This is a genomic window from Streptomyces sp. KL116D, assembly GCF_030766975.1.
GTDB classification, from domain to species: Bacteria; Actinomycetota; Actinomycetes; order Streptomycetales; family Streptomycetaceae; genus Streptomyces; species Streptomyces longispororuber_A.
This window is the reverse complement of sequence record NZ_JASERH010000035.1, coordinates 57,547-172,889: the sequence shown is the minus strand read 5'-3', so window position 1 is coordinate 172,889 and position 115,343 is coordinate 57,547. Positions and strand designations below refer to the sequence as shown.

Below are 115,343 nucleotides of genomic sequence, written 5' to 3'. Positions count from 1 at the left end.
CATGTCGTTGGCGAGGCCGAGGTCGGAGTCGACGTGCGTGAGGAGCAGCGCGAGCAGCGCGGGTCCGCCGACGCCGATGAACCAGCCCCACGCGATCCTGGACCGCCCGAGCCGGGCACCGCGGGCGACGGGCAGCCCGCGCCCCTTGGCGACCTCCTCGTGCGTGACGATGTGGACGTCGAGGTCGGGCCCGGACTCCCGGGCGACGGTGGCGCCGACGCCGGGCCCGAACATGTACTGCCAGGTCTTGCGGCGCGAGGAGCCGAGGACGATCTGGGTGGCGTTGACCCCGCGGGCGAACTCCAGGAGCGCGGAGGGGATGTCGTCGCCGATGACGTGGTGGAACGTTCCGCCGAGGTCTTCGACCAGGGTGCGCTGGACGGCCAGTTCCTTGGGGGACGCGGCGGTGAGGCCGTCGCTGCGGGCGATGTACACCGCGAGGACCTCGCCGCCGGCACCCTTCTCGGCGAGCCGGGCCGCGCGCCTGATCAACGTACGGCCTTCGGGACCGCCGGTCAGTCCGACGACGATGCGCTCGCGGGCCTGCCAGGTGGAGCGGATGTTGTGCTCGCCCCGGTACTGCTGGAGGTACTCGTCGGCGCGGTCGGCGACCCAGAGCAGGGCCAGCTCGCGCAGCGCGGTGAGGTTGCCCGGGCGGAAGTAGTTCGACAGCGCCGCGTCGACCTTGTCGGACTTGTAGATGTTCCCGTGGGCCATCCGGCGGCGCAGCGCCTGGGGCGACATGTCGACCAGCTCGATCTGGTCCGCGCGGCGCACCACCTCGTCGGGCACGGTCTCGCGCTGACGCACCCCGGTGATCGCCTCGACGACGTCGCCCAGCGACTCCAGGTGCTGGATGTTGACCGTCGATATGACGTCGATGCCCGCCGCGAGCAGCTCCTCGACGTCCTGCCAGCGCTTGGCGTTGCGGGAGCCGGGCACGTTCGTGTGGGCGAGTTCGTCGACGAGGGCGACGGCGGGCGCACGGCCCAGGACGGCGTCGACGTCCATCTCGCGGAAGACGGAGCCCCGGTACTCGATCTCCTTGCGCTCGACCTGCTCCAGGCCGTGCAGCATCACCTCGGTGCGCGGCCTGCCGTGGTGCTCGACGAACGCCACCACGCAGTCCGTGCCGCGCTCGACGCGGCGGTGCGCCTCGGAGAGCATCGCGTACGTCTTGCCGACGCCCGGTGCGCTGCCGAGATAGATCCGAAGCTTGCCGCGTCCCATGGCCCCATTGTCTTTCAGTCGCTGCATCACGCAGCGTCGACCTTACGGCCAGCAATTCTGGCAAATGGGACAGATGCCTGGTGGGTGGGCGGCTTTGACGCAACCCTGATGCGCGCCCGCGCGGTCAGTGCTGGACGATCTCGCCGTCGCTCAGCTCCAGGACCCGGTCGGCGAGGTCGAGCAGCGTCGCGTCGTGCGTGGCGACCAGTGCGGTGACGCGCTCGCTGCGCACGACGGCCCGCAGCAGCTCCATCACGGCGAGCCCGGTCTCCGCGTCGAGCTGCCCGGTGGGCTCGTCGGCGATGAGGAGGGCCGGCTTGTTGGCCAGCGCCCGGGCGATGGCGACGCGCTGCTGCTGGCCGCCGGAGAGCTCGCCGGGCCGCTGCTTGGCGTGCCCGTCGAGGCCGACGAGGGAGAGCAGCAGCTCGACCCGCTCCTCGCGCTCGCGCGGGTCCGCCTTGCGCAGCCGCATCGGCACGCCGACGTTCTCGGCGGCGGTGAGGATCGGGATCAGCCCGAAGGACTGGAAGATGAAGCCGATCCGGTCCCGGCGCAGTTCAAGGAGGCCGTTCTCGCCGAGCTCGGCGAGGTCGAGGCCGTCCACGGTGATCCGCCCCCGGTCGGGCTCGTCGAGCCCGCCCACGAGGTTGAGCAGCGTCGTCTTGCCGGATCCGGAGCGCCCCTTGAGGGCGACGAGCTCGCCGCGCGGCACCTCGAAGGACACCCCGCGCAGGGCGTGGACGGCGGCGGCCCCGGACCCGTACGAACGGTGCAGCCCGTCCACCACGACCATCGGTCCCCGGCCGTCCTGCTCCAGGACGGCGGTCCCCGCCTCTGCCTTCTCGGTCATCCGCGCCGCTCCCCCGTACGTACGTTCCCGGCCGGGCGCCAGTATGGGCATGCGGCGCCCGGCCGGGCAATGGTCGAGACCGGTTACGGGCCCGCTAGCTCGGGTTCTCGGCGTGGGTCAGCGTCTCCCAGGCCACGAACAGGTTGTTGGACCCGGCGGGCCGCTGCTGCTCGGTGAGCTTCTGGGTGTTGGTCATGGCCGTGCCCAGGCGGGTGTGCAGGGCGTTGTAGCCGACCTCGGTGACCGGTCCGAGGCCGCGCTTGACGGTGCCGCCGCACAGCGAGCTCGGCGGCGCCTCACCGAGCTCGTACTTGGACTGGAAGCCGAGCGCCTGCCGCAGCCGCTCGCCGACGTCGGTGCCGTACAGGTCCTGCCCCTGGATGCGGCTGGTCTCGGCGATGTGCGAGATGGCCGAGATGCCGTATCCGGTGTGCGTGAAGTCGCGGCAGGTCTCCTGGGTCAGTCCCGTCACGAAGGTCGACTGGCCCTGCCAGTAGTTGACGATCTTCTCCTTCGTGTCCAGGTTCTGGCTGGGCACGGTCTTGGGCAGCGCGCCGTCCGAGGACAGGTACACGTACGCGGCCGTGCGCGTCCGGAACTTGGCCATGGCCTTGTCGTAGGACGTCTTGTCCTCCAGGAAGACGGAGATGCCGACGGCGGCCTCCATCATCGACAGCTCCCAGTTGCCGTTGGAGTTCGAGCCGTTGATGACCTTCGGCAGGTAGACGTCGCGCAGCATCGTCCGGAGGCGGCTCTCGTTCGCCCAGCCGCCGGAGTACGTGTACTTGATGATCTCGGCGGCCTTGGGCCAGGAGGAGCCGGCCCAGCCGGTCTGCAGAGGCGCGTTGCTGTTGGTGTGCTCCTTGATCGTGCCGGACCAGGCGTCCATCAGCGCGATCGACTTCTTCGCGTACCGCTCGTCGCGGGTGAAGTACCAGGCGAGCGCGTCGGTGTACGCGGCTATCGCGTCCTCGCGCTCGTCGGTGCAGCCGTAGTTGGGGTTGGAGTACGAGCCGCACTCGACGGTGGCACGGGGCTTGGGCGTGCGGTTCAGGTCGGCGTACTTGCTCGCCAGCATCTGGTCGAGGGCGCCCTTCCAGGGCTGCGCCCCGGCGTCGGCCTTGGCCTTGGCGAAGTCCAACTGCCCCTTGGAGACGGTGACTCCGGGGTGGGCGAAGGTCGCGGGCGCCGCGTCGGCGCGGTCCGCTCCCGGCCAGGCGACGACGCCGGCGACCAGGGCGGTGACGGCGGTGGCGAGGGTGGCAAGCAGGGTGGTGCGCGATCGTCGGTGACGAGCCTGCATGGTGGGGGCCATCCGTTCTCGTATGTGAACGCGGGGCGCCGATGTGAACCACGGCGCTGGCCGGTGACCCTAGGTACGGACCAGCCTTCCGTCAAGTACTGAGAAAAGAACGGCAGTTGAGGGACCACGGGGAACACCGGGAGCACGGGCAACGAAAAGCCGGGGGCCGCGCACCCCTGAAGGATGCGCGGCCCCCGGCCACGTACGAACGAGCTGTGTCAGCGGACCTCGGTGATCTCCGGGCCGCGCTGGAGCTGCCCCATGCCGCCGGAGAAGCGCGAGCTCTCGTCGGAGGCCTGCGTGGTGCCCTCGGCGACCATCTGCGCGTCGTCCGGGAGCTTCAGGACGATCGGGTCGCGCGGGGCCATCGGACCCTCGCCGCGCACGACGACCGTGTCCCGGAAGATCTGCTCGAGCAGGCCGGCCGCCTGCGGCTGCACGGCGCCCTGCCCGGAGATCACACCGCGCAGGAACCAGCGGGGGCCGTCCACGCCGATGAAGCGCACCACCTGGAAGCCGCCGGTGCCGTCCGGCAGCTGCACCGGCACCTGGGCCCGCAGCTCCCAGCCGAGCGAACCCTCGACCTCGTCGATCACACCACCCTGCTGGGTGATGCCCGTGGCGATCTCCTCGCGGACCTCGCCCCAGATGCCCTCCTTCTTGGGGGCGGCGAAGGCCTGCAGCTGGACCGCGCTGTCCTGGAGGACGACGGTCGCCGCGACGATCGCGTCACCCGCGACCTCCACCCGCAGCTCCATGCCCTCCACGCCGGGGACGAAGAGTCCGCCCAGGTCGACCCGGCCCTCGCCGGGCTCACGGACCTCAGAGGCGTCCCAGGGACCGTCGGGACGCGGCTCGGGCTCGAGCCGCACGCGCTCCGGCTCACCCTCAGCGTCCGCGTCGGCACTGTCGACGACCTGCTCGGCCTCGCCCGCCGCGTCCACTGCGTCCTCAGCGGAGCTGTTCTTCTTGCGACGTCCGAACACGTCACTGTCCTTCCCGGTCGGATACGACCGAAGCGTATCGATTCCCACCCTTTTGACCGTCCGCGCCCACGGCGGCATGCCCGCCGGTGGACCCGAAGCCCCCCTCGGCCCGCACCGAATCGGGAAGCTCCGCGACCTCCTGGAAGCGGACCCTCTCGACCTGCTGGACGACCAGTTGGGCAATCCGGTCGAAGCGCTCGAACCGCACGCTCTCGCGCGGGTCGAGATTCACCACGATCACCTTGATCTCCCCACGGTACCCGGCATCCACCGTCCCTGGGGCATTCACCAGAGCGACACCGCAGCGTGCGGCGAGACCGGATCGTGGGTGCACGAAGGCCGCGTACCCCTCGGGCAGCGCGACAGACACTCCGGTGGGCAGCACGACGCGCTCCCCCGGAGCGAGTTCGCACGCCTCCGTGGTGCGCAGATCGGCCCCCGCGTCGCCCGGGTGCGCATACGCGGGAAGCGGTACGTCGGGGTCGACGCGGCGGATCAGCACGTCAAGCGTCACGGGTTCACCTCGAAGGCACGCGCACGCCGGACCTGGTCCGGGTCGCTCATGGCCGCCTGGATCTCCTCCGGGCGTCCGTTGTCGATGAAGTGGTCGACCTTCACCTCGATGAAGAGGGCGTCGGCACGGACGGCGACGGGCCCGTCGGGGCCGCCGATCCGGCCGGTCGCGGTCGAGTAGATCTTGCGTCCGGCGACGGCGGTGACCTCGGCGGACAGGTGCAGAACGGTGTCCACCGGCACCGGCCGCACGTAGTCCGTCTCCAGCCGCCCGGTCACGGCGATGGTCTGGATCAGCCAGTTCAGGGAGCCGAGCGTCTCGTCCAGCGCCGTGGCGAGCAGACCGCCGTGCGCCAGGCCCGGTGCGCCCTGATGAGCGGCCCGGACGGTGAACTCGGCGGTGACGCTGACACCCTCGCCGGCCCGCGCCTCCAGATGCAGCCCGTGCGGCTGCTCGCCGCCACAGCCGAAACAGTGTCCGTAGTGCGCGCCGAGGAGCTCACCGGGAGCGGGCGCGTCGGGGTGCCGTACGGGCGCTATGGCGTCGGCCGGGGGCGTCAGAGCTGCTGAAGTACCACTCACAGGCGCAGACCTTACCCGCGCGTCCTGAGGGTTCACGCATCGTGCCAAGCTTGAGCCCATGGAGCACTCGACGACGCCTTACGAAGAACGCCTCACCGCACCGCGCGCGTGGTGGCTCATCACGTTCCTGGTGGGCGTCGCGTGCGGCATCATCCTGCTGCCCTTCGGCACGCTGCCGATGCTCGGGGGCTTCGTCGGCGGTCTCCTCGTGGCGGCCGTGATCACCAGCTCGTACGGCTCGATCCGGATCCGCGTCGTGGCGGACTCGCTGGTCGCGGGCGATGCGAAGATCCCGCTCTCCGCCCTGGGCGACGTCGAGGTCCTGGACCCGGAGGAGGCGCGCGCCTGGCGCACGTACAAGGCCGATCCGCGCGCCTTCATGCTGCTGCGCAGCTACGTGCCCACGGCGGTCCGGGCGAAGATCACGGACCCGGCGGACCCGACGCCGTACGTCTACCTCTCGACGCGCGAACCTGAAGCTTTGGCAAAGGCTCTGAGCCGGGCCTGAGAGCCGGCCGCCCGGAAGCCCGGAACTCAGCCCTCGATCTCCAGGGCGTCCTTCGGCGTGGGCAGGGCCGGCAGCTCGCCGAGCGCGTCCCACGAGACCTGCAGGTGCCGGAGGTCCTTGCGGACCCGGTCGGCCAGCTTCTTCGTGTCGCGCCGGTTCATGACCGCGCCCACGGCCGCGCCGACCATGAACGGCGTCAGGCTCGGCAGGTTGCGCACCGTGCGCTTCATGATCTGCTGCCGCAGCTCGCGCTTCATCTGTCCGCCGAGCGCGACGTTGACGGACATCGGCTTGGTGACCTCGATGCCGCGCTCCTGCGTCCACGAGGTCAGATAGGCGCTGCTGCGGTCCTTCAGATTGCCGGCGGGCCGCACTCCGTAGACCTCGTGCAGCTCGGCGATCAGCTTCAGCTCGATCGCCGCGACACCCGTGATCTCGGCGGCCAGTTCGGTCGGCATCGCGGGCGGTACGGGCAGCATCGCGGCTGCTCCGACTCCCGCGCCCACCGTGGACGAGGCCATCGCCGCACCGGCGACGAGCTTGTCCGCGATCTCCTCGGGGCCGAGCCCGGGGAACTGCTTGCGCAGGGTCGCGAGGTCCCGGACGGGAACCCGCGGCGCGTTGTCGATGATCCGGTCGGCGAGGTAGCCGATGCCGGCCTTGGCGGCGGCGCCGCTCTTGACCATCCCCGTTCTCGCGACGGTGCCGCTCTTGCGCACACCGTCCCTGACGGCGGTCACCCGCCGTCTCGTCGTCTGCGCCCTGGTCTCCACGGCGGCGCTGTCGGCGTCGTGCGGGAGCACGATGCCGGCCGCCTCCAGGTCGCCCGTCACCTCGCGGTCGTCCGCCGATTCGAGCGAGGCGTCTTCACGACCGGAAGAGCCTCGCTCGTCGTCACGCACGGCCTCTGACGGGCCTTCTGCCGTCCCTCGGAGCTTCTTGAGGGAACGGCGCTTCCAGGGCGGGGTCGAGCCAGTCATGCCCGACCCTGCCTCAGTCGCAGTCGCGGCAGATCGGCTGCCCGTTCTTCTCCCGCGCAAGCTGGCTGCGGTGGTGCACCAGGAAGCAGCTCATGCAGGTGAACTCGTCCTGCTGCTTGGGCAGGACGCGGACGGCCAGTTCCTCGTTCGAGAGGTCTGCGCCCGGGAGCTCGAGGCCCTCGGCCGCCTCGAACTCGTCCACGTCGACGTTCGACGCGGACTTGTCGTTACGCCGTGACTTCAGTTCCTCAATGCTGTCTTCGTTGAGGTCGTCATCGGTCTTGCGTGGGGTGTCGTAATCCGTTGCCATGTCGCTCTCCCCCTCTGGGTGTCTGCGGTGTCTCAGCGCACGTAACGCATGAGAGGCCGGACTTGTGCCCGACCTGAGGCGGAGATTTTGCCTCACATCAAGGTCTGTTACTCAATCGACACCCAACCGGACCCCTCATGAGTGATCGGCTTGGGTGGCGAACGGGACCGTACACGGTCCGATTGACGCACTGCACGGGCGCCACCCCGTGTACTTCCCGTGATCAAGCTGCCCGAAAACCCGGATTTTCCCGGCTTTCCGGCGACTTTGGCGATCACGGAGAGTAGATGGCCGGAAATTCGCCCATGTGATCGATCACACACGGCCTTCCCGGGCGCAGGTCCCGAAAATTCCGCTAAAAGCGAACTCCTCAGCGCGTCGGCGGAAGCATGTCAGATCCGCACGCGGCGTGCACCTTGAACCGACCTAGATCGGCAGGGTGACGCGCATCACGAGCCCACCCCCCTCGCGCGGCTCGGCGCTGATCCGGCCGCCGTGGGCGCGCGCGACGGACCGGGCGATGGACAGACCGAGGCCCACGCCCTTGTCGCTGCCGGTGCGCTCCGTGCGCAGCCGCCGGAACGGCTCGAAGAGGTTGTCGATCTCGTACGCGGGGACCACGGGGCCCGTATTGGCGACCACCAGGACCGCCTGGCCGTGCTGCGCCTCGGTGTCGACCTGGACCCAGCCCCCTTCGGGGACGTTGTACCGGATCGCGTTCTGTACGAGGTTCAGCGCGATGCGCTCCAGGAGGACGCCGTTGCCCTGGACGACCGCTTCCTTGCGCTCGCCGCGGATCTCCACGCCCTTCTGCTCGGCCTCGGCCCGGGCCTGGTCGAGCGCCTGGGAGGCGACCTCGGCCAGGTCCACGGGCTTGCGCTCGACGATCTGGTTGTCGCTGCGGGCGAGCAGCAGCAGGCCCTCCACGAGCTGCTCGCTGCGCTCGTTCGTGGCGAGCAGCGTCTTGCCGAGCTGCTGGAGCTCCACGGGGGCGCCGGGGTCGGAGAGGTGGACCTCCAGGAGCGTGCGGTTGATCGCGAGGGGGGTGCGCAGCTCGTGCGACGCGTTGCCCACGAAGCGCTGCTGCGCCGTGAACGCCCGCTCCAGGCGGTCCAGCATCTCGTCGAAGGTGTCCGACAGCTCCTTCAGCTCGTCGTCCGGGCCGTCCAGCTCGATCCGGCGGGAGAGGTCCGTGCCGGCGACGCGGCGCGCGGTGCGGGTGATCCGGCCGAGCGGCGACAGGACGCGGCCCGCCATCGCGTAGCCGAAGGCGAAGGCGATGATCGCGAGGCCGAGCAGTGCCATCAGGGAGCGGCTCAGCAGCACGTCCAGGGCGTGCTGGCGCTGCTGGTTGACGCAGTCGCTCAGCGCGCTGTTCAGCTCGCTGGCGGGGATCCTCGTGCCGTCCGGGATGTTGCAGACGTTGCTGGAGACGGTGCCTTCGACGATCTTGAACGGGAGCTCGCTGCCCACGTTCAGGGCCTGGGCCGCCAGCAGGTAGATGATCGAGAGCAGCAGGATGCCCGCGATCAGGAACATGCCGCCGTACAGCAGCGTGAGCCTTATGCGAATGGTGGGGCGGAGCCAGGGGAAGGGGGGTTCGACCCCGGCTCCCGGCTTCCAGGTCGGCTTCGGTGGCGCCTTGGGCGGCGCGGGGGTGGTGGCCATGGAGCGATCAGATCCGGTATCCGGAGCCCGGCACGGTGACGATGACGGCGGGCTCGCCGAGCTTGCGGCGCAGCGTCATGACGGTGACGCGGACGACGTTCGTGAACGGGTCCGTGTTCTCGTCCCAGGCCTTCTCCAGGAGCTGCTCGGCGGAGACGACGGCGCCCTCGCTGCGCAGCAGCACCTCCAGGACGGCGAACTCCTTGGGGGCGAGCTGGATCTCCTTGCCGTCGCGGAACACCTCGCGCCGGTTCGGGTCGAGCTTGATCCCGGCGCGCTCCAGGACGGGCGGCAGGGGCATGCTCGTACGCCGCCCGAGGGCCCGGACGCGGGCCGTCAGCTCGCTGAACGCGAAGGGCTTGGGGAGGTAGTCGTCGGCGCCCAGCTCCAGGCCCTCCACGCGGTCGCTGACGTCGCCGGAGGCGGTCAGCATGAGGATGCGGGTGGGCATGCCCAGCTCGACGATCTTGCGGGCGACGTCGTCGCCGTGGACGACCGGGAGGTCGCGGTCGAGGACGACCACGTCGTAGTCGTTGACGCCGATGCGCTCCAGGGCGGCCGCACCGTCGTACACGACGTCGACGGCCATGGCCTCCCGGCGCAGTCCGGTGGCCACCGCATCGGCGAGCAGCTGCTCGTCCTCGACGACGAGTACGCGCACGTCGCTAGTCCTTCCTCTGGTCACCCGCGGGCATCGTTCGGGCGCACGCGAGCAGGTCCTGTCATGGGTGTGAGTCACCATCCTGCCCCTTTCGGCCATAAACCGGCTGTAAGGCGGTCAGGCGTCCGGGGAATACCGGGATTTTCTCGGGGGGTTGAGGTTTCCGCGGAACGGAGCGGGGGGAGGACGGCCTTACACCCGCGATCACGCTTTGTATGTGGCGTGCCACGAACCGCTTACCGCAGGGCGGCTCGAGACGTGATCGCCCCTTCCACAGGGCACACCCCCGTGCCACGACCCACGACCCAGGACGAGGGGGCGCAACCATGGACGCATTCACCGCAGGACTTCTGCAGCGCATAAAGGCGGCCGAGTCCGACCTGACGCGGGCGCGCGAGAGCGGCGACGACTTCCTTGCCGAGGTCGAGCAGGGCGAGCTGGACGACCTCCACCGCCTTGCCGCCGAGCACGGCGTGGAGATCCACGCCTCGAGCGTCTGACACGCACCACGAAGGGCCCCGGCACCTGTTCGATCCAGGCAGGTGCCGGGGCCCTTTCGCGTGCGCGGGTCCCGCGCGGGCGGTGCGGGGTGCCGCTCAGTCGTGCCAGGCGCCGAGCTCTTCCAGCCACTTCTGGAGCGGCTCGAAGAGGCCGGGCGGTGCGGCGATGGTCAGCTCGGGCGACACGGGCTCGCCGGGACGGCCGCCGGTGAGCGCGCCCGCTTCGCGCGCGATGAGGTCGCCGGCCGCGAAGTCCCAGGGGTTCAGGCCGCGTTCGTAGTAGGCGTCCATGCGGCCCACCGCGATGTCGCACAGGTCGATCGCGGCCGAACCGCCGCGCCGGATGTCGCGCACCTTGGGGATCAACTGCCGTACGACATCGGCCTGGTGGACGCGGCGCGCCTCCAGGTAGCCGAAGCCGGTGCCGACCAGGGCCTGCTCGAAGGGGGGTGCCACGCGCGCGTGGGCGGGCCGGTCGTTCACGAAGGCGCCCTGGCCGAGGACGGCCCGGTAGGTCTCGGCGCGCATCGGCGCCGCGACGACGCCGACGATCGTCTCGCCGTCCTTGCGGGCCGCGATGGAGACGGACCAGTCGGGGCGCCCGTAGAGGTAGTTGACCGTGCCGTCGATGGGGTCGATCACCCACTGGACGCCGCTGGTCCCCTCGCGGCTCGCCCCCTCCTCGCCGAGCACCCCGTCGTCGGGGCGGCGCTCGGCCAGGAAGTCCGTGATCAGCTTCTCCGAGGCGATATCCATCTCGGTGACCACGTCGACGGCGCTGGTCTTGGTGGCGGCGACACCGAGGTCGTCCGGGCGGCCGTCGCGCAGGAACGCGCCCGCCCGGGCGGCCGCCTCCAGGGCGACGTCGAGCAGTTCGGCCTTGAGGGCGTCGAGGGTCTGGGGGTCGGTCACGTGGCGTCCTTACGCGTACGGGCTGTCGGCGCCCGCGGCGGCGGGCTTGGCGGCGCGGGCCGGGCAGCAGCCCACCGGGCACAGGTCGTGGCTCGCGCCGAGCGTGCCCAACGCGCACGGCGTGACGTTCCTGCCGCTCTCGCTCGCGGCGCGCTCCAGGATGAGCTCCCGTACGGCGGCGGCGAAGCGGGGGTCGGCGCCCACGGTGGCGGAGCGGCGCACCGGAAGGCCGAGCTCCGCCGCCTTCTCCGTGGCCTCGGTGTCGAGGTCGTAGAGGACCTCCATGTGGTCGGAGACGAAGCCGATGGGCGCCATCACGACCGCGGGGACGCCGGCGGCGTGCCGCTCCTCCAGGTGGTCGCAGATGTCGGGCTCCAGCCACGGGATGTGCGGGGCGCCGGAACGCGACTGGTAGACGAGCTGCCAGGGGTGCTCGACGCCGGTCTCCTCGCTCACGGCGTCGGCGATCAGCCGCGCGACGTCCAGGTGCTGCTTCACGTACGCCCCGCCGTCCCCGTGGTCCGCCACGGGGCCCGAGGTGTCGGCCGCCGCGTCCGGGATGGAGTGCGTGGTGAACGCGATGTGGGCGCCGGCCCGCACGTCGTCGGGCAGGTCCGCGAGGGACGCCAGGACGCCGTCGATCATCGGCCGGACGAAGCCCGGGTGGTTGAAGTAGTGCCGCAGCTTGTCGATCGTCGGCAGCTCCAGGCCCTCGGCCTCCAGGGCGGCCAGCGACTCCGCGAGGTTCTCCCGGTACTGGCGGCAGCCCGAGTACGACGCGTACGCGCTGGTCGCGAGGACGAGGATGCGGCGGTGGCCCTCGGTCACCATCTCGCGCAGGGTGTCGGTCAGGTACGGCGCCCAGTTCCGGTTGCCCCAGAAGACCGGCAGGTCCAGGCCGTGGTCCGCGAAGTCCTTGCGCAGGGCGTCGAGCAGCGCCCTGTTCTGCTCGTTGATGGGGCTGACCCCGCCGAACAGGAAGTAGTGCTGTCCCACTTCCTTGAGCCGCTCCTTGGGGATGCCCCGCCCCCGCGTCACGTTCTCCAGGAACGGGACCACGTCGTCGGGGCCCTCCGGCCCTCCGAACGAGAGCAGCAGCAGGGCGTCGTAGGGGCGGGCGGTGGACGTGGCAGCGTGCGCTTCTGGCATGTGTTCGATCCTGCCACCCGTCACTGACAGGCGGAAAACTGCCATGCCGCCCACTTCTGACACGCGTAAGCTGTATCAGCCACGTTTACGCCTTACCCCGTGTGCCGCTTCCCCCACGCCAGACCTCTTGCGCCTGACCGCCCTCCGGAGTCCCGTTGCCCAGCCCCTACCGCGCCATATTCGCCCTGCCCGGCACCAAGAGCTTCTCCGTGGCCGGGTTCCTGGGCCGGATGCCCCTGTCGATGATGGGCATCGGGATCGTCACGATGGTCTCGCAGCTGACCGGGCGGTACGGCCTGGCCGGTGCCCTGTCGGCGACGGTGGCCCTGTCCGCCGCGGCCATCGGGCCGCAGATCTCCCGGCTCGTCGACCGGCACGGTCAGCGGCGGGTGCTGCGCCCGGCCACCCTGGTCTCGCTCGTCGCGGTCTCGGCGATGCTGCTGTGCGCGAAGTACGAGGCGCCGGACTGGACGCTCTTCCTGAGTGCCGCGTTCATCGGCTGCGTGCCGAGCGTCGGCTCGATGATCCGCGCGCGCTGGGCGGTCCTGTACGGCGACGCCCCGCGGCAGCTGCACACCGCGTACTCCTTCGAGTCCGTGATCGACGAGGTCTGCTTCATCTTCGGGCCGATCATCTCGATCGGCCTGTCCACGGCGTGGTTCCCCGAGGCGGGCCCCCTCCTGGCCGGCTGTTTCCTCGCGGCCGGTGTCTTCTGGCTGACCGGGCAGCGCGCCACCGAACCGGCGCCGCACCCGCGCGAGCAGCACGGTGGCGGATCCGCGCTCCGCGCGCGCGGGTTGCAGGTCCTGGTGGCCACGTTCGTCGCGACGGGCGCGATCTTCGGGGCGGTCGACGTGGTCACGGTGGCCTTCGCCGAGGAGCAGGGGCACAAGTCGATGGCGAGCGTGGTGCTCGCCGTGTACGCGGCCGGGTCGTGCGTCGCCGGTGCCGTGTTCGGGCTGCTGCACTTCAAGGGGGCGCCCGCGCGCAGGTGGCTGGTGGGGGTCGTCGCGATGGCCGTGAGTATGATCCCCCTCCAACTGGTCGGGAACCTGCCGTTTCTGGCCGTGGCGCTCTTCGTTGCGGGCCTGTCCATCGCGCCGACGATGATCACGACGATGGCCCTCGTCGAGCAGCACGTACCACGCGCGAAACTGACCGAGGGCATGACCTGGGTGAGCACCGGACTCGCGGTCGGTGTCGCGCTCGGTTCCTCCGTGGCCGGCTGGGTGATCGACGCCGCCGGCGCGAAGGCGGGGTACGGGGTGCCGGGGGTCTCCGGCGCCGTCGCGGTCCTGGTCGCGTTCCTGGGGTACCGCCGGCTGAAGCAGCCGGTTCCGCAGCGGGGAGGAACTACCGATGAGCACGGCGCACACGGGCAGCACGAAGAGCGGCGAAGCGTGGCGTAACTGGGCGGGGAACGTCACCTCCCGCCCCGTACGCGAGGTGACACCCGCATCGGTCGAGGAGCTGACCGCGGCCGTGCGCCGGGCCGCGGAGGACGGGCTGAAGGTGAAGGCCGTCGGCACGGGCCACTCCTTCACGGCGGCCGCCGCGACCGACGGGGTGTTGATACGCCCTCAACTGTTGACCGGCATCCGCACCGTCGACCGGGAGAACGGCACGGTCACGGTCGAGGCCGGCACCCCGCTCAAGCGGCTCAACCTGGCCCTGGCCCGTGAGGGTCTGTCGCTCACGAACATGGGCGACATCATGGAGCAGACGGTCTCCGGCGCCACCAGCACCGGCACCCACGGCACCGGCCGCGACTCGGCCTCCATCGCCGCGCAGATCAAGGGTCTTGAACTGGTCACGGCGAGCGGTGAGGTGCTCACCTGCTCCGAGAAGGAGAACCCGGACGTCTTCGCGGCGGCCCGCATCGGCATCGGCGCGCTCGGCATCGTCACGGCCATCACCTTCGCCGTGGAGCCGATCTTCCTGCTCACCGCGCGCGAGGAGCCGATGGCCTTCGACCGGGTGCTCGCGGACTTCGACGAACTGCACGCCGAGAACGAGCACTTCGAGTTCTACTGGTTCCCGCACACCGGCAACTGCAACACCAAGCGCAACAACCGCAGCGCGGGCCCCGAGGCCCCGGTGTCCAGGATCAGCGGCTTCGTCGAGGACGAGCTGCTGTCCAACGGCCTCTTCCAGGTGGTCAACTCGATCGGCCGGGCCGCGCCCGCCACCATCCCGGCCATCGCCAAGATCTCCAGCAAGGCGCTGTCCGCCCGCACGTACACCGACATCCCCTACAAGGTCTTCACATCTCCGCGCCGGGTGCGCTTCGTGGAGATGGAGTACGCGGTTCCGCGTGCGGCCCTGGTGGAGACGCTGCGCGAGCTGAAGACCATGGTGGACCGCTCGAACCTGCGGATCAGCTTCCCCGTGGAGGTCCGCACGGCCCCGGCCGACGACATCGCGCTGTCCACGGCCTCCGACCGCGACACGGCCTACGTCGCGGTGCACATGTACAAGGGCACGCCGTACCAGCGGTACTTCACGGCCGCCGAGCGGATCTTCACCGCTCACGAGGGGCGCCCCCACTGGGGCAAGGTGCACACGCGCGAGGCCGCGTACTTCGCGGAGGTGTACCCGCGCTTCGCCGAGTTCACGGCGCTGCGCGACCGCCTGGACCCGGACCGGCTGTTCGGCAACGCCTACTTGCGCCGGGTCCTCGGCGACTGATTCCTGCCCGGCTTCCTGCCCGGCTTCCTACTCGGCCGGGGTCTGCTGCTGCCCCGCCCCCGTGTCCGCGCCCGCCCCGCCCGCGCTCTGCGACGGGGTCGGCGTGGGCGTCGGGGTCGGCGACGTACCGCTGTCCCCCGAGCCGGAACCGGAGCCGCTGTCCGCACCGCTGTCGGACCCGGAGTCCGAGTCCGAGCCGGTCCCGGTGCCGGTGCTGCCGCTCGGCGTCGGGGTGGGCGTCGCGTTCCCGTCCGTGGACGAGCCGTCGCCGTCCTGCCGGGTGCCGCTGTCCGAGCCGGTGCCGCTGTCGTCGGAGGGCTGCTGCGAGGTACTGGGGGCGGGGTCGCTGTCACCGGAGGACCTGTGGCCGGTGAAGGCCTCCCGGAACGAGGTCGTGCCGCTGTCCCCGCTGAAGCTGTGACCGGAGACGAGCTCGTAGGTGGTGATGCCGCCCATCGTCACGCCGAACACGACGGCCGCGGCGATCAGGGGCCGCTTCCAGCTCTTGACACGGGACCGGTGCACGGTCCCGTCCGTGAACTCTTCGGTGAACTCGTCGGACGGGAGCGGGGGTTGCCGCGGCTCACCGACCGGGCGCAGCACGCGCGTGGCCTCGTCGACCGCCTCGGCCCTGAGGAGTTGCGTCTTCTCCGGATCAGCCGTGCCCGGCGCGCCCAGCACGTGGGTCTTCTCCGGGTCGTCGGGCAGGAGATCGGCCACGGCGCCGGTGTCGAGGAGCTGGGTGCCGTCGTCGGCGCCGGATATGTGGCCGGGTACGTGCTCGGCGACGGACAGTTGCGGCAGCGCCGTCGTCGCCTCGGCGTCCGCGGTGGCCGGCGTCCCCCAGGTGATGGTCGTCGGCAGGGCGCCGGTGGCGGGGCGGGCGGTGGGCGGCTCGGCGCCCGTGACCATGGCCTTCGTCGCGTCCATCGAGGTGTCCGAGCGGAACGTGCGCGGCACCGGGCGGCCCTCGGCCGTGACCGGCACCTGACGTCCCTTCGGCTTCGTCTGCACCGCGACGTCGCGTATCTGCTCGCCCGTGCGCTTGAAGAAGTGCTGGAAGAGGGTGCCGCCGCTGGTCGCGAGGGCGCTGACCACGCCCGCGCCCAGGATCGTCCCGTAGACGCCGAAGCTGGAGGCGAGTTTCGCGGCCACGACGGCGGCGACGGCACTGCCCGCCACCTGAGGCACGCTCAGATCCAGCCGCTTCTTCTCCTTGGGCCTGCCCTGATCGTCCTTGGAGTTGTCCGGCTTCTCGCCCATTTCCGGCCCTTGCCTGCCTTTCTCGACATCTGCATGCATTTCACAGCGAAGCTCACGAGGGTACGTGAACCTCCTGTGTCACACGAGAAAGGGACGTATGACCGAAGCCCTTGGTTCCGCTTCTGCAGATTTCGTGAAGCACGCCACGTGGATCCCTCACGAATCGGGCGCCGCGCGACGACGCCCCGTACCCAACTCCCGTCCCCTGTGAGAAGTTCGGCGGCGTGCCGATCCACGCAAGTGGCCCGAATGGAGTACTGTTGCGAGCCCTGGGTCCGGTCTCCCGCCAGGGTGTCCGGGGCCTTCCAGGACCGCCGGGAGGGGGCTCGTTGCACAGGGTGACGACTTCGGTCACTTAGCGTTGCGAACAGGTAACCGTGCCATAACGGCGCTCTCGGGTCGATGCCCGACACGCCGGGCAACTCGGCAAGGTTGTGGCAGGCTGCACCCGGGCAGGCCACACTCGACTAGCGGAAGCAGCGACGCACGTGACGTCGGCAGGCACCACCCGGGAGGTCCCCATGCCCGAACTGCGTGTCGTGGCCGTCTCTAACGACGGCACACGGCTGGTGCTGAAGGCTGCGGACAGCACGGAGTACACGCTTCCGATCGACGAGCGCCTCCGGGCCGCCGTGCGCGGCGACCGTCCGCGTCTCGGCCAGATCGAGATCGAGGTGGAGAGCCACCTCCGCCCGCGCGACATTCAGGCGCGCATACGGGCAGGCGCCTCCGCCGAGGAGGTCGCCCAGCTCGCGGGCATCCCGGTCGATCGTGTACGCCGCTTCGAGGGCCCCGTGCTCGCGGAGCGTGCCTTCATGGCCGAGCGGGCCAGGAAGACCCCCGTGCGCCGTCCCGGCGAGACCACCGGCCCCCAGCTCGGCGAGGCGGTGCAGGAGCGACTCCTGTTGCGCGGCGCCGACAAGGAAACCGTCCAGTGGGACTCCTGGCGCCGCGACGACGGCACCTGGGAAGTCCTGCTCGTCTACCGGGTCGCGGGCGAACCGCACTCGGCGAGCTGGACCTACGACCCGCCCCGCAGGCTCGTCCAGGCCGTGGACGACGAGGCGCGCTCGCTGATCGGCGAGTCCGACGACATCGGTGCGCCCGAGCCCACGTTCCCCTTCGTGCCGCGGATCGCCCGGCTGCCCAGGGACCGGCCGCTGGACCGCGCCCTGGACCGGCAGTTGGAGCGCCCCGCGCCGCCGCCCGAGCCACCGGCGGAGGACAACCTGCCGGCGATCGCCTCCTCATCGGAGCGCGACTCGCTGACCAGCCTCCTGGAGGCGGTGCCCAGCTACCGCGGCGACATCGTGGTGCCCGACCGTCCGACGACGGCTCCCGAGCCGCCGCAGGAGGAGCCGGAGCCGCCCGCTGCCGCCGAGGTGGAGGAGCCGCCCGCGCCCGCCGCGTCGGCCGGGGCCGGATCCGCGTACGCGGACGTCCTGATGCCGCGTGCCGTCGCGGGCCACCGTGACCGCCTCACCGGCACCACGGACCGCCAGGCCGAGGCCGACGGAGTACGTCCCGGGCGCCGGGCAGCGGTGCCGAGCTGGGACGAGATCGTGTTCGGCACGCGCCGCAAGAAGCAGGAGTAGCGCGCCAGTCCTCGTCGGCATACGTACGGGTACACGTGCCGGTACGTGCTGGCCTACGTGTCGGCATACGTAGACGTGGATCGTGGTTTCTCACCGCATACGGAGACGGGGCCCGCGCCGGACGACGGCGAGGGCCCCGTTCCCGTAGGCACCCCTACTGCGGGTCCGCCCCCGTCGCCACGGGACGGGACTCGTCCGCGGACCACTCCGACCACGAGCCGACGTACAACTGCGCGTCGATGCCCGCGACCGCGAGCGCCAGGACCTCGTGGGCGCCCGAGACGCCGGAGCCGCAGTACACGCCGACCTGCCCCGGATCGCCGGTCGCGCCAAGGGACTTGAAGCGGTCGGCGAGTTCGGCCGCGGGGCGCAACCGGCCGTCCTCCGCGACGTTCTCCGTGGTGGGCGCCGACACGGCGCCCGGGATGTGGCCGCCGACCCGGTCGACGGGCTCGGTGTCACCCCGGTAGCGCTCGGCCGCGCGGGCGTCCAGGAGGAGACCGGAGCGGGCCAGGGCCGCGGCCCCGTCCGCGTCGAGCAGACCGGTGGCACCGGGTGCAGGTTCGAAGGTGCCCGGCTGCGGCGACGGGACCTCGGTCTCCAGCGGCCCGTCCCACGCGGCGAGACCGCCGTCGAGGACCCGCACGGACGGGTGACCCGTCCAGCGCAGCAGCCACCAGGCGCGGGCCGCCGCCCAGCCCTGACCGCCGTCGTACACCACGACGTCGCGGTCCGCCGAGACCCCTGCCGCCCGCAGCGAAGCACCGAGGTCTGCCAGCTCGGGAAGCGGGTGACGCCCCCGGCCCTCACCCGCGTGACCTGCGAGTTCCGTGTCGAGGTCGATATAGACGGCACCCGGGACATGACCCGCCTCATAGGCCGCCCGGCCATCGAAAGCCGGTGCCCCCGCGGCCTTCGCGAGGCTGAGCTGCCAGCGGATGTCGAGCACGACGGGGGGATTCTCCCCCGCCGACTCGCTCGCCAGTTGGGATGCGGTGATGATGGCATTCATGAGGGTCATCCTTGCTCATGGTCTGGCCCGAGAGGCCCCGTTCGGATAGCGTGCTCGATCGACTACCGAGCGTGCAACGGCCGGGTCATGGCGCTGCAATGAGTGCGAAACATCGTTTCGGGCATCCTCTGCGAGGAGTCCGGCGGTTTCGGCGCGGTCAGGAAGCGCCGCGCGGCACGGAGTGCCACCATCAGCACGGGCGTGATGCGGCACCGCGGGTTCCCGAGTGAGGAACCCCCGAGGGTTCGTTCCGAGGAGAGAGTGACGATGACCGAGGCAGCAGCCCGGCGCGCACCGGGCACCCCGTGCTGGGTGAGCCTGATGGTGCACGACATGGACGCGACCCAGGAGTTCTACGGGGCGCTGTTCGGCTGGGACTTCCGGCCGGGCCCGCAGCAGCTCGGCCCGTACGTCCGGGCGCTCCTCGACGGCAGGGAGGTGGCCGGCATCGGTCAGCTGCCGCCCGACCGTCATCTGCCGGTCGCCTGGACCCCCTACCTGGCCTCGGACGACGTGGACGCGACCGCCGAGACGGTGCGGCACTGCGGCGGCACCGTGGGCGTCGGACCGCTGGACGCCGGCGAGGCGGGCCGGATGGCGATCGGGTCCGACCCGGCGGGCGCGGTGTTCGGCATCTGGCAGGCGGCCGCGCACCTGGGCACGGCGGTGACCCGGGTGCCGGGCGCGGTGGCCTGGAACGAGCTGGTGACCCGGGAGACGGCGACGGTCGCCAAGTTCTACCAGGCGGTCTTCGGCTATGCGGAAGAGGCCGTGGTCTCGGCCGACTTCGACTATCTGACGCTCCAGCTGGAGAGCCGCCCGGTGGCCTCCGTGCACGGCGTCGGACACTCCCTGCCGCGCGACCGGGGCGCGCACTGGGAGACGTACTTCGAGGTCGCGGACGTGGACGAGGCGGTGGAGCGGGTCGCCGACCTGGGCGGGCACGTGGTCAAGCCGGCCCGGGACGGCTCGCACGGCCGGGTGGCGACGGTGGCGGACCCGGAGGGCGCACACTTCGCGCTGGTGACATCCCGGACCCAGTAGTCGCCACGCCGGCCCAACACCCCCGCTGAACAGCGGACTTGTGACCGGGCGCCCCGGAACCGACCGCGGCGCGCGTCGCTCGGCGCAGGCCCTGACCGGCCCGTCCGAGCCCGAGGCGTGATCGACCCCGCCGATAGACTGCGGCCGTGAACGATCAGCAGGCAGCCACCAAGTCCGCGCGGGCCGCCGGGTCCCAGACCCTGGCGCGGGGCCTGACGGCGCTCGGGGTCGTCGCCGACGCACCGCAGGGCCTCACCGTGCAGGAGGTCGCCGAGCGACTCGGCGTGCACCGCACGATCGTGTCCCGGATCCTGACCACGCTGGCCGACTTCCACCTGGTCACCCGGGCCGGGGACGGGCGGTACCGGGCCGGGGCGGGCACCGTCGTGCTCGCCCGGGGGTACGCGGCCGGGCTGCGCGACGCTGTCCTGCCGGTCCTGCGCAGGGCCGCCGAGGAGCTCGGCGCCACGGTCGCGCTGATCGCCGAGGAGGGCGACGAGGCGGTCGCGGTCGCCGTCGTCGAACCGCAGTCCGTCGACTACCACCTCGCCTATCGCGTCGGCAGCCGCAACCCGCTGGGGGTCGGGGCGGCGGGGCTCGCGCTGGCGTCCCTGCACCCGCCGTTCCCGGGCGAGGCGGCGGAACTCGCCGCGATCCGGGAGCAGGGGTACGCCGGCACGTACGGGCAGGTGGAGCCCGGCGCGCACGGGGTCGCCGTCCCGCTGCGACTGCCCGACCCCGCGACCCGCCTCTGCATCAACCTGATCACCGCCCGCGAGGCGCTGGCACGGGACGCCGTGCCGCGGATGCTGGCCGCGGCGGAGGAGATCCGGGTGCTGGCGGACGGCGTCGCGTAGGCCCGGCCGGGGCGACCGGGCCCTGCCCTGCCGGGCAGGCCGGGTTTGGCCGGGTCCGACAGGGTTCCGCCTGCGGGTGGTCAGGACGACGCGTTCCCGTCCGCTCCTGCCAGGTCGAGGGCGATGTCGGTGATCATGTCCTCCTGGCCGCCGACCATGCCGCGCCGGCCCGCCTCGACGAGGATGCTGCGGGTGTCGAGGCCGTAGCGCTCGGCGGCCGCCTCCGCGTGGCGCAGGAAGCTGGAGTACACCCCCGCGTAGCCGAGGCTCAACGTCTCGCGGTCCACGCGCACTTCGCGGTCCTGGAGGGGACGGACGAGATCGTCGGCGGCGTCCATCAGCGGGAACAGGTCGCAGCCGTGCTTCCAGCCCTGCAGGTCGGCGACGGCGACGAAGGCTTCGAGCGGGCAGTTGCCGGCGCCCGCGCCCTGCCCGGCGAGGGAGGCGTCGACACGGGTGACGCCCTCCTCGACGGCGACGACGCTGTTGGCGACGCCGAGCGCGAGGTTGTGGTGGGCGTGGATGCCGAGCTCGGTGGCCGGGTCGAGGACGTCACGGTAGGCGCGGAAGCGCTCGCGCACTCCGTCCATGGTGAGGCGGCCGCCGGAGTCGGTGACGTAGACGCAGTGGGCGCCGTAGGACTCCATCAGCTTGGCCTGGCGGGCGAGTTCGGCGGGCTCGGCCATGTGGGACATCATCAGGAACCCGGCGACGTCCATGCCCAGCTCGCGGGCCGCGGCGATGTGCTGGGCGGAGATGTCCGCCTCGGTGCTGTGCGTGGCGACGCGCACGGAGCGGATGCCGAGGGCGTGCGCCTGCTTGAGGTCGTGGATGGTGCCGATGCCGGGGAGCAGCAGCGTCGTGGGGACGGCCCGCCGCGTGGCGTCGACGACGGCCTCGATCCACTCCCAGTCGGTGTGCGCGCCGACGCCGTAGTTCACGCTGGACCCGGCCAGGCCGTCGCCGTGCGAGATCTCGATGGCCGCGACCCCGGCCGCGTCGAGGGCGGCGGCGATGGTGCGGGCCTGCTCGGTGGTGTAGCGGTGGCGGACGGCGTGCATGCCGTCCCGCAGGGTGACGTCCTGGACGTAGAGCGTGGTCACTTGGCGGCCTCCGTCAGCTGGTGCGCGGCCATGCGCTCGGCGGTGCGCAGCGCGGCCGAAGTCATGATGTCGAGGTTTCCGGCGTAGGCCGGCAGGTAGTGGGCGGCGCCCTCGACCTCCAGGAAGACGGAGACCTTCAGCGCCTCGCCGGTCCCCTCGGGGACGAGGCCGTGCAGCGCGTCGCCGGGGTGCACGGCGTCGAACTGCACCTCCTGCTTGAGGCGGTAGCCGGGCACGTACGCCTGGACGCGCTCGACCATCTCCCGCACCGACGCGGCGATCGCCTCGGTGTCGGCCGCGGAGACCAGGCAGTGCACGGTGTCCCGCATGATCAGCGGGGGCTCGGCCGGGTTGAGGACGATGATCGCCTTGCCGCGGGCCGCGCCGCCGACCTGCTCGATGGCCGACGACGTGGTCTCGGTGAACTCGTCGATGTTGGCGCGGGTGCCGGGCCCGGCCGAGCGGGAGGCGATGGAGGCGACGATCTCGCCGTAGTGGACCGGGGTGACGGCGTTCACGGCGGCCACCACCGGGATGGTGGCCTGGCCGCCGCAGGTGACCATGTTGACGTCGGTCGCGTCGAGGTGCGCGTCGCCGTTGACGGGCGGGACGACGTACGGGCCGAGCGCGGCCGGGGTCAGGTCGATCAGGGTGCGGCCGAGGGGGCGCAGCACCTCCGCGTGGTGGCGGTGGGCGCCGGCCGACGTGGCGTCGAAGACGATGCGCACGTCCTCGAACTCCGGCATCTTCACCAGCCCTTCGACGCCCTCGTGCGTGGTGGCCACCTTCAGGCGGCGGGCACGGGCCAGGCCGTCGGAGTCCGGGTCGATGCCGGCCATCGCGACGATCTCCAGCGTCTCGGACAGCCGCAGGATCTTGATCAGGAGGTCGGTGCCTATGTTGCCGGAGCCGATGACGGCGACCTTCGTGCGCGTGCCGTCGCTGTTGCCGTGGTCGTTGCTGTTGCCCTTGCTCACTTCTCTTCTCCCTGTGCCGCGAAGGTGACCTGGACGGAGCCGAGGCCGGTGATGGTGGCCTCGAACGTGTCGCCGGGGGCGGCGGGCACCATCGGGCCGAGCGCACCGGTCAGCAGCACGTCGCCGGCGCGCAGCGGGTCGCCGCGCCCGGCCAGGGCGCCGGCCAGCCAGGCGGCCGCGTTGAGCGGGCTGCCGAGGCAGTCGGCGCCGGTGCCGCGGGACACGGTCTCCCCGGCGCGGGTCATGGTCATCTCCACGGCGCGCAGGTCGAGGCCGGTCAGCGGGACGGGCGTGCCGCCGAGGACGTAGAGACCGCAGGACGCGTTGTCGGCGACGGTGTCGACGATGGAGATGTCCCAGCCGGCGATGCGGCTGTCGACGATCTCCAGGGCGGGCAGGGCGAAGTCGACGGCGCGCAGCACGTCGGCGACGGTGCACTCGCGGTGCGGCAGGTCGTGGGCGAGGACGAGGGCGACCTCGGCCTCCACCTTCGGCTGGAGCAGCGCCCCCGCGGGCACCACGCCGCCCTGGGCGACCTCCATGTCGGCGAACAGGGCGCCGAAGTCCGGCTGGTCGACACCGAGCTGCGCCTGCACGGCGGGCGAGGTGAGCCCGATCTTGCGGCCGACGATCCGGCGTCCGGCGGTCAGTGCGCGCTGCACGTTCAGGCGCTGCACGACGTACGCCGTCTCCACGTCGCCGTCCGCGAACAGCGGACGTACGGGCGGGCAGGGAACCCGGGTGCGCGTGGCCTCGGCCAGCGCGTCGGCGGCCTTGACCACCGCCGGGGGGACGTCCTGCGACATGGGCGACCTCCAAGGTATCCAGAAGAGGAAGGAAGGGGGGAACGGGTGGAGCGGGTGGAGCGGGCGGGGAGAACTCCGGCCGGAGTCACCAGGTGAAGTCTCCGGCTGTGATCTCCGGTATAGACAACGACACGAGGAAGGGGCAAAAGTTGTTCCGTGACACGGAACAACGAGGGCGGCAACATGCTGCAGAAGTCCGCCCTGATCCTGGAAAGCTTCCTGCCGGGCGGCGGCCCGTTCCGCCTGTCGGAACTCGTGGAGCGGACTGGTCTGGCCAAGCCCACGGCCCACCGGCTCACGGCGGATCTGGTCCGGCTCGGCTGGCTGGAGCGCTCGGGTCCGCACTACCGGCTCGGGGCGAAGCTGTTCGAGCTCGGTTCGCTGGTGCCGGGCCGCCGCGATCTGCGGGAGACGGCGCTGCCGTTCCTCCAGGACCTCTTCGAGGCCACGCACGAGACGGTCCACCTGGGCGTGCGCGAGGGGCTCGACGTGGTGTACCTGGAGCGCATCCACGGCCACGACTCCCCGTGGCTGCCCTCCCGGATCGGCGGCAGCCTCCCGCTGACCTGCACCGGAGTGGGCAAGGCGCTGCTCGCGTTCTCGGGCGCCGAGCTCACCGAGGAGGTGCTGTCGCACCCGCTGCCGAGCCTCACCCCGTACTCGATCACCGATCCGGAGCAGCTGCGCACGGCGCTGGAGAAGACGCAGGTCTCGGGTCTCGCCTACGAGGAGCGGGAGGCGGCGGAGGACGTCAGCTGCATCGCCGCGCCGGTGTTCGCGGGCGGCACCGCCGTCGCGGCGCTCTCCGTGGCGGTGCCACGGGCCCGCTACCGGCCCGCCCAGCTGGCCCCCGCGGTGCGGACGGCCGCCCTCGGCCTGTCCCGGCTGCTGCGCGGGGGCGTCTGACCGGCGCCGAGCCGACCTGGTCGGGCGGACGAGACCAGGCGGACGAGGCCAGGCGCAGAACGTCTGACGCAGGAGGCCAGGCCGAGAAGGCCGGGCCGAAGAGGTCAGGCCAAGGAGTCAGGCCATGAGGTCAGGCCGAGGACGTCAGGCCGAGGACGTCACCGGCAGCACGTCCGGCGACAGCGCGGCGGCGCGCGCGGAGGCGCTGGTCATCCGCTTGCGGTGGTGCCTGCGGCACAGCACCTCGTACCCGACCGTCTCGACGGGCGTCCCCACGTCGCCGACGACGACCTGCTCGCCCTCGACCACCATCTCGCCGCCCACGGTGCGCGCGTTGTGCGTGGCCCGCGCCCCGCACCAGCACATGGCCTCGACCTGCAGCGTCTCCACCCGGTCCGCGAGTTCGACCAGGCGCTGCGAGCCGGGGAACAGCTTGGAGCGGAAGTCGGTGGTGATCCCGAAGGCGAAGACGTCCAGGTCGAGGTCGTCGACGACGCGGGCCAGCTGGTCGATCTGGCCGGGCGCGAGGAACTGCGCCTCGTCCGCGATCACGTAGTCCACCTTGCCGCCCTGCGAGAGGTGCTCGACGACGTACGCGTACACGTCCAGGTCGTCGGCGACCTCGACGGCGTCGGTGACCAGGCCCAGGCGCGAGGAGAGCTTTCCCTCACCGGCCCGGTCGTCGCGGGTGAAGATCATGCCCTGCAGGCCGCGGGCGGACCGGTTGTGCTCGATCTGCAGAGCCAGGGTGCTCTTTCCGCAGTCCATGGTTCCGGAGAAGAACACCAGCTCGGGCATGGGGAGTCGAGCACCTTTCGAGTGAGGGAAGGGGTGGGGCGGCAGGGCGGAGCGGGACGGTCGGGGCGGTCGGAGCGGGGCGGGCGTCAGGAACGTACTTCGAGGAGCGGTACGAGCTGTTCCGCCGGGGTCATGGAGCCGTGGTTGCCCACCATCAGGGATTCCTTCGGCTCGGTCTGCGAGGCGATGATGACCACGTCGTCACGGGCCGCGGCGATCACGTCGCCGAGGCGCCCGTACACCCGCTCGTCGACGTGCGGGCCGAACCAGCCGGCCGCGATCGCCTCGTCCCGGCTCGCGATCCAGAACTGCTCGCCGAGGACCTCGCGCCACACGGCCAGGACGTCGCCCTGCGCGCCCGGCACCGCGTACACGTGGCGGGCCCTGCCCTCGCCGCCCAACAGGGCGACGCCCGCGCGCAGTTCCCAGTCCTCGTCGAAGTCGATCCGGGACTGCTCGTCGAAGGCGATGTCGACCATGCCGTGGTCGGCGGTCACGTACAGGGCGCTGCGCGGCGGCAGTTGCTCCGCGAGGCGCTGGGCGAGCCGGTCCACGTACATGAGCTGGCCGCGCCAGGCGTCGGAGTCGAGGCCGAAGCGGTGCCCCTTGCCGTCGACCTCGCTGTAGTACGTGTAGACCAACGACCGGTCCCCCGCCGCCAGTTGCTCGGCGGCCAGGTCCATGCGGTCCTCGCCGGAGAGACGCCCGTAGAAGGTGCCGCCACTCAGGGCGATCTTGGTGAGCGGTGTCGACTCGAAGGCCGGGGCGGAGACCTGGGCCGTGTGCACGCCGGCCGCGTGGGCGCGCTGGAAGATCGTCGGGTACGGCTGCCAGGTCTGCGGCTTCGTCCACGGGTTCCAGCGGAGCTGGTTCATCAGGGCGCCGGTGTCCGGGTTGCGCACGGTGTAGCCCGGCAGGCCGTGGGCGCCGGGCGGCAGGCCCGTGCCGACGGAGGCGAGGGAGGTGGCGGTGGTCGCCGGGTATCCGGCGGTGATCGGCCGACCGGTGCCGCCGCGCGAGGACGCTATGAGCGAGCTCAGGAACGGGGCCTCGTCCGGATGCGCCTTCAGCTGCTCCCAGCCGAGGCCGTCGATGAGGAAGACGCAGACGCGGTCGACCGGAGCGAGCTCCGGGATCGCGGCCGTGCAGTCGGGGACGCCCAGGTGGGCGCCGAGGGTGGGCAGCAGGTCGGCGAGCGATCCGGTGCCGTACGCCGGGACGGGAGCGGAGTGGACGGGCAGCGGCTCTACGTCGTCCCAGGCGGCCTGCGTCATCAGCGTCCCGCGTCCGCGGTGGCCTCGGACAGCGCCTGGGCGAAGGCCAGCGCCTGCCGGACGGTCTCCGGGCCGTCGCCCGCCTCGCTGACGCGCAGGCTCAGGTCGTCGGCGGTCGAGCTGCCCGTGTAGCCGTGGTCCGCCTCGCAGTTGGGGTCGCCGCAGGCCGCGGGCTCCAGGTCGATGCGGGAGACGGCGCCCCAGCCGATGGTGAGGACGACCTCGCGGGGCAGCGTGCCCGGGACGTACTTCTCCGGGTTGGCGACGACGCGGCTGAGCACGACCGACGAGATCCGGCCGATCTTCACGGACTCGGTGGACGTCGTCGCGTACGGCGTCGGGGACGTGGTGTCGGCCGCCTGCTCGTCGGTGTGGCTGACGATGAAGCGGGTGTCGGTCAGGACCAGGACGGTGACGTGCCGGCGGACCTCGTTCGCGTCGAACGTGGTCTCCTGGTGCACGAGGTACGACGAGATGGGCTCGCCGCCGACCGCGGCCTCCACCGCCTCGGCCACGAGGGCCGGGTAGTAGCCGCTGCGCTCGATCGCCGCTCGCAGCCCTTGGGTCGTCGTACTGGTCTTGGCCATGGTGTCCATCCTAAGGCCCGGGAAGAGACTGCCGTTGCCCCTGTGGATAACCCTCGGTCGAGGCGTTTCCCCGGCGTGTCGGTCAGTACGCGACGGGCAGCGTGCGGGGTCCGAGGTCGTCGCGGGCGGGCGGTGGCGCGAGCCGGACGGAGGCGCCCAGCACGGTCAGTCCGTGCTGGGCGACGACGACCGGTTCGAGGGTGACGCCGACGACCTCGGGATGGTCGTCGACGAGCCGGGACACGCGCTGCAGCAGTTCTTCCAGGGCGGGCGTGTCGACGGGGGCGGCGCCGCGCCAGCCGAACAGGATCGGGGCCGTCTTGATGGAGCGGACGATCGACTGTGCGTCCCGGTCGGTCACCGGGATCAGCCGGTGGGCGGTGTCGCCGAGCAGCTCGGAGGCCGCGCCGGCCAGCCCGAAGGAGAGCACCGCCCCGGCCGCCGGGTCGATGACGGCGCGGACCACGGTGTCGACCCCGCGCGGCGCCATCGCCTGGACGACGGGCCGCAGCTCGGCGGGTTTGCCGAGGTGTTCGGTCAGCTCTTCGTAGGCCCGCCGCAGATCGGTCTCGTCGGCCAGGTCGAGGCGTACGCCGCCCAGGTCGGCGCGGTGCCGCAGGTGCGGGGCCGTCGTCTTCAGGGCCACGGGGTAGCCGAGGGTGCGCGCGGCCTGCGCGGCCCGGTCGACGTCCGGGGCGGGCAGGGTGCGGCGTACGTCGATGCCGTAGCGGGCGAGCAGCTCGCGGGCGTCGTCCGGGGCGAGGTCGAGGCCGCGCGGGTCGTCCTCCTTCGCGAGCAGTTCGGTGATCAGGGTGGCGGCGCCCTGCTCGTCGATGCCGTCGTACTCGGGCACCTTGCCCGGCTCGGCCGCGTCCCGCCGCCATTGGGCGTACTTGACCACTTCGGAGAGGGCGTGGACGGCGCGCTCGGCCGCCGGGTAGGCGGGGATGAGGCGCGGGGTGCCTTCCGGCGTCTCGGGGGCGGTCTGGGCCGGGCGGGGCGCCTCGGGCGCGTTCGGGCCGGTGCTGGCGGCGGCGGAGAGGGCCTCGGCCAGGCCGCCGAGCTCCACGTGGACGACGAGCACCGGCTTCGTGGGGGCGGTGGCGGCGGCCTTGCTCAGGGCGGCGGCCAGCTCCGCGTCCTCGGTGGAGTCCTCGCCCACGGCCGGCATGGCGGTGACGACGACCGCGTCGGTCTTGTCGTCGGCCAGGGCCTCTTCGAGGGCGGCGCGGAAGTCCGCCGCGGACGCGGCGGTGGTCAGGTCCCTCGGGGGCTTGGGGCGCAGCCCTTCGGAGAGGCACACGTCGTAGGTGAGCAGGCCGAGCGACTCGGAGTTGCCGAGGATGGCGACGCGGGGGCCCGCGGGCAGCGGCTGGCGGGCCAGCAGGAGCCCGGTGTCCACGAGTTCGGTGATCGTGTCGACGCGGATGACGCCCGCCTGGCGCAGCAGCGCGGAGACGGTGGCGTACGGGAGGCGGGTGGCGCGGACCGCGTGCCCGGTGGGTGCGATGCCGCTGTGCCGGGCGCCCTGGACGACGACGAGCGGCTTGGCGGCCGCGGTGCGGCGGGCGAGGCGGGTGAACTTGCGCGGGTTGCCGATCGATTCGAGGTACATCAGGGCGACGTCGGTGTCCGGGTCGTCGTACCAGTACTGGAGGACGTCGTTCCCGGAGACGTCGGCGCGGTTGCCCGCGGAGACGAAGGTGGAGACCCCGGTGACCCCGGTGACTCCGCCGCCGCGCCGGTGCAGGCGCGACAGGAGGGCGATGCCGATGGCACCGGACTGGGTGAACAGGCCGATGCGGCCGGGGCGCGGCATCTCGGGGGCCAGTGAGGCGTTGAGCCGCACGTCGGGCGAGGTGTTGACGATCCCGAAGGCGTTCGGTCCGACGATGCGCATCCCGTAGGTGCGGGCCTGGCGGACCAGTTCGCGCTGGCGCTCGCGGCCCTCGGCGCCGCTCTCCGCGTATCCGGCGGAGACCACGACCAGGCCCTGGACGCCGCGCTCGCCGCACTCGGCGACGACCTCGGGGACGTCCGGCGCGGGCACGGCGACGACGGCCAGGTCGACGTGGTCGGCCGGGTCCATGTCCCGTACGGAGCGGTGGGCGGGGACGCCGTCGATGTCGGTGAGGTCGTCGGGGAACGCCTTGTTCACCGCGTACAGGCGGCCGGTGAAGCCCGCGTCCTTCAGGTTGTCGAGAACGCTGCGCCCCACGCCTCCTCGTGCGCGGCCCACGCCGATCACGGCGACGGACCCGGGTGCGAGGAGGCGGTGCACGGAGCGGGCCTCGGCGCGCTGTTCGCGGGCGCGCTGCACGGCGAGCGACGCCTCCGTGGGCTCCAGGTCGAACTCCAGGCGGACGACGCCGTCCTCGAAGCTGCGCTTCTGGGTGTACCCGGCATCCCGGAACACCTTGATCATCTTGGTGTTGGCGGGCAGCACCTCGGCGGCGAACCGGCGGATGCCGCGCTCACGGGCGACCGCGGCGATGTGCTCCAGCAGGGCGGACGCGACGCCGCGCCCCTGGTGGGCGTCCTGCACGAGGAAGGCGACCTCCGCCTCGTCGGCGGGCGCGGACGCGGGCATGCCCCGTGCGTCGATCCGGTCGTAGCGCACGGTCGCGATGAACTCGCCGCCCACGGTGACGGCCAGGCCGACCCGGTCCACGTAGTCGTGATGGGTGAAGCGGTGGACGTCCTTCGCGGACAGTCGTGGATAGGGCGCGAAGAAGCGGTAGTACTTCGACTCGTCCGAGACCTGCTCGTAGAAGCTGGTCAGGCGGTCGGCGTCCTCGGTGGTGATGGGCCTGATCCGCGCGGTGCCGCCGTCCCGCAGCACCACGTCGGCCTCCCAGTGGGCGGGGTAGGCGTGCCGGTCCGACGGGGTCTCCATGCCGCAAGAGTAGGGCGGGTCACCGACAAGCGTGTGTCGGCGGTACGGGTCGCGTCCCGCGCGTGTGGGAGGCAGGCTGAGGGGGACCCGGGGCCCTTGCCTTACGGGACCCGGGTCCGCGTCGAGCACGTTCGACGGTGTGTGAGAATGGTCTAGACAACCGTGAGACACCTGAAGGGCAGCATCACATGGCTGAGCGCCGCGTCAACGTCGGCTGGGCCGAGGGCCTCCACGCCCGCCCCGCCTCCATCTTCGTCCGCGCGGCCACGGCGGCCGGCGTCCCCCTGACGATCGCCAAGGCCGACGGCAACCCCGTCAACGCCGCCTCCATGCTCGCGGTGCTCGGCCTGGGCGCCCAGGGTGGCGAGGAGATCGTCCTGGCCTCCGACGCCGAGGGCGCGGACGCCGCCCTCGACCGTCTGGCGAAGCTGGTCGCCGAGGGTCTCGAGGAGCTCCCCGAGACCGTCTGACCCCATCGGTCGGCAGAGCCGCGCGATTCCCTTCGGGGACGCGCGGCTCTGTCGTTTCCGCTTTTCGGTTCGCGCACCCGGGCGCGGAATTCACCCGGTCCGCACGACAACACAAAGCAATCGCACCGAGAACTCGAATATCCGGACCCATTCTCGGAATGGGCAGCGGAAATCACTCCGCGGTCGTGCGGCGAATACCGTATCCCTTTGTATACGGCTCCCCTGTTAATGCTGAAGGCCCGCCGTGTTTACGGCATGTTGCGAAGTCCTCACGCGCTCGCCCGCGCGGGGGACCCGCAGCCGGTGGGCCGCGGTCGCCCGTTCGGTGTGCAGCGCGGTCAGGGAGCGGGCCCGCTCGGCGTCGCCGCGGGCCACCGCGTCCACGATCGCGCCGTGCTCGGCCCAGGACTCGGCCGGCTGGGCCGGGCTCTCCACGGCGTACATCCACGCGATCTTGTGCCGCAGCTGGGTGAGCAGGGCGATCAGTCCGGGGCTGCCCGAGGCCTGGGCGAGCGTCTCGTGGAACCAGCCGCCCAGCGAGCGCAGATCCTCGCTCTGACCGCCCCTGGACCGCTCCTGACCCAGTCTGACCAGGCCGCGCAGGACCTTGAGGTGGGCGTCGGTGCGGCGCTGCGCGGCCCGGGCGGCGCCCAGCGGTTCCAGCAGCATGCGGATCTCCAGGAGGTCGGCGGCCTCCCGCTCGGTCGGCTCGGCCACGCACGCGCCCGCGTGCCTGCGCGTGACGACGAACCCCTCCGCCTCCAGGGTGCGCAGCGCCTCGCGGACCGGCACGCGCGAGACTCCGTAGCGGCGCGCGAGCTGTTCCTCGGTGAGCCTGCCGCCGCGCTCGTAGACACCCGCGACGATGTCGTCGCGGATGGCCGTGCATACCGAGTGCGCGGGAATGCGCATGACCCGACCTCCGCCTTAATCCCCGCGAAACGCGGTCGATTGACGCCCGTGCGAACGCGATGAACACCCGGTCAGCGCGCCTGCCCATCGACTCTATTCCACCGTTCCCGAATTTCCGACGGCGGGCCGGAATCCAGGGATATTTTTTGGCCAGGCGAGGTCCGCGCACGCGAAAGCCCCGGCTCGGTGAGCCGGGGCTTTCGGATGATGCTGTCGCCGGTGCGTCAGACGCCCACGCCGTGCGAGCGCAGGTACGCGACCGGGTCGATGTCCGAGCCGTAGTCGGGGCCGGTGCGGGCCTCGAAGTGGAGGTGCGGGCCCGTGACGTTGCCCGTGGCGCCGGAGAGGCCGATCTGCTGGCCCGGGGTGACGGACTGACCCACGGAGACGCCGATGGAGGACAGGTGACCGTACTGGGTGTACGTGCCGTCGTTCATCTTGATCACGATGTTGTTGCCGTACGCGCCGCCCCAGCCGGCCTCGACGACGGTGCCCATGCCGACGGCGTGCACCGAGGTGCCGCTCGCCGCGTGGAAGTCGATGCCGGTGTGGCTGCCGGAGGACCACAGGCCGCTGCTCGCCTTGTAGGCGGTGGAGACGTACGAGCCGGAGATGGGCGCCACGTAGGTGTTCAGGCGCTTGCGCTCGGCCTCACGGGCGGCGCGCTCCTTGGCCTCGCGCTCCTTCTTGGCCTTCGCCTCGGCCTCGCGCTTGGCCTCCTCGGCCTTCTTCTTGGCCTCGGCCTCGGCCTTCTTCTCGGCCTCCGCCTTGGCCGCGGCCGCGTCGGCGGCCTTCTTCTGCGCGACGGCCTGCGCGTCGATCTGGTCGGCCAGCGAGTCGCCGATGGCTATCGCCTGGGTGAGGCCGTTCTGCTCGGCGGCCGCGTTGTCGGCGGCGAGAGCGGGGGCGGCGAGGCCTCCGATGACACCGGTCGTGGTGAGCGCCGCGACACCCGCGACGTGCGCGGTGGTTCGCGTGAGACGGCTCGGACGACGGTGCTTCCCGGTGGCACGGGTGAACGCCATGAAGGGGCTGGTCCTTTCCTTCCCTCTCGCCTACCGGGTTAGCTGACGGGTTCGGAGCAGGAAGGTCTCCTACGGGCCCCCTCCCCCGCCTCACGGCCGGAAAGAGCGTCCGATTCACCCCAGGGACTGCGGTGGGTCCCCGGCTCCCCTGGCTCGCGCCACGGGGGACTCGGCGATGACTGTCCGGTGTCGCGGGCGCGACGTGTGTCTGGCGGACAGCCGGACCGACGCTAAGCGGGACATCTTTCGATCGACAAACGGATCCCGGCTTTTGTAGTGCATGCCACAGAGCAGACAGGCAACCTCCGCCCCAATTCGGACATACGTGACCCTTGTTCGATCCGAGGGCGGACAAGAAGGGACGTGAGGGACACCACGGAGCCCCGGAGACCTGTATGGCCTCCGGGGCTCCGGGTTCAGCAGGGTGTTCAGCAGGGCGGCACGGGTCAGCCGGTGACCACGGTCACCTCGCCGATGCCGAGGGCCTTGACGGGCTCCTCGATCGCCGCGGCGTCGCCCACCAGGATCGTCACCAGGCGGTCGGCCGGGAAGGCGCTCACGACCGCCGCGGTGGCCTCCACGGTGCCCGTGGCCGCCAGTTGGCGGTACAGCTGCGCCTGGAAGTCGTCCGGCAGGTGCTGCTCGACCTGGTCGGCGAGCGTGCCCGCGACGGCCGCGGCGGTCTCGAACTTCAGCGGGGCCACGCCCACCAAGTTCTGCACCGCCGTGTCCCGTTCGGCGTCCGTGAGGCCTTCGGCCGCCAGGGTGCGCAGCACCTGCCAGAGGTCGTCGAGCGCCGGTCCCGTGTTCGGGGTGTCCACGGAGCCGCTGATGGCGAGCATCGACGCGCCCGTGCCGTCGGGCGCCGAACGCAGCACCTGGGCGAAGGAGCGCACCCCGTAGGTGTAGCCCTTCTCCTCGCGCAGGACCCGGTCCAGGCGGGAGGTGAGGGTGCCGCCCAGGCAGTACGTGCCGAGGATCTGCGCGGCCCACACGCGGTCGTGCCGGTCGGGTCCGATGCGGCCGATGAGCAGCTGCGTCTGCACGGCTCCCGGGCGGTCCACGATCACGACGCGGCCGGTGTCGTCGGCGGTGACCGGCGGCACGGGGCGCGGCTCGGCCGTGTCACCCGTCCAGGCGCCGAGGGTGTCCGCGAGCAGTGCGGCGAGGTCCACGCCCGTCAGGTCCCCCACGACGACCGCCGTCGCGGTGGCGGGGCGCACGTGCTTCTCGTAGAAGGCGCGCACGGCCGCCGCGTCGATGGCGGTGACGGTCTCCTCGGTGCCCTGGCGCGGGCGCGACATGCGCGCGCCGGCCGGGAAGAGCTGCCGGGAGAGCTCCTTGGCGGCGCGGCGGGCCGGGTTGGCGCTCTCGTGCGGGATCTCGTCCAGCCGGTTGCGGACGAGACGCTCGATCTCGCTGTCGGCGAAGGCGGGCGCCCGCAGGGCGTCGGCCAGCAGGGCGAGCGCCTTGGGCAGCCGGGAGACCGGCACCTCGAGGGAGACGCGGACGCCGGGGTGGTCGGCGTGCGCGTCCATCGTGGCGCCGCAGCGCTCCAGCTCCGCCGCGAACTCCTCGGCGGAGTGCTTGTCGGTGCCCTCGTTGAAGGCACGCGCCATGATCGTGGAGACGCCGTCGAGGCCCTTCGGCTCCGCGTCCAGCGGCGCGTCGAGGTTGATCTCGACCGCGACGACCTGCTGGCCGGGGCGGTGGCAGTGCAGCACCGTCAGGCCGTTGTCGAGCGTGCCGCGCTGCGGGGCGGGGAACGCCCACGGCTTGGGCGCGCCCGCCTGCGGCTGCGGGTGGAAGTCCATGATCGCGAGCTGCTCGGTCACCGGCCCGCCTCCTCAGCGTTCTCGGCGGTATCGGCGTCGGTCTCGGTGTCGGTCTCGGCCGGGGCCGTGGGCTCGTACACGAGGACCGCGCGGTTGTCGGGGCGCAGGCGGGCCTTGGCGATCTCCTGGACCTCCTCGGCGGTCACCTCGAGGACGCGCCGTACGGCGGTCAGGGCGAGCTGCGGGTCGCCGAACAGGACGGCGAACCGGCACAGTTCGTCGGCGCGGCCCGCGACCGTGCCCAGCCGGTCCAGCCACTCGCGCTCCAACTGGGCCTGCGCGCGCTCCATTTCCTCGGCCGTCGGGCCCTCCTCGGCGAACCGGGCGAGCTCCTCGTCGACGGCCGCCTCGATGACCGGCACCTCGACGTCACCGGAGGTCTTCACGTCCAGCCAGCCCAGGGAGGGCGCCCCGGCGAGCCGCAGCAGGCCGAACCCGGCGGCGACAGCGGTGCGGTCACGGCGCACCAGCCGGTTGTAGAGCCGCGACGACTCGCCGCCGCCCAGCACGGTCAGGGCGAGGTCGGCGGCGTCGCACGCGCGCGTGCCGTCCCCCGGGAGCCGGTAGGCGGCCATCAGGGCGCGGGCCGGCACCTCCTCCTCGACGACCTCGCGGAGCTGCCCGCCGATCACGTCGGGCAGGGCGCCGTCGCGCGGGGCGGGCTTGCCGTCGTGGCCGGGGATGGACCCGAAGTACTTCTCGACCCAGGCGAGGGTCTCCTGCGGGTCGATGTCGCCGACGATCGACAGCACGGCGTTGTTGGGCGCGTAGTAGGTGCGGAAGAAGTTCCGCGCGTCCTCAAGAGTGGCCGCGTCCAGGTCGTCCATGGAGCCGATGGGCGTGTGGTGGTACGGGTGGCCCTCGGGGTACATCAGGGCGGTCAGCTTCTCGAACGCCGTGCCGTACGGGACGTTGTCGTAGCGCTGGCGGCGCTCGTTCTTCACCACGTCCCGCTGGTTCTCCATCGACTCGTCGTCGAGGGCGGCCAGCAGCGAGCCCATGCGGTCCGCCTCCAGCCACAGCGCGAGCTCCAGCTGGTGGGTGGGCATGGTCTCGAAGTAGTTCGTGCGCTCGAAGCTCGTCGTCCCGTTGAGCGAGCCGCCCGCGCCCTGGACCAGTTCGAAGTGGCCGTTGCCGTGCACCTGCTTCGAGCCCTGGAACATCAGGTGCTCGAAGAGGTGAGCCAGGCCCGTGCGGCCCTTGACCTCGTGGCGCGAGCCGACGTCGTACCAGAGGCAGACCGCCGCGACCGGGGTCAGGTGATCCTCGGAGAGCACCACGCGCAGGCCGTTGGCCAGCCGGTGCTCGGTCGCTGTCAGGCCGCCGGAGCCGGCCTCGGCGGTGGCCGTGTGACCCATGGGCATGTACGTCCCTTCGATCGCGGAGAACGCGAAATACGCAGCAAACCACAGAACTGCTGCCAGTCCTGCCACTGTATGCAAGCGTGCTGACACCTGGCGAAGTTCCCGCTCGGGCTACGCCGTAAGCGAGCACGGGGACCCTTCCGGGGGCCGCCCGCGACCCGCTACGGACGGGTCGCGATCGGCGTTGTCAGTGGGGCGGTCCACAATGGTCCGCGACAGTTCTCGTTCATGTACCCGTTCATGTTGGTGAAGGAGCCGCAGCAGCGATGGCCCGCCGCAGCACGAAGACCCCGCCGCCCGACGACTTCGAGGAGAGGATCCTCGACATCGACGTGGTCGACGAAATGCAGGGCTCCTACCTGGAGTACGCGTACTCGGTCATCTACTCTCGCGCCCTGCCCGACGCCCGCGACGGGATGAAGCCCGTCCACCGTCGGATCGTCTACCAGATGAACGAGATGGGCCTGCGCCCCGAGCGCGGCTACGTGAAGTGCGCTCGCGTGGTCGGCGAGGTCATGGGTAAGTTGCACCCCCATGGCGACGCGTCGATCTACGACGCCCTGGTGCGCCTGGCCCAGCCGTTCTCCATGCGCGTGCCCCTGGTGGACGGGCACGGCAACTTCGGCTCGCTGGGCAACGACGACCGCCCGGCCGCCATGCGTTACACCGAGTGCAAGATGGACGCCGCGGCGTCCCTGATGACCGAGTCCATCGACGAGAACACCGTCGACTTCGCGCCGAACTACGACGGCCAGGAGCAGGAGCCGCTGGTCCTCCCGGCGGCGTACCCGAACCTCCTGGTGAACGGCGCGTCGGGCATCGCGGTCGGCATGGCGACCAACATGGCGCCGCACAACCTGGGCGAAGTGATCGCCGCCGCCCGGCACTTGATCAAGCACCCGGGCGCCGACCTCGAGACGCTGATGAAGTTCGTCCCGGGGCCCGACCTGCCCACGGGCGGCCGGATCGTCGGCCTGTCCGGCATCAAGGACGCCTACGAGACGGGCCGCGGCACCTTCAAGATCCGCGCGACGGTCTCGGTGGAGAGCGTGACGGCGCGCCGCAAGGGCCTCGTCGTCACCGAGCTGCCCTTCGCGGTCGGCCCCGAGAAGGTCATCGCGAAGATCAAGGAACTGGTCGGCTCGAAGAAGCTCCAGGGCATCGCCGACGTCAAGGACCTCACGGACCGCGAGCACGGCCTGCGCCTGGTCATCGAGATCAAGAACGGCTTCGTGCCGGAGGCCGTCCTGGAGCAGCTGTACAAGCTGACGCCGATGGAGGAGTCCTTCGGCATCAACAACGTGGCGCTGGTGGACGGTCAGCCGCTCACGCTCGGCCTCAAGGAGCTCCTCGAGGTCTATCTGGACCACCGCTTCGAGGTCGTGCGCCGCCGCAGCGAGTTCCGCCGCAGCAAGAAGCAGGACCGGCTGCACCTGGTCGAGGGCCTGCTCGTCGCCCTGGTGGACATCGACGAGGTCATCCGCCTCATCCGCTCCAGCGACAACAGCGCGCAGGCCAAGGAGCGCCTGATGGAGCGCTTCTCGCTGAGCGACATCCAGACGCAGTACATCCTGGACACGCCGCTGCGCCGCCTCACCAAGTTCGACCGCATCGAGCTGGAGTCGGAGCGCGACAAGCTCAACGGCGAGATCGACGAGCTGACCGGCATCCTGGATTCGGACACCGAGCTGCGCAAGCTGGTCTCCACCGAACTGGCCGCCGTGGCGAAGAAGTTCGGTTCCGACCGGCGCACGGTGCTCCTGGAGTCGGCGGGCGCGCCGGTGGCGTCGGTCTCGCTCCAGGTGGCGGACGACCCGTGCCGCGTGCTGCTCTCGTCGACCGGCCTGCTGGCCCGCACGGCGAACGGCGAGCCCTTCGGCGCGGACGAGGACGGCAAGCGCACCAAGCACGACCTGATCGTCTCCGCGGTGCCGGCGACGGCCCTCGGCGAGATCGGCGCGGTCACCTCCGAAGGCCGGCTGCTGCGGCTGAACGTCATCGACCTGCCGCAGCTCCCGGAGACGGCGTCCGCGCCGAACCTCTCCGGAGGCGCCCCAATCTCCGAGTTCCTCTCCTCCTTGGAGGCCGACGAGACGGTCGTCTGTCTGATGACCCTGGACGAGTCGTCCCCGGGTCTGGCGATCGGCACGGAGCAGGGCGTCGTGAAGCGTGTGGTCCCCGACTATCCGTCGAACAAGGAGGAGTTGGAGGTCATCACCCTCAAGGACGGCGACCGGATCGTGGGGGCGGTCGAGCTCCGTACCGGCGAGGAGGACCTGGTCTTCATCACGGACGACGCGCAGCTGCTGCGCTACCAGGCGTCCGTGGTGCGTCCGCAGGGCCGTCCCGCGGGCGGCATGGCCGGCATCAAGCTGGCGACCGGCGCGAAGGTCATCTCGTTCACGGCGGTCGACCCCGCGGCCGACGCGGTGGTGTTCACGGTGGCGGGCTCGCGCGGCACGCTCGACGACTCGGTGCAGACGACGGCCAAGCTCACGCCGTTCGACCAGTACCCGAGGAAGGGCCGGGCGACCGGCGGTGTGCGCTGCCAGCGGTTCCTGAAGGGCGAGGACTGCCTGAGCCTGGGCTGGGCGGGCCCGGTGCCCGCGCGCGCGTCGCAGAAGAACGGCATGCCGGCGGAGCTGCCCGAGATGGACCCGCGACGCGACGGCTCGGGCGTCTCGCTCCCGAAGACGGTGGCGGTGGTGGCGGGACCGGCCTAGAGGTCCCGCGGCTCCTCGGCCGCTTCGCCCTTCTCCTGTACGTAGCGGAGAACGCCCCACATGCCGTGCTCGTCGACGGTGTGTGGGGCTTCGCTCCTGCAGGCGTCGAGTTCCGTGCCGAGCGCGGCCGTGTCGATGCCCGCGCCGATGAGGACGAGCTGCGTCAGCCGTGGCCCGCCGGCGGGCCACGGCTCCGGCCGGAACCGCAGGAACGGCCCGACGGCGTGCACCGCGTACCGGTTGCGCGGGTCGCCCGCCCCGAAGTCGACGTACCCCTTGATCCGGTAGAGCCCGTCGGGCCTGCCGTCGAGGAACGTCATCAGGCGGCGCGGGTCCATGGGCACCTCGGAGGTGAAGGCGACGCTCTCGTAGGCGGCGTGCAGATGCGCGTCGTGCGCCTCGCTCTCGTCGTGCCGGTGGAGGTCGTCGAAGGACAGCTGTCCGATCCGCTCCTCCGAGGGACGGCAGTCGAAGAGCAGTTCCGGGTCGATCCGGCCGTACGAGGCGGTCACGACGGCGGCGCGGCCCGCTGCCACCCGCACGGCTCCCAGGACGCGCTCCTGTTCGTCCGGGGCGACCCGGTCGCCCTTGTTCACCACGACGAGGTCGGCGAGCCCGAGGTGGCGCTCCACCTCGGGATGCTTCTCCCTCGTGGCGTCGAACTCGGCGGCGTCGACGACCTCGACCAGCCCTCCGTAGACGATCCGCGGGTTCTCGCTCGCGAGGACCATCCGCACGAGTTCCTGGGGTTCCGCGATGCCGCTCGCCTCGATGACGATGACGTCCATGACATGACCGTCATGGACGGGGCCGGTCAACTTGTCCAGATAGACGTCAAGTTCACTGGCGTCCACGGCGCAGCACAGGCATCCGTTGCCGAGCGAGACGGTGGAGTCGCCCAGCTGTCCCGCGACCGCCATCGCGTCGATCTCGATCGCCCCGAAGTCATTGACGATCGCGCCGATCCGGGTGCCGCCGCTGCGGTGCAGCAGGTGGTTCAGGAGCGTGGTCTTCCCCGATCCGAGGAAGCCCGCGAGGACGACGACGGGGATCTGCTGCGGGCTCGCCTTGCTCAACGCGACCTCTCTCGCGCCGAAGCGCGCGCCGGCCCGCGGGCCGGCTCTCGTACGAAGGGTGAATGCCGACCCAGGATACGAGCGCGCAGAAAGCGAGCGAAGTGAACGATTGTTAGCGCTGCCCATTGGGCACACGTTGGAGAGGCGCCGGTTTACACGGTCCGTGCATCCGTGCGCCTCCTCTCCGCCTCCCCGCCGATCAGAGCCGCTCGGCACCCTGGGAGACGGCAAGCGCGCCGCCCACTGCTCGCCGGTCTCCGTCTCCGTCGCCCCGCACCCGACGACCGGCGCACGGTCGCCTGAATCGGGGGTTCACATGGCCACAAGGAGTTACGGAGCACGCACTCTCGCCGCCGCGATGGCGGCCGGAGCCACCACGACCGTCGGGTCGCTGCTGGCCCGCCGACGCCGGCACGCCTCACTGACCGAACAGCACCGCCTGCACTTCGACCTGCTGTGCAAGGCGATGGACGATCCCGCCCTGGCCGCGGTCCTCGACACCTACGAGGAGGCCGTGTCGCCGGAGCGGCAGCGGCAGTTCCTGTTCGCCAACGCGCTGTACACGAACGCCCTCTACTTCCACCGCATCGGCGCCATGAGCCGGCGGGAGCTCTACGGTCACCTACGGGTCATCTGCCAGAACCCGATCGTCCGCGACTACTTGGTCGCCACCCGGCACCATCGTGCCAGCCTCGAAGGCACCTCGGACGAGGCCGAGCTCGGCCGGATGGTGGAGCGGCTGCTGCTGGATCTGGACGAGGCCGACACGGACGAGTGGTGGGTGATCGGCGAACCACCCTGCGATTGAACCCAGTTGGCGTATCGCGCACCTACGGTGCACCCCGCGACCGGCTACTGTGTGGCCCGCTTCTGCCAACCCAGTGCCAAGGACCGGGATCCCTTTGAAAATCGTCCGCCGCATCGGCGCGTCTCCCCGCGAGCGCGGTAGCGCCTCCGGGCAGACCTGCCCCGACATCTTCGAGCTCGCCGACGGCAACTTCGCCGTCATCGGCACGGATGCCACCGACAAGCTCGACGCCGAGCTGCCATCCGATGCCGCACGGGCCGACTACGAGCGGATCGTCGTCATCACGCGCGACACTCTGGTGCGGGCCCGGGCGGACATCCCGGAGGCCTGATGGCCACCCACGCCCCTGAACCCGGCAGCGCCTGCACCGACCGAGGTGGACCGTGATCCACATCGCCGTGCCAGGAAGCGGAGGCGGGCCCGACGGTCCGCCTTCCGCCTGACCTGAGCCCGAACCCGAACCGGAACCGGAACCGACCCGGAACCGGAACCGCGCCGGAACCAGAACCGGAACCGGACGAGCTCTACCGCCGTCGAGGCCGGGCACCACCACCGGTGCCCGGCCTCGACCGCGCCCGCCCCGCGCATCTCAGCCGAGCAGCGGCACCGCCACCGGCGGCTCCACCCCCACATACCGCGCCGACGGCCGGATGATCTTCGAGTCCTGGGCCTGCTCCAGCACGTTGGCGCTCCAGCCGACCACCCGCGCCGCGGCGAAGGTGGGCGTGAACATCGTGCGGGGCAGACCGCACAGCTCCATGACCACGCCCGCGTAGAACTCCACGTTCGTGTGCAGCTCGCGTCCGGGCTTGAGCTCGGCGAGGATCGCCTCGACGTGCCGCTCGACCTCCACCGCGAACTCCACCAGAGGTCCGCCGAACCGTTCCGCGATGCCGCGGAGCATGCGGGAGCGCGGGTCCTCCGTGCGGTAGACGGGGTGCCCGAAGCCCATGATCCGGTCACCCGCGAGGACCCGCTCACGAATCCAGGGGTCGATGCGGTCCGGGGTGCCGATCGCGTCCAGGGTGTCGAGCGCGCGGCTGGGCGCCCCGCCGTGCAGGGGGCCGGAGAGCGCCCCGACGGCGCCGACCAGACAAGCGGCGACATCGGCTCCCGTCGACGTGATGACGCGGGCCGTGAACGTTGACGCGTTGAAGCCGTGATCAATGGTTGAGATGAGGTACTGCTCGATGGCCCGGGCATGTGCCTGGTCCGGCTCCGAGCCCGTCAGCATGTAGAGGTAGTTGGCCGCGTACGACAGGTCCGCGCGCGGCTCCACCGGTTCGAGCCCCTCGCCGAGCCGGTGCAGCGCGGTGAGGATGGTGGGGACCACCGCCGTGGCGGCCAGGGTGTCGGCGCGGCGCCGGTCGGCGTCGATGTCGTAGACGGGCCGGAAGCCCTGCGAGGCGCCGAACAGCGAGAGCGCCGTGCGCAGCCCCGCGAGGGGGCCGGACAGCGATCCGGCGTGGGCGACGGCGGGCAGTGCCGCGCGCACCTCGTCGGGCAGTCCGCGCAGCGCCGCGGTCTCGCGGGCGAAGGCCGCCGACCGTGCGGCGTCGGGCAGTTCGCCGTGGATCATCAGGTGCCAGACGTCCTCGAAGCTGCGGGTCTGCGCGAGCTCCACGGCGGAGTACTGGCGGTAGTGGTAGAAGCCCTCGCGTCCCCTGACGTCCCCGAGTGCGGTGTCGGTGACGACGACGCCCGCGAGCCCTCGCGGTACGTCGACGACGGGGGCGGTCGTGGTCCCGTTGATCGGCATGTTTCCTCCCTGGACTTGATTCGACTGTCCATGCTTGACTCAGATCCTGTCAATATTGATTGAATCAATGCCTTGTGATGCGGATACGGTGACGCCCATGACGGATCAAGAACCGGCACCGGCACAGCAGGGCCGTCGGCTGAGCACCAAGGAGACCGCCGAACTGCTCGGCGTGAAGCCGGAGACGGTGTACGCGTACGTGAGCCGCGGACAGCTGGCGAGCAGGCGCGGCCAAGGGCGGCGCGGCAGCACCTTCGACGCCGCGGAGGTCGAGGCCCTCGCCCGGCGCAACAAGCGGGAGGGCGCGCCGGCTTCGAGCGGGAACGAGCTGTCCGTCCGCACCCGGATCACCCTCATCGACGAGGACCGGTACTTCTTCCGGGGGGTCGACGCGGCGGAGCTGGCGACCCGGCACTCCTACGAGGAGGTCGCGGAGTGGCTCTGGACGGGCGTGCTGCGCCCCGGCGTCACCTTCACCGCACCCGGGGAGTCCCTCACCGCGGCCCGGCGCGCCGTGGCGGCCCTGCCCGAACACAGCAGCCCCGTCGACCGGTTGCGGGTGGCCGCCGTCGCCGCCGCGACCGCGGACCCGCTGCGCTACGACCTGTCCGACGAGTCCGTGCTCGGCGCCGCCCGCTCCCTCATCCCGACGCTCGCGGCCGCGCTGCCGCTGCGCAGGCCCACCTACAAGGACGGCGCCCCCATCGCCCGCCGCCTGTGGGGACGGCTGACCCACGAGGAGCCCGACGAGGCGTCACTTCGCGTACTGGACATGGCACTTGCCCTGCTCGCCGACCACGACCTCGCCGCCTCCACCCTCGCCGTCCGGGTCGCCGCGTCGGCGAGGGCGCACGCGTACGCGACCGTCTCCGCGGGCCTGGGCGTCCTGGAGGGGCCGCTGCACGGTGCGGCGAGCGGTCTGGCCCACCGGATGCTCCTGGAGGTCCTCGACCGGGGCAGCGCCGGACCTGTGGTGGCCGACGAGCTGCGGGCCGGACGGCGCGTGCCGGGGCTCGGGCATCGCCTGTACCGGGGCGAGGATCCGCGCGCGCAGGCCCTGTTCGCGGCCCTGGCGGAGCTGCCCGAGGCCGGGCCCGCGCTGGCCGCAGCGCGCGACGTGGTGACGACGACCGCCCGCCACACCGATCTGCACGCCAATGTGGATCTTGCGCTGGCCGTGTTCACCACGTCGTTCCGGATGCCCGCCGAGGCCGGCGAGACGATCTTCGCCGTGGCGCGTACGGCGGGCTGGATCGCGCACGCCCTGGAGGAGTACGGGGAACGGCCCCTCCGTATGCGGCCGTCGGGCCACTACGTAGGCCTGCGTCCGCCGCAGCCACTGCCGTCGCCCACCGGTGAGGAGTGATCGGAGGGCAGGTTAGGCTCCCCTCTGTGAGTACGTGCACGGCCGCTTCGCGGGACCTCGACGAGCCTCTCGCGGGCACCGCGGCCACCGCCCGGACCTGGCTGCTGATCGAGCAGCCCGGCCCTTGGGGCGCCAAGGCCCTGACCTCCAGCCATCTGGACCCCGACGTGGGCCGTGCCCTGGAGGCCGCGGCCGACGGCACCGGAGCGCGGGTCGCGCTCGTCCGGCGGCCCGGGCGGCACGCGGACTGCCACGGACCGGTCCGCCACCAGGTGTACGTGGCCCACACGACGCCCGGGAACGCCTGGCTGCGGAGCACCACCGTCGACACCCCCGCGGAGCTGCTCCAGCTGGACTTCGCCGCTCTGGGATCGGGTGATCACGGCGGCTTCGGCGATCCCCACACCGGCGCGCCGCTCGCCTTCGTGTGCACCAACGGAAAGCGCGACCGCTGCTGCGCGCTCCTGGGGCGGCCGTTGGCCGCCGAACTCGCCCTCTCCGGCGAGCAGGACGTCTGGGAGGTCACCCACCTCGGCGGCCACCGCTTCTCCCCCACCCTTCTGGTGCTGCCGTACGGATACGCCTACGGGAGGGCCTCGGCCGCCGACGTGAAGGCGGTCCTGGACGCGGTGCGCGCCGGCCGGATCGTCACCCAAGGATGCCGCGGCAACTCGGCCTGGGACCGCCCCGGTCAGGCCGCGGAACTGGCGGTGCGCCGGGCGGCCCGCGAGAACGGCGCCGACGCCCTGAGCGTCGTACGCACAGAAGCCGCGCAGGACGCCCAGGACGCTCCCCGGTGGGAGGTGACCGTCGCCCACACCGACGGGCGCCACTGGCAGGTGACCGTCGCCCAGGGCGCGTCCCTGCCGCCCCGCCCGGAGAGCTGCGGCGCCGCTCTCGGCTCACCGGCCCGTATGGATGTCGTGGCTGTGCGTGAGGTTCCCGCGCCACGCGCCTGAGTGCTGCCCGGCGTCGGAGGAGATCCGCGCCACAAGGGCTTCGATCGGGGGCGGACGGGCCCGTACCGTTCGTCACCATGAGCACGACTCCCCCCACCCGCAGACTGCGCTTCGGACTGCCGAGGCGGGTGTTCGCGCAGGTCCTGCTGATGCAGGTGGCGATCGCCGCGGGGGTGGCCGTGCTCGCCACGGGCCTGTTCCTGGCGCCGTTGAGCGACCAGCTGGACGACCAGGCCATGCGCCGGGCGCTCGCCATCGCGCAGACCACGGCCGCACAGCCGCAGATCGCCGCCGACCTGCGGTCGTCGCGGCCGACGGCGGGCGGTCCCGTGCAGACCGAGGCGGAGCGGATCCGGCGGGCCAGCGGCGCCGAGTACGTCGTGATCATGAACAAGGCCGGGGTGCGCTGGTCGCACACCGACCGGGACCAGATCGGCAGGGTCGTCTCGACGGACCCCAGCGAGGCGCTGGCGGGCCACGAGGTGATGGAGATCGACGACGGTACCCTCGGCCGCTCCGCGCGCGGCAAGGTGCCGCTCAGGGGCACGGACGGGGCCATCGTGGGCGCGGTGTCGGTCGGCATCGAGTACGACAGCGTCCGCGCGCGCCTGATCCACGCGATCCCGGGCCTGTTCGCGTACGCGGGCGGGGCCCTGGCCGTGGGCGCGCTCGCCGCCTATCTGATCTCGCGCCGGGTCCAGCGGCAGACGCGGGACCTGGCCTTCTCCGACATCTCCGCGCTGCTGGCCGAGCGCGAGGCGATGCTGCACGGCATTCGGGAGGGCGTCGTCGCGCTGGACCGCGGCGGCCGGATACGCCTCCTCAACGACGAGGCGCAGCGGCTCCTGGGTCTGGACGCGGAAGCGATCGGCCGGCCCCTGGAGGCGGCGCTGGGTCCGGGCCGTACCACCGACGTGCTCACGGGCCGGGCCACCGGCACCGATCTGCTGACCGTGCGCGGCCAGCGGGTCCTGGTCGCCAACCGGATGCCCACGGACGACGGGGGCGCGGTCGCCACCCTGCGCGACCGCACCGAGCTGGAGCAGCTGGGCCGCGAACTCGACTCCACCCGCGGCCTGATCGACGCCCTGCGCGCACAGGACCACGAGCACGCCAACCGGATGCACACGCTGCTGGGTCTGCTGGAGCTGGAGATGTACGAGGAGGCGGCGGAGTTCGTCGGCGAGGTCGCGGGCGCGCACCGGGTCACCGCCGAGCAGATCACCGAGAAGCTTCAGGACCCGCTGCTGGCCGCCCTCCTGGTGGGCAAGGCGACGGTGGCCGCGGAGCGCGGTGTCGCCCTCGCGGTCTCCGCGGACACGGCCCTGCCCGACCGGCTCGTCGATCCCCGTGGGCTGGTCACGATCGTCGGCAATCTGGTGGACAACGCCTTGGACGCGGCGGCCGGTTCGGGCCGCCACGCGCGCGTGGAGGTGGTGCTGATCGCCAAGGGGCGTGCGGCGGTCCTCCGGGTCCGGGACACGGGCCCCGGGGTGCCCGCCGATCAGCGGGAGGCGGTCTTCGTGGAAGGCTGGTCCACCAAGGAGCCGCCGGCGCACGGCAAGCGCGGCATCGGGCTCGCCCTGGTCCGCCGGCTCGCCGAGCGGCAGGGCGGGACGGCCGAGGTGACCGGATCAGCCGGCGGGGGCGCCGAGTTCGTCGTCGTCCTGCCGGAGGCCCTCACCGAACCCGTACCGGCCACGGCTGCCGAGGAGGTCTGATGATCGAGGTACTGGTCGTGGACGACGACGCCCGCGTGGCCGACGTCAACGCCGCCTACGTGGCGAAGGTGCCCGGGTTCCGCGTGGCGGGCAAGGCGCACAGTGCGGCGGAGGCCCTGGAGCGGATCGAGGAGCTGGCCGTCGACCTGGTGCTCCTCGACCACTACCTGCCGGACGAGACGGGCCTGTCCGTCGCCCGTACGGTGCGGGAACGCGGCCACCAGATCGACGTGATCATGGTGACCGCGGCGCGCGACGTGGCGACCGTACAGGCCGCGATGCGCCACGGGGCGCTGCAGTACCTGGTCAAACCGTTCTCGTTCGCGGGTCTCCGCGGCAAGCTGGAGGCGTACGCGGCGCTGCGGCGCACGCTCGACGGCGGTGGTGAGGCCGAGCAGACGGAGGTCGACCGGATCTTCGGCGCGCTGTCCGCCACTCCCGCCCCCGAGCTGCCCAAGGGGCACTCGCCCACCACCGCCGAACTGGTCCGCAGGGCGATGATGGGTGCCGAAGGCCCGCTCTCCGCCCAGGACCTGGCCGACCGGACGCGGCTCAGCCGCCAGACCGCCCAGCGCTACCTCAAGCTGCTGGAGCGGACCGGGCGGGTGCGGCTGAGCCTCAAGTACGGCGACACGGGGCGTCCCGAGCACCGCTACGAGTGGGCCACGAGCCTCTGACCGGGCCCGGTCCCGGAGGCGCCGATCGGACGCGATGGACGGGGCCAGGTCAGCCGGCTCCGGGCAGACAGCTCGGGTCAGACGGCTCCGGTCAGACGGCTCCGGTCAGGCGGCTCAGATCAGGCGGCTCCGGTCAGAGAGCCCCGTCCAGAGAGCCCCGTTCGGACAGGTCCGTTCGGACAGGTCCGTTCAGACAGCTCCGGCGCCCGTGAGCGCCCGTACCTCGGTCTCGGCGTGCTTGGCCTCGTCCGGCGGTTCGGGCGAGGTCACCGTGCCCAGCCAGCCCGCCAGGAAGCCGAGCGGGATGGAGACGAGCCCCGGGTTCTCCAGCGGGAAGTACTGGAAGTCCACCCCGGGGAAGAGGGACGTGGGGCTCCCGGAGACCACCGGCGACAGCACGACGAGCGCCAGCGCGGGCAGCAGACCTCCGTACACCGACCAGACGGCGCCACGCGTCGTGAAGTTCCGCCAGAACAGCGAGTAGAGCAGCACCGGAAGATTGGCGGACGCCGCGACGGCGAAGGCGAGGCCGACCAGGAACGCCACGTTCAAGTCGCGGGCGAGCAGCCCGAGGCCGATCGCGAGCACACCGATTCCGGCCGCGGCGATCCGCGCCACCGCGACCTCGCTGCGCTGCTTCCCGCCCGGCCGCCGCAGCGAGGCGTACAGGTCGTGGGCCACGGACGCCGAGGACGCCAGCGTGATCCCGGCGACGACGGCGAGGATGGTGGCGAAGGCGACCGCGGCGACGATCGCGAACAGGACCGTGCCCCCGGTGGAGTCCGCGCCGCCGCCCAGGTCGAGGGCGAGCAGCGGAACCGCCGTGTTCCCCGCGGCGTTCGATCCCCGCACGGCGTCGGGACCCACCAGGGCGGCGGCGCCGAACCCGAGCACGATCGTCATCAGGTAGAAGCTGCCGATGAGCCCGATGGACCAGACGACCGAGCGGCGTGCGGCGCGTGCGGTCGGCACGGTGTAGAAGCGCGACAGGATGTGCGGAAGGCCCGCCGTGCCGAGCACGAGCGCGAGTCCCAGGCTGATGAAGTCGAAGCGCGCGGTCCAGCTCCCGCCGTACTTCAACCCGGGCACGAGGAAGTCCGACCCGTGGCCGCTGCGTGCGGCGGCGGTACGCAGCAGCTGGTTGAAGTCACCGTGGAAGTGCGCCAGGACGAGCACCGTCAGGGCGATCGTCCCGCCCATGAGCAGGACGGCCTTCACGATCTGGATCCAGGTGGTGGCCCGCATCCCTCCCATCGACACATAGATGACCATGAGCGCGCCCACGCCGACGACGGTCCATGCCTGCGCGGCCCCGCTGGTCCCCCCGAGCAGCAGCGCGACCAGGCTGCCCGCTCCCACCATCTGCGCCACCAGATAGAGAACGGACACGGTGACCGAGGAAGTTCCCGCCGCGATGCGCACGGGCCGCTCCCGCATCCGGGCGGCGACGACGTCGGCGAGTGTGAACCGGCCGCAGTTGCGGACCAGTTCGGCGACGAGGAAGAGCACCACGAGCCAGGCCACGAGGAAGCCGACCGAGTAGAGCAGCCCGTCGTAGCCGAAGAGCGCGATCAGGCCGGAGATACCGAGGAACGAGGCGGCCGACATGTAGTCACCGGCGATGGCGAAACCGTTCTCCATCGGGGAGAACAGTCGGCCTCCGGCGTAGAACTCCTCGGCGGAGCCGTGCCGGTTGCGGCTCACCCAGGTCGTGATGCCGAGGGTGACGGCCACGAACGCGCTGAAGAGGACCAGCGCCAGGGTCTGATGGGTGCCGGTCACCACTGGCCGCCCTCACTCCCGCGGACCCGCCCGGCACCGTGCGGTCTCGCGGAACCGTTCATGCGCGCGGAATCGGCGATGCCACGGGTCATCTCCTGTGTGTCCCACCGCAGTTCGAGCGCCGGCCGATCACGGCGCAGCCGGGCGTGACGTGCGTACAGCCACGTCAGCAGGAACGTGCTGGCGAACTGTCCGAGCCCGGCCACCATCGCCACGTTCACCGAGCCCGCGACCTGCCGGGCCATCAGGTCCGGTGCGCTGGTGGCGGCCACGACGTACGCGACGTACCAGGCGAAGAAGATCGCGACCGCGGGCACAACGAACCTGCGGTAGCGCCCGCGCACCTCCTGGAATGCGGCGCTGCGCTGGACCTCCAGGTAGACCCCCGCCGCGCTCCGCTCCCGCGGCACGGACTGGGCGGGCACGGCGGGCGCCGGTGCGCCCGTGCCGTCCAACTCGCCCCATCCCGAGGCGAGCGCGTCGTACCAGGGATCGCCCGCACCACCGCGATCGCCGGTCCGGGGCTGCGCCGTCTCGCGCCCGTCGTGCTTCTCCACCGAACTCTCCTTGTCCGCGGCCCACTGCGGCCGCGTGCCCAAGGATGGACAGACCGGGAAGATCCCGGACTCTCCTCGCAAGCCCTTCACCCCATTAGGTGATGGACGCCCCCGGCGGCTTCGCGAGTCCGTGCCGGTACGCGTAACGGACCGCCTGGGCCCGGTCCTTGAGGCCGGCCTTCGCGAACAGGTTGTTGATGTGGGTCTTCACCGTCGCCGTGGACACGTGGAGCGACCGGGCGATCTCCTGGTTGGTCAGACCGTCGGCGATCAGCACCAGGACCTCGGCCTCCCGTGCCGTCAGCCCGTCCGGTGGCTCCTTCGGCTCCGGCGCGGCCGACTCGGGCTGCGAGAGTCGCTCCAGCAGCCTGCGCTGGATCTTCGGCGAGAGCCCGGCCTCGCCGGACAGGACGTCCTCCACCGCCCGGACGATCTCGTCCCCGCCGGCGTCCTTGGTCAGATAGCCGCGCGCACCCGCCGTCAGGGCGGGGAAGAGCGACTCGTCGTCCGCGTACGTGGTCAGGATGACGACCTGGGTGCCCGGGTGCTCCGCGCGAATCCGTCTGGTGGCCTCGACTCCGTCGCAGCGCGGCATGCGCAGGTCCATCAGGACGACGTCCGGCGCCAGTTCGCCCACGAGCGCGACCGCTTCCTCGCCGTCTCCCCCGGATCCCACGACCTCGATCCCCGGCAACAGCCCGAGCAGCATCACGATGCCCTCGCGCACCACGGTCTGGTCGTCCACGACCACCACGCGGGCCGGCGGCCTGCCCGCGACGCCCCCCGCGTCGGTCCCGCTCATGCGGGCACCCTCAACCTGACCACAAAGCCCTCCTCGCACGGCCCGGCCTCCAGCGAGCCACCCAGCAACTCGGCGCGCTCCCTCATCCCCAACAGACCGTAACCGGAGCCACTGACAGTGAGTTCGGCGTCCGGCCGGGCCGCGCCCGAATCCTGTACTTCCAGGGCCACTTCGTCGGTCCTGTACTCCAGCCGCATCGCGGCCTTGGCCCCGGGAGCGTGCTTGCGGACGTTCGTCAGCGCCTCCTGGGCGACCCTGCGCACCGCCTGGGACGCCTCGGCGGACAGCGGCTTGCGCGGGCCCTCCACCGCGAGCGTGGCGCCGTCCGAGGAGGCCACCAGCTCCTTGAGGAAGTCCTCCAGCGGAGTCATGTCCCCGCGGAGCGCGGAGAGGGCCTGACGGGTCTCGGCGAGACCGTCCCTGGCCATGCCGCGCGCGGCGACGACCCGCTCCAGGATCTGGTCCCGCTCGGCGCCCCGCTCGATCAGGAGCCGGGCCGCCTCCAGGTGGACGAGCTGGGCGGAGAGGCTGTGCGCCAGGACGTCATGGATCTCGCGGGCGATGCGGGAGCGCTCGGCCAGCGCGGCCGACTCCGCCTCCGCGGCCCGTGCCGCACGCTCCTGCACCAGCAGCCGCTGCGCGTTCCCCCGGGCCTCCGCGTCGAGGCGCAGCACGTAGCCGGACAGGCACAGGCCGACGACGACGACCGCCGTGGTCAGCCACGCGTCGTCGTTGACCAGGACGAATCCCGTCAGCGACACCACGGTGATGGGCACCGAGGCGGCGAGCGGCAACCGCTCGAGCGCCGCGACCGCACAGCCGCACCACAGGACGATCGCGGGACCGACGAACCCGGCCCACTGTGCCAGCAGGGCGATCCCGACCATGGAGCCGAGCAGCCCGATGGAGGGCCACAGCCGGTGGTCGTAGGTGGTGCGCATGTAGGCCCACGACGCGGCGACGCAGGCGAGCAGCAGTACGGGGCTCAGCAGCAGCGCCCAGTCGCTGACCCCGCGCTGGGTGACGGCCGTCCACACCAGCATCCCGATCACGCCGACCCGCACCACTCGGGCGATGATCCGCCGGGCACGGGTGACTCCCTCGCGGGAGAGCGCTTCCCGCGAGGGCCATTCCGTCCAGTGTCTGCGGATCACCCGCGGGCCTCCCACGTCGGCTGCGCGGCAGCTCCAACGTACGCCGGACGCTCGCCGTTGGCCTTGAGCATCACCAGACCGGAGCGGATCAGGAGCGAGACGGCGAAGCCCAGCATGAGGCTCGACGTGCCCAGGTGCACGCCCATCGCCAGACCGATCCCGACGACGGAGCCGCGGGCCGCGATGCCGCCGAGCCAGGCGCCGGCCGTGGCGAAGGTGCCCTTGGTCCACACATCGCCGTGCTCGTCCGCCCAGACGCGTGTGGTGAGGCCCCAGCCGATCCCGATGCCGACGCTCACCAAGAGCTCGACGGTGAGCAGGACGACCGAGGTCGTCACGTGATGCGGGTCCGTCAGGGAGCCGTCCTTGACGGCGAGGACGGCGAGGATCGCGGGCAGCAGCCACCACTTGCGGTCCTGCGACAACCGCTCCGTCCTGAACTGGCGCACCAGGACGAGCACGACGACGGCAACGATCACCAGTGCGGTGGAGAGCCCGGACATGACTGCCTCCGTGGAGCGGTCGGGAGCGAAGTGGTCCAACGCCTTCGACGCTACGGAAATCGGCAGGTCAGGAGATCGGAGCGGAGGTGGATCCGAGGTGGATCGGTCGGCTCCACCCAGGGGTGGAGCCGACCGGGACGGGCCGTGCCGCGGGGCACGGCCCGGCTGCTACGCGTCGATGCGCGAGCGGTCGAGCGTGGCCGCGGAGCTGCTGATGAACTCCTTGCGGGGCGCCACGTCGTTGCCCATCAGCAGGTCGAAGACCTGCTCCGCCGCGTCCAGCTCGCCGATGTTGATCCGGCGCAGCGTGCGGTGACGCGGGTCCATCGTGGTCTCCGCCAGCTGGTCCGCGTCCATCTCGCCCAGGCCCTTGTAGCGCTGGATCGAGTCCTTGTAGCGCACGCCCTTGCGCTGGAACTCGAGCAGCGTCTCCCGCAGCTCGCGGTCCGAGTACGTGTAGACGTACTTGTCCTGGCCCTTCTTCGGCTGGACCAGCTCGATGCGGTGCAGGGGCGGGACGGCGGCGAAGACGCGCCCCGCCTCGACCATGGGCCGCATGTAGCGCTGGAACAGCGTCAGGAGCAGGCAGCGGATGTGCGCACCGTCGACATCGGCGTCGACCAGCAGAATGATCTTGCCGTAGCGGGCCGCGTCGATGTCGAAGGTCCGGCCGGACCCGGCTCCTATGACCTGGATGATCGCGCCGCACTCGACGTTCTTCAGCATGTCCGAGACGGACGACTTCTGAACGTTGAGGATCTTGCCGCGGATCGGCAGGAGCGCCTGGAACTCGGAGTTCCGGGCGAGCTTGGCCGTGCCGAGGGCGGAGTCCCCCTCGACGATGAACAGCTCACTGCGCTCCACGTCGTCGCTGCGGCAGTCCGCGAGCTTCGCGGGCAGGGACGACGACTCCAGGGCCGTCTTGCGACGCTGCGCGTCCTTGTGCTGGCGGGCCGCGATACGGGTGCGGGCCGCGGCGACGGCCTTCTCCATGACGGCCCGGGCCTGTGCCTTGGCGTCCCGCTTGGTGGAGGTCAGGAACGCCTTGAGCTCCTTGGCGACCACGGTGGCCACGATCCTGTTGGCCGCCGAGGTACCGAGGACCTCCTTGGTCTGGCCCTCGAACTGCGGCTCCGCCAGGCGCACCGTGACGACGGCCGTGAGGCCTTCCAGGGCGTCGTCCTTGACGATGTCGTCCTCGGCGACGCGCAGCAGCTTCTGGGAGCGCAGCACCTCGTTCATGGTCTTCGTGAGCGAGCGCTCGAAGCCCGTGACGTGGGTGCCGCCCTTGGGCGTGGCGATGATGTTCACGAACGACTTGATGTTCGTGTCGTAGCCGGTGCCCCAGCGCAGCGCGACGTCGACGCCGAGCTCGCGGGTGACCTCGGTCGGTGTCATCTGGCCGTGGTCGTCGAGGACGGGGACGGTCTCCTTGAAGGTGCCCTGTCCCGTGAGGCGGAGGACGTCGCAGACCGCCTTGTCCTGCGCCAGGTACTCGCAGAACTCGCTGATGCCGCCGTCGAAGCGGAAGGACTCCTCGCCCTTGCTGCCGCCTTCGCCGAGACCGAACTCGTCGCGCACGACGATGGTCAGTCCGGGCACCAGGAAGGCGGTCTGGCGGGCACGCTGGTGGAGGTTCTCCAGGGAGAGCCTCGCGTCCTTGAGGAAGATCTGCCGGTCCGCCCAGTAGCGGACGCGGGTGCCCAGCCGGTTCTTCGGGACCTTCTTGACCTTGCTCAGTCGCGCCGAGGGGTCGAACGGGGCGTCCGGTCCGGGCTTGGAGAAAGCACCGGGAACGCCACGACGGAAGCTGATGGCATGTGTGTGTCCGTTGCGGTCCACCTCGACGTCGAGGCGCGCCGACAGCGCGTTCACCACGGAGGCGCCCACGCCGTGCAGACCGCCGGAGGCCGCGTACGAGCCGCCTCCGAACTTGCCGCCCGCGTGGAGCTTGGTCATGACGACCTCGACTCCCGAGAGGCCGGTCTTGGGCTCGACGTCCACGGGGATGCCGCGGCCGTTGTCCCGCACCTCGACGGAGCCGTCGTCGTGCAGGATCACCTCGATGTTGTCGCAGTAGCCCCCGAGGGCTTCGTCGACGGCGTTGTCGATGATCTCCCAGAGGCAGTGCATCAGACCGCGACTGTCGGTCGAGCCGATGTACATGCCCGGACGCTTGCGTACGGCTTCAAGCCCCTCGAGGACGAGCAGGTGCCGCGCGGTGTAGTTGGAACCGTCCCGGTCTGCTCCGGTCAGCAGCGCTGTGGACGGCACGGACGTTTCGGCGGTCACGCGGTTCGCTCCTCGCTGAATTTCAGATGGGGCCCTTGTGGGTAAAGGGCCGGCGTCGGTCGCCGGTGAGAGGGTACCGAGGCCTGGTAGAGCCGTTGTAACGCCACCCTCACCTCAGACCAGACTAGTCCAGGGTCGCATGTGTGTTCGATCCCTCGATGGAGTGAAGCACACATCACGTTCCCTTCCAGGCATGAACCATTTAGGCTCCGGGCACGTCCTCATGAACAACCGGCAACCCAGCCGGAGGACCGACCTGACGGAACGCGCGAACCCGTAAGACACGTAAGAGACGCAATACGGCACATTCGCCGCCACCCGGCAGCAGCCAGTCGGCCTCGGAGAAATTTTTCGAGGAAAAGCCGCGAGCGGGAACGTTTTCGGCCTGGTTGGATGTTGACCCTGGTACGACAGCTCGTCGAGCTAGAGAAGAGGCGACGTGACTACTGTTCTGACCCCCGCGAGCCCGCTGACGGCCGCTGACCGCTGTGACCGTTGCGGCGCCCAGGCATATCTGCGCGTCGTCCTGATCAGCGGTGGTGAACTGCTCTTCTGCGCCCACCACGGTCGCAAGTTCGAGCCGGAACTCAAGAAGATCGCCGCTGAGATACAGGACGAGACGGAGCGGCTCACCGCCGTTCCGGCAAATGCCGAGACCGAGGAACGCTGACGCCTCGCATCCACGACGAGCCAGCTCCGGCATCAGGCCGGTGACCGGGCGGCCGCCCCCGCACAGGGGCGGCCGCCCGTCCTCGTATCCGCACGAGACCTCAGCCGTGCTGCCGCAGCACCCGCAGCACGTCCGAGACCCGCGTGTAGACGCCGGGGCTGCCCGCGCGTCCGCAGCCGCTCCCCCAGGACACCAGGCCGATCAGCCTGCCCTGGGCGACGAGCGGGCCGCCACTGTCTCCCTGACAGGCGTCCCTGCCGCCGTTCGGTTCGCCGGCGCACAGCATCGACGACGGCAGGTACCGGCCGTCCGAGCTGCCGGGATACGCCTGCTCGCACACGCCGTCGGGGAGCACCTGGACCTGTGCGGCGTGCAGCGTGCGCGCGTAGTCGCCCGCACCGGTCGTGTCGCCCCATCCGTAGACGGCGGCCTCCGTGCCGGGCCGGTACGCGGGGTCGCCCTCCTCGGCCATCGGGATCACGTATCCCCCGGGCAGCGGTGTGGCCAGTGTGAGGACCGCCACATCGCCGGAGTTCGTGCCGCTGTCGTAGTCGGGGTTGACCCACGCGTCACGGACCGGGATCTCGGCACCCTCGGAAGCCCGTAGGTCACTGCGGCCCGCGATCACCTTGAGGTCGCGCACGTGACCGCTCGGCGCGCCGAGCACGTCCTCGCTCATGCAGTGCGCCGCGGTGAGGACCGTCGTCCGGGAGACGACCACGCCGCCGCAGAACTGTCCCGCGCGCGTACCCCCGAACCGGTCACGGCTGGAGAGCGCCACCGCCCACGGACTCTGGGAGGCCTGTACCTGACGGCCGCCGATGACCACGCCGTCCGCGGCTGCGGGCGACGGCGAGGCCAGCGGAACCACGACGGCCGCGGCGAGCGCGGTCAGCGGCGCGGTCAGCGCGCTCGCGAAGGGACGACGCATGCGGGGTCTCCTCACTCTCGGTTGCTAGGGCACACCCAGAGTGATTCAACACCGCCCCGTACGCACCGCGAGGATCCGCTCACAGGCGCGTACGCAGAAGGCCCGGCACATCCCCGCGAACGGGGCGTGCCGGGCCTTCTGACGGCCGTACAGCGGCTGCGACTAGTCGAGGTAGTCGCGCAGCACCTGGGAGCGCGACGGGTGACGCAGCTTCGACATCGTCTTGGACTCGATCTGACGGATGCGCTCACGCGTCACGCCGTAGACCTTGCCGATCTCGTCCAGGGTCTTCGGCTGACCGTCGGTGAGGCCGAATCGCATGGAGACGACGCCCGCCTCGCGCTCCGACAGGGTGTCGAGCACGGAGTGCAGCTGCTCCTGGAGGAGCGTAAAGCTCACCGCGTCGGCCGGGACGACGGCCTCGGAGTCCTCGATGAGGTCACCGAACTCGCTGTCGCCGTCCTCGCCCAGCGGGGTGTGCAGGGAGATGGGCTCGCGACCGTACTTCTGGACCTCGATGACCTTCTCCGGGGTCATGTCGAGTTCCTTGGCCAGCTCCTCCGGGGTGGGCTCGCGGCCCAGGTCCTGGAGCATCTGGCGCTGCACGCGCGCGAGCTTGTTGATGACCTCGACCATGTGCACCGGGATACGGATGGTGCGGGCCTGGTCGGCCATGGCGCGGGTGATCGCCTGACGGATCCACCAGGTGGCGTACGTGGAGAACTTGTAGCCCTTGGTGTAGTCGAACTTCTCGACCGCGCGGATCAGACCGAGGTTGCCCTCCTGGATGAGGTCCAGGAAGAGCATGCCGCGGCCGGTGTAGCGCTTGGCCAGGGAGACCACCAGACGGAGGTTGGCCTCCAGGAGGTGGTTCTTGGCGCGGCGGCCGTCCTCGGCGATGATCTCCAGCTCGCGCTTGAGCTTGGGGGCGAGCTTGTCGGCGTTGGCCAGCTTGTCCTCGGCGAACAGACCGGCCTCGATGCGCTTGGCGAGCTCGACCTCCTGCTCGGCGTTGAGCAGCGGGACCTTGCCGATCTGCTTGAGGTAGTCCTTGACCGGGTCGGCGGTGGCACCGGCGGCGGCGACCTGCTGGGCCGGCGCGTCGTCCTCGTCCTCGTCGGACAGGACGAAGCCCTGACCCTCGGGGGTCTCCTCGTCGCCGCCCTTGGCGGCTGCGGGGGTCTCCTCGGTCGCCTCGTCGTCGAGAAGCTCGTCGTCCTTCTTGGACCCGGTCTTCTTGGCAGCGGTCTTCTTGGCCGTCGTCTTCTTCGCGGTGGCCTTCTTGGCCGTCGTCTTCTTCGCCGCGGCCTTCCTGGCAGGCGCGGTCTCCTCGTCGGCGGCCTCGGCGACCGTCGGCTCGGGGGCGGTCGTGGCAGCGACCTTCTTGGCGGTGACCGTCTTGGCCGCGACGGTCTTGGTGGCGGTGCGCTTGGCCGGACTCTTGGCTGCGACGCTCTTTCGGGGACGCTTGGGCTCAGCGGCACTGACCATCAGCGTCACACCCTCTTCCTCGAGGATCTGGTTGAGGCTGCGCAGAACGTTCTTCCACTGAGTGGCCGGAATCTGGTCGGCTTCGAACGCACGGCGTACGTCATCGCCGGCGATCTGGCCATCAGCCTTTCCCCGCTCAATGAGCGCCATGACAGAGACGGACTCGGCGATCTCCGGCGGGAGCGTACGGGATGTGCTGGCCGACACGAACAACCTCTCGGAACGTTGGAAAACGGCTTCCGGCCCCGTCCACAGTGGACCGGAGCCGACGTCCGCCGACTTGGGGATGGGCCGACGGCGCGGGCGGGGGCCGGGGAGATGGACAGCGCCGCAAGCGGCTGCTGTATTCCCTCCTCGGCTGTCACCTCTTAGGTCATCGCGCTGCCCCGAGGAGCGTTACGCCCAATCTGCGTGGCCCGAGTCACACCCCGTAAGCGGTCAAAAGCAGACGGATACGGGCATAGTCGGTCACGCCGGAGGCTCGCCCCGATCGCCCGGCGAACCCGCGCACGGAACCTTCGGGGAAGTCACGTCCGTGGACGTCACGCGAGACCGTGTACGACCGAGTCGCCGGACAGCGCCCGCCTACACATGCACAGAGCACATGAGAGGGCGCCGTCCGGCGACATCAGGTTCGTACTTCCTCGCTCCGCGGCGGCCTCGGCGCGGTCAGTGCTCGCGGGGGGCCGGCACCACGCGCTCCACCTCGGGGTGGACGGTGAGCAGCTGCCGCATGGCGGCCTCGGCGCCGGTGCCGTCACCGGCCGCGAGCGCGTCGACGATGCGGGCGTGGTGCGCCACCGCCGTCTCGTTCGGGCGGTCGCAGCCGGTGACGGGGCCGCCGGAGACCTGGAGGGCGGCGGACACGATGCCGGAGAGGTGCTCCAGCATGCGGTTGCTGGCGAGCTGGATGAGCAGCGAGTGGAACTCCGCGTCGGCGCGGGAGAAGGTGATCGAGTCCCCCTGCGCGAGGGCGTGCCCCATGATCTCGACCATGTCGGCAAGGCGCTGCTGCACGTCCTCGCGGCCGTGGCCCGCGGCGAGCCGGGCGGCGAGCGGCTCGATGGTCCAGCGCAGCTCGTTCAGCTCGCGGCGCTGGTCGTCGCGCTGCGGACCGAAGGCGCGCCACTCGATGATGTCCGGGTCAAGAAGGTTCCAGTCGCTGACCGGGCGCACGCGCGTGCCCACGTTCGGCCGGGCACTGACCAGGCCCTTGGCCTCCAGGACGCGCAGCGACTCGCGGACGACGGTCCGGGACACCTCGAAGCGCTGCCCGATCTCCTCCGGCACCAGCGGGCGGTCGGCGCCCAGGTCGCCCGAGACGATCATCTGCCCCAGCTGCTGGACGAGTTGACCGTGCAGACCGCGGCCCCGGCTGCCCGCGGCTCGTCGGCTCACCCGGCCCAGATCCTGGTCGGTGCTGTCCCAGACGGAGGGGCCGACGCGGTCGGCGGCCGACTCCGCGTAGGGGTAGCGGTCGAGTTCGCCCGGTCCTGCGAGGCCTGAGTCGGCGGAGCGGGCGGCGGTCATCATGGTGTGCGCAAGGGTACTCACGGAATGTGTTGTCGGCGCCGCCCTCAACTCCCTTGAGGTCTTTGGTGAAAAGCACACGAAAGGGTGATCTCCCCTCTCGCGCCCATTGACGCCTTATCGGAAAGAAATGGGCGTTCCAGAGGGAGTTGCGGGCGACGGCGAACCAGAAGGCGCCGACCCCGCGTCACCGCACCCTGGGACGCAGCAGCATGAACAGATATGCGCAGAGCAGAGCACTGAGGGACAACATCAGTGCTCCCCCCACGGGTTGGGCGATCATCCGCACGCCGGCGGCCACGAACCGCTCGGCTCCGAACGGCCAGTGCACCAGGGCAAGATCACGCAGGCGGGCGGGAAGCCCGGCCGCCGTTCGCACAGATGGACCCTCCAAGGCCTTCTGTACGAGCGGCACGATGACGACGGGAACGGCCACCACGGCGGCCAGTCCGGCCGTCATCGACCGGAACACTCCTGAGGCGAGAATGCCCGCCCATGCGCATGCGGTGACCAGAGCCAGCCAACTCGCGCTCTGCGAAAGCCAGTCGGTGGGAACTTGTGTGAGTTCCTGTCCGTATACGAGGTGGAGCAGCGCGGCATCGCAGCCGATCACGAGGGCGGCCATGAGGACGGCGGTCGCCACGCCGACGAGCAGTTTGGCCGCGAGAAGTCCCAGGCGGCGCGGGACGGTCCCCCGGTCGGCGGCGAGCGCGGGGTGGCGGAACTCGTCGCCGAAGGCGAAGGCGCCCAGCAGTCCGGCGCCCAGCGCCGCGGGCGGCAGCGGCAGTTCCTGGGGCCAGGCGGCGAGGAGGCGTGGCTGCGGCGTGTGGCCGACCCGCGCCAGCAGTACGGAGAGCAGCGCGGAGACGGCGACGACGAGCGCGATGGTGACGTATCCGGTGGCGATGCCGGTCGCGCGGCGCAGTTCGTAGCGCAGTGGGCGCAGGGGGCTGCGGGCGGGGCGGACGGTGATGGGTGGGGGGAGGGGCGAGAGGGCGGGCGGCGCAGCGGGGGCCCCGCCGTTGATTCCTCCGGTTCCCTCGTCGGCGCCGACAGTGCGGAAGCCGCCGAGAAGGCCACGCCCGACCGCGGGCGACTCGGCGGTCGTGTCGGGGAGGGGGACGAACGTACTGGTGGGGGCCGGGGAGTTGAGGGGGTCAGTGACTGCGGGGCCGAGCGCGTCGACTTCGTTGTCAGCGGCCGCGGAGTCACACATACCGGCTGCCGAGCCCGCGCCGGCGTCGCCGTCGGTGACCGGCTGCGCGGTGACGTCGACTGCGCCCGGGCCGCCCGTGGCCTTCTCGCGCCCGGATGCGGCGCCGGCTGAGGGACCCGCGTCCCCGACCTCGTCGGCGAGCTGGTGCACGAGGATGCCGTGCCGGAACGCGGCCTCCCCCACGTCCGCGCAGCTGCTCCCGTACACGGAGAGGCGGCTGCCGTCCTCCGTGACCACCTCCACGGAGCGCTTCGCCGTGCGGGCCTCCTTGGCCAGCAGCACCCCGAGTCGCGCGGCGTGCGGGCTGCGGACGGCGACGCGAGGCCGCAGACGGGTGCGCGCGAAGGCACCGGCCTCCTGGTCCGCGACCACCCGTCCCTCGTCGAGGGTGACCACGCGGTCGGCGGTACGGGCCGCCTCCTTGGGGTCGTCGGTGGTGAACAGCACCGTGCCGCCGAGGGCCGCGTGGGCGCGCAGGATGCCGTGCAGCCACTTGCTCTCACGGATCGACAGGCCGATCGCCGGGCCGTCCAGCACCAGGGTGTGCGGGTCCGCGAGCAGGGCGCAGCCCAGCCCGAGCCGCCGGTCCATGCCGCGCGAGAGGGTGCCCAGGCGCTGGTCGCGCAGGCTCACCAGGCCCACGACTTCGAGCACTTCGTCCGCGCGCTGGACCGGTACCCCCGCCGCCGAGCAGAGCATGCGCAGCTGCCCGCGGACGGTGCGCGCCGGGTGGCCCGGTACGTCGCCGAGGAGCACGCCCACTTCGCGGGCGGGGTGGGCGATGCGATGCAGGGGCCGTCCCCTGAAGTAGGTGATGCCACGGCCCTGTTGGAGTTCGAGCATCAGCCGTACGGCGGTCGTCTTGCCGGCGCCCCGGGCACCGAGCAGGGCCGTGACCCGGCCCGCGTGTGCCTCGAAGGACACGTCGTCGATCGAGGGCGGGCTGTCCTTACGGGCGTTGCTGGTCAGTCCGATGGCCTGGATCATCGCTTCTCTCGCAGGATGGGCGACCGCTCGGCGGCCGGGGCTCGCCCGCCTGTCGGGCAGCGGGCGAACTCCGTGGGTACCGCAGCAAGATAACGCGATATTTCTGGCTTTTCGGGCAGGGTGTGGGCGCGGGTGTCTGCTCGGGCCCACGGCGCGCGCACCGGAGAAACCGGGGTGCCGAGGCCCAGGGCCGAGCAACGGCATCCCAACGGCGAGTTGGTCAGACTTCCGGTCGCAGCATCGGCGGGTTGAGGAGCGTGGCGCCGCCGGCCCGGAAGAGCTGTGCGGGTCGCCCGCCCTGGCGCGTGGTGGTTCCGCCGGTGGGCACCAGGAATCCGGGGGTCCCGGTGACCTTGCGGTGGAAGTTGCGGGGGTCGAGGGCCACGCCCCACACCGCCTCGTAGACCCGGCGCAGCTCGCCCACGGTGAACTCGGGCGGGCAGAAGGCGGTGGCCAGCGAGGAGTACTCGATCTTCGAGCGGGCTCGCTCGACACCGTCCGCCAGGATCTGCGCGTGGTCGAAGGCCAGCGGTGCGGCCTGCTCGTCCTCGCGCCCGTAGCCGACCTGGTTCAGCAACGCCTCGACCGGAGCCCAGCGCACACTGTGCGCGTCACCGCCCGGACGGGGTGCGGGCAGATCCGGGGCGAGGGCGAGATGCGCGACGCTGACCACCCGCATCCGCGGGTCCCGCTTCGGATCGCCGTAGGTGGCCAACTGCTCCAGGTGCGCGCCGTTGTCCTGAGCGGGCGCCGCCGGGTCGTGGGCACACAGTCCCGTCTCCTCGGCCAGCTCCCGCGCCGCGGCCTCCGTCAGGTCCTCGTCGTCCCGCACGAACCCACCGGGCAGTGCCCAACGGCCCTGAAAGGGCGGTTCACCGCGCCGTACGGCCAACGCACACAGCGCGTGGCGACGCACGGTCAGCACGACCAGGTCGACGGTGACAGCGAAGGGCGGGAAGGCCGACGGGTCGTAGGGCGACATGGAACGATCATAGTCGTCTGCCTGACGATAAACACTCCCTTCGCTCGTTGGTTCCGCGCTTCATCGAATGGTTCACGGGGGCCCCGGTCCGGGTGCGCCCCACCGGGTCACACCCCCAACTGCAGGACGTCCGCTGCCTCCTCGACCATGGCCAGGCCGAGCCTGCTCACCCGCACGGAGAACGTCTGCCCCGCCACGCGAAGGCCCGTCAGTCCGATTTCTCCCAGCGGTGCGCTGCGGACCGGCGCCAGCCGCACCGTCCGGGCCGGCACGTCCGGGCGGATTCCCGCCAGTGTGGCCAGCAGGTGCACCCCGGCGGCCGCTGCGACGGCGGCCGGTCTGCAGGCTGCGGGATGCGGCAGCGGGGCGCCGCCCTCCACCCGCTGCTCCCCGGCGTACATCTCGGGCAGGCGGTGGCTGAAGGTCTCCGCGGCGGCCAGCACCCCTCTGAGCAGGGAGGCCGCCTCCTTCTCGTACCCCGCGACGGCCAGTCCCGCGACGGCGACGGCCGTCTCGTGCACGCGTACGGCCCCGGTGCGATGCCCGAACGGGTTGTACGCGGCCTCTTTCACCCCCAGCGATCTCAGCCCCCACCCCGAATCGAGGGCCGGTCCCCCCAGCAGCCGCGCGAGCTGCTCGGTCTGCACCTTGTCCAGCAGCCCGGGCGCGCAGGTGCCCGCTCCCAGCAGTCCGGTGTCCAGAAGGTGGGCGGCTCCGCTCCCGAGGTGCGGGACAGGGCGGCCGTCCGGGGTGCGGGCGGCCGCCGGTCTGCCGCCGCCCCGGTCGTCGCACCAGAAGTCCTCGCGGAACCGCAGCCGCATGGCGTCCGCCCACTGCCGGAGTTCCGCGCCTCCGGGTCTGTCGTACGCGTCGAGCAGGTCGGCGCCGAGGAGCGCGGCACGGTGGGCGTGTGCCTGGGTCTCGCAGCGCAGCGGCCCTCCCGGGCCGGGGTCGGGGAGGTAGGGGCCCTCGCGCGTGGCCGAGCGGAGCCACTGCAGACAGCGCTCGGCTGCGGGGAGCAGCTCGCGCACCTCCTGCTCGGCGAGGCCCCAGCGTCTGGCTTCCGCCAGGACCGTGGGGAACAGGAGGGTGGCCTCGACGCCCGTGCAGCTCGGCGGCAGGTGTGCGCCGACGTGCCGCAGGGGTCCGGGGAGCCGGCCGTGCTCCGGTCCGGGTCCGGTCCGCTGGGTCCGGGCGAGTGCCCGCAGCGTTCCGGCGGCCAAGCGGGTGCCCAACGGGAGCGCCATCCGCACCGCGGCCAGCGCCTCGGCGGGCGCGAGTCCGCATCTCCAGGGTGCGCCGGCCGCCGGATACACGTCCTGCGGATGCGCCGGATCACGTACGGACAGGACCTGGAGGTCGTCGATGCAGGTCTGGAGCAGAGGCCCCACGCGTGGGTCGTCGCCCTGCGCCTGTGCCGGGGCCAGTGGGCGGACCGTGCTGTTGGTGACGGCTCGGCTGATGCCCGCGCCCTCCCCGCGCACCCGCAGCTCCACGGTGCGGGTGCCTCCGGGCGGCAGCTCGAACTCCCAGCGCAGCAGCCCGGCGGAGGCGAGGGCGTCCGTGGGCGGTGGGGTCGCCGTGACCACGGCGTGGCCCGTCGGGGCCGACCACCGCATGCCCGAGTCGTGGACCATGGCGGCCAGTTCACGACCGGAGCTCCCCGCGGCGACCGCGCCCAGTTCGGCGAAATCGGTACCGAGTGCCACTTCGAGCGGCAGGCGCAGCGGACGCGGCGCGGAACTGTGCAGCGTGATCCGCTCGATGCCGTCGGCCTGGCGGATCCGCTCGACGACGACGTCGGGGTCGGGTCCGGCGTCGGGCGCGGTCCGCACCGTCGCCACGAACCGAGCACGGTCCGCCGCGATCATGCGTGCCTGCACGGCGACGGGTTCGCGCCCGGCCACACGGATCTGGCACCGGGACAGCAGCCGCCGTCCTCCTCGGTAGAAGCCTTCGAGTCCCTGCGCCGTCAGCTGCCCCTGATCGGACGAGACGACGAGTCCCGGGAGCGCCACGCAGATCAAGGCCCGGTGCACGGGCGGGAGTTCCGGCGCCCTCCGCGCCACCGGAACCGGGGCCGCCGGGGTCGGGGCGCCTGCGCCCGCGGACGCTCCCGTCTGTCCCGCGCCGACCGTGGTCGATCGTGCCGTGCCCCGCCCTGGCGCGACAGCGCGCGTGGCCCCGCTGTCGGACGCCGATGACCCGAACTGCCGCGACACGTCGGCCGTCATCGCCGCTCCACTCCCCCGGGGCACGTCATGTGGCAGGCGACGGAAGTGTGTCGCCCGGCCCGTGTCTGGGTGACACACGGTCCCCCGCTCGGCCGCTCGGGCTTCGTGTGTGTCCGACGACCGGCTGGGAGGTCGACGCCACCCTGACCGCGCCCATGGCCCACCCCTGTGGTGGGTCGAAGCTCCAACTCCGCCATGGGGCGCCTCCTTTCGCGCGCGGACGCGCGGGGCGCCGGCATGCCGCCGGGCCGCGGATCGCGTCGGCGACAGGGCCCGGCCGTGGCTGCCGCCACTCAGATGAACGGAGCGGTGCCACGGCAAGTAACGCCGCAGCGTGCCGAAGCTCCTGATCCCCCACCGCCGGAGCGGATTCGCGCCGCTCATCCCTCGTCCCTGGTCCGCTGGCGGCCGGTGCGTCGACGCCCCGAGGGACGGCGCGGCGCCCGTGCTCCCGCCCTGGCCGGCCGGCTTCCCGCCCCGAACCGCCGCTCGCCCCGACGGCGCAAGGCCGCCTCCAGGCCTCGGGCCGCCCGGGAGACGCCCGGATCCACGGCCCCTCCGGCCGCCGGACCAGACGTCTCGTCGGACGATTCGTCAGACGTCTCGTCAAAGGTCGAGTCCGATACCGATACCGACACCGACACCGATGCCGACCGGGGCGCCGGTCCGGACACCTCCGTGGATTCGACCTCGGACGCCTCCTCCACGGCGGCCTCCTCGCCTCCGAGGACCGCCCCCGCCACGCGCTCCTCCGCCGCCCGCTCGGCCCGCTTCCCCCGCAGCCCACGCCGCACCGGCTCCGGGTCGATGCCCTCGGCACGGGCCTCGTTCAGCAGTCGGGCGAACACGTACCGCGGGTCGGCGGAGAGGGCCATCTCCAGCGCCAGGTCTGCCTCGACGGTGTCGCCGAGCGACCACGCCACCCAGCCCGCGAGCGTCAGTGGTGCCGCGGCATGCTCCCCGTACGGTCCTACGCAGCGCCGCGCCAGTCCTCGCCACAAGCGCAGCGCGGCGGGTGCGTCCTCGCCCTCCATCCACTCCGCCGCCCGGTCCCGGGTGAGCCGGTCCTGGAGGCCGAGGATCAGGGCCGCCGCCTCGTCATGGGCGAGGAGCTCATCGTCCCTCAGGTCCGCGTCCAAGGGCGCGTCGACGCTGGGTGCGGCCGCGAGGCGGCTCATGATCAGTCGCGCCAGGTCGAGGGTCTCCAGCTCCACTTCCTCACGCGGCGTTCCGGCGAAGATCCTGGGCACGAGGCTCATGGCCGCGGCGTCCAACGCCCTCGTCTGCTCCGCGACGAGCGCCGTCTCCAAGGGAGCGAGACGCGCCTTCAACTGCGCCACGGGTCCCCGCACTTGGATCCCGGCGTACGCGGCCGTCGCCGCCATGACCGACGTGCCACCCGTACTGATGGCATTGCCCTCGGGCGGGCAGCAATCGGGGCGAGGGCAGCAGTAGGACCAGTAACGGCCGTCCGAGAGGCAGAGCGCCTCGGTCACCGGCACGTCGAGGCTGCCGCACTCGGTGCGCAGGAGCTGGGCGAGCGGACGCAGCCGCTCCATGACCACTCGGGGTCCACGCCCAGGCCCCACGCCCAGCGGCGCCGCGTCCTGGCAGAGGAAGGCGACCACGCTGTCCGGTCGCCCCTCCCGGCGCTCGCACTCGCCGACCAGGCAATGGGCCATCTGCCGCGCCACGGACGGCCAGTCCCGGGCACGCTCGGGGATGCCGATGCGGACACGGCCGCCGAACCGGCCCTTGTGCAGGGCGACCAGCACGATGCTGGCGTCGGGCCGGAACCCGAGCAAGTACGGGAGCGCCTCGGCCAGTTCACCGGCGGTGCGCAGCGTGATCTTGGCCTCGCCGGTCGCACCGGCGGGCTCGATGTGATTCGTCATGCGTCGACCATGCCGCGGATTGCCGGACTCCGGTTGAGCCTGTGGATAACCCCGATCAGGGACACGACACAAGTTGTCCACAGCTCGGCGGGCTCGTTCGCGCGATGTCAGTCCCATCGGGTTGCATGGGGGCATGAGCAACGAAGACCTGCGGACGGCCGCCGATGCCGTACTCGCCCGCCTCGTCGGAGACCCGAGCGGTACTGCCCGGCTGCGCGAGGACCAGTGGCGCGCGATCGAGGCGCTGGTCGCCGAGCACAGACGTGCCCTCGTCGTGCAGCGCACCGGCTGGGGAAAGTCCGCGGTGTACTTCGTGGCGACCGCCCTGCTGCGCGAGCGGGGCAGCGGGCCGACCGTGATCGTCTCCCCGCTGCTCGCGCTGATGCGCAACCAGGTGGAGGCGGCGGAGCGCGCGGGCATCCGCGCCCGCACGATCAATTCGTCGAACACCGAGGAGTGGGACTCGGTCCGCGCCGAGGTGGCCGCGGGTGACGTCGATGTCCTCCTGGTCAGCCCGGAGCGGCTGAACAACCCGGACTTCCGGGACAACGTCCTGCCGCAGCTCGCCGCGGCCACCGGCCTGCTCGTGGTCGACGAGGCCCACTGCATCTCGGACTGGGGACACGACTTCCGCCCCGACTACCGGCGGCTGCGCACGATGCTGGCCGAGCTCCCGCAGGGGGTCCCCGTCCTGGCCACGACGGCGACGGCCAACGCGCGCGTGACGGCGGACGTCGCCGAGCAGCTCGGGACCGGCGGCGGCTCGGACGCCCTGGTGCTGCGCGGCCCGCTCGACCGCGAGAGCCTCAGCCTGGGAGTGCTCCAGCTGCCCGACGCCGCACACCGGCTGGCCTGGCTCGCCGACCACCTGAACGATCTGCCGGGGTCCGGGATCATCTACACCCTCACGGTCGCCGCCGCGGAGGAGGTCACCGCCTATCTGCGCCAGTGCGGCCACGTCGTGGCCTCGTACACGGGCAAGACGGAGAACGCGGACCGGCAGCAGGCCGAGGAGGACCTGCTCGCCAACCGGGTGAAGGCCCTGGTCGCCACCTCCGCGCTCGGCATGGGGTTCGACAAGCCCGACCTGGGATTCGTCGTGCATCTCGGCTCCCCGTCGTCACCGATCGCGTACTACCAGCAGGTCGGCCGCGCCGGCCGTGGTGTGGAGCACGCGGAGGTACTGCTGCTGCCCGGCAAGGAGGACGAGGCGATCTGGCGCTACTTCGCGTCCCTCGCCTTCCCTCCGGAGGAGCAGGTGCGGCGCACGCTGGACGTGCTCGCACAGTCCGACAGGCCGCTGTCGCTGCCGGCCCTGGAGCCACTGGTGGACCTGCGGCGCTCCCGCCTGGAGATCATGCTCAAGGTTCTGGACGTGGACGGCGCGGTGCACCGGGTGAAGGGCGGCTGGATCGCCACGGGGCGGCCGTGGGCGTACGACACCGAGCGCTACGCCTGGGTCGCCAAGCAGCGGGAGGCCGAGCAGCAGGCGATGCGTGACTACGCGACGGCGACCGGCTGCCGGATGGAGTTCCTCCGCCGCCAGCTGGACGACGAGGCAGCGGTTCCCTGCGGGCGGTGCGACAACTGCGCGGGCCCGCGGTTCGAGGCCTCGGTGTCGCCGGACGCACTGAACGCGGCACGGGGTGAACTCGGGCGCCCCGGTGTCGAGGTGGAGCCCCGGAAGATGTGGCCCACAGGACTCGCGGCGGTGGGCATCGACCTCAAGGGCCGTATCCCCGTGGGTGAACTGGCGGGTGCGGGGCGGGCCCTGGGCCGCCTGTCGGACATCGGCTGGGGCAATCGGCTGCGCCCCATGCTCACGCCCCAGGCTCCGGACGGCCCTGTCCCGGACGACGTGGCGAGGGCCGTCGTGGAAGTCCTGGCGGACTGGGCCAAGGGACCCGGCGGCTGGGCCTCCGGTGCCGCGGACGCGCAGCCCCGCCCGGTCGGCGTGGTCACCATGGCGTCCCACGCGCGCCCGCAGCTCATCGAGACGCTGGGCGCGGGCATCGCGCAGGTGGGCCGGATGCCGCTCCTGGGCCGGGTCGACTACGTGCCGGGCAGCGACACGGCGCACATCCCGCGGAGCAACAGCGCACAGCGACTTCGAGCACTCGACGGCACGTTGACGTTGTCTCCCGAGCTCGTCGAGGAACTCGTGCGCGCGGACGGTCCCGTGCTGCTGGTGGACGACTTCACGGAGACCGGCTGGACGATGGCGATGGCCGCGCGACTGCTTCGCCGGGCCGGCGCCAAGGGGGTGTTGCCGCTGGTCCTGGCGGTTCAGGGCTGACACAGGAGTCGCCGTCTCAACCTTTGGGCAGGGATATTGGCGACGGATCACCAGATACCGGGCCGCTGCCCCAATTGCTCGTTGCCGAGTGCCAGTACGGCGGCGAGAATTGGGACTGCTCCCCGCGCGGCTCCCGTGGTCCGGTAGGGCTGTGCCGCGGTGCGCTCCCCCAGTCCGACCCCGCCCTCAGTGTGGGCGTGTAGCCGAAGGGAGGACCGTGACCTTCGGATTCGCTCCGTCTTCGGCGGCATCGATGACCGCGTCCTCGATGCGCACCGTGAGGTCCGCCGATTCCGTCAACCGACCGACCAGGCTGCTCGAACCCGCGGAGTGGGCGGCGGCGGGAATCCCGCTGCTGCGCAATCCGCGTGAGGTGGTCAGCGGACTGCACACCCGCCACCGACCCCTGCCGCGCACGGCCGTCGTGGCCGTCCTCGATCCGGAGGAGCGACTGCGGGCCAGCGCCTCGTTCACCCGCCGGGAGAGCGCCACCGACGGCTGGACGTTCCGCAACGCGCTGCTGTCCCAGTTGCGCCGGGTCATCCCGCACGACCTGCGCCGCCGGTCCCCGGTGCGTACCGCCGTCCTGCTGTACTGCCGCGAGGGGGACGGCCGTTGGACCGAGGAGGACGGGGCCTGGATGTGGGGGCTGCGCGACGCCTGCACGCTGCACGGGCTGCGCTGCGGGGCGTACATCACGATGACGCGTGACGGCTGGCAGGTGCTGGGCGAGGGCCGGGCCGGCCGGCGCCCGAGCGTCGGTTCCGCCGTCGAGACGCTGGGGGGCGACGCGCATGCGCTGCCGCGCACCGGCGGCGCCGCGACGGAGATGCTCCGCCGCGCGGCGGCCCGCTGAACCGCACGATCACGCTCACGCGCCCGCCTGCCGGACTCCCCGGACACCGTCGACGGGCGCGGGCAGCCGGCAAGCGGTGCGTCAGACTCCGGCGCCCAGCAGCGAGTTGATGCGCTGCGGGTCGCCGCACACGATCAGCAGGGCTCCGGCCCGGCCGAGCGCGAGCGGCAGTGCCGTGGTGGCCGCCTCGTCGGCGCCGCCGTTCACGGCGACGACGACCACCGGGCGGTCGGCGGCGCGGCTCAGCGCGGAGGCGTCGGCGTAGAAGACGTCGTCGCCCGCGTCGTGCTGCGCCCAGTAGGTGTCCTCACCGAAGGACAGCTCGTGAGCGGCCCACGGGTGGGGGTCACCGGTGGTGATCACCAGGACGTCGCCGGGCGCGCGGCCCGAGTCGAGCAGCAGGTCGACGGCCTCCTCCGCGGCGTCCAGGGCACCCTCGACCGAGGCCGGGAGCAGCTGGATCTGCGGCGTGGTGTCGGAGGTCGACGGGGTGGCCGGGGCGCTCGGCCCCGGCTTGACGGCACCGGCCGGCTCGCGCGGGGTGCGCTGCGCGGGCGGCGTGGGCCGTGCGGGACCCGGACGGCCGGGTCGCGGCGGCGCCGCGGGACGCGGGCCGGGTACAGGGCGAGGGGTCGGCGCGGTGCGGGGACCCTGGGCACTCTCGTGAATCTGAGGCTCCTCGGGAATGAGAGGCATGAGCTGATATCTATCAAACGCCGGTGCGGTTCGCGCCAGCGGGTGGCACGTCAGTGCGAACGTGGTGGTCAGAAGTCGAAGCCGAGCTGGCCCTCGATCTCCGGAACACTTGCGTCCGCCCAGCTGCGGGCCTTCTTGAGGTGCCGCCACTGGGGCAGCGCATCAAGATACGCCCACGAAAGCCGGTGGTACGGGGTGGGCCCCCGCTCCTCCAGCGCGGCGCGATGCACCGGCGACGGGTATCCGGCGTTGGCCGCAAACCCGAAGTCTGCATGGTCGATGCCCAGTTCGGCCATCATTTTGTCGCGGCGGACCTTGGCGATCACCGAAGCCGCGGCGACGGCGATGCAGGAACGGTCCCCCTTGATCACCGTACGGACCTGCCAGGGGTTGCCCAGGTAGTCGTGCTTCCCGTCGAGGATGACCGCGTCGGGCCGCACCGGAAGCGCCTCGAGGGCGCGTACCGCGGCGAGACGCAGGGCCGCGGTCATCCCCAGGTCGTCGATCTCCTCGTGCGAGGCGTGCCCCAGCGCGTGCGCGGTGACCCAGCTCTCCAGCTCGTCCGCGAGCGTCTCGCGACGCTTGGGACTGATCAGCTTGGAGTCGGTGAGCCCCTCCGGCGCGCGGCGCAGCCCGGTGACGGCGGCGCAGACGGTGACCGGGCCGGCCCAGGCACCGCGGCCGACCTCATCGACACCGGCGACGATCTTGGCTCCGGTGGTGGCGCGCAGTGAGCGCTCGACGGTGTGAGTGGGTGCTTCGTACGGCATGGCGGCAGACAGCGTACGCCGCCGAGGACCCGTCGCGACACCCGGCATGCCTCAATCCGCGTGCCGCCGCAACAAGGGGATCATCAGCCGGTCGATCATCTCCACCAGATCCCCCTCCTCCCATTCGCTTCCGCACACCTTGGAGCGGTACATCATCATCGCCGGAATGACGTCGCACTCATAGCTGCCGGTGGCGTCGGGACGCACCTCGCCGCGCTCGATTCCGCGACGTAGGACTTCCTTGATCAGCTCGACGCTCGGCTCGATGACCCCCTGGGTGATCACCGAATGGAAGCGCTCGGCGGTGAAGGTGTCGCACTCGTGAAGAACTGAGCGCACCGCGAAGCCGGGGCGCGAGTACATGGCCGCGCGCATCTGCCGGCACAACTCCAGCAGGTCCTCGCGCACGCTGCCGAGATCCGGCGCCGCGTCCAGCCTGGGCAGCGCGGCCGCCAGGGCGTCCACGACGAGGTCCTCCTTGGAGGGCCAGCGCCGGTACACCGCGGCCTTCCCTGTCTGGGCACCCGCGGCGACGCCTTCCATGGTCAGGCCGTTCCAGCCGACCGTGCTGAGCTGATCGAGCGCGGCTTCCAGGATGGCCCGTTCGAGCACGGGACCACGCCTGCGCATCCCGGCGGCCGGCTGAGCGGAGGCGGCCGTCCAGCGCGAAGTAACCATCGTCATCTCTCCGTTGAGCAGTCCGAGAGCGGTCCGAACGCACGGCAGCAGATTCAGTGAACGGTTGCGTTCACTGAAGGGGAGTCACTACCGTTGACGCGACAGTGAACGGGATCGTTCACTAACGCTCTTGTGGGGGATCCATAGTGACAACCTCTCAGCTAACACAAGATCAGAAACCGGGGGCGGCCCGCCGGGAGGGGCGCCCCGGCATCGCACTCACGGTCATCGCCGCCTGCCAACTCATGGTGGTCCTCGACGCGACGATTGTGAACATCGCGCTCCCGCACATTCAGGACGCTCTCAAATTCTCGACGACGGACCTCACTTGGGTCGTCAGCGCGTACACGCTCACCTTCGGCGGTCTGCTGCTCCTCGGCGGCCGTGCGGGCGACATCCTCGGCCGCCGCCGGGTCTTCATGTCCGGCATCCTGCTGTTCACCTTCGCCTCCCTCCTGGGTGGACTCGCCCAGGAACCCTGGCAGTTGCTGGCCGCGCGCGCCCTTCAGGGTGTCGGTGGCGCGATCGCGTCGCCCACCTCGCTCGCCCTCATCACCACCACGTTCCCCGAGGGCCCGGAGCGGAACCGCGCGTTCGGAGTCTTCGCCGCGGTCTCGGCGGGCGGCGGCGCCGTCGGCCTCCTCGCGGGCGGCATGCTCACGGACTGGCTGGACTGGCGCTGGGTGCTGTTCGTGAACGTACCCATCGGCATCCTGATCGCCGTCCTCGCACCGATGTACATCAACGAGTCCGAGCGGCATCCCGGAAGCTTCGACATCACGGGTGCGCTCACGTCCACACTCGGCATGGCGTCGCTCGTCTACGGCTTCATCCGGGCCGCCGACGAAGGGTGGCGCGACGGCCTGACCGTGGCGTCGTTCGGCGCGGCGGTGGTGCTGCTGCTGGCCTTCGTGGCGAACGAGAACCGCGCCAAGGATCCGATCACGCCGCTGAAGATGTTCGCCGACCGGAACCGCTCGGGCACGTACGTGATCATGCTGAGTCTCGCGGCCGCGATGTTCGGCATGTTCTTCTTCATCGTGCTGTTCGTGCAGAACGTGCTGGGCTACTCGCCGATCAAGGCGGGACTGGCGTTCCTGCCGGTCACGGCGGCGATCGCGGTCGGCGCCGGGCTGTCGCAGCGGCTGCTGCCCGTGCTGGGGCCGAAGCCGTTCATGGCGGGTGGTTCGGCGCTCGTGGTGGTCGGTCTGACCTGGCAGGCCTTCATCACCCCCGAGAGCTCGTACGTCGGCGGGGTCCTCGGCCCGATGCTGATCTTCGGCTTCGGCATGGGCCTGAACTTCGTGACGGTGACGGTCACCGCGGTCTCCGGTGTCGCTCCGCACGAGGCGGGTGCGGCCTCAGGGCTGCTCAACACGACGCAGCAGGTGGGAGGCTCGCTCGGGCTCTCCATCCTGACGACGGTCTTCGGGTCGGCCAGCCGTGACGAGGCGAAGGACCAGATCGCCGACTTCATGGCCACCGCCTCCCCCGAGCAGAAGGCCGAGTTCGCCAGGACCCACGAGCTGCCGGCGCCCTGGAGCCACGAGGTGCTCGCTCACGGCATCTCCACGGCCTTCATCCCGGCGGCAGCCATGGCCCTGCTCGCCCTGGGCGTCGCACTGACGGTGATCAAGGTCCGCAAGAGCGACCTGGAAGCCCTCGCCGGCACGGCGAGCGCGGCCGGGCCCGCCGGGGGCTGACGCCCCGGCACAGGCGTGGGTGCCGGTCCGTCCGTAAGACGGCGAGGCCGGTCCGGCATCCACGGCGCCCCGCAGGCATGCGTCACGGAAGAGCGCGGCGCCTCAGGCCCTCACGGCGGGCGCCCACTCCGGAAGGGACTCGGTCTGCTCCAGCCATGCGGCGGGCGGTGCCCCGCGCTGCGCGGAGGCGACGACCCCGCCCACGATCGCGCAGGTCGTGTCCATGTCGCCGCCCACTTGTGCGGTGCTCCAGAAGGCCCGCTCGAAGTCTCCGAGCCCCCGCGCCGCCGACCAGAGGGCGAACGGCACGGTGTCGTGCGCGGTCGTCCGCCGGCCGCAGCCCAGCACCGCGGCCACGGTGGCCGGGTCGCCGTAGTCGAGCATGCCCTTGGCGCGGCGCAGCCCCGCTCCCACCGCGCTGCGCGGCACGAGTGCGATCACTCCGTCGAGCAACTCCCGGGGCGAAGGCGGCCCCGCCGGATTCCCGGCCAGGGCGGCGGCCGCGGCCACGGCCATGGCGCCGACGACGGCTTCCCGGTGCTGGTGCGTCGGATACGCCGAGATCTCGGCCTGGTGCGTGGCCTGCTCGGGGTCGTCGGCGTAGTAGGCGCCGAGCGGCGCGATGCGCATCGCCGCCCCGTTCCCCCACGACCCCTGCCCCTTGAACAGGGCGGACGCCAGCGCGCGCCAGTCGCCGCCCTCCCGGACCTGTCGCAGCAGCCTGTTCACCGCCGGGCCGTAGCCGCGGTCGAAGTCATGGTGCTCCGCGAACGAACGCGCCAGGTCGTCCTGATCGATGCGCTCGTGGGCTGCGAGGACCGCCACCACGGAACAGGCCATCTCGGTGTCATCGGTCCACTGCCAGGGGCCGGCGGGCAGCGCGCGGCGCTTGAGCAGCGGATAGTTCGCCGGGACGAAGAACTGCGATCCCAGCGCGTCGCCCACCGAGAGTCCGCGCAGGCTGGACAGGGCGCGGTCCATGCGCCTGTCGGGAGAGGAGTCAGCGGTCATCGCCCTGCCACTCTATCCGGTGACCCCATAGGGCCTTGGGTCGCACCAGCGTTCGAATGGCCGGTTCAGTTCGTACTTCCCGTCGCCCCCTAGAACGAGCGATCGCGTCTCCGCGTTCCCGGGATTCGACAGGGATTCGAAGTCCGCCACGGTCCAGTGGAACCAGCGCATGCAGAACAGCCGCATGGTCAGACCGTGGGTCACGAGCAGCACGTTCGGCGGGTGGTCCGGGTCCTCGAAGCTCCGGTACAGGCTCTCCAGGAACGCCCCCACGCGGTCGTACACGTCGGCTCCGGACTCGCCCTGCGCGAAGCGGTAGAAGAAGTGCCCGTAGGCATCGCGGTACGCCTTCTGAAGCCGTACGTCGTCGCGGTCCTGCCAGTTCCCCCAGTCCTGCTCCCGGAGGCGGGGCTCTTCCCGCACCCGTACGCGACCGGGATCCAGACGGAACGCACGGAACGTCTCGTGCGTGCGCCGGTACGGCGACACGTAGACGCTCACCCGCTCACCGCCGAACAGCTCGCGCAGCTCCTTGCCGGTCTCCTCGGCCTGCCGCAGGCCCTTCTCGGTGAGCGCCAGCGCGTGATCGGGCTCGCGCTCGTACACGGTGTCGTCGGCGTTGCCTTCGGATTCGCCGTGCCGGACAAGAACGATGCGCCGTGGACGTGCCATGCCAAGACCCTAGATCGATCCGGCCGATTTCGAGCACCCGTACGGGCTCCATCCGGCGTAGATCACACGGCACGCGCGCGTGGCGACGCGTTCAGACCGTCCAGGTCGGCTCCAACTGCACGATGTCACCGGAGATGGCCGCGATGTCGGCTTCGGTCTGGGCGCGCAGCGAGAGCCGCTCCACCCGGTCGACCTGGTACTTGCCGTGCTCGGCCGCCGACCGCCACATCGACAGGACCACGAACTCGTCCCCCGGTGCCTCGCCGAAGAAGCCCCGCACCATGCCGGGCGAGCCCGCCATCGCCGGGTTCCAGACCTTCTGCTGCATCAAGGTGAAGTGCTCGGCCCGCTCGGCGTTCACCTTGCAGTGCGCCACCCGCACCACGTCGGCGTCCGTGAACCGCGGCTCGAAACCGGTCTTCACGTCGAAGCGGTGGTCGAACAGTTTGACCTGGATGTCCTTGAACGTGCCCGACTGCGCCGCCGCGAGCCGGTCGTGGGACCGCGCCATGAAGGAGTCGTAGAAGGCGCGGCTCTCCCAGAACCCGAAGACATGGGCCACATCAGGCCGTTTCCTGCTCCAGCCCCCGCCCTGCCCCCGGAACCCCGGCTCTCCTAGGAGCCCCGCCCATTTCCGCTGCCCCCGCTCGAACCCCCGACGGTCCATCACAGTGCAGCGAATCCACTTGACCAGCACCGCGCCATCGTACGGCGCTCTGCGTGACGCGGGGTCACTCTCCGGGGTAGTACATGCCGTACCAACTCGCCGTAGGGCATCGGCAGTTCGACGATACGGACACGGACGGCCACCGAGTTGTCAGTGGGACCACGTAGCGTGTGACCAGCACGCAACACGACGCCGAGAAGGGGGAGTTCGGTGAGCAGTCTCCGCAAGGGGTCCGAGAAGGTCGAGGTCGGGTTGAAGTGGGACCCGAGCCCGCTCGGCTCGCCGCCCCATGACCTGGACCTGGTCGCGGCGACGTACACGCGCGAGGACCCGCACGGCGCCCCGGCCTACATCGTCCACTTCGACAGCCGCTCCCCCGACGGGACGATCACGCTCAACCGGGACAGCAGGACGGGTCAGGGCTTCGGCTTCGACGAGGTCATGACGCTCGAACTGGACCGTCTCGGACCGCAGTACGCGCGCGTGGTGGTGGGCGTGGCCATCCAGCAGAACGAACAGGCCCGGGACAGGCCGAAGGCGTTCTGGGACGTGCCGAACACCGGAGTGCGCATACGCGAGGGGTACACCGACCTGTCGGAGCACGACTTCTCCGCGGTGGCGGGCCACGCGGCCACCACCATCGCCGAGTTCACCCGGGGCGCCGACGGCGAATGGTCGTTCCAGGAAGCCATCCGTGCCTTTGACGGCGACCTCACGGCGTTCGCTGCCGCCATGGGCAGCCTGTAGCAGCCAGGAACGCCGAAGGGCGGCGGGACCCTGGGGTCCCGCCGCCCTCAGCTCAGGCGATCGGTGCGATCAGCCCGATCCGTGCGGATCAGCTGCAACCGCTGGTCGAGCCGCAGCCCTCGCAGATGTAGCAGGAGCCGGCGCGCTGCATCTTCGTACCGCAGGAGAAGCAGAGCGGGGCGTCGGCCTGGATGCCCAGCTGCATCTCCACGAGCTCGGCGCTGGTGTGCGCCTGCTGCGGGGCGGGCTGCACGGCGGGAGTCTCGACCTTCGGCGTCTCGACGGCCTTCAGCTCCTGGGCGCGGGGCGCCGACTGGGCCAGACCCTCGACGTCGACCTCGTCCTCGGAGGGCTCGTAGGAGCCCGTCTCCAGGTGCCGCTGACGCTCCTCGGCGGAGTGGATGCCGAGCGCGGAGCGCGTCTCGAAGGGCAGGAAGTCGAGCGCCAGGCGGCGGAAGATGTAGTCGACGATCGACTGCGCCATCCGCACGTCCGGGTCGTCCGTCATGCCGGCCGGCTCGAAGCGCATGTTGGTGAACTTCGAGACGTAGGTCTCCAGCGGCACGCCGTACTGGAGGCCGACCGAGACGGCGATGGAGAAGGCGTCCATCATGCCCGCGAGGGTGGAGCCCTGCTTGGACATCTTCAGGAAGACCTCGCCGAGACCGTCGTCCGGGTAGGAGTTGGCGGTCATGTAGCCCTCGGCGCCGCCCACCGTGAAGGAGGTGGTGATGCCGGGACGACCCTTGGGGAGGCGCTTGCGGACCGGGCGGTACTCGACGACCTTCTCGACGGCCTCGCGGATCGTCGCCTCGGTCTTCGCGGTCACCTCGGCCTTCTCGCTCTCCTTCTTCTTGGCGGAGAGCGGCTGGCCGACCTTGCAGTTGTCGCGGTAGATGGCGAGCGCCTTGACGCCCATCTTCCAGGCCTCGAAGTAGACCTCCTCGACGTCCTCGACGGTCGCCGTCTCCGGCAGGTTGACCGTCTTGGACAGGGCGCCCGAGATCCACGGCTGGATGGCCGCCATCATGCGGACGTGGCCCATCGCGGAGATGGAGCGCTCGCCCATCGCGCAGTCGAAGACCTCGTAGTGCTCGGTCTTCAGGCCGGGGGCGTCGATGACGTTCCCGTGCTCGGCGATGTGCGCGACGATCGCCTCGATCTGCTCCTCCTGGTAACCCAGGCGGCGCAGGGCCTGCGGCACGGTGCCGTTGACGATCTGCATGGAGCCGCCGCCGACCAGCTTCTTGAACTTGACCAGGGCGAGGTCGGGCTCGAGGCCGGTGGTGTCGCAGGACATCGCAAGACCGATGGTGCCGGTCGGGGCGATGACCGACGCCTGGGCGTTACGGAAACCGTTCTTCTCGCCGAGGCGGACGACGTCCTGCCAGGCCTCCGTGGCGGCGGCCCAGATCGGGCTGTCCAGGTCGTCCATGCGGACGGCCGTGGTGTTGGCGTCGGCGTGCTGCTTCATGACGCGCTGGTGCGGCGTGGCGTTCTTGGCGTAGCCGTCGTACGGGCCGACGACCGCGGCGAGCTCCGCGGAGCGCTTGTACGAGGTACCCGTCATCAGCGACGTGATGGCGCCGGCGAGGGCGCGGCCGCCGTCCGAGTCGTAGGCGTGGCCGGTCGCCATGAGCAGGGCGCCCAGGTTCGCGTAGCCGATGCCGAGCTGGCGGAAGGCGCGGGTGTTCTCGCCGATCTTCTGCGTCGGGAAGTCCGCGAAGCAGATCGAGATGTCCATCGCGGTGATGACCAGCTCGACGACCTTCGAGAAGCGGTCGACGTCGAAGGACTGGTTGCCCTTGCCGTCGTCCTTCAGGAACTTCATCAGGTTCAGCGAGGCGAGGTTGCAGGACGTGTTGTCCAGGTGCATGTACTCGCTGCACGGGTTCGAGCCGTTGATCCGGCCGGACTCCGGGCACGTGTGCCAGTGGTTGATGGTGTCGTCGTACTGGATGCCGGGGTCGGCGCAGGCCCAGGCGGCCTCGGCCATCTTGCGGAAGAGCGACTTGGCGTCGACCTCCTCGATGGTCTCGCCGGTCATGCGCGAGGTGAGGCCGAACTTGCCGCCCTCCTCGACCGCCTTCATGAACGCGTCGTTCACGCGGACCGAGTTGTTGGCGTTCTGGTACTGGACGGACGTGATGTCGTCGCCGCCCAGGTCCATGTCGAAGCCCGCGTCACGCAGGGCGCGGATCTTCTCCTCCTCCTTCACCTTGGTCTCGATGAAGTCCTCGATGTCGGGGTGGTCGACGTCGAGGATGACCATCTTGGCGGCGCGGCGCGTGGCGCCACCCGACTTGATCGTTCCTGCAGAGGCGTCGGCACCGCGCATGAAGGAGACCGGACCCGAGGCGTTGCCGCCGGAGGAGAGCAGTTCCTTGGAGGAGCGGATGCGGGAGAGGTTCAGGCCGGCGCCGGAGCCGCCCTTGAAGATCATGCCCTCTTCCTTGTACCAGTCGAGGATCGACTCCATGGAGTCGTCGACGGCAAGGATGAAGCAGGCGGAGACCTGCTGCGGCTGCGGCGTGCCCACGTTGAACCACACCGGCGAGTTGAAGCTGAAGATCTGGTGCAGGAGGGCGTACGCCAGCTCGTGCTCGAAGATCTCGGCGTCGGCGGGGGAAGCGAAGTACTTGTAGTCCTCGCCGGCCTTCCGATACGTCTTCACGATGCGGTCGATGAGCTGCTTGAGGCTCACCTCGCGCTGCGGGGTGCCGACAGCACCGCGGAAGTACTTGCTGGTGACGATGTTGACCGCGTTCACCGACCAGAACTCGGGGAACTCGACGCCACGCTGCTCGAAGTTGACCGAGCCGTCGCGCCAGTTGGTCATGACGACGTCACGGCGCGCCCACTCCACCTCGTCGTACGGATGCACGCCAGGAGTGGTGTGGATGCGCTCGATACGCAGACCCTTGGTGGCCTTGGCTCCCTTGGCTCGGGAGCCTCGTGCCGGGCCGCTCGCCGTCTCTGTCATGCCGCCTCCCATATATCGGGCTAAAACGCCCTAAAGTGCCCGGATCTTCCCGTGCACGGTGTGTGTCTTGTGTTGCGGGCGCCGCTCTTGCCGCCCGTAACAGGTCTGTGGATCGCCGCCGCCCGGCCCGGGGCCGTCAGTCGGCGGCGTGGGCGGGCACGGGGACTTCGATCGTCCCTCCGGGCCCGCACTCGCCCTCTACGCGTTCCCCGCCGGCGCCGTCCGCGTCCGCGCCGGACGTCTGTTCTCTCAGTTCCGCGATGGCCGACTCGAAGTCCTCCAGCGAGTCGAACGCCCGGTAGACGGACGCGAAGCGCAGGTAGGCGACGAGATCCAGCTCCTGGAGTGGGCCGAGTATGGCCAGACCCACGTCATGCGTGGTCAGCTCGGCGCTTCCGGTGGCGCGCACCGCCTCCTCGACCCGCTGGCCGAGCAGGGCGAGAGCGTCCTCGGTCACGGGACGCCCCTGGCACGCCTTGCGTACGCCGTTGATGACCTTGGTGCGGCTGAAGGGTTCGGTCACCCCGCTCCGCTTGACCACCATCAGTGAACACGTCTCCACCGTCGTGAAACGGCGGGAGCAGTCGGGGCACTGGCGGCGCCTGCGGATCGACGTGCCGTCGTCGGTGGTGCGGCTGTCGACGACACGGCTGTCGGGATGCCTGCAGAAGGGGCAGTGCATGAACTCCCAACCCTCCTTCACGGCACGACTCGATAGCCCCGAGTGGCTGGTCCAGCCCCTCGAAGCAGCCCCAAGCATAGGCGATGACCAAGACCTCGACGGACCAGGGACCACAACTTCTGGGCTGCTGATGCAATCCAACCACTACATCTGGGGTTTGGCCGCCTTTTGATCCCTAGCGCGTGTCGCGCGGCCCCGCGCTCCGGGTGCGCGTCACGGCAACCCCACAGGCCACAGGCCCCGACCGGCACGACGCACGGGAAGAGGGGGCGGTGCCCGGTTGACCGGGCGCGGGGTGGCAGACTGAGGGAGCCCACGGAGTGGGTCTCTGCCCCGGCGCTGAAGCGTACCGGATTGAGCCGAATTGCCTCTCCGCTCGAACGGCAGCCATACACCCAGGCGCATGATCACAACAAGTAATCTGCGATTTTTCACTCGAACGTGTGTTTGGCGCAACCTTTCGAAAGGAACTACCGTTGGCTAGCTAGGGAGACATTCTCGAGAGGGGCCGACCGACGTGACCACGACCGCAGACAGTGCCACCATCACTGCCCAGGGCCGCCCCCAGGGCCGACTCGAGCCGGTGCATGCCATGAATGACGCAGCCATGAACCAGGAGGGGCCCAAGCCCGGGCGCTCCTTGCCCGGCCGACCTCCAGGTATCCGCGCCGACAGCTCGGGGCTCACCGACCGCCAGCGTCGAGTGATCGAGGTCATCCGGGACTCCGTGCAGCGCCGGGGCTACCCGCCGTCGATGCGGGAGATCGGCCAGGCCGTGGGCCTGTCCAGCACGTCGTCGGTCGCGCACCAGCTGATGGCTCTCGAGCGCAAGGGGTTCCTGCGCCGTGACCCCCACCGCCCGCGCGCGTACGAGGTCCGTGGCTCGGACCAGCCCAGCGCGCAGCCCACGGACACGACGGGCAAGCCCGCCGCCTCGTACGTCCCCCTGGTCGGCCGTATCGCCGCCGGTGGCCCGATCCTCGCCGAGGAGTCGGTCGAGGACGTCTTCCCGCTCCCCCGGCAGCTGGTCGGCGACGGCGAGCTGTTCGTGCTGAAGGTCGTCGGTGACTCGATGATCGAGGCCGCGATCTGCGACGGCGACTGGGTCACGGTCCGCCGCCAGCCGGTGGCGGAGAACGGCGACATCGTCGCCGCGATGCTCGACGGCGAGGCCACGGTCAAGCGCTTCAAGCGCGAGGACGGCCACGTATGGCTGCTCCCGCACAACTCGGCGTACCAGCCGATCCCCGGTGACGAGGCGACGATCCTCGGCAAGGTGGTGGCCGTCCTGCGGCGCGTGTGACGCTCCTCCCTGACCGGGCCCCGGGACCAACTGCGCCGGTTCCGGGGCCCAGCGCTGTCCGCGCCGAGCCCCGCAGGGTCCTGCCGGCCTACTTGTCGTCCGCCTTCGCCACCGCGTCGATCGCCGCGAGGGAGCGCCGTACCTGGTTCCGGTCGGTCGTGTACCAGAAGTCGGGCATCGAAGCCCGCAGATAGCTGCCGTATCGAGCCGTCGCGAGGCGCGGGTCGAGCACCGCGACGACGCCGCGGTCGCCCGTGGCCCGGACGAGACGGCCCGCTCCCTGCGCCATCAGCAGCGCCGAGTGCGTCGCCGCCACGGCCATGAAGCCATTGCCGCCCGCGTCCTCCACCGCCTTCTGGCGTGCGCTCATCAGCGGGTCGTCGGGCCGGGGGAACGGGATCTTGTCCATGACCACCAGCTGACAGCTGGCCCCCGGGACGTCCACGCCCTGCCACAGCGACAGGGTGCCGAAGAGACAGGTCTTCGGGTCGGCCGCGAAGTTCTTGATCAGCTCGCCGAGCGTGTCCTCGCCCTGCAAGAGGATCGGGTACTCCGGGATCCTCGTACGTAGCTCTTCCGCGGCCGCCTGCGCCGCACGCATGGACGAGAAGAGGCCGAGCGTCCGGCCGCCCGCCGCCTGCATCAGCTCGGCCAGCTCGTCCATCATGTCGGTGCGCGTGCCCTCGCGCGCGGGGCGGGCCAGGTGCTTGGCGACGTAGAGGATGCCCTGCTTCGGGTAGTCGAACGGGGAGCCGACGTCGACGCCCTTCCACTCGGGCAGATCGTCGCCCTTGGTGCCCTCGGGGGCGAGGCCCAGCGACGCACCCACGCCGTTGAAGTCCCCGCCGAGCTTCAGGGTGGCCGACGTGAGGATCACGGAGCGGTCGGCGAACAGCTTCTCCCGCAGCAGTCCGGAGACGGACATGGGCGCCACCCGGAGGGACGCTCCGAAGCGCTCGTGCCGTTCGTACCAGACGACGTCCCACTCCGATCCGTTCGTGATCCGCTCCGAGACGTCGTGGATCGTCTCGACCGCGGCCAGGGCCTGCTTGCGCACGGCGTCCTCGTCCTGGACGGACTTGTCGCGCGTGGTGCCGAGGGCGGTGATCACGGTCCGCGCGGCATCGCGCAGGGCCATCAGCGCGTAACCGAGGTCCTCCGGGATCTCCTCGAGGCGGCCGGGCAGGGCCAACTCCATGAGCCGCTCGAAGCCCTCGGCGGCGGTCTGCAGCTGGTCGGCGGCCTTCTCGTTCACCAGCTTCGCGGCGCGGCGCACCGCCCGGTTGACCTGCCCGGGGGTCAGCTCGCCCGTGGCGACGCCGGTCACGCGGGAGACCAGCTCGTGGGCCTCGTCCACGATCAGCACCTCGTGCTGCGGCAGGACCGGCGCGCCCTCGATGGCGTCGATCGCCAGGAGGGCGTGGTTGGTCACGATGACGTCGGCGAGCTTGGCGCGCTCGCGGGACATCTCGGCGAAGCATTCCTGGCCGTACGCGCACTTCGACGCGCCCAGGCATTCGCGCGAGGAGACCGACACCTGGGACCAGGCCTTGTCCGAGACGCCCGGGGTCAGATCGTCCCGGTCGCCCGTCTCCGTCTCGTCCGCCCAGTCCCGCATGCGCAGCAGGTCCTGCCCCAGCTTGCTGGTGGGGGCGGCCGCCTCGAACTGGTCGAAGAGGCCCTCTTCCTCCTCCTGCGGCACGCCTTCATGGAGGCGGTGCAGACACAGATAGTTCGACCGGCCCTTGAGCATCGCGAAATTGGGGCGTCTGCGCAGCAGAGGGTGGAGGGACTCGACCGTGCGCGGCAGGTCCCGCTCCACGAGCTGGCGCTGCAGTGCCAGCGTCGCCGTGGCGACCACGACGCGCTCCCCGTGGGCCAGGGCCGGCACCAGATAGCCGAGCGACTTTCCGGTGCCGGTGCCCGCCTGGACGAGAAGGTGGGAACCGTCGTCGATCGCCTCGGCGACGGTCTCGGCCATGGTCACCTGGCCAGGGCGCTCCGTGCCGCCGACAGCGGTGACGGCGGCGTGCAGGAGCTCGGGGAGTGAGGGCTTCGTCATAGCTCGACCACCCTAAAGGGCGCCACTGACAATCCCGCGATCAAGGCTGGTGCAGGGGGTTGGGGACGGTGCCGTGCACGGCCGCGTGCGGGCGGTGGGAGCGGTCGCGGTAGCCGTCGAGGTGCAGCCGGTTGCGGTTGAGGCAGAGGCGCTCGATGCGGGGGGTGAGCAGGTCGAACATCTCGTACCGCTCCTTGAGCTCAGGGAAGCGGGAGTGGTGGCGGAGGATCTCGGCGCGCACCAGGGCCCAGAACTCCTCCTCCGGAACTCCGAGTTGGTCCTCGCACAGGGGCGCCAGATAGCGGAACACACCGACGAAGAGGCCGGAGTGGATGAACTGGGTGAGGAAGGAGGGACGCTCCGTGAGCAGCACCTCGCGGACGTCCTGGGGCATGGCGTGGTGTTCGGGAAGGGGCTCCGAGCTGATGTTTACGTCGTCCACGAAGTCCTTGACGGCGAGGCGTACGGGAACGTCCTTCTCGTCGAAGACGACGATGGCGTTCTCGCCGTGGGGCGAGAACACGGTGCCGTAGCGGTACAGGAAGCGCAGCAGCGGCGGGAGCAGTGCCGCGAAGAGCCTGCGCAGCCAGGTGCCGGCATCGAGTCCCGACCGGGCGACCAGTTCGGCCGTGAACGCACGTCCTTGTGGGTCGGTGTGCAACAAGGAGGCGAGGGTCCGGGCCCGCTCTCCGGGGGCGAGGTGGCGTGACACGGGTTCGCGCCAGATGGCGCCCAGCAGTTCCTTGTACTGGTAGGGGACTTCGTCGAGCCCGTCGTACAGGGGGTGCTGAACGGTCACCGAGGCCACTTCGCCCAGCAGGATGACGCCGCACTCGTCCTTGAGGAACGGATCGCCGTCGCGGAGCCCCTGCATCCATGTGGTGACGGCGGGGGCGGCCAGCGTGCGCTCGGTCGGGAGTCCGCGCCATACGAGGGTGTTGAGCACGGACAGCGGCAGCTTCACGGTGAGCCGCTCGGGGTGGGTGGTGTTCAGGAAGGTGCGGATCGACTGCTGCGGCAGTCGGAGGTCACCGTCGGTGGGCAGCGGGACGATCGCGTCCGCGGCGATGGAGGGCGCGAACAGCGGCAGCACGATGTCGTCCCACTGCCAGGGGTGCACGGGCAGGTAGAGATACGCCGCCGGGTCCAGGCCGCGGGCCTTGAGGGCGTCGGCGAACAGTTCCCTCGCCGTCGGGCTCAGCTCGCGGGAGTAGAGGGAGTCGGCGGATTCCAGGCCCCGGGCTCCGCGGTAGGTGGCGAGGCCGGTGTGCACCGCGATCCAGGGGAGGTCCGTGTGGCGCCGGGCTTCGGGGGCCCAGCGGGAGGTGTCCGTGGCGGAGAAGCCGAGGCGGCCCTTGTTCAGGACGAGCCACGGGTGACCGGTCTGGTGTCCCTCCAGCTCGGCGTATCCGAGGTCGGCGAGCCGGTCCGCGGCGAGCGCGGTGTGGTCCAGGCGCGCGTCGGCGGCGAGGGTGACGGTCAGCTCGCGGAGCAGGTGCCCGAGCGTCGTGCCGTCGAGGCCGAGGACGTGCTTGGCGCGCAGGAGGAAGGCGAGCGGGTCGGTGAGCCGGGTGGGCTCCGCCTTCTCCGGGCCGTCCGGCCCCGGCGTCCACGTGAGGCTGGTGGCGTCGACCTGCCAGCTTCCGTACGCGCCTCGGCGGGCGCTGAAGCGAAGTTCGCCGCCGTCCGTCTCCGGCCTGTCGGGCACCGTCAGGGTGTAGGGGTGGCGGCCCGGCCCTGCCGCGGCGCCGGGTTCGGCCGGTTCGATCGGTTCATCCGTTTCGAGCGGTTCCGGTCGGAGGATTTCCTCGTACGCGAACTCGCCGATCAGTTTGGCCAGCAGCCGCGCGCCCGCCCGGTCCCAGTTCTCACGCGTGAGCTCGGGCGGGTCGTACAGCTCGGGCGATTCGGTGGAAGTCGGGACGACGGACGGATTCGGCACGGGGACTCCTCGAGAGGGAACCGGATCGGGTCGAGCGGTGTACTAAGAGTGACCGACTCACAGCACGGTGCGCAGGGCTCGGTCACGGATCATGAGCGCGGCCCGCTTGTCGGGGAGGTCCACTTCGGCGGAGAAGCGGAAGCCGGCGCTCAGGAAGGCTGAGACGGAAGGGGTGTTGCGAAGGTCGGGTTCTGCCACGACGCGCGCGCATTGCGGGCGGTGATCGAGTACGAGATCGGCGACGGCTTGGAGGAGCGTGGTTCCGAGGCCTCGTCCGCGGTTGGCGACACCACCGATGAGGAGGTGGATTCCGGTGTCGTGCGGGCGTGCGGGGTAGTGGCGGGCCAGCGGGTCGAGGTCGGCGCGGTAGATCTCCCAGTAGCTCATCGGTGTGCCGTCGAGGACGCCGAGGCAGGGCACGCTGCGTCCGTCACCGTCGAGTTGGGGGCGCAGATGGTCCGCCGTGACGGCTTCCGGGCCGGCGAGTTCCCAGAAGAGGGCCACGGCGGGGTCGTTCATCCAGCGGCTGATCAGCGTCAGGTCGCGCTGGATGCGTACCGGGACGAGGTGGAACACGCCGGACGGAGTCGTGACCGGCCCCCACTCCCCCACGTTGTCGAGCAGATCGTGCTCGATCAGCGCGGTGGGGTTCGGGGAGGCGATGGCGTGGCGGGCGCTGTCCGGGCCGTGGGCGGCAGACATCTGCCCGTCCTGTTCGGCGATGAGCGCGATCAGTTCGTCGGGCAGGCGCAGGTCCAGGGTGTCCTGGCAGTCGGTGTTCTCGGTGCCGGTGACGGTTCCGCTCGGATCGGCGACGGGGGTGGCACCGGCGCCGGTGCTCGCATCGGTGGGGGGCACGACGACGCTCCTCTCAGAAGGTGGTCCGGGGTGTGGTCCTCGGTTCTCCGGGGTTCAGGAATGGAGGGGGTTGGTGATGGTGACGTAGACGGACTGGGTGTCGACGGGGCCGATGAGTTCGTCGAGGCCGTGCAGGCGCGTGAGCAGGTTCGCCTTGCAGCGGAGGGTGGGTGAGTCCAGCAGCAGGCCGGGCAGGGGGCTGCGCAACCGGAAGGGTCCGGCGGCGGCTTCGCCGAGGAAGCGACGGAAGGCGGCGAGCAACAGCCTTTCGTCGGCCAGTTGTTGGGAGCCGAAGGCTCCGATCAGGCCGAGGACGTTGTTGATGGCGAGGTAGTAGGCGAAGCGTTCGTCGGTCACTGCGTCGGAGACGAACGTGTCGCTGTCCGCGCCGATCCCGGGGAGTCGCTGGTCGAGTTCGGCGCGTCGGGACTCTCGGAAGTAGTAGCCCTGGTTGTCGCGGTAGTAGCCGCCGATGGGCCAGCCGTCGGAGTCGAGCAGCAGAAGCGTGTTCTGCTGGTGGGCTTCCAGGGCGATGCCGGCTTCGCTGTCGAGCCAGAGCACGGGGCGTACGACGTGTTCGAGGTAGCGCAGGAACCACTCGGTGGCCACGGCTCCGCCGGGTCGTCCGGTCAGGGCCGCGAGGCGGGTGATCGTGTCGGCGAGGCGGGAGCTCATGGGGGCCCGGCCGCCGCGGACCGCCGGGGTGACGGTCGGCCGGGGCGAGACGAATCCGGCGACGCAGGCAGCGTCGTCGCCGGGGCCGAAGGGGTTGTTGCGGATCATGACGTCCAGGCCGGGGACGGGGTTGCCCGCGGCGTCGTCGACTGCGAGCCAGGCCGGGTCCCGGACGATGTCGAAGCCGGGGTGGGCGGCGTGCCACTGCTCGGCCAGGCCGGTGCGGAGCAGGCGGTGGACCTCGACGCCTCGGTGGAGTTCCTTGCGGAGGTTCTCGCGGCGGGAGTTGGTGATGCGCAGGCCGAGCGAGAGCTTCAGCATGGCGGGCGCGCCGGGGCGGTACAGGGTGCGGACGGAGGAGGTGGGGTACCAGGGCGTGCCGAGCGGGCCGAGATCGCGCAGCAGGCCGGCGTCCAGGAGGGCGGCGGTGGCGGGCCGGTGCTGGAGTTCGCGGATCTGCCAGGGGTGCATGGGCAGGGCGGCATGGCCGTCGGGCAAGGAAAGCTTGGGGCCGGCGAGTTGGGAGGTGAGGTGGGCGGCGGTGATGGTGCGGCCGCGTTCGGTCCAGGCCGAGTCCTGGGCGAGGAGTTCGGGGGCGACCGCGATCCAATGCAGCGGGAAGGAGCCGCGCAACTCCGGTGAGTAGAGGTGGGATTCGCCCTCGGAGAGTCCCTCACGACTCTTCGGCGTCGGGTGCAGGGGGTGGCCGAGGAGGAGCGACTGTTCCGCGGCGAGGAAGCGGTCCGGGGTGTCGGACGGTCGGCGGCGTCGGTCGGCGATGAAGTCCGCGGTGCGGCGCACCGAGTCGGCGACCCGGCCGACCAGGTCGCCGCCGTCGCCGGAGGGGGGCGCGGCGCGGGGGGCGGCGGGCTGCGGTTGGCCGACGGCCGGGGTGACGGGGTCGACCGCGGTACCGGTCGACTCGGGCGGGCTAAGTCGGGCGGGCGCGTCGGGCTGGGCGCGAGCCCTGGCTCCGGCCTCACCCCCTCCCGGGACCCAGCCCTCAGTCGCCGCCCCTCCAGGACCGGCTGCCACCGAGTCCTCAGCCGGCGTCTCCTCAGGCCCCGCCGACACCAAGTCCTCAGTCGCCGTCTCCTCAGGACCCGACTCCCGGCTGAGGAGTGCCGCAAGGGTCACGGCGTCGACGCAGGGGGCGCTGCGGGGGCCGTCCTCCAGGTAGGGGAGGCCGAAGCGGTGCCAGCCGGCCGGGGACCAGTAGTGGATGGGGACGAGAAGGGCGGCGCCGCTCGCGGGGAGGGCGATGCGGAGGGCGCCGCGGGAAGGAGGAGCGATGTTGTTCTCGCGTACCCAGCAGCGCAGGAGGTTCTCGACTGCCGCGGCCTGGGCGGCGGTTGCCGGGTCCGGATGGTCAAGGAGGTCGAGGGTGGGAGTGTGCGGACGTTCGGCCTCTTGGCCGCTGCCCTTCTGCCGGGGGACCGTTTCGCGTTCCGGCGCGGGCGGAGGCTGCGTGTCGCAGGCGCCGCCGGCAGGAGGGCGGGGACGGCCGTCGGATGTGGGAGTGGCGTTCAAGAGGGCTTCCTTGCGTGGGGTGGTGGGCTCCGTGTGGCGCGGGTCCGGCTGGTCCGGTGTGCCGTCGGTGGCGGCGGGGGTGTGCCGTCGGCTGGTCCGACGGCTAGGCGTGATGGGCGCGGGCCACGGCGGCGAGGGCGTCCGCGAGGCGGTCGACGACGGCCGCGGCCTGTTCGTCGGAGATCGTCAGGGGTGGCAGGAGGCGTACGACGCTGGAGTGGCGGCCGCCGAGCTCGACGATCAGGCCCCGGTCGAGGCAGGCGTCCCGCACGGCCGCGGCGAGGGCCGGGGCGGCGGGGAGCGGGCCCGCGCCCGGGCCGTCGAGGAGGGGGTCCGAGACGGTGGGGGTCGGGACGCCCGTGGACGGGGTGGTGCCGGGGTGGGCCGGGGCGGGGCCGCCCTCCGGGTCGACCAGTTCGACGCCGATCATCAGGCCGCGGCCGCGGACGTCGCCGATGCAGGGGAACTCCTTGGCCAGGGCCTGGAGTTGGCCGAGCATACGGGCGCCGAGGTCGGCGGCGCGCTGGGCGAGGTGGTTCTCGCGGACGTGGGCGAGGGTGGCGGCGCCGGCGGCCATCGCGAGTTGGTTGCCGCGGAAGGTGCCCGCGTGGGCGCCGGGCCGCCAGACGTCGAGGTCGTCCCGGTAGACGATCACGGCGAGCGGGAGGCTGCCGCCGATCGCCTTGGACAGCACCATCACGTCCGGGACGATGCCGCTGTGCTCGACGGCCCAGAAGGCCCCGGTACGGCCGACGCCGGTCTGTACCTCGTCGGCGATCAGCGGGATCGAGTGCTCTTCGGTGAGGGTCCGCATGCGGCGCAGCCAGGCGTCAGGCGCGGGGATCACGCCGCCCTCCCCCTGGACGGGTTCGAGGATCATGCCCGCCGGGTGCGGCACCCCCGACTTGGTGTCGTCGAGGAGCGACCGCGTCCAGCGGGCGGCGAGTTCGGCGCCGCGCGGTCCGCCGATGCCGAAGGGGCAGCGGTAGTCCTGCGGATAGGGCAGGCGCGTGACGCGGACGTCCTGTGCGCCGCCCGATGCTTCGAGGGCCCCCGCGGTCATCCCGTGATAGGCGCCGGTGAAGGCGAGCAGGCCGGAGCGTCCGGTGGCGGTGCGGACCAGTTTCAGGGCCGCTTCGACGGCGTCCGTCCCGGCCGGTCCGCAGAACTGGATGCGGGCCCGGTCGGCGAGGGCGGGCGGCAGGGTGCGGAACAGCTCGGTGGTGAAGTCGTCCTTGACGGGGGTGGCCAGGTCGAGGACGTGGAGCGGGGCGCCCGAGTCGAGCACCTTGCGGATCGCTTCGAGGACGACGGGGTGGTTGTGGCCGAGCGCGAGGGTGCCGGCGCCGGAGAGGCAGTCCAGATACCGGCGGCCGTCGGCGCCTTCGATGGTGAGCCCACGGGCCCGTACCGGCACGATCGGCAGCGCGCGCGCATAGGTGCGCGCCGCGGACTCCCGCGCGGACTGGCGGCGCAGGATCCCTTCGTGCGCGACGCCTTCACGGGCAGGCGTCCCCCGCGTCTCCCCGTCGTACGGGGCGGGCACCGGAAGGGGCGCAGGATCGGTCACGGCCACGGCTGTTGGTCCTCCCGCTGGATATACGGCCGACGGGGCCCGTCGACTCACCGGTGGGCGGAGCGAGTCGGTGTGCGCAGACCGAAGGAACCGTCCGGCAGGACACCAGGACGGTTCGAGGACTGAACGCCGACTGCGGATCCCCCGTACGCACTAACGACGATGCGCCCGTAGGAACACGGGTCGAACGGAGACTCATGACGAGACCTTTGCCGCGCACCGCCGGCCACGCGGCCGACGCCGACGTACGCTGCGCCGTTCTCCCCGGCCCGGGTGCTGCGTGCGGCCCTCGTCGCGCGGAGCCGCGCACCGACGAGCCCTGCGGCGACGCCCGCCGAGTCGTTCGGCGCCGGGCCCCGGCGATTCGTACGGCGCCGCCCCTGAGCATCGCGGCCTCATCTCTGAGAATCGCGGCCTCGTCCCTGCGGGCAGCGGGCGTCGTCCCAGCCCGACCGTGGCCCACGCCCCGTCTCTGTCCCGTCTCTGTCCCGTCTCTGTCCCGTCTCTGTCCCGTCTCTGCCAGCGGTGCCGTGCCTCAACGATCCGTAGGGCGCGCATGATCCCTCCGTGACGGAACCGTTGCTGTTCCGTCGGTCGTCCCCGACGGCACCGGCATAGTGTGGGGTGCCGTTCGGCGGAGGGGCGGCGCCGCTCGTCCACCGCACACGTACGGCACTGCAACGATCTCGAAGCCCAGGGGGATTCACGACATGCGACCCATACGCCCGCTGTTCGCCGCTCGCCGCGCGAGGGGCGTGCGCGGCAGAACGTCCCCCGTGGCGGCGGCAGTTGCGCTCGGCGCGGTGCTCGCCCTGACCGCCACGGCCTGCGGTCCGAGCGAGGACGACGCGAGTGACAAGCCGACCGCCTCGGCTCCCGCGGGCGGTGACACGATCAAGATCCCGGACGAGCTCAAGGACCGGCTCAAGGAGCACGGGATCGATCTGGACAAGTGGAAGAACGGCGAGTGGAAGAACTGGGACAAGGACAAGTGGCTGCGTGAGGCGCAGGACTACGTCAATCCCATCATCGACGGTCTGTGGGACTCGGACCGGATGCGTGACGCCGACAAGAACCCGGACAACGAGGTCGACGACAGCGATCTCTCCGGCGACCAGGGCGTGACGGACCCGACGCCGAAGCCGGTCGAGGCCGCGGCGGTCGCCAGCCCGTACCACGGCAGCGCGCCGTACGCGGGCAAGCTGTTCTTCGACGGGCCCGAGGGTTCGATGGTGTGCTCGGCGACCGTGGTCACCGACCCGGCGCACCCGGGCAAGTCCAACATGATCTGGACCGCGGGCCACTGCGTGCACGCGGGCAAGAACGGCGGCTGGTACCGCAACATCGCGTTCGTGCCCTCGTACAACGACAGCGGCAAGTCGGCGGCCGAGCTGCAGGGCGCGCCGAAGGAGGAGGTCGCTCCGTACGGTGTCTGGTGGGGTGACTGGGCGCAGACGTCCGACCAGTGGATCGAGCAGGGCGGCCCGACGGGCGGGGCGGGCGCTCCGTTCGACTTCGCGTCCATTCACGTGACGCCGGAGAAGGGCAGTTCGGGCAAGTCGCTGGAGGAGACGGTCGGTTCGGCGCTTCCGGTGAACTTCAACGCGCCGGCGGTGCCGAAGATCTCGCAGCTGACGGCGAAGGGCTACCCGGCGGCGCCGCCGTTCGACGGGCAGAAGCTGTTCCAGTGCGCGGACAAGCCGGGCCGGCTCTCGCTGAACACGACGGACCCGACGATGTACCGCATCGGCTGCACGATGACGGGTGGTTCGTCCGGTGGCGGCTGGGTCGGCCAGGGTTCGGACGGCAAGCCGGCGCTGGTGTCCAACACCTCGATCGGTCCGGTGACGGCGGGGTGGCTGGCCGGTCCGCGGCTGGGCAAGGAGGCCAAGGGGATCTATGACGCCGTGAGCAAGAAGTTCGCCGGGCAGTGATGCCGGAGCGGCGGGGTGGAGGAATCTTCACCACCCCGCCGCCGTTCGTCCTCGACCTCACGGGCATAGTGGGGTGCTGTGTCTCAGCGGGTTCACAGGGTCACCCGTCCCGGAATGACACGCTCATGACAGATTTCCATCGGGGGTAATCGCACCATGCGTTCCATACGTCCGTCCGTCGCGCGCGGCCGGGGGCGGCGTTCCGTTCTCGCCGCGACCGGCATCGTCGCGGTCCTGGCGCTCACCGCCACCGGCTGCAACGACAGCAAGGACAGCAATGCCTCGGGCGACAAGCCCGCGGCCACCACGTCGCAGGGCTCCGACAGCGGCGCGAAGCTGCCGGGTGACATCGCCGGCCAGCTGAAGAAGCACGGCATCGACCCCGACAAGTGGAAGAACGGGGCCTGGAAGAACTGGGACAAGGACGACTGGCTGCGCGAGGCCAAGGACTTCGTCAACCCGGTCATCGAGGGCCTGTGGAAGCCCGAGCGGATGAAGTCCGCCAAGGACCCGGACAAGACGATCGCGGCGAAGGACTACTCGACCGACCAGGGCGTCTCCGACCCGGAGCCCTCCCCGGTGAAGGCGCAGGCCGAGAAGACGCCGTACCACGAGAACGCGGCGCCGGTCGGCAAGGTCTTCTTCGACTCCCCCGAGGGTTCGATGGTCTGCTCCGGCACCGTCGTGAAGGACCCGCGCAACCCCGGCAAGTCGAACCTCGTGTGGACCGCGGGCCACTGCGTCCACGCCGGTTCGGCGGGCGGCTGGTACCGCAACATCGCGTTCGTCCCGTCGTACAACGACCTCGGCAAGTCGGCCGACGCCCTGCGCAACGCGTCGCAGCAGGAGATCGCGCCGTACGGCACGTACTGGGCGGACTGGGCCTCCACGTCGAACGAGTGGATCGACCAGGGTGCCGAGTCGGGCGGCGCGGGCGCGCCGTACGACTTCGCGGTGCTGCACATGAAGCCTGAGCAGGGCACCAAGTCCCTGGAGGAGACGGTCGGGAACGCGCTGGAGGTGGACTTCTCCACGCCCTCCGTGCAGTCGGTCGGCTCGATGGGCGCCTGGGGCTACCCGGCCGCGCCGCCGTTCGACGGCCTGCTGATGAACAAGTGCCTCGACCGTCCGGGCCGGCTCGCGCTGAACTCGACGGACCCGACGATGTACCGCATCGGCTGCACCATGACCGGTGGTTCGTCCGGCGGCGGCTGGTTCCGCAACGACGGCGGCAAGACCGTCCTGGTGTCGAACACGTCGATCGGCCCGCCCGACAACACCTGGCTCGCCGGACCGCAGTTGGGCCAGGAGGCCCAGCAGGTCTTCGACACGATGAGCGAGAAGTACGGCAGCCAGTAGGGCGGTTGCCCGTGGGACCCGAGCGACGGCCGGGTCCCACGGGAAAGGGCCCCTCCCCGGGTGACCGGGGAGGGGCCCTTTCCCGTAGTACTGCTGGACGTCAGCCGGCGGCGCCCGTCGGCACGTACGGCGCGAATTCCGCCGCGAGTTCCTCGTGGACGCGCGCCTTCAGGAGCGTGCCCTCCGGGGTGTGCTCCTCGGAGATCACCTCGCCGTCGGTGTGCGCCCGCGCGACCAGCTGGCCGTGCGTGTACGGCACGAGGGCCTCGATCTCGACCGAGGGCCGCGGCAGTTCGGCGTCGATGAGCGCGAGCAGCTCGTCGATGCCGGCGCCCGTGCGGGCGGAGACGGCGATCGCGTGCTTCTCGACACGCAGCAGCCGCTGGAGGACCAGGGGGTCCGCCGCGTCCGCCTTGTTGATCACCACGATCTCCGGCACCTTGGTGGCGCCGACGTCACGGATGACCTCGCGCACCGCGGCGAGCTGCTCCTCCGGCACCGGGTGCGAGCCGTCGACCACGTGCAGGATCAGGTCGGAGTCGCCGACCTCCTCCATCGTGGAGCGGAACGCCTCGACGAGGTGGTGCGGAAGGTGCCGGACGAAGCCGACGGTGTCGGCCAGCGTGTACAGCCGGCCGCTCGGCGTCTCGGCCCGGCGCACGGTCGGGTCGAGGGTGGCGAACAGCGCGTTCTCCACCAGCACGCCCGCGCCCGTGAGGCGGTTGAGCAGCGAGGACTTGCCCGCGTTGGTGTATCCGGCGATGGCGACCGACGGCACCTTGTTCCGCTTGCGCTCCTGGCGCTTGATGTCGCGGCCCGTCTTCATCTCCGCGATCTCCCGGCGCATCTTCGCCATCTTCTCGCGGATCCGACGCCGGTCCGTCTCGATCTTGGTCTCACCGGGACCACGGGTGGCCATGCCACCGCCGGAGCCGGAGGAGCCACCGCCACCCATCTGCCGGGAGAGCGACTGACCCCAACCGCGCAGGCGCGGCAGCATGTACTGCATCTGCGCGAGCGCGACCTGCGCCTTGCCCTCTCGGGACTTGGCGTGCTGGGCGAAGATGTCGAGGATCAGGGCGGTCCGGTCGACCACCTTGACCTTGACGACGTCTTCGAGGTGGATGAGCTGGCCGGGGCTGAGCTCACCGTCGCACACGACGGTGTCGGCACCGGTCTCGAGGACGATGTCGCGCAGCTCCTGGGCCTTGCCCGAGCCGATGTACGTCGCCGCGTCGGGCTTGTCCCGGCGCTGGATGACGCCGTCGAGCACGAGGGCACCGGCGGTCTCGGCGAGGGCGGCGAGCTCCGCGAGGGAGTTCTCCGCGTCATGAACCGTTCCCGACGTCCAGACGCCGACGAGGACCACGCGCTCCAGGCGGAGCTGTCGGTACTCGACCTCGGTGACGTCCTCGAGCTCGGTGGAGAGGCCCGCGACGCGGCGCAGGGCCGCGCGCTCGGAGCGGTCGAGCTGATCGCCGTCCCGCTCTCCGTCGATCTCGTGGCTCCAGGCGACGTCCTCTTCCATCAGGGCATCGGCCCGAAGACCTTCGGGGTGGTTCTGCGCGAAGCTCTGCGCGTCCTGGGAAGGGGAAGAAGAGGAGGTCATTGGATCCTTACGTCAGTGGGATGCGGGAAACGTGACGGGCGCTCGCCCGTCCTCTGTGTCAACGCTCGGCCCGGCCCGGGGATTCCCGGAGGAGCCGGTTCGGTGACCGCCGTCGGCCCGTGCCGTCGACCTGAAGATGGTCGCACGGTACGGGCCGTCTCGTCATCCGGGTTATTGCCCGCGATCATCGGGTCCGAAGCCCGGAATTCCGGCCTACTTCTCCACCGGCCGGCTCTTCCAGTCGGGGTGTCCGGGCATCGGCGGCGTCTTCCGGCCGTAGAGCCAGGCGTCGAAGAAGCCGGTCAGGTCGCGTCCCGCGATCCGTGCGGCGAGGCCGGTGAAGTCCGCCGTCGTGGCCGTGGAGTCACGGTGGGTGGCCACCCACTGCCGTTCCAGCCGGTCGAAGGCGTCCTTGCCGATCTCCTGGCGCAGCGCGTAGAGGACGAGGGCGCTGCCGTCGTAGACGACCGGCCGGAAGATGCTGATCTTCTCGCCGCTCTCGGGGCCCTTCGGCGCGGCGGGCGGGCCGCCGGCCGCGCGCCAGCCGTCGGAGTCGCGGTAGGCGTCCCGCATCCGCGTCACCATCGGCTGGTCCGCCTTCTCCTCCGCGTACTGGGCCTCGTACCAGGTGGCGTGGCCCTCGTTGAGCCACAGGTCGGACCAGGTGCGCGGGCTGACACTGTCGCCGAACCACTGGTGCGCCAGCTCGTGGACCATGATCGAGTCGATGTACCACTCCGGGTAGCCGGGCTCGGTGAACAGGTCCTTCTCGAAGAGGGAGAGCGTCTGCGTCTCGAGTTCGAAACCGGTGGTGGCCTCGGCGACGAGCAGGCCGTAGTTCTCGAAGGGGTAGCGGCCGACCTTCCCCTCCATCCAGGAGATCTGGCCGGGCGTCTTCTTCAGCCACGGCCGCAGCGCCTTGACGTCCTTGGCCGGTACGACGTCGCGTACGGGCAGGCCGTGCGGGCCCTGCTGGTGGAGCACCGCGGAGCGGCCGATGGAGACCTGGGCGAGCTCGGTGGCCATCGGGTGGAGCGTCCGGTAGGACCAGCGGGTGGCGCCGGCCTGCCGCGTCGTGGCCATGGGGACGCCGTTGGCGACGGCGGTGAGGCCCTTGGGGGCGGTGATGCGGAAGGTGAAGTAGGCCTTGTCGGAGGGGTGGTCGTTGCTCGGGAACACCCGGTGTCCGGCGTCGGCCTGGTTGGCCATGGCGAGTCCGTCCTTGGTGCGCACCCAGCCGATCTCCTCCTTGCCCGGCATGGGGTCGCTGGTGTGCCGGACGGTGATGCGCAAAGGTTCGCCGGCCACGACGGGGCGGGCGGGCGTGACGATCAGGTCCTCGCCGCCGGTCGCGAAGTCGGCGGGGGCGCCGTTGACCTCCACGGACCGCACGGTGCCGTGCGAGAAGTCGAGGTTGACCCGGTCGAGCCGGTCCGTCGCCCGGGCGTCGATCTTGGTGACGGCGTCGAGCGGCTTGCGGTTGTCGCCCTTGTACGTGAGCGCGATGTCGTACGACTGCACGTCGTAGCCGGGGTTGCCGAGGTGCGGGAACAGCCGGTCGCCGAGTCCGAGCGGGGTGGCCGGGCGGGGCGCGGCCGCGGCGAGGAGGGCGACGGAGGCACCGGCGGCGAGCAGCGCGGCGGTGCGGGACGTTCGGGAGCTGAGCAGCATGAACTACCGCTATCAGCGCGCGCTCCCGCGGCCCGGGCGGCACGCGCCGCACCACCCGAACGAGGCCCCGGGTCGGCTTACAGGGCGCCCGTCGCGGCGTGCTGCGCGCGCCCCACGTCGTACACGCCCGGCACGTTCCGCATCGCCCGCATCAGGGCCTGGAGGTGGGTGGCGTCCGGGAGTTGCAGCGTGTACGTGTGCCGGACCCGGCCCTGGGCGGGGGGTTCGACGGTCGCCGAGATGATGGCGACGCCCTCCAGCGCTATGGCTTCGGTGAGGTCGGCCAGCAGGTGCGGGCGGCTGAAGGATTCAGCGAGGAGGGTCACCCGGTACTCGGCGGTCGCCGCGTCCGCCCAGTGCACGCCGACCTCCGGGCGGCCGGCGTTCTTCATGCGCTGCGCCCCCGAGCACTCGACGCGGTGCACGGTGACGGCGCCGCCGCGGACGGCGAACGCGGTGATCTCGTCGGGCGGCACGGGCGTACAACAGCCCGCGAGGCGGACGGTGGCGCCGGGCTGCTCGACGACGGCGTTCGCGGCGGCGGGGCGGGCGGAGGGGCCGCTGTACGGGGCGCGCGGTGCGGGCTCCGTGTCGCGCGGCCCCTCCGGGTGCGCGGTGAGCCAGCGGCGGATGGCGATGCGGGCGGCGGGCGTGCGCGCGTGGTCGAGCCAGTCGCGGGACGGTTCGGAGGCTGCGCCGCTCTCCATGTGGTCCATCAGGAGCTGGACGGTGTCGCCGTCGCTGAGGACCGTACTGAGCGTCGCCAGGCGTCCGTTGACCCGTGCGCCGATGACGGCGTGGGCGTCCTCGCCGTACTGCGCGTACGCGGCGTCGACGCAACTGGCGCCCGCGGGGAGGCCGATGGTGCCGCCGTCGGGCCGGAAGACGGTGATCTCGCGGTCCTGCGCGAGGTCCTCCCTGAGCGTCGACCAGAAGGTGTCGGCGTCGGGCGCGGACTGCTGCCAGTCGAGCAGGCGGGAGAGCCAGCCGGGACGGGTGGGGTCGGAGCGCTCGCCGAGGGTGTCGAGGTGCTCCTCGCCGGACGGCGCGTACGGGTTGCCGAGCGCGACGACGCCCGCCTCCGCGACCTTGTGCATCTGGTGCGTGCGGATGAGGACTTCGGCGACCTCGCCGTCGGCGCGGGCGACGGCGGTGTGCAGCGACTGGTACAGGTTGAACTTCGGTACGGCGATGAAGTCCTTGAACTCCGAGACGACGGGCGTGAAACAGGTGTGGAGTTCGCCGAGCACGCCGTAGCAGTCGGCGTCCTCGCCGACGAGGACGAGGAGGCGGCCGAAGTCGGCGCCGCGCAGTTCGCCGCGCTTGCGCCGGACGCGGTGGACGGACACGAAGTGCCGGGGCCGGATGAGGACTTCGGCGCTCAGGCCCGCCTCGCGCAGCACACTGCGCACCTCTTCGGCGATCGCGGCGAGCGGGTCGTCGTCGCGCGCGGCGTTGGCCGCCATCAGCGCGCGGGTCTCCGCGTACTCCTCGGGGTGCAGGATCGCGAAGACGAGGTCCTCCAGCTCGGTCTTCAGGGCCTGGACGCCGAGTCGCTCGGCGAGCGGGATGAGGACGTCGCGGGTGACCTTGGCGATCCGCTCCTGTTTCTCCTGGCGCATGACGCCGAGGGTGCGCATGTTGTGCAGGCGGTCGGCGAGTTTGATCGACATGACGCGGACGTCGTTGCCCGTCGCGACCAGCATCTTGCGGAAGGTCTCGGGCTCGGCGGCGGCGCCGTAGTCGACCTTCTCCAGTTTGGTGACGCCGTCGACGAGATAGGCGACCTCCTCGCCGAACTGCTCGCGCACCTGGTCGAGGGTCACCTCCGTGTCCTCGACGGTGTCGTGCAGGAGGGAGGCGGTGAGCGTGGTGGTCTCCGCGCCCAGCTCGGCCAGGATCAGCGTCACCGCGAGGGGGTGCGTGATGTACGGCTCGCCGCTCTTGCGCATCTGGCCGCGGTGCGAGGACTCGGCGAGCACGTAGGCCCGGCGCAGCGGGTCCAGCACGGCGTCCGGATGGTGCGCGCGGTGGGCCTCGACGACGTGGCCGATGGCGTCCGGGAGCCGGTCGCGGGTGGTGGGGCCGAGGAGCGCGGCGCGGCCCAGACGGCGCAGGTCGATCCGTGGGCGGCCGCGCCGACGGTGCGCTCCGGGCGTGATCGGCCCCGGCGTCGCGGGGTTGGTCGCCTCCGCACTCATGAGCACCTCCGGCTTTGTCGACCGGTGGCGGGCTCGCAGGGGCACCCGTCCGGACCGGTGCTTGATGCTACCGAGCCCATCACGTGGCGCAGTCCCGCTCTCGCCCAGCGTGAAACGGATCACCCATTCGAGCGACAGTTCACGGGTTTACGGTTTCGATTGCCGCGAACCAGTCCGCGTCGAGCTCGCCCTCGGCCACGATCACCGCGGGCCCGGTCATCTCGATCTCTCCGTCGGGCCGCTCGGTGATCGTCAGCCGGCCACCGGGAAGGTCGATGTCGTACGTGACGGGGGCGCCGGTCACGGCCGGGTCGAGGCCGTCCCTGCGGGCCGTGGCGACGGCCACCGCGCACGCGCCGGTCCCGCACGAGCGGGTCTCGCCCGAGCCGCGCTCGTGCACGCGCATGGCGACGTGCCGGGGGCCGCGGTCGACGACGAATTCGACGTTCACACCCTCCGGATACACGTTCGCCGGCGCAAAGGGGGGCGGATCGTACAGGGTGCCCGCGTGGGCGAGGTCGGCCACGAAGGCGATCGCGTGCGGGTTGCCCATGTTCACGTTCCGGGCGGGCCAGGAGCGGTCGTCGACGGTGACGGTGACCTCTCCCTCGGGCAGTGCGGCCCGGCCCATGCCGACCGTGATCAGGCCTTCCTTGTCGATGTGGACCCGCTTGACGCCGCCGCGGGTCGCCACGGCGATGTCGCCCTCGGTGGCGTGCCCCGCGTGCTGCAGGTAGCGGGCGAAGACCCGCACGCCGTTGCCGCACATCTCGGCGATCGAACCGTCCCCGTTCCGGTAGTCCATGAACCACTCCGCCTCGGCCGCCAGGTGGCGCGCCTCGGGGTGGGCCGCGGAGCGCACGACGTGCAGGACGCCGTCCCCGCCGATACCGGCGCGACGGTCGCACAGGGCCGCCACGGTGGCCGGGGACAGCTCGATCGCGTTCTCCGCGTCCGGGATGATCACGAAGTCGTTCTCGGTCCCGTGGCCCTTGAGGAAGGTGGTCATTTCTCGATCGTACGAGATGGCGCCGACAACCCGGCGGGGCGGGCGGTCAGCGGAGCCGGGCGACGCGCCAGACGGCGAGGACCGCCACGGCCGCGACCACCACGACGTAGGCGCCGACGACGCGCCAGTCCGGCCATCGGCCGCTGCCGCGCGGCGGCAGACCGGGCAGCGTGTAGCCCACCCGGCGGGCGGCCATCATGCCCCAGCCCGCGGCGCAGGAGCTGATCAGCAGGCCGAGCATCGCCACGACCGCGCCGCCGTCGCCGAACTCGAAGAACAGCGGGAACGCGAACATCAGGGAGCCGATGGTGGCGAGCATCACGATGGGCGCGAGCTGCCAGATGCGGAGCCGGCGCTGCGGGCGCAGCTCGACCTCCACCTCGGCGGCCTCGTCCTGCGCGGCGATCTCGTCGGCGGTGGGACCGTCGGCGATCACGCCGTCCGGGGTCGTCTCAGGACCGTCGGAGCTCAGCTGCTCCCCGCCTGGTGCGGTGTCACGAGGGCCGGCCTCCATCGCCACGCGCCCTCCCACTCCGGACTCCACTGGTCGATCGATGGTCGATGATGGCACGGCCCGGGAGGCCGGGATGACCGCCCGAGCGTCCCGATGCCATCACGTGATCAGGCTGTAACCGGTCGTTCGACCAACGCCATTGCGCGGGCCGGGAGTTCCCCGCGCTCGGCGACGGCCCCACTGAGCCAATGCACCCGGGGGTCGCGCCGGAACCACGAATCCTGGCGGCGCGCGAAGCGCTTGGTGGCGCGGACGGTCTCGGTCCGCGCCTCGTCCTCGGTGCACTCCCCCGCGAGCGCCGCGAGCACCTGCTGGTAGCCGAGCGCACGGGACGCCGTGCGCCCCTCGCGCAGGCCCTGGTCCTCCAGAAGGCGCACCTCGTCGACGAGACCTTCGTCCCACATGCGGTCCACACGCGTGGCGATGCGCTCGTCGAGTTCGGGGCGCGCGACGTCCACGCCGATCTGGACGGTGTCGTAGACGGAGTCGTGTCCCGGCAGGTTGGCCGTGAACGGCTTTCCGGTGATCTCGATGACTTCGAGGGCGCGCACGATGCGCCGGCCGTTGCTCGGCAGGATCGCGGCGGCGGCCTCCGGGTCGGCGGCGGCCAGCCGGGCGTGCAGGGCGCCGGAGCCGCGCAGGGCGAGCTCCTCCTCCAGGCGGGCGCGGATCCCTGGGTCGGTGCCGGGGAACTCCATCTTGTCGACGGCGCCGCGCACGTAGAGCCCGGAGCCGCCGACGAGGACGGGCCAGCGGCCGGCGGCGAGGAGGCGGTCGATCTCGGCGCGGGCCAGCCGCTGGTACTCGGCGACGCTCGCGGTCACCGTGACGTCCCAGACGTCCAGGAGGTGGTGCGGGACTCCGTCGCGCTCCCGGGGCGTCAGCTTGGCGGTGCCGATGTCCATCCCTCGGTAGAGCTGCATGGAATCGGCGTTGACGACCTCGCCGCCGAGTTCCTTGGCGAGGAAGACGCCGAGATCGGACTTTCCGGCCGCGGTGGGACCGACGACGGCGATGACCCGCGGGGCGGGAGCTGCGCTACTCACCGCCCCAGTCTCGCAAACCTCGGCCCCACTTCTCGAACGAGCTACGTGACGCCCCAGGTGCGGGGTCGTTGCCTGTTGCGAGGTTCCAGCCGCCGGTTTCGAGGACCGGTGACCCGGGCGACGCAATGGGACGCACCGGGCAGGGCGGGATTTCGCCCACACGAGTACTGTATGGAGTTGAAATGGGCGTTTTTGCCATGTTTCGCCGGAAGGCCAAGGGCAGCGAGGAGGCGTCAACCGCGCAGGCCCAGGCCGCCACTCTGACGGCCGAGCCCGAGGCGGCGGACACCGAGACCCCGTCCGAGGCCCCCGAGGCCGCCACGGCCGAGCAGAAGGCGGAGGAGCCCGAGGCGGGCGCGGCGGGCGCGGCGTCCGAGGCGGCCGAGGGCGCCGCGGAGAGCGTCGAGATCCCGAAGCAGCAGTCCGCGGAACAGGCCGCCGACAACGAGGCCGGCGAGGGCGCCCGCAAGTAACTCCCGCGAGCTTCTGCGAGCTCCTGCGAGCTTCTGTGACGGAAGGTGGGTCCATGGGCTTCCTGGACACGTTGAAAGCCAAGCTGAACCCTGCCAAGGAAAAGGTCTCCGGCCTCGCGCAACAGCACGGGGACAAGATCGACCAGGGCCTGGAGAAGGCCGCCAAGGTGGTCGACGACAAGACCAAGGGCAAGTACAGCGACAAGATCCAGCAGGGCACGGACAAGGCGAAGGGCGCCCTGGACAAGCTCTCCGGGCCGGGCGACAAGGACGGCGGGACCCCGCCGTCGCCGCCCGCGGGGTCCTGAGACACCGCGCGCGGAACGCACACGGCGGACGGCCGCGAAGCCGAAGGGCTTCGCGGCCGTCGCCGTGTCCGCGCCGGCTACGTCCAGCTGGCCACGAAGTAGCCGACTCCGTAGGGCGCGTCCTCGTACAGGAGACGCGCGGTGGTGTCCTTCTTGTCCCAGGCGCCGTCCAGCATCTGCCAGGGGCCGCGGCCGGAGATCTTGAGCTCGCGGGCGAGGTCGGCGTCGAGGCGGGCCAGGTAGTGGTCCGGGTCGCCGGTGCGCAGGGCCTCGGCGATCCGCGCGTCCACGTCCTCGGCGCGCTCGTCCAGGTAGCCGGGGGCCTTCACGGTGCGGCAGGCGGTGCCGTCGCCCATGACCAGGAAGCCCACCCGCTCCTTGCCGGTCCGGCCGTCGCCGAGCCGCCACGCGCCGTCAAGGTTGTCGAACGCGGACCTGCCCCCCGCCACCTCGTAGCCGCGCACCTCGCCGCTCCACCCCGCGCGCGCGAGCAGCCACGCGCCCACGGAGAGGGACGGCGGGAGCGTGGCCTCTACGGTTCCGGCGTCGTCGGCCGGGGTTCCGAGGTGGACGTCGAGGTCCACGCCGAAGGGGCGGAAGGAGCCACGGGCGCCCGGGCGGTGGACTCCCGGGCGCGTGCCCTCGCCGATGATCCACACCAGGTCGGGTCCGGCCGCGAGCATCGCGCCGATCGCCTCGTCGCACGCCGCGCGCGCGGCGTCCAGCTCGGGGGCGGCGCCGGCGGCCACCTCGGGCACGAGCAGCGGCGGGCAGGGGCAGACGGCGGCGGCGACAAGCATGATCGGCAGCCTACTGTGCGCCCCCGGCCGCGGGTCAGTCGACGGCGCAGCCGCCGGTCATCGCGGGCAGCGGCTCGGGAACGCCCACCTTCGGCAGGCCGAGCAGGACGCCCTGCTTCTTGTCCTGCGCCTCCTGGGTGCGCTTCTCCCACGCGTCGCCCGCGCGCGTGGAGCGCACGCTCAGGACGGGGCCCTCGGCGAGCAGGTGGTGCGGGGCGGCGTAGGTGATCTCGACGGTCACCACGTCGCCGGGGCGCACCTCGGTGTCCGGCTTGGTGAAGTGGACGAGGCGGTTGTCGGGGGCGCGGCCGGAGAGGCGGTGGGTGGCGCCGTCCTTGCGGCCTTCGCCCTCGGCGACCATCAGCTCCAGGGTGCGGCCGACCTGCTTCTTGTTCTCCTCCCAGGAGATCTCCTCCTGGAGGGCGACGAGGCGCTCGTAGCGCGCCTGCACGACCTCCTTGGGGATCTGGTTCTCCATGGTGGCGGCCGGGGTTCCGGGGCGCTTGGAGTACTGGAAGGTGAAGGCCTGGGAGAAGCGGGCCTCGCGCACGGCGTGCATCGTCTGCTCGAAGTCCTCCTCGGTCTCGCCGGGGAAGCCCACGATGATGTCGGTCGTGATGGCCGCGTGCGGGATGGCGGCGCGGACCTTGTCGATGATGCCGAGGAAGCGCTCCTGGCGGTACGAGCGGCGCATCGCCTTGAGGACCGTGTCCGAACCGGACTGCATCGGCATGTGGAGCTGCGGCATCACGTTCGGCGTCTCGGCCATCGCCGCGATCACGTCGTCCGTGAAGTCGCGCGGGTGCGGGGACGTGAAGCGGACGCGCTCCAGGCCCTCGATGGCACCGCAGGCGCGCAGCAGCTTGCTGAACGCCTCGCGGTCGCCGATGTCGCTCCCGTAGGCGTTGACGTTCTGGCCGAGCAGCGTGATCTCGGAGACGCCCTCGGCGACGAGGGCCTCGATCTCGGCGAGGATGTCGCCGGTCCTGCGGTCCTTCTCCTTGCCGCGCAGCGCCGGGACGATGCAGAAGGTGCAGGTGTTGTTGCAGCCGACGGAGATCGACACCCAGGCCGCGTACGCGCTCTCGCGGCGGGTGGGCAGCGTGGAGGGGAAGGCCTCCAGCGACTCGGCGATCTCGACCTGGGCCTCCTCCTGGACGCGGGCGCGCTCCAGGAGGACGGGCAGCTTGCCGATGTTGTGCGTGCCGAAGACGACGTCCACCCAGGGCGCCTTCTTCACGATGGTGTCGCGGTCCTTCTGGGCGAGGCAGCCGCCCACGGCGATCTGCATGCCGGGGCGCGAGGCCTTGCGGGGGGCGAGGCGGCCGAGGTTGCCGTAGAGGCGGTTGTCGGCGTTCTCACGGACCGCGCAGGTGTTGAAGACGACGACGTCGGCGTCGCCGTCCGCGTCCTCGGGCGCACGGACGTAACCGGCACCCTCCAGGAGGCCGGACAAGCGCTCGGAGTCATGGACGTTCATCTGGCACCCGTAGGTGCGCACTTCATACGTCTTGGGGTGCGATACGTCCACTGCCTGACTCCGGTCGCTGCTGCTGGTCATGGAACAAGGGTAGGCCGTCGCGCCCGGCCTCCCGTCCGGCCCCGTACGCCCCTCACGGTTGCAGCCCGACCCGCTGGGCTCCGTCGTCCTCGGGGGTCTCGTCCAGGAAGCCGCCCGACTGGTGCAGCCACAGGCGGGCGTAGGTGCCGTCCGCGTCGAGCAGGTGCTGGTGCGTGCCCTGTTCCACGATCCGGCCGCGGTCGAGGACGACGAGGCGGTCCATGCCGGCGACCGTGCTGAGGCGGTGGGCGACGACGAGGGCCGTGCGGCCTTCCATGAGGCGCCACAGCGCTTCCTGGACGAGGACCTCGCTCTCGGAGTCCAGGGCGCTGGTCGCCTCGTCGAGCAGCAGGATCGGGGCGTCGCGCAGGATGGCGCGGGCCAGGGCGACGCGCTGGCGCTGGCCGCCGGAGAGTTTGATGCCGCGTTCGCCGACCATCGTGGCGAAGCCGTCGGGGAGGGTGTCGGCGAACTCCGTGACGTGGGCCGCCTCGGCCGCGCGGCGGATGTCGGCGTCGGTGGCGTCGGGGCGGGCGAAGGCGATGTTGTCGCGCAGGCTGCGGTGGAACATGGCCGGGTCCTGGGGGACGTACGCGATCAGGCCGCGCAGGTCCTTCTGGCGCAGGGTGGCGATGTCCTGGCCGCCGATGAGGATGCGGCCGCCCTGGATGTCGGTCATCCGCAGCAGCAGCCGGGTCAGGGTGGTCTTGCCGCCGCCTGACCGGCCGACGAAGCCGACGCGGGCGCCGTCGGGCACCTCCAGGTCGAGTCCTTCGAAGAGGGGCCTGCCGCCGGCGTGGGCGAAGGTCACCTTCTCGAAGCGGACGTCGGCGCGGCCGGGGCGCACCGGCTCGGGGGCCGGCGGGTCGAGGACGGTCGGCGGGTCGAGGAGCAGCTGCGTGAACTGCGCGGCCTCCGTCATCGAGCTTTCCAGGCGGCGGTAGATCTGGTTGAAGTCGAACATGATCCGGGTCGCGTTCGTGTAGTACGTGAAGGCGACGACGACGCCCTCGACGCCGTGCCCGGCGCCGAGCGTGACCGCGAGCAGCAGGCCGAGGGCGTTGGTGAGGACGGAGAGCGGGGCGACGACCGTGTCGATGCGCAGGTTGCCGTAGTCCCAGGAGCGGAGCATCAGGCGGCGGGACTCGGCGACGCGGGTGCGGTGCTCGTCGGCCTCGCGTTCCTCGGCGGCGAACGCCCGGACGGTGTCCATGTTCATCAGGCTGTCGGCGACGTGCCCCGCGACCTTGGCGATGGCTTCCTCGCGTGCGTCGACGAGTCGCTGGCGGCGACGGATGAGGGGCGCCACGCCCACGGCGGTCAGCGTGATCATCGACAGCAGGCCGACGACGAGCAGCGGTTCGTAGCGCCAGAGCACCACCGAACCGAACAGCAGCGGCACGAGGCTGCCCGTGACCTGGAAGACGAGGGTGTCGATGAACTCCTCGAAGCGGGACGCGAAGCTCAGCACGCGCTTGGTCAGCGAGCCGGCGAAGTTGTCGTGGAAGAAGGTGGCGTCCTTGGCGTACAGCTCGTCCATGCCGAAGACGTAGAGCCGCTCGACGCCGCGGGCGTCCAGGCGGTTGAGGCAGTGGAACCCGAAGCGCCAGAGCGTCTCGGCGAGCAGCAGGACGCCGGCGAAGGCGAGGACGTACGGCAGTGAGTCGGTGACGCTGACGGTGCCCGCGCCGGCGATCTCGCCGACGAGTTTGGCGACGAGCAGCGGTGCCACGTAGTTGAGGCCGATGTTGCCGAGTGCCGGGAGCAGCAGGGCGGGGACGGTGAGCCGGCGCTGGCGGGCCAGCTCCCGTCCGTAGAGGCGCAGCGCGAGCAGGACCGCGCCGCGCCCGGGTGTGCTGTTCGGTGAACCGGGCGTTCCCACTTCCTCACCCTCCGTAGCCGGACGAGAGGGAAGTGTCCCGCGGCGGCGGGTGCAGGGTCCACGTGTTTTCCGGGGGCTCAGCCCCTGGTGGCCGGAAGCGGCACGCCGCGCTCGGCGGCCGCCGCGGTCAGCTGCTGCCAGACCTTCGGTGCGACGGGGATCCCGGCGGTGTCCCGCTGCGCCGCGATCGCGGCGCTGCGCTCGCCCGGGTAGTACACGCCCGCCGAGTCGTCCGCCGCCGGCAGTTCCTTGAGGGCGGCGAGCGTCGCGTCGGTGTCGGCCAGGAAGCCGGCCGTGCCGCCGAACGCCGCCGGGTCGACGGCGATGAGGAGGGCGTTCTGCCGGTGCTTGCGGCCCGCCGGGTCGTCCGCGTGGAAGGCCGCGAAGATCGGCGCTCCGACGAGGACGCTGGTGAGCAGTTCGAAGGCGAGGGACATGCCGGAGCCCTTGGCGCCGCCGAGCGGCAGTGGCATGACGGCCTCGGCGGGGTCCGTGGTGGGCGTGCCGTCGGCGGTGGCGGCGGCGCCTTCGGGCAGCGGGGTGCCGGCCGCCCTGGCCTGGCGGATCCGGCCGAGGGCGATGGTGGCGGTGGCCATGTCGAGGAGGAGCGGCGCGTGGTCGCGGGCGGGGACGGCGACGGCGAGCGGGCTGGTGGCGACGGCCGGGCCCTTGACTCCGGTGTAGCCCATGTTGGGCATGCCGGCGACGAAGCCGATGCCGACCAGGCCGGCGTCGGCGATCTTCGACACGTAGTAGCCGATGGCGCCGGTGTGCACGGTCTGCCGTACGCCGACGGACGCGATGCCCTGGCTGCGGGCCCGGGTCACCGCCTCGTCGGCGGCGGCGGTCAGCGCGACCGGTCCGGGCGCGCGGTCGGCGTCGATGACGGCCGCGCCGGGGGCGGTGGACTCCAGGGTCAGCCGGGGCGCGGGGTTGGCGACGCCCTTGGCCAGCAGGTCGAGGTAGGCGGGCACGCGCGCGATGCCGTGCGATTCGACGCCGCGCCGGGCGGCCCAGACGAACACGTCGGCGGTGGTGGCGGCGTGCTCGGCGCTCAGGCCGCCCTTCTCCAGGAGGGCGGCGGCGAAGCTGCGCAGGTCGGCCGCGGCGACCAGGGTCTTCTCGGGCATAGGGGGTTCCTTCGGGGTCAGCGGGTCACGAGGACGTCGACGACGGCGGTCGTGCCGTCGTCGACGGCCTTGAGCGCCCGCTCCAGGGCGGCGGCGAGGGCGTCGGGGGCGTCGACGGTCTCGGTGTGCAGGCCGAACGGTTCGGCGAAGGCGGCCAGCCGCGGCAGCCGGCGCAGATCGGTGCCGAGCCATTCGCCGGTCTCGGCGGCGGCGCCGTCCGGGTAGAAGCGCCGGTGGTTGAGGTTCATCGACTTGTAGACGCGGTTGTTGAACACGACGACGAGCAGCGGGAGTCCGTACGCCGTGGACGCGTCGTAGGACGGGATCACGGGGTTGTAGGCGAAGGCGCCGTCGCCGACGGTGAGCACCACCGGGCGCTCCGGCTCGGCGAGTTTGACGCCGAGGGCGACCGCGATGCCCTGGCCGAGGCCGCCCTGCACGTAGAAGTACGCGTCGGGCGCGGCGGTCCTGAGGTGGCGCTTGACGGTGCGGCTGTGCGTGATCGTCTCGTCGACGACGATGCCGTCGCGGCCGTCGAGCAGTCGCCGCAGGGTGGCGGCGACGAGGACGGGGTCGACGCCCTCGCCGGTGGCCGTGGCCGCCCGGGTCTCGGCCTCGGCGATCGCCACCTGCTCGGCGGCGTGCCGCTCCTCCTGTGCGGCGCGCCGGACCGCCACCGAAGGCCCGTCGAGGTCCCGGGCCCGCTTGGCGAGCTGGCGCAGCGTGTTGGTGACGTTCCCCTCCAGGTAGTGGTCGGCGAAGAGGACCTGGTGGACGACGTGCGGGCGCTGCGGCACCTCGTCGACGACGACGACCGTCGCCTTCGCGGGGCGGCGGGACGGCGGGTAGAACGGGGCGCGGCAGTTGACGAGGAGGATCAGGTCCGCCTCGTCCGTCCACGGGCCGATGTCGGCGCCCGCGTGCAGCGGATGGGTGCGCGGGAAGTTGGCGCACACCGCCGAGTCGGGTTCGACGACCGGGATCTGCCAGGCCTCGGCGAACGCGACGAGCGCCTCGAGACCGCCCGCCTCGCGGCCTGCGGTCTCGGTGACGATCACCGGGTTCTCCGCCGTGCGCAGCAACGCGGCGACGGCGTCGGCCTGTTCGGGCGAGCTGTGGGTGGTGCCGGGCTCCACGACCGGTTTGGCCTCGCGGCCGTCCCAGTCCTCCAGGAGGATCTCCAGGGGGATGTTCAGGTACGCGGGCCCGGCCGGGGCCCGCCGGGCCAGTTCGGCGGCCCGCGTGACCATGGCGGGCAGCGTGTGCACGCTGGCGGCCTCCGTGGCCCACTTGGTGAACGGCCGGGCGATGCCGTGCGGGCCGCCCACGATCGACAGGTTGCGGTACCACTGGCCGCCCGGGTCCTGGCCAGGTCCGTCCCCGTACGTCGTGGACTCGGACGAGGAGACCACCATGGGGACGCCGGCCAGCAGCGCCCCGTGGATCGCCATCGACCCCTGGAGCAGTCCGGGGGCGGCGTGCAGCAGGACGCCCTGCGGGCGGCGCTTGAGCAGCCCGTATCCGGTGGCCATGCCCGCCGCCACGGTCTCGTGCGTGAGGTCGAGGTAGCGGGGGGCGGGGAGTCCGTCGCGGTGCCGGCGGGCGAGGGACTCCCAGACGGGGGCCCATTCGGACCCCGAGGAGCAGAACAGGTAGTCGGCGCCGACGGCGTTGAAGGCGGATACCAGAGCGTCTCCGCCGTCGACGCCTTCAGTACGTTCGGTGTGCGTCATCTCTGGTGGTTCCTCAGCCCTCGATCGGCCAGTTCAGGACCTCGGCGATGCCCCGGCCCATGATCCATTCGAGCTCGTCGGGCGTGAAGTCCCAGTGCTTGGTGAACTGTTCGATGGTGTCGGTGTACGTGATGCCGTGGCCGAGCAGCCGGGTGATGTCGGTGCCGTAGAAGCAGCGCCGCGGGCCCATCTTGTCGACCATCTCGCGCACGTACTTCTCGATGTTGTTGTTCGGGAACGGCTGGGTGGAGTAGCCGGGCAGCGCCGAGACCTTGACGTAGATGTTGGGGTGCGCGGCGAGGTCGGCGGTCTCCTGGACCCAGTAGCCGATCGCGTCGTCGACGCAGCGGGCCATGATGCCCATGTGGTCGATGATGATCTTCAGGCCGGGGTGGCGGCCGGCGATCTCGCCCAGTTCCCGCTTCCAGATGGGCGCGTGGACCATCGTCGGGATGTTCAGTTCCTCGGCCAGCGGCCAGTACCAGTCGTTGGTGCCGTCGATCATCCAGTTGCGGTCGATCGGCCGGTGGAAGGTGAGGCGGGTGCCCTTCACGTGCGGGTTCTGCGCGAAGTCGGCCAGCATGGCCCTGCCCTCTTCGGGCTTGTTCTGCGGGATGCGGGCCATGATGCCGAAGCGGTCGGGGTGCGCCTCGCACGCTTCGAGGGCGTAGTCGATGCGGTCGCCCTCCCAGGACGGCGGCAGGATCAGGGCCCGGTTGACGCCGGCCTCGTCCATCAGCTCCAGGGCCTCTTCGTAGCTGAAGGGGTCCTCGCGGTGGCCGTTGAGGCGGATGCGCTCGCGGGCGCCGGGGACCCAGGGGCGGTCCGGGGACTCTTCCTTCCAGATGTGGATCTGGGTGTCGACGACGAACATGCGGTTGCTTCTCTCTGTCGGAGCCGGTTCGGGTGGAACGGGTCCCGGGTGGGCGGGTCCCGGGGTGGTGCGGGATCGACGTTAGGGGCGCCACGGGGGCCTTGCGGAGAGCTGGGAGCGCAAGCTGTTCTTGCGTGAAAAGCCGCTGTACGCAGGGGAGTTCAGGTCTTCCTGAAGATCTCGTCGACGATGTGCGCGGCGATCGCGAGGGAGGCTGTCGCGGCGGGCGACGGCGCGTTGCGCACGGCCGTGATCCGGTCGGACCGGTGGATGCGGAAGTCGTCGACGAGGGTGCCGTCGCGGTCGAGGGCCTGGGCGCGGACGCCGGCGCCGCCGCGTACGACGTCGTGGACGCCGACGCCGGGGACGTAGTGGCCGGCGTCCTTCATGAACGCCGCCGCGGAGAAGGAGCCGCGGTACTCCTTGACGCCGGTGCGCCAGTGCCGGGCGGCCATCCGCCAGGTGCCCGGGTAGGCGGCGAGGCCGAGCAGGTCGCGGGGTGAGACGCGGGTGCGGCGGTAGCCCTCCCGGGCGAGGGCGAGGACGGCGTTCGGGCCGACCTCGACGGAGCCGTCGACGCGCGGGGTGAAGTGCACGCCCAGGAACGGGTACCGGGGGTCGGGCACGGGGTAGATCAGCCCGCGCACCAGGTGCGCCCGCTCCGGCTTGAGCAGCATGTACTCGCCGCGGAACGGGACGATCCGCGGTTCGGGCCCGCCTCGGGCGAGCGCGGCGACGGTGTCCGACTGGAGGCCCGCGCACAGGACGAGCCGGTCGACCGCGACCCGCTCGGGCCCCGAGGCGACCTCGACGCCGCCCGGCACGGTGGTGATGCCGGTGACCTCGAAGCCGAGCCGCACCTCTCCCCCGGAGTCGGTGACGTCCTTGGCGAACTCCCGGGCGATCGCCGGGTAGTCGGTGATCGCGGTGCGCGGGGAGTGCAGCGCCGCGATGCCGCCGGCGTGCGGCTCCAGCTCCTTGATCTCCTCCCGGGAGACGGTGCGCAGGTCGGGGACGTGGTTGTGCTTGGCCCGTTCGTAGAGCCGCGCCATGCGGCCCAGCTCGTCCTCGCGCACGGCCACGACCAGCTTGCCGATCTCGCGGTAGGGCAGTCCGCGGTCCTGGCAGTACGCGCGCAGCAGGGCCACGCCCCGTACGGTCAGGTCCGCCTTGAGGCTGCCGGGCGGGTAGTAGATGCCCGCGTGCACGACACCGGAGTTGTGTCCGGTCTGGTGGCGGGAGACCTCGTGCTCCTTCTCCAGGACCACGACGCGGGTGCCGGGGCGGCGCAGCGCGATCTCGCGGGCCGTGGCCAGGCCCACGATGCCGGCGCCGACGACGCCGATCGTCTCGTCTGCCAACGTGGCTCTCCTTTCCGGGAGTTGTCTCGGGCGTCTGGGAGACAGGCCCTAGGCGCCGTAGTGGATCGCGACCGTCTTGACGCGGGTGTAGAAGTGCAGCGCCTCCGTGCCCTGCTCCTTGAACGGGGAGCCGGAGGCGTGGAAGCCGCCGAAGGGGTGGTGGACGTCCCAGCCGGGCGTGGTCAGGTTCACGGCGATCTGGCCGCACTCGGCCTCGTCGGCGAACCGGTGGGCGGCGGTCAGGTCCTGGGTGAACACCGCCGCGGCGAGGCCGAACCCGGAGTCGTTGACGGCGGCGACCGCTTCCTCGAAGGAGTCGACGGCGCAGAGCGCGACCACCGGGCCGAAGACCTCCTCGCGCCAGACGGCGAAGTCCGCCGTGACGTCGCCGAGGACGGTCGGGGCGACGTAGCAGCCGTGGGCGAGGTCGGCGCCGGCCGGGACGTCGCCGCCCGCGAGGACCGTGGCGCCCTGCTTGACGGCGCCCTCGATGTGTCCGAGCACGCCGTCCCGGTGCCGGGGGCTGGAGAGGGGGCCCATGCCCGTCCCCGCCGCGAGCGGGGCCCCCGGTTCGATGCGCGCCACCTCGGCGAGCAGCAGCCGGGTGAACTCCTCGGCCACGGGCCGCTCGACGACGACGCGGCTGGTGGCGGTGCAGCGCTGCCCGGCCTGGCCGAAGGAGGCCGCGGCGACGGTCCTCGCGGCCTTCGGCAGGTCGGCGTCGGCGAGCACGACGGAGGCGTTCTTGCCGCCGAGTTCGCCCTGGAAGCGGATGTTGCGGGCGGCGAACTCGGTGCGCAGCCGGTCGCCGACCTCGTTGGAGCCGGTGAAGGTGACGGCGGCGATGCGCGCGTCGCCGAGCAGGGCGGCGCCGATCCGCGCGGTGCGGCCGGTGACGACGCCGAGGACCCCGGCGGGCAGCCCGGCGTCGTGCAGCGCCCGCGCCAGGTGGAGGCCGGAGACGGGTGTCTCGCCGGCGGGCTTGAGGACGACGGCGTTGCCCGCGGCGAGCGCGGGGGCGAGTTTGCGGGCCGGGGTGATGAGCGGGTCGTTCCACGGGGTGATGGCCAGCACGACGCCGATCGGTTCCTGCTGGGCGCTGGTGCGGGTGTCGGGGCGGGCGTCGTTCAGGAGGGTGCCGTAGCCGCCGCGGCCGACGAGCAGCGCGTAGTACTCCAGGAAGTCGGCGGCCTTGAGGGTCTCGCCGTGGGCCTCGGCGCGGGTCTTGCCGTTCTCGGTGGCGATGTCCTCGGCGATCGCGTCGGCCCGTTCGCGCAGCAGGGCCGCAGCGCCGGTGAGGACGGCGGCGCGGGCCAGCGGGCCGGTGCGCCGCCAGCCGGCGAAGCCGCGCTCGGCGTGGTCGTAGGCGCGGGTGACCTCGTCGGGGGCGAGGGCGGGGACGCGGAACGCGGGCGTACGCAGATCGGCCGGGTTCTGCACGTCGATCCACTCGCCGGAGCCGGCGGCCACCCACTCCCCGCCGACCAGGGTTTCCACGGAACGCATCTGGATCACTTCTTTCTCCGGTGTCGATAACCGGATGTACGACACACCACGTGCGGCGCCGCGGGCAGACCTGAGGAGGCAGTCATTGGTTGCGCTGTGCGCGGGCCGTCCACGCGGCGTTGTGTGCTGCAATCGAGGCGCCGCTGAACCGGTCCTTCACGATGAGGAGTTGTGCCATGGCGTACGCCGTGTTCGCCCGCTACCGCTGCGCCGCCGACGACGCGGACACCGTGCGGGACGCCCTGCTGAGGCTGCGCGAGCTGACCCGCGAGGAGCCGGCGAACCGGGTGTACGAGGTGCACGCGGAGGCGGAGGTGCCCGGCGGGTTCGTGCTGTACGAGGTGTACGAGGACCGGGCCGGGTTCGAGGCGCACGCCGCCGCGCCGCACTTCGTGGAGCTGAACGTGGGGGTGGTGCGGCCGCTGCTGGTGGAGCGGACGGTGACGTTCGCCGAGGTGCTCTAGGGCCTGTCGTCACACTCCCGTCGTCGCCCGAAGGGCGGCCCCGCGGCGTCTGGTGCGTGCGATCGCAAGGCGCCGGAAGGTCCTGGTAGCGGAGCTACCCGGGCCTTTCGGCAACGCGGCGAGCGTGCGTGCCAGGCGCCGCGGGGCAGACGGGAGTTTGACGACAGGCCCTAGACCCTGCCGGGGGCTCGGCTCCCGCGCCCCCGGGACGGCCATGTGGTGCGCCGTCCCGGGGGCGTTCGCGTGCTCAGAACTCGTTGCCCCAGATGTAGCGGGCCAGGGTCTCCACCAGGACGAGCTTCCTGCGCTGGCCCTCGGCCGTCTGGAGCGGGCGGGCCGCCACGTCCGCGAAGCCGCTGGACGGGGCGACGGCCGCGTCCTCCAGGTCCTTGAGCTCGCCCGCCGCGTCGAGGCGGTCGAGGGCCGTGTCGATGTCCTCCGGGTCCGCGCGCGCCGCGTCGACGACGCCGAAGCACACGTCGCGGTCCTCGGGCAGCGCCCGTATGAGGTCGAGTTCGGCGGCCGACGCGGTCAGCAGCGGCAGGACCCAGCGGTCGGCGGTCATCTCGGCGAACAGCCGCCCGGCCTTGGCCCGGTCCACCGCGGCCGGCGGCGTCGCGCCGGGGCAGTAGCCGATGCGGACGCCCTCGGGGCGGGTGTCGAGGCGGGTGGCGGGGGCGTCGACCGCGAGGGCGTCGGCGAAGGACAGGGCGCCCACCGGGGTGTCGTCGGGGCCGGTCGCCGCGAGCAGCAGCGGATTGTCGAGCTGGATCAGGCGGACGCCGGCGTCGACCAGGCGGGCGATCTCGGCCCGGACGATCTCGGCGAACGCCTCCCCCACCTCGCGTGCGGGCAGCGGGCTCGACACGGTGGCGGCGAGGTAGGACGGGGCCGGGAGGGTCACCTTGGGGGCGATGACGGTGAGGCCGGCGAGGCGCTCGGCCCGGTCCACCGCGAGCGGCCCCGCGGCCTTCGGGAGGGTGTCGGCGACCCGGACGGGGCTGCCGTCGGCGGCCGTCTCCCCCGTGCGCCGCACGCCGTCCACGTGGTCGAGGACGATCCCGAGGGCGTCGTCGTAGGGGTGGCCGCCGTCGGTGACGACCGTGGTGCGCAGGGCGCGCTGGAGGGCGACGGCCTCGGCGACCGCCGCGTCGACGGAGGCGGCGTCGGTGCGGTCGAGTCCCGTCGGGCGGACCAGGCTGCCGTGGTGGTCGATGCGGTAGTTGAACGTGTCGGCCATGGTCAGGCGTCCTTTCCGCCGGGCTCGGCCGGGCGGGCGGCCACGCCCCACGCCGCGAACTCCAGTTCGTAGCCGAGGGAGCCGAGGACTTCCTCCGCGATCACCTGGTCCTCGTCGGCGGTGCCGCCGGCGATGCCGAGGCCACCGATGACCTCGCCGTCCTTCTTGATGGTCATGCTGCCCTCGGCGGCCATGATCGGCAGGGCCGCGCCGGGCAGGTGGGAGAGCTGCGAGAAGAAGACGGGCTGGCTCTCCTGCCACTTCTTGAGCATCGGTCCCGGGCGCTGCATGACCGCGGCGGTGTAGGCCTTGGCGCGGGCGATGTCCGGGGTGAGCGGGCGGGCGCCGTCGGGGCGGCGCACGGCGACGACGAAGCCGCCCGCGTCGACGACGGCGACGCTGACCGCCTTGCCGATGTCCTGGGCGCGGCGGTGCGCGGCGGCGATGATCTCTTCCGCGGCGTCGAGGGTGAGGGCGGGGCTCATGCGGGGTCCTTAACGGCAGTGAGGGTGCGGCGCAGCCGGGCGACGGCGGCGTTGTAGCGGTCCGGCGTCTCCCAGTACATGGAGTGCGGGGCGCCCTCGACGATCTCCAGGTGGGAGCCGGGCAGCAGTTCGTGGGCGCGGGTGACGGTGGCGACGCTCAGTACGGCGTCCTGCTCGCCCGCGAGGAAGGCGACGCGGAGGCCGGACGCGGTGAGGTCGTCGAGGGTCGGGCCGTTCGTGTCGAGGTTGCGCAGATCGGCCATCCTGGCGGCGTTGAAGGTGCCCATCTGCTGGAACAGGAAGGTCAGATCGGGCCGCTCCTTCTGGAACGGCTTCGTCAACAGCCGGTCGACGACCGGGAGTTGGACGGCCCTGGCGCGGTCGGCGGCGGCCAGTTCGGTCAGCTCCGGGTGGCTGATGCCGCCCAGGGAGTGGCCGAGGACGACGGACGTGACGCGCTCGGGGCGCAGCAGTCCGGCGCGCAGTGCCGCGACGGACCCGATGGACTGGCCGACCAGCATCGCGTCGTGGACGTCCTCCCGGTCGAGGACGGCGACGACGTCGCCGGGGAAGTCCTGGCCGTCGAACTCCGTCATGGTCGAGTCGGACTTGCCGAAGCCGCGCAGGTCGACGGTGAGGACGGTGAACTCCTCGCGCAGCGCGGCCACTTGCTGCCACCAGGCGGCGTGGTGGCCACCGGAACCGTGCACGAGGAGGATCGCGGGTCCCGAGCCGTGCCGTTCGTAGTAGAGGGACGTGCCGTCGTCGGAAGTGGCGTAGGGCATGGCGGTGACTCC

General features: G+C 71.6%; 97 protein-coding genes and 1 riboswitch (1 of these 98 running past the window's edge). Of the genes, 27 read left to right on the top strand and 70 right to left on the bottom strand.

What is annotated here, in order from left to right; genetic code table 11:
• From RBJ77_RS13985 to RBJ77_RS13960, 6 genes are all read right to left on the bottom strand, one after another.
• A protein-coding gene (locus RBJ77_RS13985) for an ATP-binding protein (RefSeq protein WP_372345303.1) crosses the window boundary here: on the bottom strand, positions 1-1,230 show its 5' end (the start). 1,344 nt of this gene lie to the left of the window's left edge; the window shows 1,230 of its 2,574 coding nt (coding positions 1-1,230); its start codon is at positions 1,228-1,230; its stop codon lies beyond the left edge, outside the window.
• Between the two features lie 124 nt (positions 1,231-1,354).
• A complete protein-coding gene (locus RBJ77_RS13980; protein WP_372345302.1) occupies positions 1,355-2,080 on the bottom strand; it encodes an ABC transporter ATP-binding protein in 726 nt (241 codons plus the stop codon).
• Positions 2,081-2,174: 94 nt separating this feature from the next.
• Complete coding sequence (locus RBJ77_RS13975) at positions 2,175-3,395, bottom strand: alginate lyase family protein (RefSeq protein ID WP_372345301.1); 1,221 nt, start codon at positions 3,393-3,395, stop codon at positions 2,175-2,177.
• Between the two features lie 206 nt (positions 3,396-3,601).
• Positions 3,602-4,369: a DUF3710 domain-containing protein gene (locus RBJ77_RS13970; RefSeq protein ID WP_255970483.1), complete on the bottom strand. Its 768-nt coding sequence runs from the start codon at positions 4,367-4,369 to the stop codon at positions 3,602-3,604.
• Position 4,370: 1 nt separating this feature from the next.
• On the bottom strand, positions 4,371-4,883 hold the full coding sequence (dut, locus tag RBJ77_RS13965; RefSeq protein WP_372345300.1) for a dUTP diphosphatase: 513 nt from the start codon (positions 4,881-4,883) through the stop codon (positions 4,371-4,373).
• On the bottom strand, positions 4,880-5,464 hold the full coding sequence (locus tag RBJ77_RS13960) for a PaaI family thioesterase (protein WP_255970481.1): 585 nt from the start codon (positions 5,462-5,464) through the stop codon (positions 4,880-4,882). The genes dut and RBJ77_RS13960 overlap by 4 nt, the downstream gene beginning before the upstream one ends.
• Positions 5,465-5,522: 58 nt before the next feature.
• On the opposite strand from RBJ77_RS13960, the gene RBJ77_RS13955 reads away from it, so the two are divergent.
• The gene (locus RBJ77_RS13955) at positions 5,523-5,972 is read left to right on the top strand and encodes a DUF3093 domain-containing protein (RefSeq protein ID WP_372345299.1); all 450 of its coding nucleotides are present in this window, start codon (positions 5,523-5,525) and stop codon (positions 5,970-5,972) included.
• 26 nt (positions 5,973-5,998) lie between these two features.
• Here RBJ77_RS13955 and RBJ77_RS13950 read toward each other — a convergent pair whose 3' ends face one another.
• From RBJ77_RS13950 to RBJ77_RS13935, 4 genes are all read right to left on the bottom strand, one after another.
• Positions 5,999-6,952: a hypothetical protein gene (locus RBJ77_RS13950; RefSeq protein ID WP_372345298.1), complete on the bottom strand. Its 954-nt coding sequence runs from the start codon at positions 6,950-6,952 to the stop codon at positions 5,999-6,001.
• A gap of 13 nt (positions 6,953-6,965) precedes the next feature.
• Positions 6,966-7,262, bottom strand: a complete 297-nt coding sequence (locus RBJ77_RS13945; protein ID WP_018535993.1) for a DUF4193 domain-containing protein — start codon at positions 7,260-7,262, stop codon at positions 6,966-6,968.
• A gap of 426 nt (positions 7,263-7,688) precedes the next feature.
• On the bottom strand, positions 7,689-8,930 hold the full coding sequence (locus tag RBJ77_RS13940; protein ID WP_372345297.1) for a sensor histidine kinase: 1,242 nt from the start codon (positions 8,928-8,930) through the stop codon (positions 7,689-7,691).
• A gap of 7 nt (positions 8,931-8,937) precedes the next feature.
• Positions 8,938-9,591: a response regulator transcription factor gene (locus RBJ77_RS13935; protein ID WP_372345296.1), complete on the bottom strand. Its 654-nt coding sequence runs from the start codon at positions 9,589-9,591 to the stop codon at positions 8,938-8,940.
• A 326-nt stretch (positions 9,592-9,917) separates the two neighbouring features.
• On the opposite strand from RBJ77_RS13935, the gene RBJ77_RS13930 reads away from it, so the two are divergent.
• Positions 9,918-10,091, top strand: a complete 174-nt coding sequence (locus RBJ77_RS13930; RefSeq protein WP_255970462.1) for a hypothetical protein — start codon at positions 9,918-9,920, stop codon at positions 10,089-10,091.
• A 96-nt stretch (positions 10,092-10,187) separates the two neighbouring features.
• Here RBJ77_RS13930 and RBJ77_RS13925 read toward each other — a convergent pair whose 3' ends face one another.
• On the bottom strand, positions 10,188-11,003 hold the full coding sequence (locus RBJ77_RS13925) for an inositol monophosphatase family protein (protein WP_255970459.1): 816 nt from the start codon (positions 11,001-11,003) through the stop codon (positions 10,188-10,190).
• Positions 11,004-11,012: 9 nt separating this feature from the next.
• Positions 11,013-12,152 (bottom strand): ferrochelatase, encoded by a 1,140-nt coding sequence (locus RBJ77_RS13920; protein WP_372345295.1) that lies wholly within the window; start codon positions 12,150-12,152, stop codon positions 11,013-11,015.
• Positions 12,153-12,307: 155 nt separating this feature from the next.
• On the opposite strand from RBJ77_RS13920, the gene RBJ77_RS13915 reads away from it, so the two are divergent.
• A complete protein-coding gene (locus tag RBJ77_RS13915) occupies positions 12,308-13,561 on the top strand; it encodes an MFS transporter (protein WP_372345294.1) in 1,254 nt (417 codons plus the stop codon).
• Positions 13,512-14,840 (top strand): D-arabinono-1,4-lactone oxidase, encoded by a 1,329-nt coding sequence (locus tag RBJ77_RS13910; RefSeq protein ID WP_372345293.1) that lies wholly within the window; start codon positions 13,512-13,514, stop codon positions 14,838-14,840. The genes RBJ77_RS13915 and RBJ77_RS13910 overlap by 50 nt, the downstream gene beginning before the upstream one ends.
• A 27-nt stretch (positions 14,841-14,867) precedes the next feature.
• Here RBJ77_RS13910 and RBJ77_RS13905 read toward each other — a convergent pair whose 3' ends face one another.
• A complete protein-coding gene (locus RBJ77_RS13905; RefSeq protein WP_372345292.1) occupies positions 14,868-16,103 on the bottom strand; it encodes a hypothetical protein in 1,236 nt (411 codons plus the stop codon).
• A gap of 521 nt (positions 16,104-16,624) precedes the next feature.
• Between RBJ77_RS13905 and sepH the strand changes: the two genes are divergently transcribed.
• The gene (gene sepH, locus RBJ77_RS13900; RefSeq protein ID WP_372345291.1) at positions 16,625-17,698 is read left to right on the top strand and encodes a septation protein SepH; all 1,074 of its coding nucleotides are present in this window, start codon (positions 16,625-16,627) and stop codon (positions 17,696-17,698) included.
• 154 nt (positions 17,699-17,852) lie between these two features.
• On the opposite strand, the gene RBJ77_RS13895 is transcribed toward sepH, so the two are convergent.
• Positions 17,853-18,710, bottom strand: a complete 858-nt coding sequence (locus RBJ77_RS13895; protein ID WP_372345290.1) for a sulfurtransferase — start codon at positions 18,708-18,710, stop codon at positions 17,853-17,855.
• A gap of 267 nt (positions 18,711-18,977) precedes the next feature.
• Here RBJ77_RS13895 and RBJ77_RS13890 point away from each other — a divergent pair, with 267 nt between their 5' ends.
• Positions 18,978-19,754 (top strand): VOC family protein, encoded by a 777-nt coding sequence (locus tag RBJ77_RS13890; protein WP_372345289.1) that lies wholly within the window; start codon positions 18,978-18,980, stop codon positions 19,752-19,754.
• 146 nt (positions 19,755-19,900) lie between these two features.
• The gene (locus RBJ77_RS13885; protein WP_372345288.1) at positions 19,901-20,611 is read left to right on the top strand and encodes an IclR family transcriptional regulator; all 711 of its coding nucleotides are present in this window, start codon (positions 19,901-19,903) and stop codon (positions 20,609-20,611) included.
• An 80-nt stretch (positions 20,612-20,691) separates the two neighbouring features.
• Here RBJ77_RS13885 and dmpG read toward each other — a convergent pair whose 3' ends face one another.
• From dmpG to mhpD, 3 genes are read right to left on the bottom strand one after another with little or no spacing between them, the layout of a single operon-like run.
• The gene (gene dmpG, locus RBJ77_RS13880; protein ID WP_372345287.1) at positions 20,692-21,714 is read right to left on the bottom strand and encodes a 4-hydroxy-2-oxovalerate aldolase; all 1,023 of its coding nucleotides are present in this window, start codon (positions 21,712-21,714) and stop codon (positions 20,692-20,694) included.
• On the bottom strand, positions 21,711-22,691 hold the full coding sequence (locus tag RBJ77_RS13875) for an acetaldehyde dehydrogenase (acetylating) (protein WP_372345286.1): 981 nt from the start codon (positions 22,689-22,691) through the stop codon (positions 21,711-21,713). The genes dmpG and RBJ77_RS13875 overlap by 4 nt, the downstream gene beginning before the upstream one ends.
• Positions 22,688-23,497: a 2-keto-4-pentenoate hydratase gene (gene mhpD / locus RBJ77_RS13870; protein ID WP_372345285.1), complete on the bottom strand. Its 810-nt coding sequence runs from the start codon at positions 23,495-23,497 to the stop codon at positions 22,688-22,690. The genes RBJ77_RS13875 and mhpD overlap by 4 nt, the downstream gene beginning before the upstream one ends.
• Before the next feature lie 183 nt (positions 23,498-23,680).
• Between mhpD and RBJ77_RS13865 the strand changes: the two genes are divergently transcribed.
• Positions 23,681-24,403, top strand: a complete 723-nt coding sequence (locus tag RBJ77_RS13865) for an IclR family transcriptional regulator (protein WP_372345458.1) — start codon at positions 23,681-23,683, stop codon at positions 24,401-24,403.
• A 144-nt stretch (positions 24,404-24,547) separates the two neighbouring features.
• Here RBJ77_RS13865 and RBJ77_RS13860 read toward each other — a convergent pair whose 3' ends face one another.
• From RBJ77_RS13860 to RBJ77_RS13845, 4 genes are all read right to left on the bottom strand, one after another.
• Entirely contained in the window at positions 24,548-25,201 is a 654-nt protein-coding gene (locus RBJ77_RS13860; protein ID WP_255970427.1) for a thymidine kinase, read from the bottom strand.
• Between the two features lie 86 nt (positions 25,202-25,287).
• A complete protein-coding gene (locus RBJ77_RS13855; protein WP_372345284.1) occupies positions 25,288-26,475 on the bottom strand; it encodes an alkaline phosphatase family protein in 1,188 nt (395 codons plus the stop codon).
• On the bottom strand, positions 26,475-27,071 hold the full coding sequence (locus RBJ77_RS13850) for a DUF5998 family protein (protein WP_372345283.1): 597 nt from the start codon (positions 27,069-27,071) through the stop codon (positions 26,475-26,477). The genes RBJ77_RS13855 and RBJ77_RS13850 overlap by 1 nt, the downstream gene beginning before the upstream one ends.
• A 73-nt stretch (positions 27,072-27,144) precedes the next feature.
• Positions 27,145-29,958 carry a GNAT family N-acetyltransferase gene (locus RBJ77_RS13845; RefSeq protein WP_372345282.1) on the bottom strand — a complete coding sequence of 938 codons (2,814 nt, stop codon included), beginning with the start codon at positions 29,956-29,958 and terminating at the stop codon, positions 27,145-27,147.
• A gap of 188 nt (positions 29,959-30,146) precedes the next feature.
• On the opposite strand from RBJ77_RS13845, the gene RBJ77_RS13840 reads away from it, so the two are divergent.
• Positions 30,147-30,428, top strand: coding sequence for an HPr family phosphocarrier protein (locus RBJ77_RS13840; RefSeq protein ID WP_105968582.1), 282 nt, complete (start codon positions 30,147-30,149; stop codon positions 30,426-30,428).
• 225 nt (positions 30,429-30,653) lie between these two features.
• Here the strand turns inward: RBJ77_RS13840 and RBJ77_RS13835 are convergent, their stop codons facing one another.
• The 4 genes from RBJ77_RS13835 to RBJ77_RS13820 form a co-directional block, all read right to left on the bottom strand.
• A complete protein-coding gene (locus RBJ77_RS13835) occupies positions 30,654-31,340 on the bottom strand; it encodes a GntR family transcriptional regulator (protein ID WP_372345281.1) in 687 nt (228 codons plus the stop codon).
• A gap of 224 nt (positions 31,341-31,564) precedes the next feature.
• Positions 31,565-32,365, bottom strand: coding sequence for a M23 family metallopeptidase (locus RBJ77_RS13830; RefSeq protein ID WP_372345280.1), 801 nt, complete (start codon positions 32,363-32,365; stop codon positions 31,565-31,567).
• A gap of 12 nt (positions 32,366-32,377) precedes the next feature.
• Positions 32,378-32,550, bottom strand: a riboswitch (cyclic di-AMP (ydaO/yuaA leader).
• A 261-nt stretch (positions 32,551-32,811) separates the two neighbouring features.
• Positions 32,812-34,179 carry a M16 family metallopeptidase gene (locus RBJ77_RS13825; protein WP_372345457.1) on the bottom strand — a complete coding sequence of 456 codons (1,368 nt, stop codon included), beginning with the start codon at positions 34,177-34,179 and terminating at the stop codon, positions 32,812-32,814.
• A 17-nt stretch (positions 34,180-34,196) separates the two neighbouring features.
• Positions 34,197-35,564, bottom strand: coding sequence for a M16 family metallopeptidase (locus RBJ77_RS13820; RefSeq protein ID WP_372345279.1), 1,368 nt, complete (start codon positions 35,562-35,564; stop codon positions 34,197-34,199).
• A 266-nt stretch (positions 35,565-35,830) separates the two neighbouring features.
• Between RBJ77_RS13820 and RBJ77_RS13815 the strand changes: the two genes are divergently transcribed.
• Positions 35,831-38,287 carry a DNA topoisomerase (ATP-hydrolyzing) subunit A gene (locus RBJ77_RS13815; protein WP_255970404.1) on the top strand — a complete coding sequence of 819 codons (2,457 nt, stop codon included), beginning with the start codon at positions 35,831-35,833 and terminating at the stop codon, positions 38,285-38,287.
• On the opposite strand, the gene RBJ77_RS13810 is transcribed toward RBJ77_RS13815, so the two are convergent.
• On the bottom strand, positions 38,284-39,363 hold the full coding sequence (locus RBJ77_RS13810) for a GTP-binding protein (RefSeq protein ID WP_372345278.1): 1,080 nt from the start codon (positions 39,361-39,363) through the stop codon (positions 38,284-38,286). The two genes, RBJ77_RS13815 and RBJ77_RS13810, sit on opposite strands and share 4 nt — an antisense overlap.
• Before the next feature lie 316 nt (positions 39,364-39,679).
• Between RBJ77_RS13810 and RBJ77_RS13805 the strand changes: the two genes are divergently transcribed.
• Both RBJ77_RS13805 and RBJ77_RS13800 read left to right on the top strand, forming a co-directional pair.
• Positions 39,680-40,171: a DUF6082 family protein gene (locus RBJ77_RS13805; protein ID WP_372345277.1), complete on the top strand. Its 492-nt coding sequence runs from the start codon at positions 39,680-39,682 to the stop codon at positions 40,169-40,171.
• A 94-nt stretch (positions 40,172-40,265) separates the two neighbouring features.
• Entirely contained in the window at positions 40,266-40,502 is a 237-nt protein-coding gene (locus RBJ77_RS13800; RefSeq protein WP_255970395.1) for a hypothetical protein, read from the top strand.
• A gap of 258 nt (positions 40,503-40,760) precedes the next feature.
• Here the strand turns inward: RBJ77_RS13800 and RBJ77_RS13795 are convergent, their stop codons facing one another.
• Positions 40,761-41,930, bottom strand: a complete 1,170-nt coding sequence (locus tag RBJ77_RS13795; protein ID WP_372345276.1) for a citrate synthase/methylcitrate synthase — start codon at positions 41,928-41,930, stop codon at positions 40,761-40,763.
• Between the two features lie 97 nt (positions 41,931-42,027).
• Between RBJ77_RS13795 and RBJ77_RS13790 the strand changes: the two genes are divergently transcribed.
• From RBJ77_RS13790 to RBJ77_RS13775, 4 genes are all read left to right on the top strand, one after another.
• The gene (locus RBJ77_RS13790) at positions 42,028-43,296 is read left to right on the top strand and encodes a citrate synthase (RefSeq protein ID WP_372345275.1); all 1,269 of its coding nucleotides are present in this window, start codon (positions 42,028-42,030) and stop codon (positions 43,294-43,296) included.
• Between the two features lie 26 nt (positions 43,297-43,322).
• Complete coding sequence (locus RBJ77_RS13785; RefSeq protein WP_372345274.1) at positions 43,323-44,255, top strand: sucrase ferredoxin; 933 nt, start codon at positions 43,323-43,325, stop codon at positions 44,253-44,255.
• A gap of 77 nt (positions 44,256-44,332) precedes the next feature.
• The gene (locus tag RBJ77_RS13780) at positions 44,333-45,976 is read left to right on the top strand and encodes an ATP-binding protein (protein WP_372345273.1); all 1,644 of its coding nucleotides are present in this window, start codon (positions 44,333-44,335) and stop codon (positions 45,974-45,976) included.
• On the top strand, positions 45,976-46,653 hold the full coding sequence (locus RBJ77_RS13775; RefSeq protein ID WP_372345272.1) for a response regulator: 678 nt from the start codon (positions 45,976-45,978) through the stop codon (positions 46,651-46,653). Before RBJ77_RS13780 ends, RBJ77_RS13775 begins: the two co-directional genes overlap by 1 nt.
• Before the next feature lie 189 nt (positions 46,654-46,842).
• On the opposite strand, the gene RBJ77_RS13770 is transcribed toward RBJ77_RS13775, so the two are convergent.
• The 6 genes from RBJ77_RS13770 to RBJ77_RS13745 form a co-directional block, all read right to left on the bottom strand.
• On the bottom strand, positions 46,843-48,435 hold the full coding sequence (locus RBJ77_RS13770) for a cation acetate symporter (protein ID WP_372345271.1): 1,593 nt from the start codon (positions 48,433-48,435) through the stop codon (positions 46,843-46,845).
• Complete coding sequence (locus RBJ77_RS13765; RefSeq protein ID WP_372345270.1) at positions 48,432-48,992, bottom strand: DUF485 domain-containing protein; 561 nt, start codon at positions 48,990-48,992, stop codon at positions 48,432-48,434. Before RBJ77_RS13765 ends, RBJ77_RS13770 begins: the two co-directional genes overlap by 4 nt.
• A gap of 94 nt (positions 48,993-49,086) precedes the next feature.
• Entirely contained in the window at positions 49,087-49,794 is a 708-nt protein-coding gene (locus tag RBJ77_RS13760; RefSeq protein WP_372345269.1) for a response regulator, read from the bottom strand.
• Positions 49,791-50,948, bottom strand: coding sequence for a sensor histidine kinase (locus RBJ77_RS13755; protein WP_372345268.1), 1,158 nt, complete (start codon positions 50,946-50,948; stop codon positions 49,791-49,793). Before RBJ77_RS13755 ends, RBJ77_RS13760 begins: the two co-directional genes overlap by 4 nt.
• Entirely contained in the window at positions 50,945-51,451 is a 507-nt protein-coding gene (locus tag RBJ77_RS13750) for a DUF1453 domain-containing protein (RefSeq protein ID WP_372345267.1), read from the bottom strand. Before RBJ77_RS13750 ends, RBJ77_RS13755 begins: the two co-directional genes overlap by 4 nt.
• Before the next feature lie 168 nt (positions 51,452-51,619).
• Entirely contained in the window at positions 51,620-53,743 is a 2,124-nt protein-coding gene (locus RBJ77_RS13745; RefSeq protein ID WP_372345266.1) for a type IIA DNA topoisomerase subunit B, read from the bottom strand.
• A 439-nt stretch (positions 53,744-54,182) separates the two neighbouring features.
• Here RBJ77_RS13745 and RBJ77_RS13740 point away from each other — a divergent pair, with 439 nt between their 5' ends.
• The gene (locus RBJ77_RS13740) at positions 54,183-54,413 is read left to right on the top strand and encodes a hypothetical protein (RefSeq protein ID WP_255970357.1); all 231 of its coding nucleotides are present in this window, start codon (positions 54,183-54,185) and stop codon (positions 54,411-54,413) included.
• A gap of 100 nt (positions 54,414-54,513) precedes the next feature.
• On the opposite strand, the gene RBJ77_RS13735 is transcribed toward RBJ77_RS13740, so the two are convergent.
• The 7 genes from RBJ77_RS13735 to RBJ77_RS13705 form a co-directional block, all read right to left on the bottom strand.
• Positions 54,514-55,344 (bottom strand): trypsin-like serine protease, encoded by an 831-nt coding sequence (locus RBJ77_RS13735; RefSeq protein ID WP_372345265.1) that lies wholly within the window; start codon positions 55,342-55,344, stop codon positions 54,514-54,516.
• Between the two features lie 162 nt (positions 55,345-55,506).
• Complete coding sequence (locus RBJ77_RS13730) at positions 55,507-57,042, bottom strand: RNA polymerase sigma factor (RefSeq protein WP_255970351.1); 1,536 nt, start codon at positions 57,040-57,042, stop codon at positions 55,507-55,509.
• Positions 57,043-57,504: 462 nt separating this feature from the next.
• Complete coding sequence (locus tag RBJ77_RS13725; protein WP_372345264.1) at positions 57,505-58,389, bottom strand: FadR/GntR family transcriptional regulator; 885 nt, start codon at positions 58,387-58,389, stop codon at positions 57,505-57,507.
• A 163-nt stretch (positions 58,390-58,552) separates the two neighbouring features.
• Positions 58,553-60,568, bottom strand: coding sequence for an ATP-binding cassette domain-containing protein (locus tag RBJ77_RS13720; RefSeq protein ID WP_372345263.1), 2,016 nt, complete (start codon positions 60,566-60,568; stop codon positions 58,553-58,555).
• Between the two features lie 220 nt (positions 60,569-60,788).
• Positions 60,789-61,550, bottom strand: coding sequence for an NUDIX domain-containing protein (locus tag RBJ77_RS13715; protein ID WP_372345262.1), 762 nt, complete (start codon positions 61,548-61,550; stop codon positions 60,789-60,791).
• Positions 61,551-61,657: 107 nt separating this feature from the next.
• On the bottom strand, positions 61,658-63,577 hold the full coding sequence (locus RBJ77_RS13710; protein WP_372345456.1) for a glycogen debranching N-terminal domain-containing protein: 1,920 nt from the start codon (positions 63,575-63,577) through the stop codon (positions 61,658-61,660).
• A 587-nt stretch (positions 63,578-64,164) separates the two neighbouring features.
• The gene (locus tag RBJ77_RS13705) at positions 64,165-65,679 is read right to left on the bottom strand and encodes a DUF4192 domain-containing protein (RefSeq protein ID WP_372345261.1); all 1,515 of its coding nucleotides are present in this window, start codon (positions 65,677-65,679) and stop codon (positions 64,165-64,167) included.
• A gap of 133 nt (positions 65,680-65,812) precedes the next feature.
• Here RBJ77_RS13705 and RBJ77_RS13700 point away from each other — a divergent pair, with 133 nt between their 5' ends.
• Positions 65,813-67,975 carry a RecQ family ATP-dependent DNA helicase gene (locus RBJ77_RS13700; RefSeq protein WP_372345260.1) on the top strand — a complete coding sequence of 721 codons (2,163 nt, stop codon included), beginning with the start codon at positions 65,813-65,815 and terminating at the stop codon, positions 67,973-67,975.
• A gap of 217 nt (positions 67,976-68,192) precedes the next feature.
• Entirely contained in the window at positions 68,193-68,831 is a 639-nt protein-coding gene (locus RBJ77_RS13695; RefSeq protein ID WP_372345259.1) for a hypothetical protein, read from the top strand.
• An 81-nt stretch (positions 68,832-68,912) separates the two neighbouring features.
• Here RBJ77_RS13695 and RBJ77_RS13690 read toward each other — a convergent pair whose 3' ends face one another.
• From RBJ77_RS13690 to RBJ77_RS13680, 3 genes are all read right to left on the bottom strand, one after another.
• The gene (locus RBJ77_RS13690; protein WP_372345258.1) at positions 68,913-69,527 is read right to left on the bottom strand and encodes a hypothetical protein; all 615 of its coding nucleotides are present in this window, start codon (positions 69,525-69,527) and stop codon (positions 68,913-68,915) included.
• Between the two features lie 68 nt (positions 69,528-69,595).
• Positions 69,596-70,297 (bottom strand): ribonuclease HII, encoded by a 702-nt coding sequence (locus tag RBJ77_RS13685; RefSeq protein ID WP_372345257.1) that lies wholly within the window; start codon positions 70,295-70,297, stop codon positions 69,596-69,598.
• A 51-nt stretch (positions 70,298-70,348) separates the two neighbouring features.
• Positions 70,349-70,975 carry a TetR/AcrR family transcriptional regulator gene (locus tag RBJ77_RS13680; protein WP_372345455.1) on the bottom strand — a complete coding sequence of 209 codons (627 nt, stop codon included), beginning with the start codon at positions 70,973-70,975 and terminating at the stop codon, positions 70,349-70,351.
• A gap of 146 nt (positions 70,976-71,121) precedes the next feature.
• On the opposite strand from RBJ77_RS13680, the gene RBJ77_RS13675 reads away from it, so the two are divergent.
• Positions 71,122-72,678: an MFS transporter gene (locus tag RBJ77_RS13675; RefSeq protein ID WP_372345256.1), complete on the top strand. Its 1,557-nt coding sequence runs from the start codon at positions 71,122-71,124 to the stop codon at positions 72,676-72,678.
• 102 nt (positions 72,679-72,780) lie between these two features.
• Here the strand turns inward: RBJ77_RS13675 and RBJ77_RS13670 are convergent, their stop codons facing one another.
• The 3 genes from RBJ77_RS13670 to RBJ77_RS13660 form a co-directional block, all read right to left on the bottom strand.
• Positions 72,781-73,689 carry an ADP-ribosylglycohydrolase family protein gene (locus RBJ77_RS13670; RefSeq protein WP_372345255.1) on the bottom strand — a complete coding sequence of 303 codons (909 nt, stop codon included), beginning with the start codon at positions 73,687-73,689 and terminating at the stop codon, positions 72,781-72,783.
• A gap of 12 nt (positions 73,690-73,701) precedes the next feature.
• The gene (locus RBJ77_RS13665) at positions 73,702-74,361 is read right to left on the bottom strand and encodes a histidine phosphatase family protein (protein WP_372345254.1); all 660 of its coding nucleotides are present in this window, start codon (positions 74,359-74,361) and stop codon (positions 73,702-73,704) included.
• Between the two features lie 91 nt (positions 74,362-74,452).
• Complete coding sequence (locus RBJ77_RS13660; RefSeq protein ID WP_372345253.1) at positions 74,453-75,058, bottom strand: YdbC family protein; 606 nt, start codon at positions 75,056-75,058, stop codon at positions 74,453-74,455.
• Positions 75,059-75,238: 180 nt separating this feature from the next.
• Here RBJ77_RS13660 and RBJ77_RS13655 point away from each other — a divergent pair, with 180 nt between their 5' ends.
• The gene (locus tag RBJ77_RS13655) at positions 75,239-75,775 is read left to right on the top strand and encodes a TerD family protein (protein ID WP_372345252.1); all 537 of its coding nucleotides are present in this window, start codon (positions 75,239-75,241) and stop codon (positions 75,773-75,775) included.
• A gap of 88 nt (positions 75,776-75,863) precedes the next feature.
• On the opposite strand, the gene RBJ77_RS13650 is transcribed toward RBJ77_RS13655, so the two are convergent.
• Together RBJ77_RS13650 and nrdR are read right to left on the bottom strand one after the other, a co-directional pair.
• Positions 75,864-78,758 (bottom strand): vitamin B12-dependent ribonucleotide reductase, encoded by a 2,895-nt coding sequence (locus RBJ77_RS13650; protein WP_372345251.1) that lies wholly within the window; start codon positions 78,756-78,758, stop codon positions 75,864-75,866.
• 136 nt (positions 78,759-78,894) lie between these two features.
• Positions 78,895-79,440 (bottom strand): transcriptional regulator NrdR, encoded by a 546-nt coding sequence (gene nrdR / locus RBJ77_RS13645; RefSeq protein WP_372345250.1) that lies wholly within the window; start codon positions 79,438-79,440, stop codon positions 78,895-78,897.
• A 517-nt stretch (positions 79,441-79,957) separates the two neighbouring features.
• On the opposite strand from nrdR, the gene lexA reads away from it, so the two are divergent.
• Positions 79,958-80,743 (top strand): transcriptional repressor LexA, encoded by a 786-nt coding sequence (gene lexA / locus RBJ77_RS13640; RefSeq protein ID WP_372345249.1) that lies wholly within the window; start codon positions 79,958-79,960, stop codon positions 80,741-80,743.
• Between the two features lie 88 nt (positions 80,744-80,831).
• On the opposite strand, the gene RBJ77_RS13635 is transcribed toward lexA, so the two are convergent.
• The 5 genes from RBJ77_RS13635 to RBJ77_RS13615 form a co-directional block, all read right to left on the bottom strand.
• Positions 80,832-82,805: an ATP-dependent DNA helicase gene (locus RBJ77_RS13635; protein ID WP_372345248.1), complete on the bottom strand. Its 1,974-nt coding sequence runs from the start codon at positions 82,803-82,805 to the stop codon at positions 80,832-80,834.
• A 40-nt stretch (positions 82,806-82,845) separates the two neighbouring features.
• Positions 82,846-84,747, bottom strand: a complete 1,902-nt coding sequence (locus RBJ77_RS13630) for an IucA/IucC family siderophore biosynthesis protein (protein WP_372345247.1) — start codon at positions 84,745-84,747, stop codon at positions 82,846-82,848.
• 57 nt (positions 84,748-84,804) lie between these two features.
• The gene (locus RBJ77_RS13625) at positions 84,805-85,605 is read right to left on the bottom strand and encodes a GNAT family N-acetyltransferase (RefSeq protein WP_372345246.1); all 801 of its coding nucleotides are present in this window, start codon (positions 85,603-85,605) and stop codon (positions 84,805-84,807) included.
• 54 nt (positions 85,606-85,659) lie between these two features.
• Positions 85,660-87,810 (bottom strand): IucA/IucC family siderophore biosynthesis protein, encoded by a 2,151-nt coding sequence (locus tag RBJ77_RS13620; protein ID WP_372345245.1) that lies wholly within the window; start codon positions 87,808-87,810, stop codon positions 85,660-85,662.
• Positions 87,811-87,913: 103 nt separating this feature from the next.
• Positions 87,914-89,386, bottom strand: a complete 1,473-nt coding sequence (locus RBJ77_RS13615; protein ID WP_372345244.1) for a diaminobutyrate--2-oxoglutarate transaminase family protein — start codon at positions 89,384-89,386, stop codon at positions 87,914-87,916.
• A gap of 710 nt (positions 89,387-90,096) precedes the next feature.
• Between RBJ77_RS13615 and RBJ77_RS13610 the strand changes: the two genes are divergently transcribed.
• Both RBJ77_RS13610 and RBJ77_RS13605 read left to right on the top strand, forming a co-directional pair.
• A complete protein-coding gene (locus tag RBJ77_RS13610) occupies positions 90,097-91,320 on the top strand; it encodes a serine protease (RefSeq protein WP_372345243.1) in 1,224 nt (407 codons plus the stop codon).
• A 156-nt stretch (positions 91,321-91,476) separates the two neighbouring features.
• Positions 91,477-92,679: a serine protease gene (locus RBJ77_RS13605; RefSeq protein ID WP_372345242.1), complete on the top strand. Its 1,203-nt coding sequence runs from the start codon at positions 91,477-91,479 to the stop codon at positions 92,677-92,679.
• A gap of 100 nt (positions 92,680-92,779) precedes the next feature.
• Here RBJ77_RS13605 and hflX read toward each other — a convergent pair whose 3' ends face one another.
• From hflX to miaA, 6 genes are all read right to left on the bottom strand, one after another.
• Complete coding sequence (gene hflX / locus RBJ77_RS13600; RefSeq protein ID WP_372345241.1) at positions 92,780-94,288, bottom strand: GTPase HflX; 1,509 nt, start codon at positions 94,286-94,288, stop codon at positions 92,780-92,782.
• Between the two features lie 213 nt (positions 94,289-94,501).
• Positions 94,502-95,959, bottom strand: coding sequence for a M1 family metallopeptidase (locus RBJ77_RS13595; RefSeq protein ID WP_372345240.1), 1,458 nt, complete (start codon positions 95,957-95,959; stop codon positions 94,502-94,504).
• Positions 95,960-96,036: 77 nt separating this feature from the next.
• Positions 96,037-98,160: a bifunctional (p)ppGpp synthetase/guanosine-3',5'-bis(diphosphate) 3'-pyrophosphohydrolase gene (locus RBJ77_RS13590; RefSeq protein ID WP_372345239.1), complete on the bottom strand. Its 2,124-nt coding sequence runs from the start codon at positions 98,158-98,160 to the stop codon at positions 96,037-96,039.
• Between the two features lie 139 nt (positions 98,161-98,299).
• Positions 98,300-99,169, bottom strand: coding sequence for a diaminopimelate epimerase (gene dapF / locus RBJ77_RS13585; RefSeq protein ID WP_372345238.1), 870 nt, complete (start codon positions 99,167-99,169; stop codon positions 98,300-98,302).
• Between the two features lie 46 nt (positions 99,170-99,215).
• Positions 99,216-99,683, bottom strand: a complete 468-nt coding sequence (locus tag RBJ77_RS13580; protein ID WP_255975205.1) for a hypothetical protein — start codon at positions 99,681-99,683, stop codon at positions 99,216-99,218.
• Between the two features lie 107 nt (positions 99,684-99,790).
• On the bottom strand, positions 99,791-100,729 hold the full coding sequence (miaA, locus tag RBJ77_RS13575; RefSeq protein WP_372345237.1) for a tRNA (adenosine(37)-N6)-dimethylallyltransferase MiaA: 939 nt from the start codon (positions 100,727-100,729) through the stop codon (positions 99,791-99,793).
• A 182-nt stretch (positions 100,730-100,911) separates the two neighbouring features.
• Here miaA and RBJ77_RS13570 point away from each other — a divergent pair, with 182 nt between their 5' ends.
• Together RBJ77_RS13570 and RBJ77_RS13565 are read left to right on the top strand one after the other, a co-directional pair.
• On the top strand, positions 100,912-101,202 hold the full coding sequence (locus tag RBJ77_RS13570; protein WP_372345236.1) for a hypothetical protein: 291 nt from the start codon (positions 100,912-100,914) through the stop codon (positions 101,200-101,202).
• Positions 101,203-101,255: 53 nt separating this feature from the next.
• Complete coding sequence (locus tag RBJ77_RS13565; RefSeq protein ID WP_255975195.1) at positions 101,256-101,510, top strand: antitoxin; 255 nt, start codon at positions 101,256-101,258, stop codon at positions 101,508-101,510.
• A 77-nt stretch (positions 101,511-101,587) separates the two neighbouring features.
• Here the strand turns inward: RBJ77_RS13565 and RBJ77_RS13560 are convergent, their stop codons facing one another.
• The 8 genes from RBJ77_RS13560 to RBJ77_RS13525 form a co-directional block, all read right to left on the bottom strand.
• Positions 101,588-102,310: a class III extradiol dioxygenase subunit B-like domain-containing protein gene (locus RBJ77_RS13560; RefSeq protein WP_372345235.1), complete on the bottom strand. Its 723-nt coding sequence runs from the start codon at positions 102,308-102,310 to the stop codon at positions 101,588-101,590.
• A 34-nt stretch (positions 102,311-102,344) separates the two neighbouring features.
• Positions 102,345-103,871, bottom strand: coding sequence for a tRNA (N6-isopentenyl adenosine(37)-C2)-methylthiotransferase MiaB (miaB, locus tag RBJ77_RS13555; RefSeq protein WP_255975193.1), 1,527 nt, complete (start codon positions 103,869-103,871; stop codon positions 102,345-102,347).
• A 52-nt stretch (positions 103,872-103,923) separates the two neighbouring features.
• Positions 103,924-105,753 (bottom strand): ABC transporter ATP-binding protein, encoded by a 1,830-nt coding sequence (locus RBJ77_RS13550; protein ID WP_372345234.1) that lies wholly within the window; start codon positions 105,751-105,753, stop codon positions 103,924-103,926.
• A gap of 77 nt (positions 105,754-105,830) precedes the next feature.
• A complete protein-coding gene (locus tag RBJ77_RS13545; protein ID WP_372345233.1) occupies positions 105,831-106,883 on the bottom strand; it encodes an Ldh family oxidoreductase in 1,053 nt (350 codons plus the stop codon).
• A 17-nt stretch (positions 106,884-106,900) separates the two neighbouring features.
• Positions 106,901-108,616 (bottom strand): thiamine pyrophosphate-dependent enzyme, encoded by a 1,716-nt coding sequence (locus RBJ77_RS13540; RefSeq protein ID WP_372345232.1) that lies wholly within the window; start codon positions 108,614-108,616, stop codon positions 106,901-106,903.
• 13 nt (positions 108,617-108,629) lie between these two features.
• Positions 108,630-109,490, bottom strand: coding sequence for an amidohydrolase (locus tag RBJ77_RS13535; RefSeq protein WP_255975187.1), 861 nt, complete (start codon positions 109,488-109,490; stop codon positions 108,630-108,632).
• A gap of 161 nt (positions 109,491-109,651) precedes the next feature.
• On the bottom strand, positions 109,652-110,851 hold the full coding sequence (gene lhgO / locus RBJ77_RS13530) for an L-2-hydroxyglutarate oxidase (RefSeq protein WP_372345231.1): 1,200 nt from the start codon (positions 110,849-110,851) through the stop codon (positions 109,652-109,654).
• A 48-nt stretch (positions 110,852-110,899) separates the two neighbouring features.
• Positions 110,900-112,357 (bottom strand): aldehyde dehydrogenase, encoded by a 1,458-nt coding sequence (locus RBJ77_RS13525; RefSeq protein ID WP_372345230.1) that lies wholly within the window; start codon positions 112,355-112,357, stop codon positions 110,900-110,902.
• 176 nt (positions 112,358-112,533) lie between these two features.
• Between RBJ77_RS13525 and RBJ77_RS13520 the strand changes: the two genes are divergently transcribed.
• Positions 112,534-112,821: a putative quinol monooxygenase gene (locus RBJ77_RS13520; RefSeq protein ID WP_372345229.1), complete on the top strand. Its 288-nt coding sequence runs from the start codon at positions 112,534-112,536 to the stop codon at positions 112,819-112,821.
• A 247-nt stretch (positions 112,822-113,068) separates the two neighbouring features.
• On the opposite strand, the gene RBJ77_RS13515 is transcribed toward RBJ77_RS13520, so the two are convergent.
• From RBJ77_RS13515 to RBJ77_RS13505, 3 genes are read right to left on the bottom strand one after another with little or no spacing between them, the layout of a single operon-like run.
• Positions 113,069-114,061, bottom strand: coding sequence for a methionine synthase II (cobalamin-independent)-like protein (locus RBJ77_RS13515; RefSeq protein WP_372345228.1), 993 nt, complete (start codon positions 114,059-114,061; stop codon positions 113,069-113,071).
• A 2-nt stretch (positions 114,062-114,063) separates the two neighbouring features.
• On the bottom strand, positions 114,064-114,546 hold the full coding sequence (locus RBJ77_RS13510; RefSeq protein WP_372345227.1) for a heme-binding protein: 483 nt from the start codon (positions 114,544-114,546) through the stop codon (positions 114,064-114,066).
• Entirely contained in the window at positions 114,543-115,331 is a 789-nt protein-coding gene (locus RBJ77_RS13505; protein ID WP_372345226.1) for an alpha/beta fold hydrolase, read from the bottom strand. The genes RBJ77_RS13510 and RBJ77_RS13505 overlap by 4 nt, the downstream gene beginning before the upstream one ends.
• Positions 115,332-115,343: the final 12 nt, after the last annotated feature.

Coding starts and splice junctions, on each gene's coding strand:
- RBJ77_RS13940 (WP_372345297.1), bottom strand. CDS start 8,930: ATGGCCACCACCCCCGCGCCGCCCAAGGCGCCACCGAAGCCGACCTGG.
- RBJ77_RS13860 (WP_255970427.1), bottom strand. CDS start 25,201: ATGCCCGAGCTGGTGTTCTTCTCCGGAACCATGGACTGCGGAAAGAGC.
- RBJ77_RS13505 (WP_372345226.1), bottom strand. CDS start 115,331: ATGCCCTACGCCACTTCCGACGACGGCACGTCCCTCTACTACGAACGG.
- RBJ77_RS13680 (WP_372345455.1), bottom strand. CDS start 70,975: ATGGTTACTTCGCGCTGGACGGCCGCCTCCGCTCAGCCGGCCGCCGGG.
- RBJ77_RS13775 (WP_372345272.1), top strand. CDS start 45,976: ATGATCGAGGTACTGGTCGTGGACGACGACGCCCGCGTGGCCGACGTC.
- RBJ77_RS13920 (WP_372345295.1), bottom strand. CDS start 12,152: ATGCCAGAAGCGCACGCTGCCACGTCCACCGCCCGCCCCTACGACGCC.
- RBJ77_RS13565 (WP_255975195.1), top strand. CDS start 101,256: ATGGGCTTCCTGGACACGTTGAAAGCCAAGCTGAACCCTGCCAAGGAA.
- RBJ77_RS13805 (WP_372345277.1), top strand. CDS start 39,680: ATGGCCACAAGGAGTTACGGAGCACGCACTCTCGCCGCCGCGATGGCG.
- RBJ77_RS13790 (WP_372345275.1), top strand. CDS start 42,028: ATGACGGATCAAGAACCGGCACCGGCACAGCAGGGCCGTCGGCTGAGC.
- RBJ77_RS13605 (WP_372345242.1), top strand. CDS start 91,477: ATGCGTTCCATACGTCCGTCCGTCGCGCGCGGCCGGGGGCGGCGTTCC.
- RBJ77_RS13780 (WP_372345273.1), top strand. CDS start 44,333: ATGAGCACGACTCCCCCCACCCGCAGACTGCGCTTCGGACTGCCGAGG.
- RBJ77_RS13855 (WP_372345284.1), bottom strand. CDS start 26,475: ATGACGCAGGCCGCCTGGGACGACGTAGAGCCGCTGCCCGTCCACTCC.
- RBJ77_RS13890 (WP_372345289.1), top strand. CDS start 18,978: ATGACCGAGGCAGCAGCCCGGCGCGCACCGGGCACCCCGTGCTGGGTG.
- RBJ77_RS13705 (WP_372345261.1), bottom strand. CDS start 65,679: ATGACGAATCACATCGAGCCCGCCGGTGCGACCGGCGAGGCCAAGATC.
- sepH (WP_372345291.1), top strand. CDS start 16,625: ATGCCCGAACTGCGTGTCGTGGCCGTCTCTAACGACGGCACACGGCTG.
- RBJ77_RS13510 (WP_372345227.1), bottom strand. CDS start 114,546: ATGAGCCCCGCCCTCACCCTCGACGCCGCGGAAGAGATCATCGCCGCC.
- RBJ77_RS13590 (WP_372345239.1), bottom strand. CDS start 98,160: ATGAGTGCGGAGGCGACCAACCCCGCGACGCCGGGGCCGATCACGCCC.
- RBJ77_RS13720 (WP_372345263.1), bottom strand. CDS start 60,568: ATGATCCAGGCCATCGGACTGACCAGCAACGCCCGTAAGGACAGCCCG.
- RBJ77_RS13840 (WP_105968582.1), top strand. CDS start 30,147: ATGGCTGAGCGCCGCGTCAACGTCGGCTGGGCCGAGGGCCTCCACGCC.
- hflX (WP_372345241.1), bottom strand. CDS start 94,288: ATGACCTCCTCTTCTTCCCCTTCCCAGGACGCGCAGAGCTTCGCGCAG.
- RBJ77_RS13735 (WP_372345265.1), bottom strand. CDS start 55,344: ATGCGTCGTCCCTTCGCGAGCGCGCTGACCGCGCCGCTGACCGCGCTC.
- nrdR (WP_372345250.1), bottom strand. CDS start 79,440: ATGCACTGCCCCTTCTGCAGGCATCCCGACAGCCGTGTCGTCGACAGC.
- RBJ77_RS13560 (WP_372345235.1), bottom strand. CDS start 102,310: ATGCTTGTCGCCGCCGCCGTCTGCCCCTGCCCGCCGCTGCTCGTGCCC.
- RBJ77_RS13690 (WP_372345258.1), bottom strand. CDS start 69,527: ATGCCTCTCATTCCCGAGGAGCCTCAGATTCACGAGAGTGCCCAGGGT.
- RBJ77_RS13570 (WP_372345236.1), top strand. CDS start 100,912: ATGGGCGTTTTTGCCATGTTTCGCCGGAAGGCCAAGGGCAGCGAGGAG.
- RBJ77_RS13715 (WP_372345262.1), bottom strand. CDS start 61,550: ATGTCGCCCTACGACCCGTCGGCCTTCCCGCCCTTCGCTGTCACCGTC.
- dapF (WP_372345238.1), bottom strand. CDS start 99,169: ATGACCACCTTCCTCAAGGGCCACGGGACCGAGAACGACTTCGTGATC.
- RBJ77_RS13910 (WP_372345293.1), top strand. CDS start 13,512: ATGAGCACGGCGCACACGGGCAGCACGAAGAGCGGCGAAGCGTGGCGT.
- RBJ77_RS13670 (WP_372345255.1), bottom strand. CDS start 73,689: ATGACCGCTGACTCCTCTCCCGACAGGCGCATGGACCGCGCCCTGTCC.
- RBJ77_RS13930 (WP_255970462.1), top strand. CDS start 9,918: ATGGACGCATTCACCGCAGGACTTCTGCAGCGCATAAAGGCGGCCGAG.
- RBJ77_RS13515 (WP_372345228.1), bottom strand. CDS start 114,061: ATGGCCGACACGTTCAACTACCGCATCGACCACCACGGCAGCCTGGTC.
- RBJ77_RS13975 (WP_372345301.1), bottom strand. CDS start 3,395: ATGGCCCCCACCATGCAGGCTCGTCACCGACGATCGCGCACCACCCTG.
- RBJ77_RS13905 (WP_372345292.1), bottom strand. CDS start 16,103: ATGGGCGAGAAGCCGGACAACTCCAAGGACGATCAGGGCAGGCCCAAG.
- RBJ77_RS13685 (WP_372345257.1), bottom strand. CDS start 70,297: ATGCCGTACGAAGCACCCACTCACACCGTCGAGCGCTCACTGCGCGCC.
- RBJ77_RS13830 (WP_372345280.1), bottom strand. CDS start 32,365: ATGGCGTTCACCCGTGCCACCGGGAAGCACCGTCGTCCGAGCCGTCTC.
- RBJ77_RS13895 (WP_372345290.1), bottom strand. CDS start 18,710: ATGAATGCCATCATCACCGCATCCCAACTGGCGAGCGAGTCGGCGGGG.
- RBJ77_RS13950 (WP_372345298.1), bottom strand. CDS start 6,952: ATGACTGGCTCGACCCCGCCCTGGAAGCGCCGTTCCCTCAAGAAGCTC.
- RBJ77_RS13835 (WP_372345281.1), bottom strand. CDS start 31,340: ATGCGCATTCCCGCGCACTCGGTATGCACGGCCATCCGCGACGACATC.
- RBJ77_RS13750 (WP_372345267.1), bottom strand. CDS start 51,451: ATGTCCGGGCTCTCCACCGCACTGGTGATCGTTGCCGTCGTCGTGCTC.
- RBJ77_RS13665 (WP_372345254.1), bottom strand. CDS start 74,361: ATGGCACGTCCACGGCGCATCGTTCTTGTCCGGCACGGCGAATCCGAA.
- RBJ77_RS13595 (WP_372345240.1), bottom strand. CDS start 95,959: ATGCTGCTCAGCTCCCGAACGTCCCGCACCGCCGCGCTGCTCGCCGCC.
- RBJ77_RS13945 (WP_018535993.1), bottom strand. CDS start 7,262: ATGGCAACGGATTACGACACCCCACGCAAGACCGATGACGACCTCAAC.
- RBJ77_RS13610 (WP_372345243.1), top strand. CDS start 90,097: ATGCGACCCATACGCCCGCTGTTCGCCGCTCGCCGCGCGAGGGGCGTG.
- RBJ77_RS13545 (WP_372345233.1), bottom strand. CDS start 106,883: ATGCCCGAGAAGACCCTGGTCGCCGCGGCCGACCTGCGCAGCTTCGCC.
- mhpD (WP_372345285.1), bottom strand. CDS start 23,497: ATGTCGCAGGACGTCCCCCCGGCGGTGGTCAAGGCCGCCGACGCGCTG.
- RBJ77_RS13540 (WP_372345232.1), bottom strand. CDS start 108,616: ATGACGCACACCGAACGTACTGAAGGCGTCGACGGCGGAGACGCTCTG.
- RBJ77_RS13795 (WP_372345276.1), bottom strand. CDS start 41,930: ATGCCGATCAACGGGACCACGACCGCCCCCGTCGTCGACGTACCGCGA.
- RBJ77_RS13815 (WP_255970404.1), top strand. CDS start 35,831: ATGGCCCGCCGCAGCACGAAGACCCCGCCGCCCGACGACTTCGAGGAG.
- RBJ77_RS13825 (WP_372345457.1), bottom strand. CDS start 34,179: ATGGACTTCCACCCGCAGCCGCAGGCGGGCGCGCCCAAGCCGTGGGCG.
- RBJ77_RS13650 (WP_372345251.1), bottom strand. CDS start 78,758: ATGACAGAGACGGCGAGCGGCCCGGCACGAGGCTCCCGAGCCAAGGGA.
- RBJ77_RS13865 (WP_372345458.1), top strand. CDS start 23,681: ATGCTGCAGAAGTCCGCCCTGATCCTGGAAAGCTTCCTGCCGGGCGGC.
- RBJ77_RS13520 (WP_372345229.1), top strand. CDS start 112,534: ATGGCGTACGCCGTGTTCGCCCGCTACCGCTGCGCCGCCGACGACGCG.
- miaB (WP_255975193.1), bottom strand. CDS start 103,871: ATGACCAGCAGCAGCGACCGGAGTCAGGCAGTGGACGTATCGCACCCC.
- RBJ77_RS13980 (WP_372345302.1), bottom strand. CDS start 2,080: ATGACCGAGAAGGCAGAGGCGGGGACCGCCGTCCTGGAGCAGGACGGC.
- RBJ77_RS13760 (WP_372345269.1), bottom strand. CDS start 49,794: ATGAGCGGGACCGACGCGGGGGGCGTCGCGGGCAGGCCGCCGGCCCGC.
- RBJ77_RS13700 (WP_372345260.1), top strand. CDS start 65,813: ATGAGCAACGAAGACCTGCGGACGGCCGCCGATGCCGTACTCGCCCGC.
- RBJ77_RS13850 (WP_372345283.1), bottom strand. CDS start 27,071: ATGGACACCATGGCCAAGACCAGTACGACGACCCAAGGGCTGCGAGCG.
- RBJ77_RS13820 (WP_372345279.1), bottom strand. CDS start 35,564: ATGCCCATGGGTCACACGGCCACCGCCGAGGCCGGCTCCGGCGGCCTG.
- RBJ77_RS13955 (WP_372345299.1), top strand. CDS start 5,523: ATGGAGCACTCGACGACGCCTTACGAAGAACGCCTCACCGCACCGCGC.
- RBJ77_RS13845 (WP_372345282.1), bottom strand. CDS start 29,958: ATGGAGACCCCGTCGGACCGGCACGCCTACCCCGCCCACTGGGAGGCC.
- RBJ77_RS13535 (WP_255975187.1), bottom strand. CDS start 109,490: ATGTTCGTCGTCGACACCCAGATCCACATCTGGAAGGAAGAGTCCCCG.
- RBJ77_RS13525 (WP_372345230.1), bottom strand. CDS start 112,357: ATGCGTTCCGTGGAAACCCTGGTCGGCGGGGAGTGGGTGGCCGCCGGC.
- RBJ77_RS13635 (WP_372345248.1), bottom strand. CDS start 82,805: ATGACGAAGCCCTCACTCCCCGAGCTCCTGCACGCCGCCGTCACCGCT.
- RBJ77_RS13580 (WP_255975205.1), bottom strand. CDS start 99,683: ATGGAGGCCGGCCCTCGTGACACCGCACCAGGCGGGGAGCAGCTGAGC.